107 protein-coding genes, 4 tRNA genes and 1 other RNA gene (2 of these 112 cut by a window edge) are annotated in these 112,229 nt (G+C 72.5%); 48 read left to right on the top strand and 64 right to left on the bottom strand.

The annotated features are described in order from the left end of the window. Window positions 1-430 carry the 5' portion of an MmyB family transcriptional regulator gene (locus ACH47X_RS00795; protein WP_397400483.1) on the bottom strand. The gene continues 371 nt to the left of window position 1, outside the view, so 430 of the gene's 801 nt are visible here — the first part of the coding sequence; the start codon lies at window positions 428-430; the stop codon falls past the left edge of the window. Window positions 431-517: 87 nt separating this feature from the next. Between ACH47X_RS00795 and ACH47X_RS00790 the strand changes: the two genes are divergently transcribed. Next, entirely contained in the window at window positions 518-922 is a 405-nt protein-coding gene (locus ACH47X_RS00790; protein WP_397400481.1) for a nuclear transport factor 2 family protein, read from the top strand. A 48-nt stretch (window positions 923-970) separates the two neighbouring features. Then, complete coding sequence (locus ACH47X_RS00785; protein WP_397400479.1) at window positions 971-2,596, top strand: ATP-dependent DNA ligase; 1,626 nt, start codon at window positions 971-973, stop codon at window positions 2,594-2,596. 166 nt (window positions 2,597-2,762) lie between these two features. Here the strand turns inward: ACH47X_RS00785 and ACH47X_RS00780 are convergent, their stop codons facing one another. Then, complete coding sequence (locus ACH47X_RS00780; protein WP_397400477.1) at window positions 2,763-3,101, bottom strand: YciI family protein; 339 nt, start codon at window positions 3,099-3,101, stop codon at window positions 2,763-2,765. Window positions 3,102-3,236: 135 nt separating this feature from the next. Here ACH47X_RS00780 and ACH47X_RS00775 point away from each other — a divergent pair, with 135 nt between their 5' ends. Next, complete coding sequence (locus ACH47X_RS00775; RefSeq protein ID WP_397400475.1) at window positions 3,237-4,070, top strand: helix-turn-helix domain-containing protein; 834 nt, start codon at window positions 3,237-3,239, stop codon at window positions 4,068-4,070. Window positions 4,071-4,146: 76 nt separating this feature from the next. After that, window positions 4,147-4,530, top strand: coding sequence for a TIGR03618 family F420-dependent PPOX class oxidoreductase (locus ACH47X_RS00770; RefSeq protein ID WP_036962888.1), 384 nt, complete (start codon window positions 4,147-4,149; stop codon window positions 4,528-4,530). Between the two features lie 14 nt (window positions 4,531-4,544). Here ACH47X_RS00770 and ACH47X_RS00765 read toward each other — a convergent pair whose 3' ends face one another. The 6 genes from ACH47X_RS00765 to ACH47X_RS00740 form a co-directional block, all read right to left on the bottom strand. Beyond that, the gene (locus ACH47X_RS00765) at window positions 4,545-6,260 is read right to left on the bottom strand and encodes a dipeptide ABC transporter ATP-binding protein (protein WP_397400473.1); all 1,716 of its coding nucleotides are present in this window, start codon (window positions 6,258-6,260) and stop codon (window positions 4,545-4,547) included. After that, entirely contained in the window at window positions 6,257-7,066 is an 810-nt protein-coding gene (locus ACH47X_RS00760; RefSeq protein ID WP_397400471.1) for an ABC transporter permease, read from the bottom strand. Before ACH47X_RS00760 ends, ACH47X_RS00765 begins: the two co-directional genes overlap by 4 nt. Beyond that, window positions 7,063-8,058 carry an ABC transporter permease gene (locus tag ACH47X_RS00755; RefSeq protein WP_397400469.1) on the bottom strand — a complete coding sequence of 332 codons (996 nt, stop codon included), beginning with the start codon at window positions 8,056-8,058 and terminating at the stop codon, window positions 7,063-7,065. The genes ACH47X_RS00760 and ACH47X_RS00755 overlap by 4 nt, the downstream gene beginning before the upstream one ends. Further along, window positions 8,043-9,713 (bottom strand): ABC transporter substrate-binding protein, encoded by a 1,671-nt coding sequence (locus ACH47X_RS00750; protein WP_397400467.1) that lies wholly within the window; start codon window positions 9,711-9,713, stop codon window positions 8,043-8,045. Before ACH47X_RS00750 ends, ACH47X_RS00755 begins: the two co-directional genes overlap by 16 nt. A gap of 160 nt (window positions 9,714-9,873) precedes the next feature. Further along, window positions 9,874-10,173 (bottom strand): hypothetical protein, encoded by a 300-nt coding sequence (locus ACH47X_RS00745; RefSeq protein WP_397400465.1) that lies wholly within the window; start codon window positions 10,171-10,173, stop codon window positions 9,874-9,876. Between the two features lie 2 nt (window positions 10,174-10,175). Then, a complete protein-coding gene (locus ACH47X_RS00740) occupies window positions 10,176-10,316 on the bottom strand; it encodes a hypothetical protein (RefSeq protein ID WP_397400463.1) in 141 nt (46 codons plus the stop codon). A gap of 328 nt (window positions 10,317-10,644) precedes the next feature. Here ACH47X_RS00740 and ACH47X_RS00735 point away from each other — a divergent pair, with 328 nt between their 5' ends. The 10 genes from ACH47X_RS00735 to ACH47X_RS00690 are packed head-to-tail and all read left to right on the top strand — an operon-like array spanning window position 10,645 to window position 23,044. Further along, on the top strand, window positions 10,645-11,862 hold the full coding sequence (locus tag ACH47X_RS00735; RefSeq protein WP_397400461.1) for a toxic anion resistance protein: 1,218 nt from the start codon (window positions 10,645-10,647) through the stop codon (window positions 11,860-11,862). Between the two features lie 23 nt (window positions 11,863-11,885). Next, a complete protein-coding gene (locus tag ACH47X_RS00730) occupies window positions 11,886-12,479 on the top strand; it encodes a hypothetical protein (protein ID WP_397400459.1) in 594 nt (197 codons plus the stop codon). Further along, window positions 12,476-13,867 carry an AAA family ATPase gene (locus tag ACH47X_RS00725; RefSeq protein WP_397400457.1) on the top strand — a complete coding sequence of 464 codons (1,392 nt, stop codon included), beginning with the start codon at window positions 12,476-12,478 and terminating at the stop codon, window positions 13,865-13,867. The genes ACH47X_RS00730 and ACH47X_RS00725 overlap by 4 nt, the downstream gene beginning before the upstream one ends. Further along, complete coding sequence (locus tag ACH47X_RS00720) at window positions 13,864-15,201, top strand: hypothetical protein (RefSeq protein ID WP_397400455.1); 1,338 nt, start codon at window positions 13,864-13,866, stop codon at window positions 15,199-15,201. The genes ACH47X_RS00725 and ACH47X_RS00720 overlap by 4 nt, the downstream gene beginning before the upstream one ends. Further along, window positions 15,198-16,232, top strand: coding sequence for a glutamate ABC transporter substrate-binding protein (locus ACH47X_RS00715; protein ID WP_397400453.1), 1,035 nt, complete (start codon window positions 15,198-15,200; stop codon window positions 16,230-16,232). Before ACH47X_RS00720 ends, ACH47X_RS00715 begins: the two co-directional genes overlap by 4 nt. Next, window positions 16,229-17,332 (top strand): hypothetical protein, encoded by a 1,104-nt coding sequence (locus ACH47X_RS00710; RefSeq protein WP_397400451.1) that lies wholly within the window; start codon window positions 16,229-16,231, stop codon window positions 17,330-17,332. The genes ACH47X_RS00715 and ACH47X_RS00710 overlap by 4 nt, the downstream gene beginning before the upstream one ends. After that, complete coding sequence (locus ACH47X_RS00705) at window positions 17,329-19,617, top strand: serine/threonine-protein kinase (RefSeq protein ID WP_397400449.1); 2,289 nt, start codon at window positions 17,329-17,331, stop codon at window positions 19,615-19,617. Before ACH47X_RS00710 ends, ACH47X_RS00705 begins: the two co-directional genes overlap by 4 nt. Before the next feature lie 43 nt (window positions 19,618-19,660). Beyond that, window positions 19,661-20,779: a PP2C family serine/threonine-protein phosphatase gene (locus tag ACH47X_RS00700; protein WP_397400447.1), complete on the top strand. Its 1,119-nt coding sequence runs from the start codon at window positions 19,661-19,663 to the stop codon at window positions 20,777-20,779. A 25-nt stretch (window positions 20,780-20,804) separates the two neighbouring features. Then, window positions 20,805-22,121 carry a VWA domain-containing protein gene (locus ACH47X_RS00695; RefSeq protein ID WP_397400445.1) on the top strand — a complete coding sequence of 439 codons (1,317 nt, stop codon included), beginning with the start codon at window positions 20,805-20,807 and terminating at the stop codon, window positions 22,119-22,121. Continuing rightward, entirely contained in the window at window positions 22,118-23,044 is a 927-nt protein-coding gene (locus ACH47X_RS00690; protein ID WP_397400443.1) for an FHA domain-containing protein, read from the top strand. The genes ACH47X_RS00695 and ACH47X_RS00690 overlap by 4 nt, the downstream gene beginning before the upstream one ends. Before the next feature lie 18 nt (window positions 23,045-23,062). Here the strand turns inward: ACH47X_RS00690 and ACH47X_RS00685 are convergent, their stop codons facing one another. Together ACH47X_RS00685 and ACH47X_RS00680 are read right to left on the bottom strand one after the other, a co-directional pair. Next, window positions 23,063-24,301, bottom strand: a complete 1,239-nt coding sequence (locus tag ACH47X_RS00685) for an MFS transporter (RefSeq protein WP_397400441.1) — start codon at window positions 24,299-24,301, stop codon at window positions 23,063-23,065. Beyond that, window positions 24,298-24,927, bottom strand: coding sequence for an ArsR/SmtB family transcription factor (locus tag ACH47X_RS00680; RefSeq protein ID WP_397400439.1), 630 nt, complete (start codon window positions 24,925-24,927; stop codon window positions 24,298-24,300). The genes ACH47X_RS00685 and ACH47X_RS00680 overlap by 4 nt, the downstream gene beginning before the upstream one ends. Before the next feature lie 207 nt (window positions 24,928-25,134). On the opposite strand from ACH47X_RS00680, the gene ACH47X_RS00675 reads away from it, so the two are divergent. The 4 genes from ACH47X_RS00675 (at window position 25,135) to ACH47X_RS00660 (ending at window position 26,770) form a co-directional block, all read left to right on the top strand. Continuing rightward, the gene (locus tag ACH47X_RS00675) at window positions 25,135-25,314 is read left to right on the top strand and encodes a hypothetical protein (RefSeq protein ID WP_397400437.1); all 180 of its coding nucleotides are present in this window, start codon (window positions 25,135-25,137) and stop codon (window positions 25,312-25,314) included. Between the two features lie 278 nt (window positions 25,315-25,592). Then, the gene (locus tag ACH47X_RS00670) at window positions 25,593-25,742 is read left to right on the top strand and encodes a hypothetical protein (protein ID WP_020013234.1); all 150 of its coding nucleotides are present in this window, start codon (window positions 25,593-25,595) and stop codon (window positions 25,740-25,742) included. 247 nt (window positions 25,743-25,989) lie between these two features. After that, window positions 25,990-26,625, top strand: coding sequence for an oligoribonuclease (gene orn / locus ACH47X_RS00665; RefSeq protein WP_397400435.1), 636 nt, complete (start codon window positions 25,990-25,992; stop codon window positions 26,623-26,625). A 72-nt stretch (window positions 26,626-26,697) separates the two neighbouring features. Then, a tRNA-His gene (locus tag ACH47X_RS00660) sits at window positions 26,698-26,770 on the top strand. A gap of 76 nt (window positions 26,771-26,846) precedes the next feature. Here ACH47X_RS00660 and ACH47X_RS00655 read toward each other — a convergent pair. Further along, the gene (locus ACH47X_RS00655; protein WP_397400433.1) at window positions 26,847-27,743 is read right to left on the bottom strand and encodes a RimK family alpha-L-glutamate ligase; all 897 of its coding nucleotides are present in this window, start codon (window positions 27,741-27,743) and stop codon (window positions 26,847-26,849) included. 49 nt (window positions 27,744-27,792) lie between these two features. After that, window positions 27,793-28,869 (bottom strand): ABC transporter ATP-binding protein, encoded by a 1,077-nt coding sequence (locus ACH47X_RS00650; protein ID WP_397400431.1) that lies wholly within the window; start codon window positions 28,867-28,869, stop codon window positions 27,793-27,795. Between the two features lie 43 nt (window positions 28,870-28,912). On the opposite strand from ACH47X_RS00650, the gene ACH47X_RS00645 reads away from it, so the two are divergent. The 3 genes from ACH47X_RS00645 (at window position 28,913) to ACH47X_RS00635 (ending at window position 31,419) form a co-directional block, all read left to right on the top strand. Further along, a complete protein-coding gene (locus ACH47X_RS00645; RefSeq protein WP_397400429.1) occupies window positions 28,913-29,572 on the top strand; it encodes an ABC transporter permease in 660 nt (219 codons plus the stop codon). Continuing rightward, on the top strand, window positions 29,569-30,252 hold the full coding sequence (locus ACH47X_RS00640) for an ABC transporter permease (protein WP_020013239.1): 684 nt from the start codon (window positions 29,569-29,571) through the stop codon (window positions 30,250-30,252). Before ACH47X_RS00645 ends, ACH47X_RS00640 begins: the two co-directional genes overlap by 4 nt. Before the next feature lie 135 nt (window positions 30,253-30,387). Further along, window positions 30,388-31,419 (top strand): glycine betaine ABC transporter substrate-binding protein, encoded by a 1,032-nt coding sequence (locus ACH47X_RS00635; protein WP_397400427.1) that lies wholly within the window; start codon window positions 30,388-30,390, stop codon window positions 31,417-31,419. A gap of 109 nt (window positions 31,420-31,528) precedes the next feature. Here the strand turns inward: ACH47X_RS00635 and ACH47X_RS00630 are convergent, their stop codons facing one another. The 4 genes from ACH47X_RS00630 to ACH47X_RS00615 form a co-directional block, all read right to left on the bottom strand. Next, window positions 31,529-33,139 carry a dihydrolipoyl dehydrogenase family protein gene (locus ACH47X_RS00630; RefSeq protein ID WP_397400425.1) on the bottom strand — a complete coding sequence of 537 codons (1,611 nt, stop codon included), beginning with the start codon at window positions 33,137-33,139 and terminating at the stop codon, window positions 31,529-31,531. Window positions 33,140-33,197: 58 nt separating this feature from the next. Next, entirely contained in the window at window positions 33,198-34,001 is an 804-nt protein-coding gene (locus ACH47X_RS00625; protein WP_397400423.1) for a TetR/AcrR family transcriptional regulator, read from the bottom strand. Further along, complete coding sequence (locus tag ACH47X_RS00620; RefSeq protein ID WP_397400421.1) at window positions 33,998-34,804, bottom strand: TetR/AcrR family transcriptional regulator; 807 nt, start codon at window positions 34,802-34,804, stop codon at window positions 33,998-34,000. Before ACH47X_RS00620 ends, ACH47X_RS00625 begins: the two co-directional genes overlap by 4 nt. A 155-nt stretch (window positions 34,805-34,959) precedes the next feature. Next, window positions 34,960-37,341 (bottom strand): Tex family protein, encoded by a 2,382-nt coding sequence (locus ACH47X_RS00615; RefSeq protein WP_397400419.1) that lies wholly within the window; start codon window positions 37,339-37,341, stop codon window positions 34,960-34,962. Window positions 37,342-37,565: 224 nt separating this feature from the next. On the opposite strand from ACH47X_RS00615, the gene ACH47X_RS00610 reads away from it, so the two are divergent. The 3 genes from ACH47X_RS00610 to ACH47X_RS00600 all read left to right on the top strand — a co-directional run bounded on the left by ACH47X_RS00610 (window position 37,566) and on the right by ACH47X_RS00600 (window position 40,550). Then, a complete protein-coding gene (locus ACH47X_RS00610) occupies window positions 37,566-38,888 on the top strand; it encodes a serpin family protein (RefSeq protein WP_397400417.1) in 1,323 nt (440 codons plus the stop codon). 115 nt (window positions 38,889-39,003) lie between these two features. Then, window positions 39,004-40,401, top strand: a complete 1,398-nt coding sequence (locus ACH47X_RS00605; RefSeq protein WP_397400415.1) for an OFA family MFS transporter — start codon at window positions 39,004-39,006, stop codon at window positions 40,399-40,401. Between the two features lie 2 nt (window positions 40,402-40,403). Further along, window positions 40,404-40,550 carry an MFS transporter small subunit gene (locus tag ACH47X_RS00600; protein ID WP_397400413.1) on the top strand — a complete coding sequence of 49 codons (147 nt, stop codon included), beginning with the start codon at window positions 40,404-40,406 and terminating at the stop codon, window positions 40,548-40,550. Window positions 40,551-40,580: 30 nt separating this feature from the next. Here the strand turns inward: ACH47X_RS00600 and fdhD are convergent, their stop codons facing one another. Then, a complete protein-coding gene (gene fdhD, locus ACH47X_RS00595; RefSeq protein WP_397400411.1) occupies window positions 40,581-41,483 on the bottom strand; it encodes a formate dehydrogenase accessory sulfurtransferase FdhD in 903 nt (300 codons plus the stop codon). Between the two features lie 225 nt (window positions 41,484-41,708). Here fdhD and ACH47X_RS00590 point away from each other — a divergent pair, with 225 nt between their 5' ends. Next, window positions 41,709-44,033, top strand: a complete 2,325-nt coding sequence (locus ACH47X_RS00590; protein ID WP_397400409.1) for an FdhF/YdeP family oxidoreductase — start codon at window positions 41,709-41,711, stop codon at window positions 44,031-44,033. A gap of 12 nt (window positions 44,034-44,045) precedes the next feature. Here the strand turns inward: ACH47X_RS00590 and ACH47X_RS00585 are convergent, their stop codons facing one another. Further along, window positions 44,046-44,867: a MerR family transcriptional regulator gene (locus tag ACH47X_RS00585; RefSeq protein ID WP_397400407.1), complete on the bottom strand. Its 822-nt coding sequence runs from the start codon at window positions 44,865-44,867 to the stop codon at window positions 44,046-44,048. A gap of 79 nt (window positions 44,868-44,946) precedes the next feature. On the opposite strand from ACH47X_RS00585, the gene ACH47X_RS00580 reads away from it, so the two are divergent. Together ACH47X_RS00580 and ACH47X_RS00575 are read left to right on the top strand one after the other, a co-directional pair. Beyond that, a complete protein-coding gene (locus ACH47X_RS00580; RefSeq protein ID WP_397400405.1) occupies window positions 44,947-45,291 on the top strand; it encodes a nuclear transport factor 2 family protein in 345 nt (114 codons plus the stop codon). A gap of 109 nt (window positions 45,292-45,400) precedes the next feature. Next, window positions 45,401-46,381 (top strand): epimerase, encoded by a 981-nt coding sequence (locus ACH47X_RS00575; RefSeq protein ID WP_397400403.1) that lies wholly within the window; start codon window positions 45,401-45,403, stop codon window positions 46,379-46,381. A 97-nt stretch (window positions 46,382-46,478) separates the two neighbouring features. Here ACH47X_RS00575 and ACH47X_RS00570 read toward each other — a convergent pair whose 3' ends face one another. The 3 genes from ACH47X_RS00570 to trmB all read right to left on the bottom strand — a co-directional run bounded on the left by ACH47X_RS00570 (window position 46,479) and on the right by trmB (window position 49,453). Further along, on the bottom strand, window positions 46,479-48,113 hold the full coding sequence (locus tag ACH47X_RS00570) for a cation acetate symporter (RefSeq protein WP_397401494.1): 1,635 nt from the start codon (window positions 48,111-48,113) through the stop codon (window positions 46,479-46,481). A gap of 11 nt (window positions 48,114-48,124) precedes the next feature. Continuing rightward, complete coding sequence (locus tag ACH47X_RS00565; protein ID WP_036962868.1) at window positions 48,125-48,463, bottom strand: DUF485 domain-containing protein; 339 nt, start codon at window positions 48,461-48,463, stop codon at window positions 48,125-48,127. Between the two features lie 195 nt (window positions 48,464-48,658). Continuing rightward, window positions 48,659-49,453, bottom strand: coding sequence for a tRNA (guanosine(46)-N7)-methyltransferase TrmB (trmB, locus tag ACH47X_RS00560; protein WP_397400400.1), 795 nt, complete (start codon window positions 49,451-49,453; stop codon window positions 48,659-48,661). Between the two features lie 129 nt (window positions 49,454-49,582). Between trmB and ACH47X_RS00555 the strand changes: the two genes are divergently transcribed. The 3 genes from ACH47X_RS00555 to ACH47X_RS00545 are packed head-to-tail and all read left to right on the top strand — an operon-like array spanning window position 49,583 to window position 50,631. Then, window positions 49,583-49,891 (top strand): CopG family transcriptional regulator, encoded by a 309-nt coding sequence (locus tag ACH47X_RS00555; protein ID WP_397400398.1) that lies wholly within the window; start codon window positions 49,583-49,585, stop codon window positions 49,889-49,891. Window positions 49,892-49,893: 2 nt separating this feature from the next. Next, window positions 49,894-50,322 (top strand): PIN domain-containing protein, encoded by a 429-nt coding sequence (locus ACH47X_RS00550; protein WP_397400396.1) that lies wholly within the window; start codon window positions 49,894-49,896, stop codon window positions 50,320-50,322. A 12-nt stretch (window positions 50,323-50,334) separates the two neighbouring features. Further along, window positions 50,335-50,631 (top strand): hypothetical protein, encoded by a 297-nt coding sequence (locus tag ACH47X_RS00545; protein ID WP_397400394.1) that lies wholly within the window; start codon window positions 50,335-50,337, stop codon window positions 50,629-50,631. Window positions 50,632-50,665: 34 nt separating this feature from the next. On the opposite strand, the gene ACH47X_RS00540 is transcribed toward ACH47X_RS00545, so the two are convergent. Beyond that, window positions 50,666-51,229 carry a TetR/AcrR family transcriptional regulator gene (locus ACH47X_RS00540; RefSeq protein ID WP_397400392.1) on the bottom strand — a complete coding sequence of 188 codons (564 nt, stop codon included), beginning with the start codon at window positions 51,227-51,229 and terminating at the stop codon, window positions 50,666-50,668. 96 nt (window positions 51,230-51,325) lie between these two features. Here ACH47X_RS00540 and ACH47X_RS00535 point away from each other — a divergent pair, with 96 nt between their 5' ends. Next, entirely contained in the window at window positions 51,326-52,327 is a 1,002-nt protein-coding gene (locus ACH47X_RS00535) for an alpha/beta fold hydrolase (protein WP_397400390.1), read from the top strand. Window positions 52,328-52,437: 110 nt separating this feature from the next. Here ACH47X_RS00535 and ACH47X_RS00530 read toward each other — a convergent pair whose 3' ends face one another. Both ACH47X_RS00530 and ACH47X_RS00525 read right to left on the bottom strand, forming a co-directional pair. After that, a complete protein-coding gene (locus ACH47X_RS00530; protein ID WP_397400388.1) occupies window positions 52,438-53,637 on the bottom strand; it encodes a HupE/UreJ family protein in 1,200 nt (399 codons plus the stop codon). 26 nt (window positions 53,638-53,663) lie between these two features. Further along, window positions 53,664-57,170: a metallophosphoesterase gene (locus ACH47X_RS00525; protein WP_397400386.1), complete on the bottom strand. Its 3,507-nt coding sequence runs from the start codon at window positions 57,168-57,170 to the stop codon at window positions 53,664-53,666. Between the two features lie 141 nt (window positions 57,171-57,311). Between ACH47X_RS00525 and ACH47X_RS00520 the strand changes: the two genes are divergently transcribed. After that, complete coding sequence (locus ACH47X_RS00520; protein ID WP_397400384.1) at window positions 57,312-57,614, top strand: hypothetical protein; 303 nt, start codon at window positions 57,312-57,314, stop codon at window positions 57,612-57,614. Between the two features lie 69 nt (window positions 57,615-57,683). On the opposite strand, the gene ACH47X_RS00515 is transcribed toward ACH47X_RS00520, so the two are convergent. Next, window positions 57,684-57,756: transfer RNA gene (locus ACH47X_RS00515), tRNA-Lys, on the bottom strand. A 119-nt stretch (window positions 57,757-57,875) separates the two neighbouring features. Beyond that, window positions 57,876-57,951 (bottom strand) — tRNA-Lys (locus ACH47X_RS00510). A 116-nt stretch (window positions 57,952-58,067) separates the two neighbouring features. On the opposite strand from ACH47X_RS00510, the gene ACH47X_RS00505 reads away from it, so the two are divergent. Continuing rightward, window positions 58,068-58,628 (top strand): hypothetical protein, encoded by a 561-nt coding sequence (locus ACH47X_RS00505; RefSeq protein WP_397400382.1) that lies wholly within the window; start codon window positions 58,068-58,070, stop codon window positions 58,626-58,628. Between the two features lie 15 nt (window positions 58,629-58,643). Here the strand turns inward: ACH47X_RS00505 and ACH47X_RS00500 are convergent, their stop codons facing one another. Beyond that, window positions 58,644-58,940 carry a GroES family chaperonin gene (locus ACH47X_RS00500; RefSeq protein ID WP_020013266.1) on the bottom strand — a complete coding sequence of 99 codons (297 nt, stop codon included), beginning with the start codon at window positions 58,938-58,940 and terminating at the stop codon, window positions 58,644-58,646. Between the two features lie 150 nt (window positions 58,941-59,090). Here ACH47X_RS00500 and bcp point away from each other — a divergent pair, with 150 nt between their 5' ends. The 3 genes from bcp (at window position 59,091) to ACH47X_RS00485 (ending at window position 60,900) form a co-directional block, all read left to right on the top strand. Further along, complete coding sequence (bcp, locus tag ACH47X_RS00495) at window positions 59,091-59,573, top strand: thioredoxin-dependent thiol peroxidase (protein ID WP_036962854.1); 483 nt, start codon at window positions 59,091-59,093, stop codon at window positions 59,571-59,573. Continuing rightward, window positions 59,573-60,784, top strand: a complete 1,212-nt coding sequence (locus ACH47X_RS00490) for an acyl-CoA dehydrogenase family protein (RefSeq protein ID WP_397400380.1) — start codon at window positions 59,573-59,575, stop codon at window positions 60,782-60,784. Before bcp ends, ACH47X_RS00490 begins: the two co-directional genes overlap by 1 nt. Window positions 60,785-60,818: 34 nt before the next feature. Continuing rightward, window positions 60,819-60,900, top strand: a tRNA-Leu gene (locus ACH47X_RS00485). Between the two features lie 40 nt (window positions 60,901-60,940). On the opposite strand, the gene trxA is transcribed toward ACH47X_RS00485, so the two are convergent. Further along, entirely contained in the window at window positions 60,941-61,303 is a 363-nt protein-coding gene (gene trxA, locus ACH47X_RS00480; protein WP_036962850.1) for a thioredoxin, read from the bottom strand. A gap of 154 nt (window positions 61,304-61,457) precedes the next feature. Here trxA and ACH47X_RS00475 point away from each other — a divergent pair, with 154 nt between their 5' ends. After that, window positions 61,458-62,027 carry an NUDIX hydrolase family protein gene (locus ACH47X_RS00475; RefSeq protein ID WP_020013270.1) on the top strand — a complete coding sequence of 190 codons (570 nt, stop codon included), beginning with the start codon at window positions 61,458-61,460 and terminating at the stop codon, window positions 62,025-62,027. Between the two features lie 5 nt (window positions 62,028-62,032). Here the strand turns inward: ACH47X_RS00475 and ACH47X_RS00470 are convergent, their stop codons facing one another. Continuing rightward, window positions 62,033-63,703 carry an ATP-binding cassette domain-containing protein gene (locus ACH47X_RS00470; RefSeq protein WP_397400377.1) on the bottom strand — a complete coding sequence of 557 codons (1,671 nt, stop codon included), beginning with the start codon at window positions 63,701-63,703 and terminating at the stop codon, window positions 62,033-62,035. 146 nt (window positions 63,704-63,849) lie between these two features. Between ACH47X_RS00470 and ACH47X_RS00465 the strand changes: the two genes are divergently transcribed. Next, entirely contained in the window at window positions 63,850-65,067 is a 1,218-nt protein-coding gene (locus ACH47X_RS00465; protein WP_397400375.1) for a sulfotransferase family protein, read from the top strand. Window positions 65,068-65,160: 93 nt separating this feature from the next. Here the strand turns inward: ACH47X_RS00465 and ACH47X_RS00460 are convergent, their stop codons facing one another. Further along, window positions 65,161-66,162, bottom strand: a complete 1,002-nt coding sequence (locus ACH47X_RS00460; RefSeq protein ID WP_397400373.1) for a trypsin-like serine peptidase — start codon at window positions 66,160-66,162, stop codon at window positions 65,161-65,163. Between the two features lie 168 nt (window positions 66,163-66,330). On the opposite strand from ACH47X_RS00460, the gene ACH47X_RS00455 reads away from it, so the two are divergent. Continuing rightward, entirely contained in the window at window positions 66,331-66,729 is a 399-nt protein-coding gene (locus ACH47X_RS00455; protein WP_397400371.1) for a DUF3054 domain-containing protein, read from the top strand. Here the strand turns inward: ACH47X_RS00455 and ACH47X_RS00450 are convergent. Both ACH47X_RS00450 and rph read right to left on the bottom strand, forming a co-directional pair. Then, window positions 66,726-67,409 carry a non-canonical purine NTP pyrophosphatase gene (locus tag ACH47X_RS00450; RefSeq protein WP_397400369.1) on the bottom strand — a complete coding sequence of 228 codons (684 nt, stop codon included), beginning with the start codon at window positions 67,407-67,409 and terminating at the stop codon, window positions 66,726-66,728. The genes ACH47X_RS00455 and ACH47X_RS00450 overlap by 4 nt on opposite strands. A 42-nt stretch (window positions 67,410-67,451) precedes the next feature. Next, complete coding sequence (gene rph, locus ACH47X_RS00445; protein ID WP_397400367.1) at window positions 67,452-68,204, bottom strand: ribonuclease PH; 753 nt, start codon at window positions 68,202-68,204, stop codon at window positions 67,452-67,454. A 143-nt stretch (window positions 68,205-68,347) separates the two neighbouring features. On the opposite strand from rph, the gene murI reads away from it, so the two are divergent. Both murI and ACH47X_RS00435 read left to right on the top strand, forming a co-directional pair. Beyond that, the gene (gene murI, locus ACH47X_RS00440) at window positions 68,348-69,151 is read left to right on the top strand and encodes a glutamate racemase (RefSeq protein ID WP_397400365.1); all 804 of its coding nucleotides are present in this window, start codon (window positions 68,348-68,350) and stop codon (window positions 69,149-69,151) included. After that, window positions 69,151-69,978: an MBL fold metallo-hydrolase gene (locus ACH47X_RS00435; protein ID WP_397400363.1), complete on the top strand. Its 828-nt coding sequence runs from the start codon at window positions 69,151-69,153 to the stop codon at window positions 69,976-69,978. The genes murI and ACH47X_RS00435 overlap by 1 nt, the downstream gene beginning before the upstream one ends. Window positions 69,979-69,985: 7 nt before the next feature. Here the strand turns inward: ACH47X_RS00435 and ACH47X_RS00430 are convergent, their stop codons facing one another. The 5 genes from ACH47X_RS00430 to ACH47X_RS00410 form a co-directional block, all read right to left on the bottom strand. Continuing rightward, complete coding sequence (locus tag ACH47X_RS00430; RefSeq protein WP_142033345.1) at window positions 69,986-70,738, bottom strand: DUF2017 family protein; 753 nt, start codon at window positions 70,736-70,738, stop codon at window positions 69,986-69,988. After that, on the bottom strand, window positions 70,735-71,043 hold the full coding sequence (clpS, locus tag ACH47X_RS00425; RefSeq protein ID WP_036962901.1) for an ATP-dependent Clp protease adapter ClpS: 309 nt from the start codon (window positions 71,041-71,043) through the stop codon (window positions 70,735-70,737). Before clpS ends, ACH47X_RS00430 begins: the two co-directional genes overlap by 4 nt. 241 nt (window positions 71,044-71,284) lie before the next feature. Beyond that, window positions 71,285-72,733, bottom strand: a complete 1,449-nt coding sequence (locus ACH47X_RS00420; protein ID WP_397400361.1) for a nicotinate phosphoribosyltransferase — start codon at window positions 72,731-72,733, stop codon at window positions 71,285-71,287. Window positions 72,734-72,825: 92 nt separating this feature from the next. Further along, a complete protein-coding gene (locus ACH47X_RS00415; RefSeq protein WP_036962836.1) occupies window positions 72,826-74,631 on the bottom strand; it encodes a DEAD/DEAH box helicase in 1,806 nt (601 codons plus the stop codon). Further along, a complete protein-coding gene (locus tag ACH47X_RS00410; RefSeq protein WP_020013282.1) occupies window positions 74,628-74,930 on the bottom strand; it encodes a DUF3039 domain-containing protein in 303 nt (100 codons plus the stop codon). The genes ACH47X_RS00415 and ACH47X_RS00410 overlap by 4 nt, the downstream gene beginning before the upstream one ends. A 182-nt stretch (window positions 74,931-75,112) precedes the next feature. On the opposite strand from ACH47X_RS00410, the gene ACH47X_RS00405 reads away from it, so the two are divergent. Then, window positions 75,113-76,546 (top strand): AAA family ATPase, encoded by a 1,434-nt coding sequence (locus ACH47X_RS00405; RefSeq protein ID WP_397400358.1) that lies wholly within the window; start codon window positions 75,113-75,115, stop codon window positions 76,544-76,546. A 49-nt stretch (window positions 76,547-76,595) separates the two neighbouring features. Here ACH47X_RS00405 and nagB read toward each other — a convergent pair whose 3' ends face one another. The 6 genes from nagB to ACH47X_RS00375 form a co-directional block, all read right to left on the bottom strand. Then, window positions 76,596-77,375, bottom strand: a complete 780-nt coding sequence (gene nagB, locus ACH47X_RS00400; protein ID WP_397400356.1) for a glucosamine-6-phosphate deaminase — start codon at window positions 77,373-77,375, stop codon at window positions 76,596-76,598. Further along, window positions 77,375-78,358, bottom strand: a complete 984-nt coding sequence (locus ACH47X_RS00395) for an ROK family protein (protein ID WP_397400354.1) — start codon at window positions 78,356-78,358, stop codon at window positions 77,375-77,377. Before ACH47X_RS00395 ends, nagB begins: the two co-directional genes overlap by 1 nt. 65 nt (window positions 78,359-78,423) lie before the next feature. After that, window positions 78,424-79,275, bottom strand: a complete 852-nt coding sequence (locus tag ACH47X_RS00390) for a carbohydrate ABC transporter permease (protein WP_200835945.1) — start codon at window positions 79,273-79,275, stop codon at window positions 78,424-78,426. After that, complete coding sequence (locus ACH47X_RS00385; protein WP_036962830.1) at window positions 79,272-80,219, bottom strand: carbohydrate ABC transporter permease; 948 nt, start codon at window positions 80,217-80,219, stop codon at window positions 79,272-79,274. The genes ACH47X_RS00390 and ACH47X_RS00385 overlap by 4 nt, the downstream gene beginning before the upstream one ends. A 135-nt stretch (window positions 80,220-80,354) precedes the next feature. Further along, window positions 80,355-81,647, bottom strand: coding sequence for an extracellular solute-binding protein (locus ACH47X_RS00380; RefSeq protein WP_397400351.1), 1,293 nt, complete (start codon window positions 81,645-81,647; stop codon window positions 80,355-80,357). 90 nt (window positions 81,648-81,737) lie between these two features. Further along, window positions 81,738-82,892 carry an ROK family transcriptional regulator gene (locus tag ACH47X_RS00375; protein ID WP_051432856.1) on the bottom strand — a complete coding sequence of 385 codons (1,155 nt, stop codon included), beginning with the start codon at window positions 82,890-82,892 and terminating at the stop codon, window positions 81,738-81,740. Window positions 82,893-83,200: 308 nt separating this feature from the next. On the opposite strand from ACH47X_RS00375, the gene ACH47X_RS00370 reads away from it, so the two are divergent. Continuing rightward, window positions 83,201-84,175 (top strand): DUF4349 domain-containing protein, encoded by a 975-nt coding sequence (locus ACH47X_RS00370; protein ID WP_397400348.1) that lies wholly within the window; start codon window positions 83,201-83,203, stop codon window positions 84,173-84,175. Window positions 84,176-84,191: 16 nt separating this feature from the next. On the opposite strand, the gene ACH47X_RS00365 is transcribed toward ACH47X_RS00370, so the two are convergent. From ACH47X_RS00365 to ACH47X_RS00335, 7 genes are all read right to left on the bottom strand, one after another. After that, on the bottom strand, window positions 84,192-84,968 hold the full coding sequence (locus ACH47X_RS00365; RefSeq protein ID WP_397400346.1) for a MerR family transcriptional regulator: 777 nt from the start codon (window positions 84,966-84,968) through the stop codon (window positions 84,192-84,194). Beyond that, a complete protein-coding gene (locus ACH47X_RS00360) occupies window positions 84,961-86,217 on the bottom strand; it encodes an MFS transporter (protein WP_397400344.1) in 1,257 nt (418 codons plus the stop codon). The genes ACH47X_RS00365 and ACH47X_RS00360 overlap by 8 nt, the downstream gene beginning before the upstream one ends. Before the next feature lie 71 nt (window positions 86,218-86,288). Next, a complete protein-coding gene (locus ACH47X_RS00355; protein WP_020013293.1) occupies window positions 86,289-86,693 on the bottom strand; it encodes a RidA family protein in 405 nt (134 codons plus the stop codon). Window positions 86,694-86,725: 32 nt separating this feature from the next. Further along, complete coding sequence (locus tag ACH47X_RS00350) at window positions 86,726-87,955, bottom strand: alanine racemase (RefSeq protein WP_397400341.1); 1,230 nt, start codon at window positions 87,953-87,955, stop codon at window positions 86,726-86,728. Window positions 87,956-88,113: 158 nt separating this feature from the next. Further along, the gene (locus tag ACH47X_RS00345) at window positions 88,114-89,709 is read right to left on the bottom strand and encodes an amidohydrolase family protein (RefSeq protein WP_397400339.1); all 1,596 of its coding nucleotides are present in this window, start codon (window positions 89,707-89,709) and stop codon (window positions 88,114-88,116) included. Next, window positions 89,706-91,523, bottom strand: a complete 1,818-nt coding sequence (locus ACH47X_RS00340) for a beta-N-acetylhexosaminidase (protein ID WP_397400337.1) — start codon at window positions 91,521-91,523, stop codon at window positions 89,706-89,708. The genes ACH47X_RS00345 and ACH47X_RS00340 overlap by 4 nt, the downstream gene beginning before the upstream one ends. 126 nt (window positions 91,524-91,649) lie before the next feature. Continuing rightward, window positions 91,650-93,530 carry an acetate--CoA ligase gene (locus ACH47X_RS00335; RefSeq protein ID WP_397400335.1) on the bottom strand — a complete coding sequence of 627 codons (1,881 nt, stop codon included), beginning with the start codon at window positions 93,528-93,530 and terminating at the stop codon, window positions 91,650-91,652. 146 nt (window positions 93,531-93,676) lie between these two features. Between ACH47X_RS00335 and ACH47X_RS00330 the strand changes: the two genes are divergently transcribed. Next, on the top strand, window positions 93,677-94,423 hold the full coding sequence (locus tag ACH47X_RS00330; RefSeq protein ID WP_397400333.1) for an SRPBCC family protein: 747 nt from the start codon (window positions 93,677-93,679) through the stop codon (window positions 94,421-94,423). 84 nt (window positions 94,424-94,507) lie between these two features. On the opposite strand, the gene ssrA is transcribed toward ACH47X_RS00330, so the two are convergent. From ssrA to ftsE, 5 genes are all read right to left on the bottom strand, one after another. Then, window positions 94,508-94,876, bottom strand: a transfer-messenger RNA (tmRNA) gene (gene ssrA / locus ACH47X_RS00325). Window positions 94,877-95,009: 133 nt separating this feature from the next. Further along, window positions 95,010-95,492, bottom strand: a complete 483-nt coding sequence (gene smpB, locus ACH47X_RS00320; protein WP_020013299.1) for an SsrA-binding protein SmpB — start codon at window positions 95,490-95,492, stop codon at window positions 95,010-95,012. Between the two features lie 90 nt (window positions 95,493-95,582). Beyond that, window positions 95,583-96,953, bottom strand: coding sequence for a peptidoglycan DD-metalloendopeptidase family protein (locus ACH47X_RS00315; RefSeq protein WP_397400331.1), 1,371 nt, complete (start codon window positions 96,951-96,953; stop codon window positions 95,583-95,585). Further along, entirely contained in the window at window positions 96,953-97,864 is a 912-nt protein-coding gene (gene ftsX, locus ACH47X_RS00310) for a permease-like cell division protein FtsX (RefSeq protein ID WP_020013301.1), read from the bottom strand. The genes ACH47X_RS00315 and ftsX overlap by 1 nt, the downstream gene beginning before the upstream one ends. Before the next feature lie 2 nt (window positions 97,865-97,866). After that, window positions 97,867-98,643 carry a cell division ATP-binding protein FtsE gene (gene ftsE, locus ACH47X_RS00305; protein ID WP_020013302.1) on the bottom strand — a complete coding sequence of 259 codons (777 nt, stop codon included), beginning with the start codon at window positions 98,641-98,643 and terminating at the stop codon, window positions 97,867-97,869. A 216-nt stretch (window positions 98,644-98,859) separates the two neighbouring features. Here ftsE and ACH47X_RS00300 point away from each other — a divergent pair, with 216 nt between their 5' ends. Next, entirely contained in the window at window positions 98,860-99,903 is a 1,044-nt protein-coding gene (locus ACH47X_RS00300; protein WP_397400328.1) for an NAD(P)-dependent alcohol dehydrogenase, read from the top strand. Between the two features lie 49 nt (window positions 99,904-99,952). On the opposite strand, the gene prfB is transcribed toward ACH47X_RS00300, so the two are convergent. From prfB to ACH47X_RS00285, 3 genes are all read right to left on the bottom strand, one after another. Beyond that, window positions 99,953-101,062, bottom strand: coding sequence for a peptide chain release factor 2 (gene prfB / locus ACH47X_RS00295; protein WP_397400326.1), 1,110 nt, complete (start codon window positions 101,060-101,062; stop codon window positions 99,953-99,955). Window positions 101,063-101,131: 69 nt separating this feature from the next. Further along, the gene (locus ACH47X_RS00290) at window positions 101,132-101,545 is read right to left on the bottom strand and encodes an ankyrin repeat domain-containing protein (RefSeq protein ID WP_397400324.1); all 414 of its coding nucleotides are present in this window, start codon (window positions 101,543-101,545) and stop codon (window positions 101,132-101,134) included. Between the two features lie 50 nt (window positions 101,546-101,595). Continuing rightward, complete coding sequence (locus tag ACH47X_RS00285) at window positions 101,596-102,063, bottom strand: hypothetical protein (RefSeq protein WP_397400322.1); 468 nt, start codon at window positions 102,061-102,063, stop codon at window positions 101,596-101,598. Window positions 102,064-102,313: 250 nt separating this feature from the next. Between ACH47X_RS00285 and ACH47X_RS00280 the strand changes: the two genes are divergently transcribed. Beyond that, window positions 102,314-103,633 carry an endo-1,4-beta-xylanase gene (locus ACH47X_RS00280; protein WP_397400320.1) on the top strand — a complete coding sequence of 440 codons (1,320 nt, stop codon included), beginning with the start codon at window positions 102,314-102,316 and terminating at the stop codon, window positions 103,631-103,633. A 120-nt stretch (window positions 103,634-103,753) separates the two neighbouring features. Here the strand turns inward: ACH47X_RS00280 and ACH47X_RS00275 are convergent, their stop codons facing one another. The 6 genes from ACH47X_RS00275 to ACH47X_RS00250 are packed head-to-tail and all read right to left on the bottom strand — an operon-like array spanning window position 103,754 to window position 108,007. Then, complete coding sequence (locus ACH47X_RS00275; RefSeq protein WP_397400318.1) at window positions 103,754-104,239, bottom strand: pilus assembly protein; 486 nt, start codon at window positions 104,237-104,239, stop codon at window positions 103,754-103,756. Next, entirely contained in the window at window positions 104,236-104,580 is a 345-nt protein-coding gene (locus ACH47X_RS00270; protein ID WP_397400316.1) for a TadE/TadG family type IV pilus assembly protein, read from the bottom strand. The genes ACH47X_RS00275 and ACH47X_RS00270 overlap by 4 nt, the downstream gene beginning before the upstream one ends. A gap of 32 nt (window positions 104,581-104,612) precedes the next feature. Next, window positions 104,613-104,804, bottom strand: a complete 192-nt coding sequence (locus ACH47X_RS00265; protein ID WP_397400314.1) for a hypothetical protein — start codon at window positions 104,802-104,804, stop codon at window positions 104,613-104,615. A gap of 40 nt (window positions 104,805-104,844) precedes the next feature. Beyond that, complete coding sequence (locus ACH47X_RS00260; RefSeq protein WP_397400312.1) at window positions 104,845-105,762, bottom strand: type II secretion system F family protein; 918 nt, start codon at window positions 105,760-105,762, stop codon at window positions 104,845-104,847. Continuing rightward, a complete protein-coding gene (locus tag ACH47X_RS00255; protein ID WP_397400310.1) occupies window positions 105,759-106,616 on the bottom strand; it encodes a type II secretion system F family protein in 858 nt (285 codons plus the stop codon). The genes ACH47X_RS00260 and ACH47X_RS00255 overlap by 4 nt, the downstream gene beginning before the upstream one ends. Beyond that, window positions 106,616-108,007, bottom strand: coding sequence for a CpaF family protein (locus ACH47X_RS00250; protein WP_397400308.1), 1,392 nt, complete (start codon window positions 108,005-108,007; stop codon window positions 106,616-106,618). The genes ACH47X_RS00255 and ACH47X_RS00250 overlap by 1 nt, the downstream gene beginning before the upstream one ends. A gap of 406 nt (window positions 108,008-108,413) precedes the next feature. Between ACH47X_RS00250 and ACH47X_RS00245 the strand changes: the two genes are divergently transcribed. Further along, the gene (locus tag ACH47X_RS00245; RefSeq protein ID WP_397400306.1) at window positions 108,414-109,688 is read left to right on the top strand and encodes an ATP-binding protein; all 1,275 of its coding nucleotides are present in this window, start codon (window positions 108,414-108,416) and stop codon (window positions 109,686-109,688) included. Between the two features lie 281 nt (window positions 109,689-109,969). Then, window positions 109,970-112,229, top strand: the 5' portion of a protein-coding gene (locus ACH47X_RS00240; protein WP_397400304.1) for an AAA domain-containing protein. It continues 629 nt past the right edge of the window; the window shows 2,260 of its 2,889 coding nt (coding positions 1-2,260); its start codon is at window positions 109,970-109,972; its stop codon lies off the right edge, out of view.

Genomic DNA, 112,229 nt, shown 5'->3' with positions numbered 1-112,229 from the left:
CCAGGCCCAGGCGCACGAGGTTGACCGGCGGCCGCAGCAGGTCGGGTGCGACGCCGGCGAAGAACCGGTCCACGGCCCGGTTGGTCAGCAGGATGTTCCAGCGGCGGTCGAAGACCAGCGCCGGGTACGGCTCGTGCGCGCGCAGCACCCTGCCGACCGCGTCCCGCGCCGTGGCCAGGGCGTCAGCGCCGAGCGGGCGCTCCGCATACCGGGGCGCGAAGCCCGCGGCGAGCAGCAGCTGGTTCCGGTCGCGCAGGGGCACGTCGAGCTGCTCCGCGAGCCGGAGCACCATCTCGGCGCTGGGCCGGGACCTCCCCGTCTCCACCAGGCTGACGTGCCGCGCCGAGACGTCAGCGGCGATCGCGAGGTCGAGCTGGCTCAGCCGACGCCGCTGCCGCCACTGCCGCAACAGCTCGCCCACGGTTCCCATGGCGTCGAGTGTCGTGCACCGCTGACCTGAGCGCCATGAACTCCCAGTTCATCGACATCCCCCACCGTCCCGCCGAAGACTGCCGGCATGACGACACAGGACATGACGCCGCAGAGCAGCACGACCGACAACACGAGCATCGTCGCCGCGGCCTTCGCGGCGCTCACCGAGACGGGCGACGTCGACGCCGTCGCCCGGGTACTGGACGAGGACTTCGTGCACCACCGGCCCGACGGGACGTCGCGGACCAAGGCCGAGTGGCTGGCCGCCGTCCGCGGCTCGCTGGAGCACATCGACGGGATGGAGGTGACGGTCCTGCACCTGCTGGCCGACGGCAACCACGTGATGCTGCACTCCCGCCGGCGGCTGCCGTCCGGCCCGGAGATCACGGTGGTCGACATCATGCGCTTCGAGACGGGCCGCATCGCGGAGGCCTGGGAGCTCATCGAGCCGACCGCCGAGGCCGGCGCGCACCTCACCTGGTGGGCGTGACCGGCCCGCTGAGGCCGCGCCGGACCGGGTGGCGGGCCAAGATGGAGCATGCTGCTCGCCGAGGTCGCCGCCACGTCCGACGCCGTCGCCGCCACGCGCTCGCGCCTGGCCAAGCGGGCGGCCATCGCCGATCTGCTGCGCCGGACGGCGGACGGGGCGGGCGGTGCTGCGCCGTCGGACGCCGGTGTCGCGGACCCGGCCGACGACCTGGAGATCGTCGTCGCCTACCTCGCGGGCGCGCTGCGGCAGCGCCGCACCGGCCTGGGCTACGCCGCGCTGCGCGACCTGCCGCCGCCGTCGTCGGACGCCACGCTCACGGTGCGCGACGTCGACGCGGCGTTCGCCGCGATGGCGGCGCTGGAGGGCCCGGGCTCGGGCCAGGACCGCTCGACGGCGGCGGCGGAGCTCTTCGGCGCAGCGACCGAGCGCGAGCAGGCGTTCCTGCGCGGGCTCGTCGCGGGCGAGCTGCGGCAGGGCGCGCTCGACTCGGTGGTGGTGGACGCGATCGCGGAGGCCGCCGGTGTCCCGGCCGACGCCGTCCGCCGCGCCGTCATGCTGCGCGGTGCGACCGGACCGGTCGCGAGCGCCGCCCTGCTCGCGGAGGAGCCGCTCGCCGCGCTGGCGGGCTTCACGCTGGAGGTCGGGCGGCCGGTGCGGCCGATGCTCGCCCAGTCGGCCCCGGACATCGCGGCGGCGTTCGAGAAGCTGTCCGGGGGCGAACCGGCAGAGCTGTGCGTGGACGTGAAGCTGGACGGCATCCGCATCCAGGTGCACCGGCTCGGCGACGAGGTGCGCGTGGTCACGCGCTCGCTGGACGACATCACCGAGCGCGTGCCGGAGATCGTCGACGTGGTGCGCGCCCTGCCTTCCGACCGGCTGGTGCTCGACGGCGAGGCGCTCGGCGTCGGGCCGGACGGCGTGCCGCGGCCGTTCCAGGAGACGGCGGCGCGCTCGGCGACGCACGAGTCCGGACGGGGTTCCGCACGCGGGCCGGCTCGGGCGACGTCGGCGGAGGAGGCCCTGGCCGACCAGTTCCAGCTCACGCCGTTCTTCTTCGACGTGCTGCACGCCGACGGCCGCGACCTGCTCGACGCCCCGCTGCGCGAGCGCCTGGCCGTGCTGGACGAGGTCGCGGGGCCGCACACGGTGCGCCGTCTGCTCACCTCCGACGCCGACGAGGCGGCGGAGTTCTTCGCGGGCGCGCTCCGCGAGGGCCAGGAGGGTGTGGTGATCAAGTCGCTGGACACGCCGTACGCGGCCGGACGCCGGGGCGCAGGCTGGGTCAAGGTGAAGCCCCGCAAGACGCTGGACCTCGTGGTGCTGGCGGTCGAGCGCGGTTCGGGCAGACGCCAGGGCTGGCTGTCCAACATCCACCTGGGCGCGCGGGACCCGGAGGGCGGCTTCGTGATGCTCGGCAAGACGTTCAAGGGCATGACCGACCAGATGCTGCAGTGGCAGACCGAACGCTTCCGGGAGCTGGAGGTCGAGGACGACGGCTGGGTCGTCACTGTCCGCCCGGAGCAGGTCGTGGAGATCGCGTTCGACGGCCTGCAGCGCTCGACCCGCTACCCCGGCGGCCTCGCGCTGCGCTTCGCGCGCGTACTGCGCTACCGCGACGACAAGACGGCCGCGGAGGCGGACACGATCGACACGGTGCGCTCGCTCGCCGTCTGACCGCTCCCCCGTCGAGGCTCTCGCCGTCTGACCGCTCCCTTTTGAGGCCTAAGTTTCTTCGCTTTGAGCCGGCTCAAAGCGAAGAAACTTAGGCCTCAAAAGGGATGTGCGCCTCGGCCGCCCGATGACCACGCCGCGCACGCCGCCGAGGGCCCCAGGTCGGAGCTCAGGACTCCGGGTCGTACATGAGCTCCCGGACCTCCTGCGCACAGCGGCAGCCCTCCGCGATCCGGGCCGCCCACTTCAGCGCCTCGCCGCGGTCGGCCACCTCAAGGATGCAGAACCCGCCGATCACGGCCTTGGTCTCCGGGAACGGCCCGTCCGTCACCGTCCCGTCCGTCGCGACGACCGACGCCTGCTGCCGCTCCAGCCCGGCGCCGAAGATCCAGACGCCGGCGTCCTTGGCCGCCTGCACGACGGCGTGCGAGGCCTCTGCCACGGCGGGCAGGTCCTCCTCGGGAAACGTCATCGCGCCGTCGTCGAACGAGATCAGGTATCGCGGCATCGCAGTCCTCCACGTCTCGGCGGCCCGTCGGGCCGGTCTCCTGCGGGGTGGACGGCTTCCGCCGCCGGAACTCATCGGCGGGCGCGCGGGCACTTCCCTGGCGGTCTGCCGGGATCTCCGGGAAGGATGACCGTCATGGAGTCCTACGTCGAGCGGTCACCCCGGCCCGCGCTGGCGGGCGTGGTGCGGACGGCGTGGATCCAGCGCACGGGCGAGGCGCCGTACGCGCAGCGGAACCTGCCCACGGGGGGCGTGGAGATCCACCTCCCGATCGGCGGCCGGCCCGAGCTCGTCGGGCCGCTGACCGGCCCCGACATCGAGGTGGTCGCGCCGCGCACCACCATCGTCGGCCTGCGGTTCCGGCCCGGCACCCCGCCACCCCTGCCGACGACGCTCGACGACCTCGTGGACCAGCGCGTCGACCTGGCGGACCTGTGGGGCGGTCCGGTCGACGAGCTCACCGACCGAACCGCCCTGGCACGGACGCCGGAGCACGCGTTACGGCTCCTGGAGGACCACCTTCTGCGGGAGCTGCGTCGGGCGGGCCGGCCGGATCCGCTCGTGGGCGCGGCCGTCGCCGCACTCATGCCGTGGCGGCCGGTCGCCATCGAAGCGCTGGCCGGCCACCTGGCGCTGTCACCGAGCCAGCTCCGCCGCCGCTGCCTGCACACGCTGGGCGTGAGCCCCAAGGTGCTGCAGCGGACGCTGCGGTTCCAGGGCTTCCTCGCGCTCGCCCAGGCCGGTGCGAGCGCCACAGGCCGCCGCGGCGCGGACGGCACGGCGGGGATCGCCGTCGACGTGGGCTACGCCGACCAGGCGCACCTGGGCCGGGAGTGCGTGCGTCTGACCGGGCTCACCCCGCGCCGGCTGCTCGGTGGCCGCATCGACCGGTGCGCGTGCGACCACGAGCACGCGGCGTCCTACCAACCGTTCCTCGCCGCCCGACGCCGGACGCCGCCGCTCGCCTGACCATGCGCGTTTCGTTCAAGACGGGCTGGCGCCCGGCTCCTACGTTGGGCGCACCACCCCTCTGAAGGAGCCCGACATGCTCGAACCCGCAGTCCGCCGCGTCCTCGACGGCACCTCGATCGCCCACGTCGCCACGGTCCTGCCGGACGGCGCGCCGCACGCCGCCCCGGTGTTCGTCGGCACTCACGGCGACCGGATCGTGTTCTTCACCGGCCCCACCATGCGCAAAGCGCGCAACCTGCGCCGCGACCCGCGCGTGGCGCTGTCGGTCGCGCCCGTCGACAACCCCTTCGAGCCCGTCGTCGTCCGCGGCCGGGTGGTCGAGTGGCTCGATGGCGATGCGGGCTGGGCGATCGTCGACGAGCTCGCCCGCAAGTACACCGGCGCGCCGTACTCCCGCGAGCAGGAACGTGTCGTGGCCGTCATCGAGCCCGAGCGGCAGCACGTCGGCGTCGGCTGAGTGTCGTCAGCCCCCTAGAGCCGGACGGCGTCCCGGAGCTGCCGCGCGTACGGGTGCTCGGCGTCGTCGAAGACGCTCGACGCCGGGCCCTGCTCCACGATGCGGCCCTCCTGCATCACCGCCAGGTCGTCGCTCATGTGCAGGGCGACGCCGAGGTCGTGCGTGATCAGCAGGTATGCGAGGTCTCGCTCGCGCTGGAGCCGGTCCAGGAGGTCGAGCACCTGCGCCTGGACCGAGACGTCGAGCGCCGAGACCGGCTCGTCCAGGACCAGCACCCGGGGCTCGGCCGCGAGCGCCCGCGCGACGGAGACGCGCTGCCGCTGCCCGCCGGACAGGTGCAGCGGGCGGCGGGCGGCCAGCGCGGGGTCGAGGCCCACGGTGTCGAGCAGGGCCGCGATCTCCGCGCGCACCGGTCCGGACCGGAGCGACCGGCCGCGGGTGATGGCGTCGGCCAGGACGGCGCCGACCGTCCAGCGCGGGTCGAACGAGCTCAGGGCGTCCTGGAACACCGCGCCGATCAGGTGCCGGCGCGGACGGCGCCGGGCTTCCGGGAGCGGGTTCCAGGGCTCGCCGAGCAGAGTGACCTCGCCGGCGTCGGGGTGCTCGAGCCCGAGCAGGAGCCGCGCGGTGGTGGACTTGCCCGATCCGGACTCGCCGACCAGCCCGAGGGTGCGGCCCGCGCGGAGCGTGAACGACACGTCGTCGGCGGCGACGATCTCCCGCCTCCCGACGTGGAACACCCGCGACAACCCGCGAGCCTCGACGAGCACCTCGCCCTCGCGCCCGGCCGGCCCGTCGAACGTAGGGTTGCTCGGCCCGTCAGCGCTCTTGGCGCGACCATCCCTACGTTCGACGTCCACGGCCGGGGGCGCGGCCGGGGGCGCGGCCGGGGGACCTGCGGCCAGTGACTCTCCACGTGCGCGGCCTGCCGGCACCGCCTCCACGAGCGTGCGCGTGTACGGGTGCCGGGGACGCTCGAACACCTCGGCCGGCGTGCCCTCCTCGACCACCACGCCGTCGGTCATCACGAGCACCCGGTCCGCCACTCCCAGCACCGCGGACAGGTCGTGGCTGATCAGCAGCACGGCGGTGCCCTCGTCGCGCAGCTGCCCCAGCAGCCGGAGCACCCCGGCCTGCACGGGCTGGTCGAGCGCCGTCGTGGGCTCGTCGGCGATCACGAGCCGTGGGTCGGCCGCGATGCCCGAGGCGATCAGCGCCCGCTGCCGCTGCCCGCCCGAGAGCTGGCCGGGTCGCTGACCGGCCCGGAGCTCGGCGTCGGGCAGGCCCACGCGCTCCAGGAGAGCGAGGGTGCGCGCCCGGCGCGCGGCGGCGGCGAGATCGGTGTGCAGGGCCAGCGTGTCGCCGATCTCGCGGCCGACCGGCCGCAGGGGGTCCAGGGAGACCAGCGCGTCCTGCGCGATGAGGCCGACGACGCCCCCGCGCAGCCTCCGGAGCCGCCGTCCGGACAGCGAGAGCACATCCTGCCCAGCCACCCGCAACGTCGAGGCCGAGACCCGCGCGCCCTCCCCCGCCAGGCCGACGACGCTGCGCGCCGTCACGCTCTTGCCCGAGCCGGACTCACCGACGATCGCGACGCACTCGCCCGCGGCGACGCGCAGGCTCACGCCGTCGACCACGCGCCGTCCGGCGAAGGACACGACGAGGTCCCGGACGTCCAGCACGGGGCCATCCGGCGTCGGCAACCCCCCGCCCGAGGCCACAGCACTCATGCCGCACTCCTGTTCCGCTTCTGGATCCCCCGGCCGATGACGGTCGCGGCCGCGGCGCTGGCGACGATCGCGAGGCCGGGGAAGAACGTCATCCACCAGAAGTTCGCGATGTAGGTGCGGCCGGCGGCGAGCATCGCGCCCCACTCGGCGGCGGGCGGCACGGCGCCCAGGCCGAGATAGCTCAGTGACGACACCCAGATGATCGCCTGACCCAGGCCGAGGGTGGCGAGCACGAACAGGGCGGCGGTCACGTTCGGCAGGATGTGGCGCGCGGTGATCCACAGCCGCCCGCGGCCCAGCACCCGGGCGGCCTCGATGAACTCCGCGGACGCCGTCCGGCGCACCTGGGAGCGGATGATGCGCGCGTACCCAGGCGCGGTGGCCAGCCCTACGGCGATGGTCGAGCTCAGCACGCCCGGCCCGGTGACCACGATGAACAGAAGCGCGAGCAGCAGGCCGGGGAACGCGAACAGCACCTCGACCACCCGGGTGGTGCCGAAGTCGAGCCAGCGCGGCCCGAGCCCCGCCACGAAGCCGAGCACGATCGCCAGGCCGATGCCGATCGCCGTGGCGAGCACGCCGATCAGCAGCGACTCCGACGCGCCGTGCACCACCCGCGTGTAGATGTCGCGCCCGGACTCGTCGGTCCCGAAGAGGTGGGCGAGCGACGGCGGCTGGAAGGCGTCGGCGTGCGAGACGGCGAGGGGGTCGCCGGGCGCGAGCAGGCTCGGCCACAGTGCGGCGACCACGAGCAGCAGGAGCAGGACACCGGCGATCGTCTCGGCGACCGTGGGGCGGAACCTCATTCGGCCACCGCCCGGGTGCGCGGGTCGATGAGCCGGTCGGCGAGGTCGGTGACGAGTGTCATCACCGCGTACGCGAGCGCCACCACGAGCACGATGCCGGTCACGAGCGTGACGTCGCGCAGCTGCACGGCGGACAGCAGGCTGCGTCCGAGGCCCTGCCGCGCGAACACCGACTCGACCACCACGGCGCCGCTGATCAGGGACCCGAACGCCCACCCCGACAGCCCGACGGCGGGGATGGCGGCGTGCCGCAGCGTGTGCCGCCAGAAGATGCGCACCTCGCTCTCGCCGCGCGCCCGGGCCGTGGTGACGAACGGCGACTCCATGGCCGTGAGCAGGGACTCGCGCATCACCTGGCCCAGGAACCCCGCCAGCGGGATCGCCATGGTCAGCGCGGGCAGCACGATGCCGAGGGGCCCCGGCACGCTGACCGGCGGGAGGATGCCCAGGGTCAGGCTGAAGAACAGGATCAGCACGGTCGCGAGCCAGAAGTGCGGCACGGCGGCGGCGACCAGCTCCAGCCCCGAGCCGATGGCCCACGCGATCCGCCCGCCCCGCACGCTCCACGCCGCCAGGGCGCACGCGAGCGCCCACGCCAGCGCCAGCGAGACCAGGGCGAGCGTCAGGGTGGCGCCGAACTGCTCGCCGATCGCGGTCAGCACCGGCTTGTGCAGGGAGTACGACTGGCCCAGGTCGCCGGTGACCAGCCGCCCCAGGTAGGTGAGGTACTGCACCACGAGCGGCTGGTCGAGGCCGTACTCCCGGCGCACCTGCGCCAGTGCCTCGGGCCCGGCCTGCGAGCCGGGGCCGCCGAGGATCGCCTCGGCGGGGTCGCCGGGGACCAGGCGGAGCGCGAAGAACGTGATGGTCGCCGCCGCCCACAGCACGAAGAGGACCCCGCCGGCGCGCAGGAGCAGCCAGTGCCGGTTGCCCGGTACCGGCCTCCTGCGCGCCCCGGTGGTGGGGACCGGAAGGGTCAAGGCACCAGCCATGCCCCGGCGAAGGTGGGCGTCGAGACCGTCGGCATCGCGCGCAGACCCTGCACGCTCGACGACCGCAGGAAGTGGTTCTGCTGGTCGTAGAGCGGCAGGATGTAGTAGCCCTCGAGGATGATCCGCTGGGCCTCCTCGTAGAGGCTGGCCCGCTCGCCGGCGTCGCTGGCCGCCGACGCCTGGGTGAGCAGCTCGTCGAGGTCGGCGTCGTCCACCTGCGCGAGGTTCGCGAAGTAGCCGCTCGGCGCCGGGGTGATCGAGTCGGAGTGGTACAGGATGCGCAGCACGTCCGGGCCGACCTTCGTGTACGGGGCGCTGACCAGGTCGTACTCGTTCTCGGCGAGGACGCCGTACCAGCTCGACAGGTCGAGCGGCTGCAGCTTGACCTCGAAGCCGGCGGTCTTCGCGTCGGCCTGGACCTGCTCGAACAGGGACTGCTCGGCGGGGATCGACTGGTTGGTGCTCACCGGGAAGTCGAGGGTCAGCCGCTCGCCGTCCTTGACGCGGTAGCCGTCGGCGTCGCGCTCGTCCCAGCCGGCCTCGTCCAGCAGGTTCGACGCCGCGTCCGTGTCCACGGTGAACAGGTCGGGGAGGCTCAGGCCCAGCGGCTCGACGCTCGACAAGGGCGAGTAGGACCGCTCGGCGGTGCCGAAGAACAGGCTCTGGATGCCGTCGTCCACGTTCACGGAGCGGATGAACGCCTCGCGGACGCGCTCGTCGTCGAACGGTGCCTTGCCCGAGTTGAGCTCGATGCGGTTGGAGGCGCCGGGGCGCGGGGCGTCGAGCTCCTCGATCGCGTCGTCCGTCTCTGCCGACTTGATGGTGTCCGGCTGCGCGTTGTCGATGACCTGGACCTCGCCCGACTGCAGGGCGGCGTAGCGGCTCGCGGAGTCGGGGATGAACCGCCACACGATCGAGTCGAGGTACGGGAGGTCGCTGCCCTCGGTCGCCTCGGCGACGTCGGCCGGCGGGGAGTTGTAGTCCTCGTTGCGAACGAGGGTGACCGAGTCCTGACGCTCCCACGTGTCGACGACGAACGGGCCGGTGCCGACGGGCGCGGCGCAGTTCTCCTCCTGGCTGCGCTCCAGGGCCTTCGGCGACTCCATCGCGACCCACACCTGCGACAGCGACTCCAGCAGCGCGGAGTCGGGGGCGCTCATCTCGAACCGGACCAGGTGGTCGTCGACGGCGACGACGTCCTTGATCTTCGCCAGCGCGAGGTACCCGGTCGACGACGCCGTGGCCGGGTCCTGCACGTGTGCGATGTTCGCGGCGACGGCCTCGGCGTCGAACGGCGTGCCGTCGGTGAAGGTGACGTCGTCGCGGAGCGTGAACTCCCACTCCAGGCCGTCGTCGCTCACGTCCCACTCGGTGGCGAGCCACGGGACGACCTCGCCGTCCTCGTCCAAAGAGACGAGCGACTCCAGGTACTGGGTGGCGATGAGCGCCTGCGGGTAGTTGCCGCCGACGTGCGGGTCGAGGCAGGACGGCTCGGCATCGCCCGACGCGTAGGTCAGCGTGCCCCCGGTGACGGGTTCGCCCGACGGATCCGTGGTCGTCCCGCCTCCCCCGGGTGAGCACGCGGCGAGCAGGAGGGCGACGGCTGCCGTGACGACGACGGCGGCACGCGGGCGGGAGAACCGGCGCGAGGGCATGGCTACTGGTACATCCTGTCTGGAAGGGTGTCCGAACACTGACGTTCATGCTCCCAAACCCCGGGCCCCGGCGGGCCTATTCCGTGAGCGAGGGCCGGGTGAGGCGTGCCACACCCGGCCAGTTCACCAGGGCAACCGATCAGCCCTGATGGTCCCGCGGTCAGGCAGCGGAGTACCGCTGCCGAGCGGCTTCGCCCGTGGTACCCAGCGCCTGGCCGACGACGTTCCACGACAGCCCCTGCGCGCGCGCCTGGGCGACGGCGTCACGCACCGCCTTCTCCGCCTGGCCGGTCAGGTAGATGCGCCGGGCCGCTGCTCGCTGCAGTTCCAGCAGCGCCGGTGCGGTCGGCTTCAGCTTCTCGGCGTAGTCCTCGGTGACGGCCTTGGCCGCCATCTCCTCGCCCCAGGCCTCGAGCTCTGCCCGCTCCTCGGGTGTCAGGTTCAGGTCCTCGATCTTCATGCTCACCTCACCTCGCCCCTCTCCTTCGGCGTCAGGAACTTGTCCCGAGCCTCCATCGCGTGGAAGACCACGAACTGGATCCCCCACTTGGAACGGTGCCCGATCTCCAGGAGCACCCCCGACTCGGCCGGGCCGATCGTCATCGCCGAACCGTCCTCGTCGTTGTCGAAGCTGCGTCGCGAGAAACCCAACGCATGTCCGATGTCTGCTTCCGTGATCCCCGGGTGCTTCAACGCACTCGGCAAGACCAGGATGCCCTCAACTTCATCCATTTGGCAAGGTTACTTGCCAAGTCGTCTTGCTGCGCGAGCTAGGTCCCGTCCGACGCCGACGGAGCAGTCACCCGCTCCCCCGGGAACTCTGCCCGCAGCCCCCTCGTTCTCACCCCGCCGAGCAGCGCTTCCGCCCTCGAAGACGGTAGCCCGCGGCATATACTCGCCGCGTTCGGACGCCCTATCTCGAGGAGCACCGATGACCGAGCCGATGCCGCTTCAACCCCCCGCGCCAGCAGAGCCGCTCGTGCTCACCGCGCCCGACCCGGTACAGCCCGTCGCGAGCACCCAGGCGCCCAAGATGGCACCCAAGGTGGACCCCGCCGTGGCGCCCGCGCTCGACCAGAAGGTCAGCACCTACCTGGACGGTCTGCTCGGCACCGACACCCGCTCCCCCGAGTTCGCCCAGCGCGCCGACGACGTGCGCACCATGGGCGACCAGGACATCCGGCAGGCCGCCGACTCCAGCAACCGGCTGCTGGCCACGCCCGTGCGCGCCCTGAAGGAGGGCGGCCTCGCCGACGGCTCGAAGGTGGGCCAGACCCTCCTGGAGCTGCGCCGCACGGTCGAGGACCTGGACCCGTCCGAGGCCAGCGTCGGCCGCAAGATCCTCGGCGTCATCCCGTTCGGCGACAAGATCCAGGACTACTTCCGCCGCTACGAGTCCGCCCAGGGCCAGCTCAACGCCATCATCCAGGCCCTCTACAACGGGCAGGACGAGCTGCGCAAGGACAACGCCGCGCTCAACCTGGAGAAGCAGAACCTCTGGGACACCATGACGCGGCTCAACCAGTACATCTACGTGGCCGAGCGGCTCGACGCGCAGCTCTCCGCGAAGATCGCCGAGCTGCAGATCGCCGACCAGGAGCGGGCCAAGGCGCTGTCCGAGGACGTCCTGTTCTACGTGCGCCAGAAGCACCAGGACCTGCTCACCCAGCTCGCGGTGTCGATCCAGGGCTACCTCGCGATCGACATCATCATCAAGAACAACATCGAGCTCACCAAGGGCGTGGACCGCGCGACCACCACCACGGTCTCCGCGCTGCGCACCGCCGTCATCGTGGCGCAGGCCCTGGCGAACCAGAAGCTGGTGCTGGACCAGATCGGTGCCCTGAACACGACGACGTCGAACATGATCGCCTCGACCTCCAAGATGCTCGCCGACCAGTCGGCGACCATCCAGGAGCAGGCCGCGAGCTCGACCGTCGGCATCGAGCAGCTCCAGGCGGCGTTCGCGAACATCTACGCGACGATGGACTCCATCAGCGACTTCAAGACCCGCGCGCTGGACTCCATGTCGCAGACCATCGGCGTGCTGCAGACCGAGACGACCAAGGCCTCCGAGTACGTCGAGCGGGCCCGGCGCACGAACACCGACGGCGTGGCGAGCGGTTCGCTCGATCTCGGCAACCGGTGACGGCCGCAGGCACGGGGGAACGTATGGGCTGGTGGCAGCGGATCTTCGGCGGCGGACGCCCCGAGGAGGAGCAGGCCGTCGCCGTACCGGCACCGCCCACGACCGAGCAGATCGTGACGTCCGTCGACGCCGTCCTGGCCCGCGCGACCGGCAGGGCCCCCGCAGCCGTGACCGCCCGCGTGCAGCGCGTGGTGGAGACGGTGCACGAGATGGTGCCGCGCCTGGACCGGCTCGGCCCCGGCTCCCAGCAGGCGCACACCGTCGTGGCCACGGCCACGAGCTACCTGCCCGAGGCCGTCGACGCGTACCTGAGGCTGCCCCGTGACTTCGCCGACCGGCGCGTCGTGGACCGCGGCAAGACGTCGCTGCTGATCCTCTGCGACCAGCTCGACCTGCTGGGCGCCACGCTCGACAAGATCTCGGACGCCGTCTCCCGCGCCGATGCCGTGGCCCTCGTGGCCCACGGGCGGTTCCTGGAGGAGAAGTTCGGCACCTCGGGCCTCACGCTCCCGGGCCAGGTCCAGCCAGGTCAGGTCCAGCCCGGCCAGGCCCTGCCCGGCCCGGGCGCGGCGGGCCCCGGTCCGACGTCGGGCCCCGCGCCCCTGGAGGCCCCATGACGACGACGGCGCTGGCCACCGCCCTCGACGCCCTCGCCCGGGCCGGCACCGCCGCCGGCGTGGGGGGCCCGGCGGCCCGCGCCGAGGGCGAGCGGCTGGCCGCCGCCGTCGCCGAGTCCTCCCCCGGCGCCCCGGCCGACTGGCTCGCGGCGACGTCCCCCGGCCGTCCGGCGTCGGCCACGCTGCAGCCCTTCTTCGACGCCGCAGTGGGCGCCCGGCGCTGGCGCTCCGCCCCGACGGACCTGCTCGCGGGTCTCGTCGCGGACGGCTCGGCCCACGCGGCCGCTTACGCCGAGGCGCTGGCCGCGGTGGTCGACGCCGCCGCCGGGCTCGGCGACCCGAGCATCAGTGCCATCGCCGCCGCCGAGGGCACCAAGGCCGTGCACCGCAGCGCGGCGGCGGGGCGCGCGGCCGCGCCCCGGCCGGCGGGCGACCAGGGCCTGGAGTTCGGCGCACCGGTCGACGCGGTCACCCCCACGCCGTCGGCCACAGAACCCGAGCCGGCCGCCCGGGCGGCCGGGCCCGAGGGCGAGCCAGAACCGGAACCGGCGGACGAACCCCGCCCGCTGGCCGAGCTGCTCGACGAGCTGGACCAGCTCATCGGCCTGGGCCGCGTCAAGGACGAGATCCACCGCCAGACCGAGCTGCTGCGTATCGAACGTCTGCGCGCCGAGGCGGGCCTGACCTCCCCCACGCTGACGCGCCACCTGGTGTTCACCGGCAACCCCGGCACGGGCAAGACCACGGTGGGCCGCCTGGTGGCGGGCATCTACCGCGCGCTGGGCCTGCTGGACAAGGGCCACCTCGTGGAGGTGGACCGCTCCGAGCTGGTGGCGGGCTACCTGGGCCAGACGGCGGAGAAGACGACGGCGGTGGTGCAGCGCGCCCTGGGCGGCGTGTTGTTCATCGACGAGGCGTACGCCCTGGCCGAGGACCAGTACGGTCGCGAGGCCGTGGACACGCTGGTCAAGGACATGGAGGACCACCGCGACGACCTCGTGGTGATCGTGGCGGGCTACCCGGGCCCCATGGCCCGGTTCATCGCGACGAACCCGGGCCTGGAGAGCCGGTTCGCGCGGACCATCACGTTCGAGGACTACTCGCCCGAGGAGCTGCGCCGCATTTTCGCGGCCATGGCGGGCTCCGCCGACTTCGAGCCGGAGCCGGAGACCCTCGACCGGTTCGACCGTCTCGCGGCGGACCAGGTGCGGGGCGAGGGCTTCGGCAACGGCCGCTGGGCACGCAACGTGCTCGACTCCGCGATCGCCCGGCACGCCTGGCGCCTGCGGGACGTTGAACGACCGACGGTGGACCAGCTGCGCACGCTGGTCCCGGAAGACCTGGAGGACGTCGTGGACATCGGGACAGACAGCGAGGCCACCCTGTGACCGCACCCCAGACGACCGCGGGCCCGCCGGCCGACCCGGACCCGCCGGCCCCCGGCGACACCCCGTCCGCCCGCCCCGGCTTCCGGGACCGCATCACGGCGGAGCTCGCGACCACCCCCGGCCGCCTCGCCCTGGCCACCGCGGTGGCCGTGGTGGCGTGCCTGCTGCTGGCGGTCACCGGGTTCCTGGCGGGCAACAGCCAGGCGGCCGCGCTGCGGGACGCGCAGCGCGACGCCGCCCAGCTCGTGGGCACGCAGGAGCTGCGCAACGACCTGGTGTCGGCGGACGCGACCGCGACCAACGCCTTCCTGGTCGGCGGGCTGGAGCCCACCGAGGCCCGGGAGCGCTACGAGGCCAGCCTGTCGGAGGCCGCACAGGCCCTGCCGAACCTGTCCGCCACCGCGCAGGGCGCGGACGAGACCGCCGACCTGGCCACGGTGTCCGACTCCGTGCAGCGGTACGCGGGCCTGGTCGAGTCGGCCCGGGCCAACAACCGGCAGGGCTTCCCCGTGGGCGCCGCCTATCTGGACCAGGCCTCGGCCGCGCTGCGCGACGAGGTGCTGCCGACGCTCGACCAGGTGGCCGTCTCGACGTCCGAGCGGGTCGACTCCGACCTGACCTCCGTCACGCTCGCCCAGGCCCTGCTGCTGTTCGTGCTGCTGGGCCTGGTGGCACTGGCCGCCGTCCAGCTCTGGCTGGCCCGGCGCACGCGCCGCCGGCTCAACCTGGGCCTGGCCGCCGCGAGCGTCGCCCTGCTGGTGGGCGGCATCGTGGCGACGGTCGCGGTGCTCGGCGGCAACGGCGTGGCCCGGTCGGTCGCGAGCGGCCCGTACGCCGCGACGGTCGCCACGTCCCAGGCGCTGTCGCAGGCTACGGACGCCAAGTCGATGGAGTCGTTCACGCTGATCAAGCGCGGTTCCGGCGCCGAGTTCGAGGAGACCTACCAGACCGCGGTGGCCGACGCCCGCAACCTGCTGGACGAGGCGGCGGACGCCGTCCCGAGCACCGGCTCCGGCTCCGACTCGCCCCGCGAGCTGCTGGACGCGTGGGACGCCAGGCACGCCGAGATCCGCGAGCTGGACGACGGCGGTGACTGGGAGGGTGCCGTCGAGGCGGCGACGTCCACGGCCGACGACTCGGCGGGCGCGGCCTTCACCGCGTTCTCCGACCGGGCCCACGCCGACGTCGAGGCCACCAGCGCCGACGCCGTCGGCCGGCTGGGCTCCGCGGCGACCACCGCACAGATCGCCGCGTGGGTCGCCCTCGTGCTCGGTGTCGCCGGGGCCGTGGCCGCGGCCGCCGGGATGAACGTCCGCCTGAAGGAGTACCGATGAGCACGCGCGCAGCCCGCAGACCGATCGCCGCCGCCCTGGTGGCGCTGGCCCTGGTGGGCACGACCGCGGCGTGCGCGCCCCAGCCCACGACGCAGCTGCTGACCGGCGCGGCAGCGGCGGGCTCCGCGCAGCAGTCCGAGCAGGACACCGCGCAGGGCGCGGCGCCGCGGGCCGCGACGGGCGGCACGACGTCGGGCACGGCGACCGCTGCGGCGGACTGCGGCGACGGCCTGCCGGCCGTCGCCTCGGCGGACCCGGACGGCAGCCCCGAGGTGACGTCGGGCTCCACGATGGCCGACATCCGCGAGCGCGGGGCCCTCCGGGTCGGCGTCTCGGCGGACACCCTGCTCATGGGCTCGCGCAACCCGTTCAACGGCGACATCGAGGGCTTCGACATCGACGTGGCGCGGCAGATCGCCGACGCGATCCTGGGCGACCCGGACAAGATCCAGTTCCGGGTCATCACCTCGGGCGACCGCGAGACCGTCCTGGAGGACGGCGACGTCGACGTCGTGACGCGCGCGTTCACGATCAACTGCGACCGGTGGGAGAACATCGCGTTCTCGGCGGAGTACTACCACGCGGGCCAGAAGCTGCTGGTGCCCTCGACGTCGGACGTGGAGAGCATCGACGACCTGGACGGCCAGCGCGTCTGCGCGCCGGAGGGCACCACGACCCTGGAGCGGCTGGCGGAGTGGAAGGGCGTCGAAGCGGTGCCCGCGGCCACCCACACCACGTGCCTGGTCCTGTTCCAGCAGGGTGCGGTGGACGCGATCACGGGTGACGACACCGTCCTGGCGGGCTTCGCGGCCCAGGACCCGTACGCCAAGGTGGTGGGCGACGCCGTCAGTGACGAGCCGTACGGCGTGGGCATCCCCGCCGGCCAGGCCGACATGGTGCGCTTCGTCAACGGGGTGCTGGAGGACATGGTCTCCAGCGGGCAGTGGGAGAAGTCGTACGACCGCTGGCTGGGCGACGCGCTCGGCAGCGCGCCGGACGCGCCGGAGCCCGTGTACGGACGGACGCCGTGAGCCGGACACAGCGCGCGCCGGCGCCGCCCGGTGCCCTGGGCGTGGCGGCCGAGCCCGCCGCGCTGCTGACCTACCTGTCCGACCTGCAGGCCTGGCTCGACGTGCGCCGGGCGGACCTGGACCGGCTCGACGCCGCGGCCCGGCAGGCCGGCGCGGACGCGGTCACCGCAGACGTCGTGCTGGCCCTGACCCTGTGGCAGGCGGTGCGCACGCGCACCGACGAGCTGATCGAGATCTGGGACTCCGGCCGGGCCGACGCCGTGGCGCGCGAGCGCATGTCGCAGCTCGTCTGGGGCCGCCTCGGCGGCGACCCCGCCACGTCCCTCCTGTCCCTGGTCGACGCCGCCCGGCTGTGCGACGCGCAGGCCGACCAGCTCGCCACCCGGCTGTCGTTCGACCCGCACGCCGCCGACGTCACCGCCCGGTTCCGGGCGCTGGCCGCCGGGGTGGTCCGCGCCGAGGACGCCGCGCGCGCCACGGCCACCACGGAGGACGACGCCGCCGTGGCCCGCCTGCGCGACCGGCTCAGCCGGCTCAAGGCGGACGCCGCCCGCGGCGCCGACGTCACCGGGCCGCTGGGCGCGCTGGAGGACGAGGTCGCACGCACCGAGCGGGACCTCATCGTGCACGCGGCCCGGAGCCGGTCGCTCGCCAAGGACCGCGAGCGCGCCGTCGAGCTGCGCGCCGCCCTCGCTGGCCGGGCGCCCGGGCTGGCGAGCATCGCCGACCGCTGCCGCCGGGAGGTCGCCGACCCGCCGCGGCTCGCGATCCCGGACGTGCTCCGGCTCGGCGAGGTGCCGCACGAGCAGGCGGCGCTGACGACCTACGTCCAGCGGCTGGGCGCCGTCGAGCGCGCCATGGAGAAGGTCGAGGACGCCTACACCGCACCGCTGCGGGAGCGCGCCGAGCTGCGCTACCGCGTCAAGAACCTGATGACGAAGGCCCAGGGCAACGGGCGCTCGTCGTCGCCGGCCGTGAAGGCGGGCGAGGACGAGGTGCGCGACGTGCTCGACGCGACCCCCTGCGACCTGGCCCTGGCCCGGCACTTCACCGAGCAGCTCGAGACGCTCGTGCGCGACCTCCCGGAGGGACACCGATGACCGAACAGAAGTGCGCCGAGCCGGGCTGCACCGGCACCATCGAGGACGGCTACTGCAACGTCTGCGGCACGCCCGCCGGCGGCAACCCCGACGGCGACGCGCTGGCCGCCGTCGCGGCGTCCTGGGCCGAGGGCGACCTCGACGCGACCACGGTCCGCGCGTCGGGCTCGGTGCCGAGCGCGATGGCCCAGCCGTCGACCGGGCGCACCAGCTCCTCGCGCCTCGCGTCCACCGCCCTGGGCTCGGCCCGCGTCACCGGGGGCACCAGCCAGACGCGCCGGGTCGGCACCGGCTCGACGCGCCTGCGCGGGCACCGCCTCGGCGCGGGCCTGACCACCGTGCCGCACACGCCGGTGGCCGACCCGCTGCAGGCCGTCATGGCCACGCCCGAGCTCGCGGAGTCCAAGCGGTTCTGCCCCACGTGCGGACAGCCGGTGGGCCGGGCCAGGGACGGCGTGCCCGGCCGCGTCGCCGGGTTCTGCGGGCACTGCGGCGCGCGGTACGACTTCACGCCCGCGCTCAAGGCCGGCGACCTCGTGGCCCGGCAGTACGAGGTGGTGGGCTGCCTGGCCCACGGCGGCCTCGGCTGGATCTACCTGGCCCGGGACCGCAACGTCAGCGGCCGCTGGGTGGTGCTCAAGGGCCTGCTGAACGCGGGCGACACGGAGGCGTACGAGGCCGCCGTCGCCGAGCGGCAGTTCCTCGCCGAGGTGGAGCACCCGCTCATCGTCGAGATCTTCAACTTCGTGCTGCACGAGGGCCTGGGCTACACGGTCATGGAGTTCGTGGGCGGCCGGTCGCTCAAGGACGTGCTCAAGGACCGCCGGGAGCAGGACGGCCAGCCCCGCCCACTGCCCGTGGACCAGGCCATCGCCTACATCCTCGAGGTGCTGCCCGCCTTCAGCTACCTGCACGACCACGACCTGCTGTACTGCGACTTCAAGCCGGACAACATCATCGCGCAGGGCGACGGCGTCAAGCTGATCGACCTGGGCGGTGTGCGCCGCACCGACGACCTCACGTCGGCCATCTACGGCACCGTCGGCTACCAGGCGCCCGAGGTGCCCGAGGTCGGCCCGTCGGTGGCGTCGGACATCTTCACGCTCGGCCGCACCCTGGCCTCCCTGGTGCTGGACTTCCGGGGCAACACGACCGTCTACCAGGCGTCGTTCCCGCCCGTCGCCGACACCCCCGTGTTCCAGAAGTACGACTCGTTCTACCGCTGGCTCGCCAAGGCGTGCGCCCCGGCGCCCGCGGACCGGTTCGCGTCGGTGGACGAGGCCCGGGTGCAGCTCCTGGGCGTGCTGCGCGAGGTCGTCGCCACCGACAAGGGGCCCGGGTACACCGCCACGACGTCGGCCGAGTCGGTGCTGTTCGGCGTGCCGCCGCTCGACGGCGCCGACGGCGCCCTGGACTGGAACGAGCTGCCCCTCCTGAAGGTCGACTCGACCGACCCGATGGCATCCTGGCTGGCGGGCGTCAACGTCGCCGACCCGGCCGAGCGGATCAAGGCGCTGGCCGACCCCGCCGAGCACACCGTCGAGGTGCGTCTCGCCGTGGCCCGCGCCGCGATCGAGGCGGGCGACGGCACGCTGCTCCGGTCCACCGTGGCGCAGATCCTGGAGCACGACCCATGGGAGTGGCGCGCGGCCTGGCTGGAGGGCCTCGGACACCTCGCGACGGGCAACGCCGCCGCGGCCCGCGCGTCGTTCAACGCCGTCTACGGGCAGGTGCCCGGCGAGCCCGCGCCCAAGCTGGCGCTCGCCACGGTCTGCGAGCTGTCGGGCGAGCCCGGCGTGGCCGAGCAGCTCTACGGCACGATCGCCCGGGCGGACGCCAACTACACGGGTGCGGCCGCGTTCGGCCTGGCCCGCGTGCGGTCCGGGGGCGACGACCTGGACGGCGCTCTCGGCGCCCTGGAGCTCGTGGGCCCCACGCGCGGGTCGTTCCCGGACGCCCGCCTGGAGCGGGCCCGGCTGCTCGTGGAGGCGCACCGCTCGCTGGTGGACCTGGCCGACGCCGTCGCCGGGCTCGACGCCGCCCACGTGCCCGACCGGCCCAAGGCCGAGATCACCGTCGCGGCCCTCGTCGAGGCGCTGGAGATCGTGCTTCGCGACGGCCCCCTGCCGAGCCTCCGCGTGGCGGGCGTGGGCGCCGAGGAGGGGCTGCTGCGGGACCGCCTGGAGCTCGCCCTGCGCAACCTCGCCCACCTCACGGACAAGCGCTCGGAGCGCGTGGCGCTCGTGGACCGGGCAAACTCCGTACGGCAGTGGACGTGGCGATGAACAGGGCGGGAGCCCTGACGAAGGCAAGGAGATCCACCCAGACATGAGTGCCGAAGACAGCGTCCTCGTCCGATGCCCCAGCTGCGGGGAGAACGCGGCGCCCCGCGCTAGGTTCTGCGAGAACTGCGGCACCGCGCTGGGCACCGGCGGGCCGGACCCGTCCCTGCCCTCCGAGGTGACGCTGGACGTGGCCCCCACGGTCCTGGACCTCGACCCCGCGACGGGCGAGGCCGGGGGCAACCGCCGGTGCGCGGCCTGCGGCGGCGTCATCGCCGACGACGGCTACTGCGCCGACTGCGGCGCCCTCGGGCAGTCCGAGCGCGACCACTTCGAGGAGCGGCCGGCCACCTGGGTCGCGGGCGTCTGCGACCGCGGCATCCGGCACGCGCGCAACGAGGACGCGATGGCCCTGGCCGCGAACGGCGCCTTCGCGGCGCTGGTGGTGTGCGACGGCGTCTCCAGCGCGCCGGACTCCGACGTCGCCTCGCTCGCCGCGAGCCGGGCCGCGCGGGACGTCCTCGTGGCCTATGGGCCCGAGGGGCCGAGCTCGGTCGAGGGCGCGACCAGCCGCCGTATCGCGGGCTGGACCGATGCCATGGTCGCCGCGTCGCGCGCCGCCGGCCAGGCCGTGCGCGGCGCCGCCGAGCAGCTCGCCGCGACCAAGGGGACCGACGTCGCGGACGACCCGCCGTCGTGCACCTTCGTGGCCGCCGTCGTCGACCACGACCTGATCGTCGCGGGCTGGCTGGGCGACTCCCGCGTGTACTGGCTGCCGGACGCCGGGCCCGCGGAGCAGCTCAGCGTCGACGACTCCTGGGCGCAGGAGATGATCGCCGCCGGCGTGCCGCGCGCCCAGGCCGAGACGTCGCCGCAGGCGCATGCCATCACCCGGTGGCTCGGGCCCGACGCCCCCGACACCGACGCGCGCTGCGCCGCGACCGTGCCGAACGGGCCCGGCTGGCTGCTGGTCTGCTCCGACGGCCTGTGGAACTACTGCTCCGACGCGCACGAGATGGGTGAGCTCGTGCGCAAGTTCGCCGGCTGCGGCGAACCCCACGCCGCTGCCGCGGCGCTCGTCCGCTGGGCGAACGCTCAGGGCGGGCGGGACAACATCACCGCCGCGCTCGCGCGGATCGCCCCGACTGTCACCGAGCAGCGCTAGCCTGCCGTAACCGAGAGGAGCCACCGTGGCCGAGTTCTCCGCCGAGGTCTTCCAGAACGAGTTCCTGTCCGACGGCGGCACCGACGTGCACGCCATCGTGTCCGTGACCTGCACCGGCGCGGGGGCCGCCGGGGCAGGTACCGCTGCGACCGCCACCGCGGACGCCGGTGGCGCGGGCGCGGGCCAGGTCGCCGAGATCGTCGCCGTCGACACGTCCGGCTCCATGCAGGGCCGCAACATGGAGGCCGCCAAGCACGCCGCCGCGGTGGCCGTGGACCAGATCCCCGACGGCACGCTGTTCGCGATCATCGGCGGATCGCACGTGGCCACGAGAATCTTCCCGTACCCGAACGCACGCGTGCCGATGGTGGCCATGGAGCCCGGCGCACGCGCCGAGGCCAAGCGCGCGATCTCGACCATGGCGGCCAGCGGCGGCACGGCGATCTCGACGTGGCTGCGGCTCGCCGACGACCTGTTCGCCACTGTCCCCGCGGCGCAGAAGCACCTGATCCTGCTCACGGACGGCAAGAACGAGTCCGAGCCGAAGATGCACCTGGACCAGATGATCACTCACGTCACGGGGCACTTCCAGTGCGACGCCCGCGGCGTGGGCGACCGCTGGGTGGTGGAGGAGCTGCGCAAGATCTCGACGGCGCTGCTCGGCACGGTGGACCTCATCGCGCGCCCGGAGGACATCGCGGAGGACTTCGCGGCCCTGGTGCGCAAGTCGATGTCCCGCGGCGTCGCGGCGGTGGACCTGCGCGTGTGGGCGCCGCAGGGCTCGCAGGTGCTGTTCGTCAAGCAGGTGGCCCCCGAGGTGGACGACCTGACGAGCCGGCGCACCGAGGTGAACGCGCTGACCAGCGGGTACCCCACGGGTGCGTGGGGCGACGAGACCCGCGACTACCACGTGGCGGTCCGCGTGGCGGCGAAGCCCGTGGGCTCGGAGCAGCTCGCGGCTCGCGTCCAGGTGGCGGTGGGTGACGAGGTGGCGGCGTCGGGCCTGGTCAAGGCCAAGTGGTCGGACGACTCGACCCTGACCGCCCGGATCAGCCCCGAGGTGGCGCACTACACGGGCCAGGCGGAGCTCGCCTCGGCCATCCAGGAGGGCCTGGCGGCCAAGGCGTCGGGCGACGAGGCGACGGCGACGGTGAAGCTCGGCCGCGCGGTGCAGCTCGCCGCCGAGACCGGCAACGACGAGGCCACCTCGCGCCTGCGCAAGATCGTGGAGGTGGAGAACGAGGAGGAGGGCACCGTGCGGCTCAAGCGGAACACCGCCAAGCTGGACGAGATGGCACTCGACACCGCGTCCACGAAGACCACCCGGGTGAGGCGCGCATGACCGTCGTCTGCCCCGAGGGACACACCAGCCAGGCCACGGACTACTGCGACGTCTGCGGCACGCCGATCCCGGCGAGCTCGGCGGCCGGTCCCGGACAGCCGGGGTCGGCCGCCTCTGCCGCGCCCTCGGCCGAGGGCGCCGCCGGCGCGTCCGCCGGGTCGGAGTCCGGCCCCGTGACCTGCCCCAACTGCGGCGACCTGTCCCCCGCCGAATCACTGTTCTGCGAGAACTGCGGATACGACTTCACCACCGGCACGCCGGCGCCGCCGGCCCCGCCCGCGGCTCCGTCGTCCGGCCTGGACCTCGGGGACCTGGGGGCGACGCAGCCCGGGACGGGTTCGGTCCCGGGCGGTGCCGGGTCCGGGCACGTGGCGGGGGGCTCGGCGCCGGTGGGCCCGGCGCCCGTGGGGTCGGTTCCGGCGGGGGCCGCGCCGGCCGGACCGGCGGCGTCGGCCGGTGTGCCGTCGCCTGCGCCGTCGGCCGAGGGTGGCGGGCTCGCCGCGGCGCCGGTCCCCGGCGACGCCGCCTGGGTGGCCGAGATCTGGGTGGATCCCGACTGGTACGCGCACGAGCGGCCGGAGGACCCGATGCCGTCCGCGGGTCTGCCCGGCCTGGTGACGCTGCGGCAGCGCAGCCTCCTGGTCGGGCGGCCGTCCAGGTCACGGGGCATCACGCCGGACATCGACTGCGGCAGCGACCCCGGGGTGTCCCGGCGGCACTGCCAGCTGACGACGGACGGTCAGCGGTGGTGGGTGGAGGACCTGGGCTCGTCGAACGGGACCTTCGTCTCGGCGGCGGGCGACCCGCTGCCGGACAGTCCGCTGAGCCAGGGCGTGCGCCGGGAGATCGAGGAGAACGACCGGGTCTTCGTCGGCGCGTGGACGCGCCTGGTGATCCGCAAGGCCCTGCCGGGCGAGGCCTGACCCCGTCGTGCCAGACGCTCAGGCCGCCCGGGTGACCTGAGCGTCTGACACCTCCGGGTCGGGGGTGCGGCGCAGGCGCAGCGCGACCAGCCCGGCCCCGACCACCACGACGACGTTGGCCAGCACGAGCAGGCGGTAGTCGACGAACGCGAGCAGCCCCGCGCCGAGCGCCGTCACCACGGTGCCGGGCAGGTTGTTCACCAGGTGCCCGGCCGCGGCGACCCGGCCCTGGAGCCGTTCGGGCGTGCGGACCTGGCGTTCGGTGACCCACGCGATGACCGCGGCCGTCACGCCGAACCCGAGCAGCGCCTGCGCTGCCACCGCCGGGACCACCCAGCTGAACATCAGGGGCACCAAGGCCAGCCCGGCGGCGAGGATCCCGAGCGCGTAGACGCGCGGCCGCCCGAAGCGGGCCATGAGGCGCGGTGTGACCGCCCCGGCCACGAACCCGGCCACGCCCTGCAGCACGGTGAGCGGGCCGAGCCAGGCCGAGGGGAGGCCCAGCCCGTCGAGCACCGCGAAGACGACGGCGTTGACGAGACCGACCGAGGCGAAGACGATCACCGCGTTCCAGGTCATGCCGCCCAGCGGCTGGGTGCCGAACAGGTGCCGGAACCCGGCAGTGATCGCCGCGAGGTAGGACTCGGCCGGGTCGTCCTCGTACCGGGACTCGACGACCTGGACGAGCAGGAACACGACGGCCGCCGCCGCGAACCCGCCGATCGCGACCGCGACCAGCGGCACCACGCCGACCAGCGCGTAGACCGCGGCGCCGAGGATCGGCAGCGCCACACGGAACACCTGGTCGATCATCGAGAGGCGGCCGTTGGCGTGCCCCAGGGCCTCGTTCGGCAGGAGGTCCTTGAGGATGCCCGACTGGCAGGCGCCCGTCACGTACGCGACCGCGGAGTAGACCAGCGTGGACGCGAAGATGACCCAGACCTGGTCCGGCCGGTGCACCCAGAACAGCGGCACCAGCCCGAGCGCGCCCACCACGTAGGCGGCCACGAGCATGAGCCGGCGCGAGACCCGATCCGCCAGGTGCCCCAGGAACGGCGAGGCGAGCGCGGGCAGACCCAGCAGCGCGAAGGCCACGCCGCCCAGCGCGGCGCTGCCGGTCAGGTCGGCGACCCAGACCGCCATGAGCAGCGTGAGCAGCGAGTCGGCCACGTTGGCGAGCGTCCAGCCCACCACGAGCGTGCGAAAGACCGGGGTCCGCAGGTGCCGCGCGGGGTCGGCGGGCGTGGTGGTGGTCATGCGTCCTCGCCCTCCGGGTCCGGGATCTCGGACCAGACCGCGCCGAACAGGTGGGCCCGGCGCGCGCCGGGCGGGCGCCTGCCGGGGTCCTCCGAGCGGCCGCGGAACCGTTCGGTGAGCTCCTCGAGCCGCCGGGAGAGATCGTCCAGCTCGTCGCGCGTCACCCAGAACTCCTGGTGCGTCTGGGTGGTGGCGTACAGCCAGGCCGGGTCGTCCCGTCCCGCATCGGCGAGCCAGCGCTGCAGGGCGGCGAACTGCTCGGCCACGAACATGCTGCCGAACGCCTGGGCGGCGGGCCACGACTCCGGGTCCGCGAGGTCGGGCCGCACGCTGAACCCTCGGCTGACGGCCCGCCACGGCCGCTCCTTGCCGTGCGGCTCGGCGCGCTCGACGTGCCCGTACTTCTCGAGCTGGCGCAGGTGGAACGAGCAGCTCGCCACGGACTCCCCCGTGCGCTCGGCGCACTGGGTGGCGGTGAGCTCCACGCCCCCGCCGAACAGGGCGAGCAGGCGGATGCGCAGCGGGTGGGTCATGGCCTTGATGGCGTCGGCCTGCGAGATGACGGCGTCCTCGGGCTGCGTCGGCCGGGTGAACCCCTGGACCTCTGGCTGCTTCTGCTCGGGCATGCGGCGAGCGTAGGACGCTAAAGAGAACTTGCGCAAGGAATCTTTAGCGACTTCGCCCGAATAAAGCCGTGCGCCGCACCGCAGCCTCCTGGGAGGCTCAAGGCACACCGCGGTGACGTCCGTCCGGTCCCAGACCGGGCGGTGGACAGGGTCAGGCCAGACCCTCTGTCGGGAGACCGGCAATCCAGCGTCACGAAAGGCACTCACGTGCATACCGAGTACGACCTGGCGCAGACCCTTCACCGGGACCGCCTCCGGGACGCCGAGCAGTACCGGCGTTTCCGTCAGCTCCGCGAGGAGCAGAAGCGACGCAGGGCCGAGGCCCGCGCCGCACACCGGACCGACAACCGCGCACCGGCACCCGCCCTGCGCGTGCGGTCCGCATGACCCGTACGGCGCCCGCCGGAGCTCCTCCGGCAACCGGCGCCGCCGACATCCACGAAGCAGAGCGTGTGTCCCGCACACGCTCTGCTTCGTTCTTGTACGGGCGCTGACCTGCGCAAGGGTGCTGCAGATCACCGCTGTCCGCCTTGCGCGGGATTTCCCGAATGAGGGATGATGTAACACGACGGAAACACTGAGGAGCACCGCGCCGCGACCCGGCCCGGAGCACGCCCGCTGCGACCGTCACCCCCCTCCCCACCCCTGGAAGGACCACCACGGACATGCACGCCCAGACCGCCTACTACATCGGCCGCGCCCAGGTCGCGGAGATCGCCCGCCGCGCGGAGGTCGCCGGCGCCCAGGAGCGCGCGCTGCGCGAGCGCCCCGAGCGTCGTACCGCCAAGCGCACGAAGCGGCTCCGCCTGATCTGACCCGTCGGCCACTGGCCTGACGCGCACATCCTGGCCCTTCCCTGGACGACCACCGTCGTTCCACGGAAGGGTCTTCGTGCACCCACCACCGACGCGCGCGGCAGTTTGCACCGCAGACTCGGCACTTGGCATCGAGATCGGCCCAGGCCTGGGCCGATCTCGATGCCAAGTGCCGACAGGCAAGGGGACCGCCCCCGTACCGCACCCGTGTACACCAGCGGCGCGTCGGACGGAATAGGGTGGGCCGGTGAGCCTTCCCAACCCCAACGAGCGCATCGTCTGGATCGACTGCGAGATGACCGGCCTCGACCTGCGCGCCGACGCGCTGATCGAGGTCGCCGCGATCGTCACCGACTCCGACCTCAACGTCCTGGGCACCGGTGTCGATGTCCTGGTCAAACCTCCGGCCGAGGCGCTGTCGCAGATGAACGACTTCGTGCGCGCCATGCACACGACGTCCGGCCTGCTCGCGGAGCTCGACCAGGGGCTGACGCTCGAGGAGGCGCAGGAGCAGATCCTCGCCTACATCCGCGAGTACGTGCCCGAGCCGGGCAAGGCTCCGCTGGCCGGTAACTCGGTCGGCACCGACAAGTCCTTCCTCGACCTGCACATGGCCGAGCTGGTGGACTACCTGCACTACCGGATCATCGACGTCTCCTCGATCAAGGAGCTCTCGCGGCGCTGGTACCCGCGGGTCTACTTCGCCTCCCCGAAGAAGGACGGCGGGCACCGCGCGCTGGCCGACATCCTGGAGTCCATCGACGAGCTGCGCTACTACCGCGAGGTGCTGTTCCCCGCGCAGCCGGGCCCCGACACGGCGACCGCACGGGCCGCCGCCGCGCACGTCGCCGAGACGTCCGTCACGAAGCAGCTCGCTCCGTAGGTATGAGTTCGGATCGTGGCCGCTGACCATGTATGCTTTTCGACGGTCGCCGGTCCAGGACCGACGAGCATGGTGGGCGTAGCTCAGCTGGTAGAGCATCGCGTTGTGGTCGCGAGGGCCGCGGGTTCAAGTCCCGTCGCTCACCCCGTGCAGAAGAGGGCCCCTCACTCCGGTGAGGGGCCCTCTTCCGTTCTCCGCCGGCAGCCGACGCCGCCCCCGGCTCAGCCCAGGAGCTTGACCACCGCGTCGGCCAGCTTGTCCTCGACGCCGGTGCCGTACTTCATCCACAGCGACGGCTCGGTGAGCTCGAGCTCGATGACCATGGGCACCCCGTCGTCGCCGGTGACGAGGTCCACCCGCGCGTAGGTGAGGTCCGCGCCGGTCGCGGCGCGCGCCACGGCGAGCGCCCGCTCGGCCACCTCGATCTGCTCGGGCGTGGCCTCGTACGCCGAGTTCTCCTCCTCGGCGTACAGCTCGCCGGTGTCCTCGGCGGGGCCCGTGAGCAGCGCGTTCTTGCGGATGGCGTGGGTGTGCTCGCCGTCGACGAAGATGAGGCAGGTCTCGCCCGTGGTGTCCACGGAGGTGACGTAGGGCTGGATCATGACCCAGCGGCCGTCGTCGAGCAGGCGGGTGGCGTGCGCGATGGCCTTGCCGCGCGACTCGGCGGAGACGGGCTGGTAGCGCCCCGTGTTCTGGGCACCGGCGCTGACCACGGGCTTGACCACGAAGTCGCCGAACGCGGGCATGCGGGTGTGCACCGCGCGCTTGGACAGGTGCCGGGCCGGGTCGAGCCAGATGGTGGGGATCACGGGGATGCCCGCGGCCTCGAGCTCGCGCAGGTACCGCTTGTCGGTGTTCCACTCGATGACGTCGGCGGAGTTGGCCACCTTGGGCAGCGAGCGCGCCCACGCGAGGAACTCGTCGTGCCGCGGCGAGTAGTCCCAGGTGGAGCGGACCAGCACGAGGTCGTAGGCCTGCCAGTCGACGGCGGGGTCGTCCCACACGGCGGGTTCCGCGGTGATCCCGCGCGAGGCCAGCGCCGCGATCAGCGGCACGTCGTCCTTGTCGAGGTCAGGCAGCTGGGAGCAGGTCGCGAGGGCTACACGTGCGTTGGTCACGCCCCGAGACTATCGGGCGAGTTGTCCGAGGTCCCGGCCTGCGGGCGGGTCAGGACGCGGCGTCGGTCACAGCGGCGCCGTCGGCGTCCGCGGGCTCCTCGGCCGTCTCCGTCCCCGGTGCGTCCCAGGGGGTGTCGGCCGCGGCATCCGCCGCCCGGCGCAGGGCGCCGAGGATCCCGTCGGCGGTGAGCGAGCCGACGACGTCCCCCGTCTCCCCCACCACGGGCACGCGTCCCATGGCCGACGCCGGCAGTGCCGCCACCGCCTCGAACGCGTCGGTCAGGCGCGCGCCGAGCCGCACGGGGGCGGGCGCGGGCTGGACGATCCGGTCGGCGCCGTCCAGGTCCGTCGTCTCCACCCGGGCGAGCGAGAGCATCCGCGAGGCCGCGCCGTCGCCGATGAAGTCCCGCACCCGTTCCGACGCCGGGTGGGCCAGCACCGCGAGCGGGCTCGCGACCTGCTCCAGCTTGCCGCCGCGGGACAGGACGGCGATGCGGTCGCCGAGGCGCGCGGCCTCGTCGATGTCGTGCGTCACGAGGATCACCGTGGTGCCCGTCTCCTGCTGGATGCGCTGGAACTCGGTCTGCAGGTGCCGGCGGAACTCCGGGTCGACGGCGCCGAACGGCTCGTCCATCAGCAGCACGGGCGGGTCCGTCGCCAGGGCCCGTGCCACGCCGATGCGCTGGCGCTCACCGCCGGACAGCTCGTGCGGGTACCGCTTCGCGTACGTGGCGGCGGGCAGGCCCACGAGGTCCAGGAGCTCGGCCACGCGCGCCCGCGTACGCCGCCGGTCCCAGCCGAGCAGGCCGGGGACGGTCGCGATGTTCGCCTCGACCGTCCGGTGCGGGAACAGCCCGACGTTCTGGATGACGTAGCCGATGCGGCGCCGCAGGGCCACGGGATTGCTGTTGGTGACGTCCTCGCCGTCGAGCAGGATCCGGCCCGACGTCGGCTCCACCAGCCGGTTCACCATGCGCAGCGTGGTGGACTTGCCGCAGCCCGACGGGCCCACGAGGGCGAGCACCTCGTGCTCGCGCACGGAGAGGCTGAGTCCTTCGACGGCGACGGTGCCGCTCCCGAACTCCTTGCGGACGGTGTCGAGCTCGATCACGGTGCGAGAGGCCATGTGCTCGAACCTACCGGGTGACGAGCACGATAGGTTTTACGGCATGCCCGGCAACCCGTGGTTCTCCTGGTCGTACGTGGTCGACAACGCGCCCCTGATCTGGCAGCGCACCGTCGAGCACGCCGGCCTGACGATCGAGGCGGTCGCGATCTCGGCCGCCATCGCCATCCCGCTGGGAGCACTGGTCTCCCGGTCGCGGTGGATGGCAGGGCCGGTGCTCGGCACGGCGGCCGTCATGTACACGGTGCCGTCGCTGGCGCTGTTCGCGATCCTGGCGCCGCTGCTCGGGATCGGCCGCACACCGGTCCTGGTGGGCCTGGTGGTCTACGCGCTGCTGATCATCCTGCGCAACACGGTCGCGGGGCTGTCCACCGTGGACCCCGCCGTCACCGACGCCGCCCGCGGGCTGGGTTACGGCCCCGGCCGCCTCCTGGTGCAGGTGGCCATGCCGAGCGCGCTGCCGAGCATCATCGCCGGCCTGCGGCTGGCCACCGTGTCCACCGTCGCGCTGGTGACCGTGGGCGTCGTCGTCGGGTACGGCGGGCTGGGTCAGCTCATGTTCCAGGGCTTCCGCAACAACTTCTACCGGGCCGAGATCATGACGGCGACGCTCGCGACCATCGCGCTCGCGCTCGTGCTCGACCTGGCCCTGTGGGCCGTCGGCAGACTCCTGACCCCCTGGCTGCGCGGGAGGGCCGCATGAGCGCCCCGACCGGCGTCCTCCAGGAGGCGATCGTCTGGCTGAACGACCCCCTGACCTGGACCGAGCCCGGCGGCATCCTCGAGCTCGCGGGCGAGCACCTGGTCATGACGGCGATCGCGGTGGCCGTCGCCGCCGCCGTCGCCATCCCGACCGGTGCCTGGCTGGGGCACAGCGGCCGGGGAGCGGGCACCGTCGTCTGGCTCACGAACGCGTCCCGCGCGCTGCCGACGCTGGGCATCATCCTGCTGCTCGCCGCGGGCGGGCTGTTCGGCAACACCGCCACCGTGATCGCCGCGGCGTTCTTCGCCGTACCGGTGCTGCTGGTCAACACCTACGAGGGCGTGCGCGGCGCCGACCCCGACGCCAAGGACGCCGCGCGCGGCATGGGCATGAGCGACGGGCGCATCCTGCTGCAGGTCGAGCTGCCGCTGGCCACGACGCTGGTCTCCGCGGGCTTGCGGGTGACGATCGTGCAGGTCGTCGCCACGATCCCGCTCGCCGCCCTGGCCGGTGGCGGCGGCCTGGGCCAGATCATCGCGCTCGGCATGGGCACGCAGCGGTACGGCGAGGTGCTGGCGGGCGGCATCGTGGTCGCGGGGCTGTGCCTCGCGATCGACGGTGTGCTCGCGATCGGCCAGCGCCTGACCACGCCGGCGCCGTTGCGGGTCCGCGCGGGCTAGAAGCCGCGGGACGGCCTAATGTAACGACATCCTCACGAGCGGGTTTATCCCTTGCCATCGGCCGCTCTCCGGGGTCGAATGGGACAGATCGAAGCCGTAGAACAGATGTACGCCACCCACGTTCGGAGAAATTCGATGAAGTTCCCCCGTACGCACGTCTCCCTGCCCCGCGCGGTCGGCGCCGCCGCAGCTGTCGTCTCCCTCGCGCTCCTGACCGCCTGTGGCGAACCCGGTTCGGCCGGGGGCGGGGGTGGCAGCAGCGAGACCGGTGGCAGCAGCCTCGCGGCCTGCGAGGCGGTCCCCGGCGACGAGCTGGTGGTGCTCGAGGACGACAAGCAGCTCCAGACCGTCGACAACATCATCCCCGCCGTGAACGCGGCAGCGGTGGAGGGCGACGACACGCTGATCCCGCTGCTCGACACCGTCTCCGCGGTGCTCGACACCGACACCCTCATCGGCCTGAACAAGGCCGTCGACGTCGACCGCCGCACCTCGAAGGAGGTCGCCGAGGAGTTCGTGGCCGACGCCGGCCTCGACGATCCCGAGCAGAGCGGCAGCGGCAAGGTCGTCGTCGGCGCCGCCGACTTCGCCGAGAGCGCCACGCTCGGCACCATCTACGCGACGGTGCTGAACGCCGCCGGGTACGACGCCGAGGTCACCACCATCGGCAACCGCGAGGCCTACCTCCCCGCGCTGGAGGACGGCAAGCAGGTCCAGGTGATCCCCGAGTACGTGGGTACGCTGACCGAGTTCATCAACAAGGACGTCAACGGGGCCGACGCCGAGCCGGTCGCGAGCAGCGACCTCGACGCGACGGTCGAGGGCCTCACAGGTCTGGGCGAGGAGGTCGGCCTCGTGTTCGGCCAGCCCTCCCCCGCGCAGGACCAGAACGCCTTCGCCGTGACCAAGGCGTTCGCGGACGAGCACAGCCTCACCACGCTCAGCTCGCTCGCCGAGGCGTGCGGTGGCCTGGTGCTCGGCGGCCCGCCGGAGTGCACGGAGCGCCCGTTCTGCCAGCCGGGCCTGGAGGAGACCTACGGCCTGGAGTTCGCGGAGTTCCGCTCGCTCGACGCCGGCGGCCCGCTGACCAAGTCCGCGCTGCAGCAGGGCGAGGTGACCCTCGGCCTGGTCTTCAGCTCGGACGGGTCGCTGACGCCCACGAGCTGACCTGCCGCTCGCAGTTCTCTTTCGAGGCCTGAGTTTCTTCGCTTTGAGCGGGCTCAAAGCGAAGAAACTTAGGCCTCGAAAGGTTTTGTAGCCCCGGAGCGGAGTCAGATCACAGGCCGTAGGACTCCAGGAAACGGATCCAGACCTCGCTCACCGTCGGGTACGCCGGGACCGCGTGCCACAGCCGGTCCAGCGGCACCTCGCCGACGACGGCGATGGTCGCGGCGTGCAGCATCTCGCCGGCGTCGGGCCCCACGAAGGTGGCGCCCACCAGCACCCGCCGCTGCGTGTCGACCAGCACCTGGGCCCGCCCCGTGTACCCGGGGCCGTCCACGCTCGCGCCCGCCATCCAGGACAGGTCGTACGACACGGCCTCGACGGGGATCCCGGCCGCGCGCGCCTCGCGTTCCGTGGGCCCCACCCAGCCGACCTGCGGCCTCGTGAACACCACCTGGACGCGCGCGCCGTGGTCGGCGGTCGCGGCGTAACGCGACCACGGCTGCCCCTCCTGCCCGACGGCGGGCCCGGGGTCATCCGTCGTCGGGGACCGGTCGCCCGCCTGCGTGCCGTACCGCGCCGCGACCACGTCGCCGACGACGCGGCCCTGGTACTTGCCCTGGTGCGTCGTGGCCGCCCGGCCGGTGACGTCGCCGCAGGCGTACAGCCAGCCGCCGGGCACGCCCACGACCTCGAGCGACTCGGTGACGGGGAGCGCCCCGTGGCGCCCGAGCCCCGACTCGTCGAGGCCCACGGCCTCCACGTTCAGGTCCGCCGTGCGCGGCACCCGCCCCGTCGCGACCAGGATCTCGGCGGCGGTGATCTTGTCGCCGTCGGACAGGCTGACGGTCACCGGGCCGGCGGGCTCGCTCTCGCTCCCGGTGCCCGGCCGGTCCACGGACGCCACGGTCACGCCCGTCCGGACGTCGACGCCGGCCGCGCGCAGCGACTCGGCGACCATCTCGCCCGCGAACGGCTCGGCGTTGGACAGCAGGCCGCCCCGGGCCAGCAGCGTCACCCTGGTGCCGAAGTCCGCATAGGCGTTCGCCATCTCGACGCCCACCACGCCGCCGCCGATCACCACGAGCGACTCGGGGACCGACTCGGCCCCCGTGGCCTCGCGGCTGGACCAGGGCGAGGCCGCCGCCAGACCCGGGGTGTCGGGCAGCACGGGCACGCTGCCGGTCGCGGCGATCACGGCGTGCCGGGCGCGCAGCAGCCGGGTCACCGGGGCCTCGCCCGTCTCCGCCTCGCCGAGCCCGCCGCCGACGTCGCCGTCCTCGTCGCCACCGGCGGCCGACCCGGCGGGCGTCTCTCGCGGCACCGTGACCTCGACGAGCCGCTCGCCGGCCAGCCGGCCGTGCCCGCGCACGAGCGTCAGGCCGGCGCCCTCGACCCACGAGACCTGGCCGGAGTCGTCCCAGTCGTTCGTGATCTCGTTGCGCCGGGCCAGGACCGCGGCGACGTCGATGTCCCCCGGGTCGGCCAGGCCAGGCGTGTCCCGGGCCAGAGCACGCACGGTACCGGCCCGCAGCAGCACCTTGGACGGCATGCAGGCCCAGTAGGAGCACTCACCGCCCACGAGCTCGGACTCGACCAGGGCCACGGACAGCCCGGTGCGCGAGGCGCGGTCCGCCGCGTTCTCGCCCACCGGCCCGCCGCCGATCACGATCACGTCGTAGGTCTCGTCCGCCTCGCCGGGGGTCTCAGCTGCGTTGTTCATGTCGCCATCCTGGCCCGACCTCCGGCACCGGTCCATCGGGCAGGGGGCGAATCCTGGATCAGGCGCGGCGGGAGCGCGGCCCCTGCCCCGGCACGACACCGGCCGAGGCCTTCTGGCCGAAGCCGTCCAGGACGTCGGCCACGAGGTCCTGCACCAGCGCGTCCAGGTGCGCCAAGGCTGCCGGGTCGTCGACGTCGCCCACGTGGCCGTAGACGGTCAGGGTGAGCAGGCCCCAGAGCCGCGCCGAGCACAGGTTCATCGCGTGCAGCAGCCCGAGCGGGACGTCCGGCGGGAAGCCGGGGACCGCCGGCATGGCGTCGCGCGCGGCCCGCAGGTGCGGGAGCAGGTCGGGTGCGATCTCGTCGTCGGGCACCACCGGGCAGCCCGCCTGCCACCAGGCGAGGGCGATCGGCGTGAACGCGCCGCCCACGCGGTCGAGGGACATCAGCGGCGGGTAGCGGGGGTCGTCGGCGGTGTCGCCCTCCTGACCGCGAATCCGCAGGCGACCCGACATCAGCAGGTCGTACTCGTTGCGATGCGTGAGGCACCAGCGGAACAGCTCGTGGATCACGCCGTGGCACTGCGCGGCGGGGTCGTCCGCGGGCTGCCGCGCCCGGGCGCGCTCCACGGCGGCCAGGAGCTCGTCGATCACGTGCTGGTGGGTGGCGTGCAGCAGCCCGGGCCGGCCGTCGAAGTACCGGTACAGGCCGGGCGCGGCGATCCCGACGTCCTTGGCGACGGCCTGCATCGTGACGGCGTCCACGCCGTGCTCCTCCAGCAGGCGGCGCGCCGAGGCCAGCGCCTCCTCCAGCAGCTCGCGGCGCAGCCGGGCGCGACGGCCCGTGGGCCGGCGCGGGGTCATGACCCGCACCGTTCACCGGAGCCGCCGAACACCGGCTCCAGCAGGACGGCGGGGCTGGGCGTCATGCCGAAGAGCGCGAGGTTGCGCTCGTTCAGGTCGCCGAGCAGCGCGGTGATGTAGGCGTGCCGCACCGGGCCGTCGGGTTCGAGCACGTGGTTGTAGACCGTCATGCACAGCAGGCCGAAAGTGCGTTGCCAGGCGACCCGGACGGCGGCGACCAGCCCGAGCGGCACCGCGCGGGGAGCGTCGGGGAACGCCGCGAGCAGGGCGTCGCGGCGGGCGGTCAGCTCGGCCTCGAGCTCCGGGGAGACCGGCTCGTCGAACCGGGCCGCGCCGTCGGCCCACTGGGCGGCGACCGCCGGGAACGCGAGCGCCGCCACCTCGTAGAACGTGCCGCCGCCGGCCTCGCCCGCCACGGCACCGTCCTCACGGGCCAGCCGCAGGCCGGCGCCCAGCAGCAGGTCGAACTCGTGGGGGTGCGCCACACACCAGGCGAACATCGCGTAGGTCAGCGCGTGCACCTCGGCGGCGCGGTCACCTGCGGGCTGGCGGGCGGCCGCCGCGCGGACGTGCGCGACCAGCTCGTCGAGCACATGCCGGTACGTGGCCCGCAGCAGGTCGGAACGGCTCGGGAAGTACCGGTAGAGCCCTGGCCCGGCGATGCCGATCTCGCGGCTGACGGCCAGCATCGTCACGCTCTCCAGCCCGCCCTCGGCGAGCAGCCGGCGCGCCACGTCGATCGAGGTGCTCAGCAGCTCCTCGCGCCGGCGTCGCCGGGTCGTGCTCTCTGCGCTGCGGGTCACGAGGCGTACTTGGTCTCCGTCCGGTGCCGACCTTGCGCCCCAGTCTCGCACGTAAAGCACCCTGACAGCGCCAACGTAGGGTTGGTCGCCCCATCAGACGTCATGCGGCGACCAACCCTACGTTCGAGCACCTCGCGGGCAGCGCCCGCGGCGCGTCAGGCCAGGCCCGCGCGGCGGAGGGCATCCGCCATGGCGGTGTCCGCCGGGGCCGGGCGCCCGCGGCCGCCCTGTCCGCCCTGACCACGCTGGCCGCCCTGGCCGCCCTGGCCCTGACCTCGGCCCCCGCGACCCTCGCCACCGCCCGGGCGCCCCCCGCGCTGACCGCCGCCGGAGCTTCCCGAGCTGCGGCCGCCGGGGGCCGCGCCGACCTCGTCGTCCAGCCGCAGGGTCAGGGAGACCCGCTTGCGCGGGAGGTCGACGTCCAGGACCTTCACCTTGACGATGTCGCCGGACTTCACGACCTCGCGCGGGTCGCTGACGAAGTTCTTGGACATGGCCGAGACGTGCACGAGCCCGTCCTGGTGCACGCCGATGTCCACGAACGCGCCGAACGCGGCGACGTTGGTGACCTGCCCCTCCAGCACCATGCCGGGCACCAGGTCGCCCAGGGTCTCGACGCCGTCCGCGAAGGACGCCGTGGTGAACGCCGGACGCGGGTCGCGACCAGGCTTCTCCAGCTCCGCGAAGATGTCGGTCACGGTGGGCAGACCGAACGTCTCGTCCACGAACTGGGTGGGCTTCAGCGTGCGCAGGGCGCCGCCGTTCCCGATCAGCGCCTGCACGTCCGCGCCCGACGCCGTCACGATGCGCCGCGCCAGCGGGTACGCCTCGGGGTGCACCGACGACGCGTCCAGCGGTTCGTCGCCCCCGGAGACCTTGAGGAAGCCCGCGCACTGCTCGAACGCCTTGGGGCCCAGGCGCGGTACGTTCTTCAGCGCCGCACGCGACGCGTACGGGCCGTTGGCGTCCCGGTGGGCCACGATGTTCTCCGCGAGCGTCGAGGTGATGCCCGAGACGCGCGACAGCAGCGGCACCGACGCCGTGTTGAGGTCCACGCCGACGCCGTTGACGCAGTCCTCCACCACGGCGTCCAGCGACCGCGACAGCTTGGTCTCGGTGATGTCGTGCTGGTACTGGCCCACGCCGATCGACTTGGGATCGATCTTCACGAGCTCGGCGAGCGGGTCCTGGAGGCGGCGCGCGATCGAGACGGCGCCCCGGATGGACACGTCCAGGTCGGGCAGCTCCGCACTCGCGTAGGCGGACGCCGAGTACACGGACGCGCCGGCCTCGGACACGACCGCCTTGGTCAGGCCGAGCTCCGGCACCTTCTTCATCAGTTCGGCGGCCAGCCGCTCGGTCTCGCGCGATGCCGTGCCGTTGCCGATCGCGACCAGGTCCACCTGATGCTTCTGGGCGAGCCGGGCCAGCACGGCCAGCGACTCGTCCCAGCGGTTGGCCGGCTGGTGCGGGTAGATGGTCGCGTGCTCCACGACCTTGCCCGTGGCGTCGACGACGGCGACCTTGACGCCCGTGCGCAGGCCCGGGTCGAGGCCCATCGTGGCCCGCGTGCCGGCGGGCGCCGCGAGCAGCAGGTCGCGCAGGTTCGCGGCGAAGACGCGCACCGCCTCGTCCTCCGCCTCGGAGCGCAGCCGCAGCCGCACGTCGATGCCGAGGTGCACCAGGATCTTGGTGCGCCAGGCCCAGCGGACCGTGTCGTTCAGCCAGCGGTCGGCCGGGCGGCCCTGGTTGGCGATGCCGAACTGGTGCGCGATCGTGCCCTCGTACGACGTCGGCACGCCGGCCTCGATGCCCTCCTCGGGCTCGATCGTCAGGTCCAGCACGTCCTCCTTCTCGCCCCGGAACAGGGCGAGCACACGGTGCGAGGGCAGGCTGGACAGGGCCTCGGCGAACTCGAAGTAGTCCGAGAACTTGGCGCCCTTGTCCTGCGCGCCGTCGCGGACGGCGGACAGCATGCGCCCGCGCTTCCACAGCCGCTCGCGCAGGGTGCCGATCAGGTCGGCGTCCTCCCCCATGCGCTCCACGAGGATCGCCCGGGCGCCGTCGAGCGCCGCGGCGGCGTCGGCCACGCCCCTGTCGGCGTCGACGTACGGGCCCGCCGTCTCCTGCGGGTCCAGCGACGGGTCGCCGAGCAGGGCGTCGGCGAGCGGCTCCAGGCCGGCCTCGCGCGCGATCTGCGCCTTGGTGCGCCGCTTGGGCTTGTAGGGGAGGTAGATGTCCTCCAGACGCGACTTGGTCTCCGCCGCCAGGATCTGGGCCCGCAGCTCGTCCGTGAGCTTGCCCTGCTCCTGCACCGACGCCAGGATCGCCGCGCGCCGCTCCTCGAGCTCGCGCAGGTACCGCAGCCGCTCCTCGAGGGTGCGCAGCTGCGCGTCGTCGAGGGTGCCCGTCACCTCCTTGCGGTAGCGGGCGATGAACGGCACGGTCGCGCCGCCGTCGAGCAGGTCGACGGCCGCGGTCACCTGCCCCTCCCGAACGCCCAGCTCCTCAGCGATGCGCTGGTTGATACTTGCCAACGTCCTGTACCTCACTTCAGGGGTCGAGACCCAGCCGGATGGTCGGGACAGATTGTGCCCGGCGCCACCGACATCTGTCGCATCCGCCCGCGCGTGTCAGGCCTCCGGGTCACCCGGGTGACCTGTGGGTCTGACCCGGACGTGGGTGCAAGGCCGGGGCGGTTGGCGACATATCCGGAGCAGGACCCGCCCGCGAGCGCGGGCCCCCGAACCGGAGGATTCCCGTGCAGCATCGCCCCAGGACCGTCAGCCCCAGCACCGCCCCGCACCGCGCACGTCGTCGGGCGGCGGCCGCGACGTCGGCCGCCGCGGCCGCCGCCCTCGCCCTGACCGGTTGCGCCCCGGCCGCCGACGAGGGCCTGGTGCGCTCCGACACCGCGCGCGTCGTCGTCGCCCCCGCGGACGCGGCCGCCGGGCCGGACGCCGTCGCCGCGACCGAGGAGCTCGGCCTGCTCGCCCTGCGCGCGACGGCGGAGCCGAAGGAGAACGCCCTGGTCTCCCCCGCGTCCCTGTCCTTCGCCCTGGCCCTGCTGGCCGAGGGGGCGCGCGGCGAGACCGCCACGACCCTGGACGCGGCGCTCGGTGCCGCCGGCGAGGAACGCACGTCCGCCTACAACGCCCTGCAGGGCGAGCTGGCGAAGCACGACGGCGACCCCGCCGTCGTGCAGGACGACGAGCTCCCCGAACGCCCCGTGCTGCACCTGGCCGACCAGGCGGTGCTCGACGACGAGCTGACCGTCGAGCCGGACTACCTCGACGCGCTCGCGTCCGCGTTCGACGCCGGCGTGCAGCGCACCGACCTGGGCGGCGGTGAGGGCAAGAAGGTGCTCGACTCCTGGGTGAACCACCACACCGGCGGGCTGATCGAGGAGTCGGCGATCGAGCCCGACCCGTCGCTGCGTCTGGTGCTGCAGAACGCGATCCTGCTCGCGGCGCGCTGGCAGAGCCCGTTCGACGAGGCGTCGACCGGCGACCAGGACTTCACCGGACCGGGCGGCACCGCCCCGACCGAGATGCTGCGCGGCACGCGGCCGTGGGCCTACGCCGAGAGCGACGGCTGGGCCGCGGTCCGCCTCCCCTACGCCGAGGCGTTCCACGCGGACCTCCTGCTGCCGCCGGAGGGCACCGACCCGGCCGACGTCGACCCCGGGACGCTGACCACCCTCACCACCGCGCTCGACGACGCCGCGCCCCAGGTGGTCGAGCTCACCATGCCGACGCTGGAGCTCGAGCCGCCCACGCTCGACCTGGCCCCGGCCCTGGAGCGGGCGGGTCTCGCCGGCCTGTACGACTCCCCCGACCTGTCGGGCATCAGCACCGCCGAGCAGCTCCGGGTGAGCCAGGTGCTGCAGCAGGCCCACCTGAACCTGGACGAGGATGGCACCGTCGCGGCGGCCGTCACCGAGATCGCCGCCGAGGCGACCAGCGCCATGCCCGAGGAGCCTGCCGTCCGCATGACGGTCGACCGCCCCTACCTGCTCCGGATCGCGCACACCGAGACCCGCCTGCCCCTGTTCCTGGCCGCCGTGCGCAGCCCGCAGCACTGAGCCGGCCGCGCCTGCGCAGACCATTGACCCGGGCATCCAGCGCCAGTAGCGTGCGCACGCAAACGGGAGAAACCGCACCTCGTGCGTCTGATCCCCTGAGCACGAGGAGGTGCGCATGGCGCTGTCGTTCCTCGACCGCGAGCACACGGTGGCAAAGCCCGGCTACAGCAGGTGGCTCATCCCGCCGGCCGCGCTGGCCATCCATCTGTGCATCGGCCAGGCGTACGCCACCAGCGTCTACAAGAGCGCGCTGGTCGCCCACTTCGAGTCGAGCCTCACCGCGATCGGCGTCATCTTCTCGATCGCCATCGTCATGCTCGGCCTCTCGGCCGCCGTGCTGGGCACCTGGGTGGAGCGGGCCGGGCCCCGCGCCGCGATGTTCGCGTCGGCCTGTTTCTGGGCCTCCGGGTTCCTCGTCGGGGCGCTCGGCATCGCGACGTCGCAGCTGTGGCTGGTCTACGTCGGGTACGGGTTCATCGGTGGCATCGGGCTGGGCATCGGCTACATCTCGCCGGTGTCCACGCTGATCAAGTGGTTCCCCGACCGGCCGGGCCTGGCCACGGGCATGGCCATCATGGGTTTCGGCGGCGGCGCGCTCATCGCCTCGCCGCTGTCCCGCCAGCTCATGGCCGGTTACGACAGCGGCTACGACCCGGCCGACCCCACCTCCGTGGCCTCGGGCAGCGCCGTCACCTCGCTCTTCGTGACCCTGGGCATCGCGTACTTCCTGGTGATGATGCTGGGCGTGTTCACGGTGAAGGTCCCGCCGCCCGGCTGGACGCCCGCGGGGTTCGACGCCGCCGCCGTCGCCGCCAAGCCGATGGTCTCGACCGCGAACGTCTCCGCGGCGAACGCGATCAGGACCCCGCAGTTCTGGTTCCTGTGGACCGTGCTGTTCTGCAACGTGACGGCGGGCATCGGCATCCTGGAGCAGGCGGCGCCCATGATCCAGGACTTCTTCCGCCAGGACGGCATGTCCTCGGTCGCGCCGGCGACGGCGGCCGGGTTCGTGGCGTTCCTGTCCCTGTTCAACATGGCGGGGCGCTTCGTGTGGTCCTCCACGTCGGACTACATCGGCCGCAAGCCCACCTACGTCATGTACCTGGGCGTCGGCATGGTCATGTACGTGCTCCTGGCGACGGTCGGCCACACGTCCACCGTGATCTTCGTGCTGGTGGCGGCCGTGATCCTGTCCTTCTACGGCGGCGGCTTCGCCACCGTGCCCGCATACCTGCGCGACCTGTTCGGCACCTTCCAGGTGGGCGCGATCCACGGCCGCCTGCTCACCGCGTGGTCGGCCGCGGGCGTCGCCGGGCCGCTGATCATCAACGGCTTCCTGGATGCCCAGGGCACGCCGGGAGAGCTCGTCGCGGCCGACTACCGGCCCGCGCTGTTCACCATGGTGGCCGTGCTCGCGGTCGGCTTCGTGGCCAACGCCCTGGTCCGCCCGGTCGCGGCGCGCTTCCACGAGCGGCCGGGCCGCACGGACGAGTTCGCCGAAGGAAAGGTGTGACCATGGCCGAGCAGACCCCCGAACCGGCCCCGCAGCCGCCGTCGAACCAGATACCCCGGCTGATCCTCACCTGGGCCGTGGTGACCGTGCCGCTGGCCTACGGCCTGTTCCAGACGGTCCGGAGCGTCATCCCGCTGTTCACGGGGTGAGGCTCAGACACGGGGCGACCGGGCCGCGCGTCACCGCAGCCGGTCGGCCCGCGTGTAGACGTTCATCGAGTCGCCGCGGACGAACCCCAGCAGGGTCAGGCCGCACTCCTCGGCCAGGTCCACGGCGAGGGTCGACGGCGCCGAGATCGCGGACAGCACGGGGATCCCGGCCCGCGCGGCCTTCTGCACCAGCTCGAACGACGCCCGCCCGCTGACCTGGAGCACCGTCCCGGCAGCGGGCAGGGCGCCGTCGCGCAGCGCGGCTCCCACCACCTTGTCGACGGCGTTGTGCCGGCCCACGTCCTCGCGCACGTACAGCGGCTCGCCGTCGGCGGTGAACAGGCCCGCGGCATGCAGGCCACCCGTGCGGTCGAAGGCGCGCTGCCGCTCGCGGAGCAGGTCGGGCAGGGCTGCGATCACGTCGGCGCCCACGGTGACGGTGTCGCGCGCGACCGGCCAGCGCAGCGCGGCCCGTACCTCGACCACGGTGTCCGACCCGCAGACCCCGCACGCGCTGGTCGTCGCGAACGCGCGCTGCCGCGGGGGCTCGACGCCGGCCGCGAGCGCCACCTCGACCGTGTTGTCCTCGTCGGGGCACAGCCGCATCCCCGCGATGTCCTCGCGCGCCGTGACGGCGCCCTCCGAGACGAGCCAGCCGGCGACCAGGTCGAAGTCGTCGCCGGGGGTGCGCATCGTGACGGTGAGTGTGCTCCCCGCGGGCGGGGCGCCCGGCAGGACGCCGTCCGGCAGCACCCCGCCGACCGGGACCACGCCCGCCCGGACCGCGCCGAGCGCCCGCGCACGGCCGACCAGAGCACCTGGCCCGACCAGCCGGACCATGAGCGGTTCCTCGACGGCGAGCGTGTCCGGACGCGCCGCGCGGGCGCCCTCGCGGACGCGCACCACGCGCCGTCGGTCGGTGACGACTCCCATGCCGCCAGTCTCGCACCGCTTTCGCCCACCGCCGAGACCGATATGTCCACCAGTACGCACGGACGCCCCCGAGGTTCTGTTCAAGCCACGATGCTGCAACGTTTCAAGCTGGTTCCTGCGGGCAGTGGTTCGTGGTCTGAACAGAACCTCAGGAGCAAACCGCGACCCCTGACCGATATGTCCACAGCCTCCACATGCGGTTGACTCCGGCGTAGGGTCAGGAGGGTGACCGACGTGAGCGACGAAGCCCGTACCGACGCCCCCGAGCAGACCCTGCGCGTCGGACCGCCCAAGACGGCCGCCGCGGGCGTTCCCGGGGTGGTCCACGGCCTGGCGCACGTGTTCGAGGAGGCCGGCGTGGCGCGCGGCCTGCGCACGCTGCCCCTGATCAACCAGCAGCGCGGGTTCGACTGCCCGGGCTGTGCCTGGCCCGAGCCGGGCAAGCCGCACCTCGCCGAGTTCTGCGAGAACGGCGCCAAGGCGGTGGCCGAGGAGGCCACCCGCAAGCGCGCGGACGCGGAGTTCTTCGCCGAGCACGCGATCTCGGAGCTGGCCACCTGGACCGACCACCGGCTGGGCAAGTCGGGGCGGATCACGGAGCCGATGCTGCGCGACGAGGGCGCCGACCACTACCGGCCGGTCTCCTGGGACGAGGCCCTGGACCTGGTCGCCGGCGAGCTGCGCGGGCTGGGCTCCCCGGACGAGGCGGCGTTCTACACGTCGGGCCGCACCAGCAACGAGGCCGCGTTCCTCTACCAGCTCCTCGCGCGCAAGCTCGGCACGAACAACCTCCCCGACTGCTCGAACATGTGCCACGAGTCGTCCGGCACCGCCCTGGTCGAGACGCTGGGCATCGGCAAGGGCAGCGTGTCGCTGGAGGACATCACCGACCACGCGGACCTGATCGTCGTCGTCGGGCAGAACCCCGGGACCAACCACCCGCGCATGCTCACGGCGCTGGAGGAGGCCAAGGATCGCGGGGCGCGGATCGTGGCGATCAACCCGCTGCCCGAGGCCGGGCTGCAGACCTTCAAGAACCCGCAGCGGGTGCGCGGCGTCGTGGGGCAGGGCACCAAGCTCGCCGACCGGTTCCTCCAGGTCCGCCTCGCGGGCGACCTGGCCCTGTTCCAGGCGGTGAACCGCCTGCTGGTCGAGGCCGACGACGACGCGCGCACCGCCGGGCACGCCCCCGTGCTGGACCACGAGTTCATCGCGCAGCACACCTCCGGGTTCCCGGAGGCGGCGGCCGCCTGGCGCGCCGTCGACCAGGCCGACGTCGAGCGGGCGACCGGCCTGGACTGGGCGGAGATCGAGGCGTTCGTCGACGACGTGAAGGCCGCCGACCGCATCATCGTCTGCTGGGCGATGGGCCTGACCCAGCACAAGCAGGCTGTGGCGACCATCCGTGAGGTGGTGAGCTTCCTGCTGCTGCGCGGCAACGTGGGCCGCCCTGGCGCGGGCGCCTGCCCCGTCCGCGGCCACAGCAACGTGCAGGGCGACCGCACCATGGGCATCTGGGAGCGGCCCACCGAGCTCTTCCTGGACGCGCTGGCCACGGAGTTCGGCTTCGAGCCGCCGCGCGCCCACGGGTACGACGTCGTCGACACGGTCCGGGCGCTGCGCGACGGGCACCTCAGGGTCTTCATGGCGGTGGGCGGCAACTTCGCCGCGGCCACGCCGGACAGCGCGGTCACGGAGGCCGCGCTGCGCGAGGTGCCGCTCACGGTGCACGTCTCGACCAAGCTGAACCGCTCCCACGTGCTGCCCGGCAAGCGGTCGCTGGTGCTGCCCTGCTTCGGCCGCACCGAGCGGGACATGACGGGCGGGCGCGAGCAGGTCGTCACCGTCGAGGACTCGATGAGCGTGGTGCACACGTCGCGCGGCCGGCTGGCCCCGGTCTCGGACAGCCTGCGCAGCGAGACCGCCATCCTGTGCGACCTGGCCCGCCGCACGCTCGGCCCGGACGACCCGACGCCGTGGGAGGAGTTCGCCGCCGACTACTCGCGGATCCGCGACTCGATCTCGCGCGTGGTCCCGGGCTTCGAGGACTTCGAGCGCCGGGTCTCCGAGCCCGGCGGGTTCGTGCTGCCGCACCCGCCGCGCGACGCCCGCCTGTTCCCGACGTCGACCGGCAAGGCCAACTTCACCGTCAACGAGCTCGAGATCGTCCAGGTGCCGGAGGGCCGGCTGCTGCTGCAGACCGTCCGCTCCCACGACCAGTTCAACACCACGGTCTACGGCCTCGACGACCGCTACCGCGGCGTGAAGAACGGGCGGCGCGTCGTGTTCGTCCACCCGGACGACCTGGCCGCCGGCGGGATCGCCGACGGCGACACCGTGAACCTGATCAGCGAGTGGCCGGGGCAGGACGGCGAGGTCGGCGAGCGCCGCGCGGAGGGCTTCCGCGCCGTCTCGTTCCCGACGGCGCGGGGCTGCGCGGCGGCGTACTTCCCGGAGACGAACGTGCTGGTGCCCCTGGACCACACGGCGGACCAGAGCAACACCCCGGCCTCGAAGTCGGTGGTGATCCGCCTGGAGCCCGCTCGCTGAGCGGGCCGGTGGTCACGGGGTGAGGCGGAAGACCGGCCAGGCCACCTCGGTGCGCCACGCGGAACGGTCCGGCGTGTCGGCCGGGGTGACCAGGTACGTCTCGTGCACGGGTCCGTCGACGGCGAGGGCGTGCTCGACGACCCAGGCCCCGAGCCGCCCGTAGGTGACGTCGATGTCGTCGTGCGGGCCACGGTGAACGACGGTGGCGAGCTCCGCGGCGGGGAGTTCGACGGGCCGCACCCGGCCGTGCTCCGGCGGGTCCGCCACCGGCCGGTACACCAGCACCGGGCCGCGGCCGTCCCGGAACAGCGCGTTGTCGTAGTGGCCGCCCGCCGGCCCGAGCGGCTCGTGCCCGGCCAGGGCCCCGTCCAGCTCGGTCATGGCGTCCGCGTACCAGGTCAGCACCTCGTCGTGCGCGACGTCGCCGGCGACCGCCGCGACCAGCCGGGCCGGCTCCGCGCGCAGCACGACGTCCGGCGGCGCCGCCGGGTCGAGCAGCCGGCGCAGGGAGACGACGGCGGCCCGGGTCCGGTCCAGCTCGGCCTCCAGGCGGTGGAGGTGGCCGGCGACCAGCCCGGCCCGCGCGTCGGCGTCGGACGTGGCGAGGATCTGCCGCACCTCGGCCAGCGGCACGTCCAGCTCGCGCAGGCGGTGGATCACCTGCGCCTGCGGGATCTGCGCGGCCGTGTAGTACCGGTAGCCACTGAAGGGGTCCACCCGGTCCGGCTCCAGCAGCCCGGACTCGTGGTAGCGCCGCAGGGTGCGGACGCTCAGGTGGGTGAGCTCGGCGAACTCGCCGATCGTCAGGCTTCGGGTCAACGCACCACTGGTCACGGCACCACTGTGCACCCTCGCCCGGACCTTCGCGGCGGGGCTTGACCCTCTCCCTGCGGGAGACCCGAGCCTGGGGAGCATGCACACCGAAGAGAACCCGACGCTGCCCGCCGTCCTGACCGCGCACCTCGCGGCGCACGAGGCCCGTGACGCCGAGCGTGAGCTCGCCTGCTATGCGGCCGACGCCGTCGTCACCGACGATGGCCGCACCTACCGGGGCGTGGCCGAGATCCGCGCCTGGCTGTCGCGTGCGGCGAGCGAGTACACGTACACCAGCGAGCTCACCGACGTCCGACAGGACGGGGCCGACCGCTGGACAGCCGTCCGTCACCTGGAGGGCGACTTCCCGGGCGGGGTGGTCGACCTCCGGTACCGCTACACCCTGACGGGCGACCGGATCGCGGAGCTGACGATCGCCCCCTGACCCCACCCCCTAGTTGAGTGCTGGCTATTTGTCGGACCGAGGCCCGCCGAGCAGCACATACCCAGCACTCAACGGTCGCAGCGGGGAGGGCGGCCGATACGCTGCAACGATGACCGAGGCGAAGCGGGCCGTCGTGGCGGGTTGGACCGGGTTCATCGGGCGGGCGCTCGTCGACGACCTCGCGACGCGGGGTTACGACGTCGCACGCGTCGGCCGCGGCGGACCCGACGTGCGGTGGTCCGACGACCCCGCGGCCCTCCGGGACGTGGTGGACGGCGCCGACCTGCTGGTCAACCTCGCCGGCAAGAGCGTGGGCTGCCGGTACACGGACCCGAACCGCGACGAGATCCTGCGGTCCCGGGTCGAGACCACCCGGCAGCTGCACGACGCCGTCACAACCTGCGCCCGTCCCCCGCGGCTGTGGCTCAACGCGAGCACCGCCACGATCTACCGGTACGCGCTCGACCGGCCGCAGACCGAGGACGGCGGCGAGCTCGGCGCCGGGTTCTCCGTGGACGTCGCGCGGAGCTGGGAGCACGCGTTCTTCGCGGGACCGCTGCCGGAGACCCGACGGGTCGCCCTGCGCATGGCGATCGTGCTCGGCGGCCCGGCGTCCGACATGCTCGCGCGGCTGGCACGGTTCGGCGTGGGCGGACCGCAGCTCGACGGGTGGTGGTTCCAGCACCACCGCTACCGCGGCATCGGCGACTCGCCGACGGGCGGCCCCGTGCCGGTGCACCACAGCGACGGCCGGCAGAAGTTCTCGTGGATCCACGTCGACGACGTGCTGCGGGCCGTCCGGTTCCTGGAGCAACACGAGGAGATCTCGGGACCCGTCAATCTCGCCGCGCCACACCCGGTCGACAACCGGACCCTGATGGCCGAGCTGCGCCGGGCGACCCGCATGCCGCTGGGCATCCCGGCGCCGCGCTGGCTGCTGGAGCCTGCCGTGTGGGTGCTGCGCAACGAGGCGGAACTGGTGCTCAAGAGCCGCTGGGTGCTGCCCGAGCGGCTCACCGACGCCGGTTTCGACTTCCGCTGGCCCGCGCTCGCGCCGGCGATCGACGACGTCGTCCGCCACCGCTCCTGACGCCCGGTACCGCCCCACCCCTTCGTCGAGTGCTGGCTATCGGCGGGCCTGAGGCCCGCCGACCGACGAACAGTCAGCACTCGACGAAGGGGGTGGGTCAGTGCGCGGTGGCCTTCTCGGCGCCCGCGCCCGTCAGGGAGCGGACCTCCATCTCGGCGTACTTCTCCGGGTGCGACTGCTCCTTGCTCAGGTACGTGCCGACGATGCCGAGCAGGAACGCGAGCGGGATGGTCACGATGCCCGGGTTGTCGAGCGGGAACCAGTGGAAGTCGATGTCCGGGTTGCTGATCATCGACTTGCTGAGCCCGGTGACCGGGTCGGCCGGCTTCCCCGAGACGACCGGGGAGAAGATGATCAGGACAACGGTCGAGATCAGGCCGCCGTAGATGCTCCAGAGCGCGCCCGAGGTGTTGAACCGCTTCCAGAACAGCGAGTAGATGATGGTCGGCAGGTTCGCCGCCGCCGCGACGCAGAACGCCAGCGCCACGAGGAACGCGATGTTCTGCCCGTTGGCGAAGATCCCGCCGATGATCGCGATGATGCCGATGACGACCACGGTCCAGCGGGCCACGCGGACCTCGCCGTCGGGCGACACCTGCCCCTTCTTGATGATCGAGGCGTAGATGTCGTGCGAGAAGCTCGCAGCCGCCGTGATCGTCAGACCGGCCACCACCGCGAGGATGGTCGCGAAGGCGACCGCCGCGATGATGCCGAGCAGGATCTCGCCGCCGAGCTCGAACGCGAGCAGCGGTGCCGCCGAGTTCTGTCCGCCCGGCGCCGCCAGGATCGCCTCCGGACCCACCAGGGCGCCCGCGCCGTACCCGAGCACCAGGGTGAACAGGTAGAAGATGCCGATCAGCCAGATGGCCACGACCACCGACTTCCGGGCCTCCTTGGCCGACGGCACCGTGTAGAAGCGCATCAGCACGTGCGGCAGGCCCGCGGTGCCGAGCACCAGGGCCAGGGCGAGCGACAGGAAGTCGAGCTGCGAGATCGCCGAGGCCCCGTACTGCAGGCCCGGTTCGAGGATCGCCTCGCCGTTCTCGCCGGCCATGTTCACGGCCTCCTGCATGACGGCGGACAGGTTGAAGCCGAACCGCGCGAGCACCCAGATCGTCATCGCGCCGGCGCCCAGGATGAGCAGCGTCGCCTTGATGATCTGCACCCACGTGGTGCCCTTCATGCCGCCCACCAGCACGTACAGGATCATGAGGGCGCCCACGACGGCGATGACCAGGCCCTGGCCGCCCTTGTCCGTGATACCGAGGAGCAGGGCGACGAGCCCGCCCGCGCCGGCCATCTGGGCCAGCAGGTAGAAGAACACGACCGCGAGCGTGGACAGCGCCGCCGCCATGCGGATGGGCCGCTGCTTGAGCCGGAACGACAGCACGTCGGCCATCGTGAACTTGCCGGTGTTGCGCAGCAGCTCGGCGACCAGCAGCAGGGCCACCAGCCAGGCCACGAGGAAGCCGATCGAGTACAGGAAGCCGTCGTAGCCGTTGACGGCGATGGCGCCCGCGATGCCGAGGAAGCTCGCGGCCGACAGGTAGTCGCCCGCGATCGCGGTGCCGTTCTGCGTGCCGGTGAAGTTGCGGCCGCCGGCGTAGAAGTCGGCGGCGCTCTTGTTCTGCCGCGAGACGCGGAAGACGACGATGAGCGTGACCACCACGAACGCCGCGAAGATGCCGATGTTGATCCAGGTGTTGCCGACGTTGGTCGCCGCCGCGGCCATGACTGTCCCGTTCACAGCTCGCCCTCCTCGATCTCCTCGCGCAAGGCCTGGGCCCGGGCGTCGAACTTGTTGTTGGCCCACCGCGCGTAGAGCGTGGTGATGACGAACGTGGACACGAACTGCAGCAGCCCGAAGATCAGACCCACCGTGATGGTGCCGGCCACCCGGATGCTCATGAACTCGTGCGCGTACGTGCTCATGAGCGCGTACAGCAAGTACCAGACGAGGAACAGCGCCGTCATCGGGAAGACGAAGTTCCGGAAGGCCTTGCGGAGGCTCTGGAACTCTTCCGATCTCTCGACGCGTTGGTAATCGGTTTCTGCAGACCCTGAAGCTTGTACGTCACTCATGACGCCTCCATTGGCTCATGGGGGCGCGCGCTCTGCCGCGGCCCGGTGTGCGCATCTCGCACCCGGCCCAATGTGCCGCACCTCACACGTTTGGGGCAAACAGATCAGACGGCGCGTTCAGCGACTTGACCAAGTCGTTACACACGGCGCGGCTTTCACCCGCTCGCCGACGGGAACCGGCAGGTCAGCGCAAGATCAGCGCCGGACGTACGCCAGGTCCGCGATCTCGCGCCCGGCGTCGTGCGCCTTGCGCTCGAACCCCGTCAGTACCCGCCGCTCGAACCGCGGGGCGCGGGCACCCGGGCCGTGCGCGTTGACGAGGTTCTCGTCGGCCTCCAGGACCTCGATCATCTGCTCGGCGTACTCGGCCCAGTCGGTCGCGAGGCGGAGGGTCCCGCCCGGCCGCAGCACGCGCACCGCGAGCGCCGCGAACTCGGCGGTCACCAGGCGGCGCTTGTGGTGCCGGGCCTTGTGCCACGGGTCCGGGAAGAAGACCCAGAGCTCGTCCACGGAGCCGGCCGGGACCGTGGTGTCGAGCAGCTCGGCCGCGTTGGCCTGCACGAGGCGCAGGTTGGGCAGCCCGTCCCGGCCCAGGGCGGTGCCGGCACGCTCGGCGCGGGCGATCGTGTGCACCAGCCCGGGCTGGTAGACCTCGACCGCGAGGTAGTCCCGCCCGGGATCGGTCGAGGCCGCGCCGACGACGGCGTCCCCCAGGCCGGAGCCGATCTCCACGACCAGCGGGGCCGTACGCCCGAAGATCGCCGCGGCGTCGAGCACGTACCCCGGGTGCACGGACGTGCGGGCGATGGCTCGCGGCACGTCGACCACGTAGGCCGTGCGACGTTCTGCCCAGAGCCGCTTCTGCTTGTCCGTGAGCCGGCCGGACCGGCGCACGAACGACACCGGCTTGGTCCGGAACCCCGAGAGGTCGAGCGGGGTCTCGGTGTCCTGGCGCGCGGTGTCGGGCTGGGCGGAAGCGGGCTGACTCACGGGAAAAGCGTACGAGGTCGCGGGCGGACGTTGCGTATCCGCACTGATTCCCGGCCCGACGCGCGGCCCCGCGGGCGCACCGGGCAGGCTGGGCGCAGCCGCCTCGCCAACCACTCCCAGGAGCCGCACATGCTCGCCATCGCCCCTGTCACAGAACCGGTCATAGACGTATGGCAGAGATACCATACGGACATGGCGCTCAAACGGACCACGGTCTACCTCGATGAGAACGACCTTCGGGACCTCAAGATCGCCGCTGCCCGACGCGGTGTCAGCGAGGCAGAGATCATTCGGGAGGGGGTGCGCCACGCTCTCCTCCGGAACCGCGTGTGGGACGAGCCCGTCAACCTGCCCCTGGTCTCGAGCGGCGACCCGACCTTCGCGGCACGAACGGACGAGATCCTCGACTCGATGAACCTGGAGTCGGACGCGGAATGATCGTGGTCGCCGACACGTCAGGCCTCATCGCGGCGATCGACACGGACTCCCCGGAGCACGAAGGCGCTCGTGGCGTCGTCGACCACGCGAGCACCATCCTCGTCCCACCCGTCGTCCTCGCCGAGCTCGACCACCTTGTCACCCGGCGATTCGGCCGTGGCGTCGCCGCCAGCCTGATGGACGAGATCATCCGCCAGGCCGAGTCAGGGCGGTTCATCGTCACCCCGCTGGCCGTTGACGCACTACGTGCAGCGCGGGCCGTGCAGGCTCGATATGACGACCTCGACCTCGACCTCACTGATGCCGTCATCGCCGTCGTCGCACGGGACAACTACACGAACGCGGTCCTGACGCTCGATCGTCGGGACTTCCGCGCCATTCGTCCGCTCACCGATGACAAAGCATTCCGTGTCCTGCCCGACGACCTCTGATCGGAAGCGCCCATGACCGACCGCGCCCCCTGCTCGCGCGTCGAGCTCGACGGACGGCGGGTCGTCGTCGACCTCTCCGCCACGGAGGCCGACCGGCTCGGCACCATGGCGGCGCGCAGCGGAGTCGGCGGGCCGGAGCTGGTGCTCGGGTGGATCCGGCGCGGGCTGCTCGACGGCCCGGCCCGGGACACGCGCGCCTGGGACGGACCCGTCGACCGGGGCGCGCGGCAGGCACGGGACGTCGAGGTCGCCCGGCACGCCGAAGAGGCCTTCCGGGACCTGTTCGGCAGCCCGGACCGGCCGGACTGAGAGCCGCGCATCGGCCGGGCCGCACGGCGTCCGGTCAGCCCGTGCCCACCTCCGCCTCCAGCATCCCCACGGCCTCGGCCGGCTCCAGGTCCCGGACCAGCACCCGCAGGGTCAGGCCGTCCGCCAGCGCCAGCAGCCGCCGGGCCTGCGTGAGCGCGACCTCCGCACCCACGCCGCGGTCGGCGGTGATCAGCCGTGCGCACTCGTCCTCCGCGCCGCGCCGCGCCTCGGCCAGCACCTGGCGGACGGCGGCGTCGTTGATCGACTTCGCCACGTAGGCGTACCAGACGCTGACACCGATGCGCCCGGCGTCGTCCCGCGGGATCTGCTGGGTCATGACGTGCAGCAGGCGCTCGCGCGGGGCGGCGTCGGCCGCCTCCTGGTAGCCGCCGTAGGCGCGGTCGACGAGGGCGGTGCAGCCGGCCAGGACGAGGGCGTCCTTGGTGCCGAAGTAGTGCTGGATGCGGCCCATCGAGACGCCGGCCTCGGCGGCGACGTGCCGCAGGCTGACGCCCTCGATCCCCTGCTCGGCGATGACCAGCCAGAGGGCGAAGACGATCTCCCACCGGCGTTCCTCGTGGTCCACGACTCTCGGCATGGACCCAGGGTAACAATGCGGTCGCATCGCTACCTGTTACGATGCGAGTGCATTGCAAAACCGACCGTCGCTGAACGCCCGCTCGTGGAGGAACCGATGCGCGACCGCACCACCGGCCCCAAGCGCCGCCGCTGGCCGACCGCCCTGCTGGCCGTCGTCGCGGCCGTGTCCACGAGCGGTCTCGTGCTGCTCGTCGCCGCGGGCGGCCCCGGCGTCGGCCACTTCCGCACCCCCGAGGCTCGCCAGGCCTACGCGGACGCGTACGCCGACGCGCTCGGCCGCCTGCCCGAGCCCACCGCGACGCACGACGTCGCCACCAGCTTCGGCACGGTCCGTGCCTACGCCTGGGTGCACGCGGACAACCCCGACGCGACGCCCGTCGTCCTGCTGCCGGGCCGCTCGGCCGCAACCCCGATGTGGGCCGAGAACCTGCCCGACTACATCGAGCACCGGACGGTCTACGCGTTCGACACGCTCGGCGACACCGGCCTGTCGGAGCAGACCGTCGCGATGCGCGACGTCGCCGACGCGGCGCGCTGGGTGGACGAGGCGCTGGCCGGCCTCGACCTCGGCCGGGTCCACCTCGTGGGGCACTCGCAGGGCGGCGGGCTGGCGGCGGCCGTGGCGGTGCGGCACCCGGACCGGCTGGCGAGCCTCACGCTGCTGGAGCCCGTCATGACGCTGGGCATGATGCCGCTCTCCGTCGTCCTCACGACCATCCCCGTCTCGCTGCCGTTCTTCCCGCAGTCGTGGCGGGAGTCGGCGCTCAACCGGATCGGGGGCGTGTCGGACGACGAGGTGGACCCCGACGACCCGCTGGCCCGGATGATCTCGGTGGGTTCCGAGAGCTACAGCTCGTCGGGCCTGCCCAACCCCAGCCTGCTGACCGACGCGCAGCTGGAGGCGCTGCCGATGCCGGTGTACGTGGCGATCGCGAGCGACTCCTCGCTGGCGGGCGGCGAGGCGGCGGCCGAGAAGGCCCGGCTCATCCCGGACGCGCAGGTCAAGATCTGGCCGGACACCACGCACTCGCTGCCCATGCAGGTGGCCCCGGCCCTAGACGCGGAACTGGAGACGTTCTGGTCCGCACACGAGTAGGCCGCCTTGATTCAGACCCGTCGAACGTAGGGTTGGTCGCCGCATGAGCGCTCATGCGGCGACTAACCCTACGTTCGGCGGATCCCGCGACCGGGCCTACGGTCGGGCACTCAGAACGCCAGCCGCTCCACCACCCACCACAGCGCCACCGCCGCGATCACCGCGCAGCCGGCGCCCAGCGTCCAGCGGGCCGTGCGCGGGGCCTTGACCCGGAGCAGCACCAGCAGCGGGAACACCAGCGCGATGATGCCGAGCTGCACCGCCTCGATACCCACGTTGAACGACAGCAGCGACCACAGCAGGGTCCACGACCAGGCCGCGTCGATGCCGAGCGCCCCCGCGAACCCGACGCCGTGCACCAGCCCGAAGACGAACACCACGGGCAGTCGCCACCGGTCCCAGGCGCCACGCTCGTCGCGGCTCCCGGCCGGACCGCTCCAGCGCAGGGCGTCCCGCACCGGGCCCGACGCCGCCCCACCCCGCCGGATCAGCACCAGGTCGACCACCGCCACCACGGCGATCGACGCCGCGATCACCGGCTCGACCACGATCGACGGCACGGACACCACGCCGAGGGCCGCGAGCAGGAACGTCACCGAGTGCGCCACGGTGAACGCTGTGGCCGTCAGGACGACGTCGCGCAGCCGCCGCGACCCGATCAGCAGTGCCAGCAGGAACAGCACGTGGTCGATGCCGAACAGCAGGTGCTCGCCGCCCAGTACGAAGAACTCGCCGACCTGCCTGAGCAGCCGGTTCTCCCCTGTCGTCAGGGTGGGCGACGCCGCGGTGAGCACCGCGGAGCCGTCCTCGTCGTCGAGCGAGTACCGGATGATCGTCTCGGTCGAGTGCACGAACGACTCCGCGTCCGGGAAGAGCGCGCTCGAGACCTCGTGCACGCCCTCGGGCTCGCCGTCGCACGAGAACGTGTAGGCCAGGGACGCGTACGCCCGCTCGCCGCGCTCCACGAGGTCGACGCCGGAGAGCGCCGGCGCGCACGGCTCGCCGTCGTACGTGACCACGAAGCGGTCGGTGACGTACCCGTCCACCTCGGCCTCGTGCTCGCCGAGCTGGGCGAGCTGGTCCGCGCGGTCCGTGGCCTCGTACGCCTCCGCCCGGAGCCACGCGGACTTCATCAGCAGGTCGTACTCGAGATCGAGCACGGCTGCGACGTCCGGCCCGGCGCCCTCCGGCCCGGAGGACGACGGCGCCGTGGTCACCTCCGCGTACACGTCGCTGGTCGCGTCGTGCGCCCAGGCGGTCTGCCCGACGGCGGGGCTGCTCAGCACTGCGAGCAGCCCCGCCAGGGCCACGGTGCGTCCGCGAAGAGGGCCGAGCCTCAACGCCGCGCCGTGGTGAAGTACGCCGGCGACGCCGTCGCCGTGCCGCCACCCGGTGTGCGGGCCGTGACGAACCAGGCGTAGGTGCGGTCCGGCTTGAGGCCCGACCAGCGGACCGAGGCGACCTCGCCGGAGGCCACGGTGTCCCGGCCGATCTCGTCCACCGGGTCGTACAGCACCACCGAGTCGGTGCTGAACGACGTCGTGCGGGAGGTCAGGTCGACCGGCAGCACCATGTTGTCCTCGAGCCCGTTGTAGCGGTGCTCGGTGTCGTACTCCGTGGCGCCGAACTCGCCCAGCAGCGGCGAGTAGGTGTCGATGGAGACCTCGCCGCGGTCGACGTCGAACTGCAGCATGCGGAAGAACGAGGCGCCGAACTGGAGCTGGTCGGCGGGGTCGTACCCGCCGATCTCGGTAAGCCCGAGCTGGCCGGCGGACACCGTGTAGAACTGGTAGTCCGCGAGCAGCTCGACCACGCCGCCGCCGATGTCGCCGACCACGGGCGGGCGCACGTTGGTGCCCACGCCGTGCCGGTGCCCGGCGAGCACCATGAACACGTTCGGGTTGTCCTTGACGAGCAGGTTGTACAGCAGCGGCCCGTCGGGCCCACCGAAGTTGGCGCCGCGCCCGTCGGGCGACGCGGACGGCTCCAGGTAGTCGTGCGTCAGCAGGATGCCGTTGCGGTCGGAGTACCGGTCGAAGATCGACGCCGCCCACTCGGCCTCGTCCCGCGTCACGCCGTAGGACAGGCCCACCACCACGAAGTCCAGGCCGCCGGCCGAGAACAGGTCGTAGTGGTTCTCGTTGGAGCCGGGCTCCATGACGCCGCCGTAGGACGCGTCCTCCCAGTCCTCGGACAGCGCCTCGTACCGGTCCGGGCCGAAGTACTCGTTGTAGAGCGTCGCGTCGGTACCCGACTGGTTGTCGTGGTTACCGGCCACGACGCCGTTCGGGATGCCTGCGGCGTCGATCCGGGCCTGCGCCTGGGACGCGAACTCGAACTCGCCGACGACCTGGTCCTCGAGCTCCTCCGGGAACGCGCGGATGTTGGTCTCGGTGATGTCGCCGGTGTGCGCCACGTAGGCGATCTTGCGCTCGTCGGCGTTGTCGACGATCCAGTCCATGACGCCGTTGTAGCCCTGTGCCCAGACGGCCCGCTCCTCGGGGGTCTCCTGCTCCACGGCGCCCTCGGTGAGGTACTGGGTGTCCGTGTAGTGCACCATCGAGAAGTCGTAGTCGTCGGGGTCCTCGAACCGGTCCTTGTCGCCGGCGTCGATGTCGTCGGCGAAGGGGTCCTCGCCCGTGACCATGGCGTGCACCGTGCCACGGTCCACGTAGTCGCGGGACACCGTGCCCTCCAGGACGGTGCCGCCCTCGACCGCGCCACGCCCGGAGGCGACGACGTCCCAGGTGTCGGTGTCCGGGTTCCAGGCCCGCAGGCTGACCAGGCGCGCCGGGTCGGCCGTACCCTCCCAGCGCAGCACGGGCGCCTGGACCTTGCCGCGGACCGGCACGTCGAACCGCTGGTAGGTCACGTCACCCGAGGCCAGGGAGTCCACGGACTTCCCGTCGCCCGGCTCGAGCCCCCTGGTACCCAGCTTCTTCTCGCCGCGCGTGGACAGCGTGGTCGGCACCTGCGCCGACCGGCCCTGCCAGGCCTTGTTCGGGGTCAGGATCTCCGCCGCGGAGAAGTGCGCGGTGACCTTCCCGCCGTCGGGCTCGGCGAGCTTCGCCTCCAGCGTGGCCGTGCGGCCCACACCCTTCGTGCCCGACGCCGGGGCGACGTCGGCGGGGACGTCCGGGATGCCGGCGCTGACGAACGCGATCTCGTGGGTGACCTCGTTGCCGAGGCCGTCCGTGGCGGACACCTCGAGCGTGTGCTCGCCCGCGGACAGGCCCGGGCCGACCCGGCCGCCCAGGGCGATCTCGTCGCCGTCGAGCGTGACGTCCGGGCCCTCGACCACGCCGGAGGCGTCGTCCAGCGCGACCGCGAGCGCCACGGCCGAGGTGAGCCGGTCGCCGTCCGCGGGAGTCGCGGAGACCAGCGCGGGGCCGGAGTTGTCCGTGAACAGCGCGCGGGTGGCGGTCTCGCCCGTGGTCGAGGTCGCCGCGAGCTCGTGCTCGCCGTCGGCCAGGGTGGCGGTGTCGACGTCGGCGCGCAGGCCGCGCGCGGGGGCGTCGACCGTGAAGGTGACGGTGATCTCGCGCAGGGCGGTGCCGCTGGAGCCGCAGGTGCCGTCGCCCATGGCGTAGGAGGGCTTGAGCCCGACGCCGGTCGCGGTGCCCGCGGCGGGCGTCAGCGCGAGTTTGGAGATGGTGAAGTCGTCGCGGTTGCAGTCGCCCGCGAACGTGCCGGTCACGACCTTGACCGTGTTGTCACCGGGGCGCAGCCACTCGTTCGGGACCGGGACGTCGGCGCGCCGGCTCGCGTACGAGCCGCCCAGCGGCATCTCGATACCGTTGACGACCAGCAGGTTCGCGGCCTTGCCGTCGACGGCGTTCGAGCCCACGTCGAACGAGAAGGCCGCGTCGCCGGCCCCGAGCGTGTCGGTGGTCTCGACGGCGTCGCCGTCGACCGTGAGCCCGGCCGTGGCTCCGTCGCCGTCGGCCGGGCGGGCGCCCGTGACGGTGACCGTGCCGTTGGTCAGCGTGCCGTCGACCGGGGTCAGGCGCGGGGCGCCGGCGGGCGCGTTGTTCACGCGGACCTCGTGCGCGGTCTTGTCGCCGGACGCCGTGGTGGCCTCGATCGTGTGGGCGCCGTTGGTCAGCGTGGTGGTGTCGAGGTCGGCGCTCAGGCCGGTGGTGCCCCGCGGGTCGCCCTGGACGAAGAACGACAGCTCGGCGCGCAGCAGCAGGCTCGTGTTGCTGCCGCAGCTGCCGTCGCCGAACGAGTAGGTGTACTCGTTCTCCTCGCCGTCGGCAAGCTCGCCGAGGGGCTCCAGCGTGAAGTCGGAGAGCACGAAGTCGTCGTGGTTCACGCCACAGCTGGTCTCGATGGTGCCCGCGACCACCTCGACCGTGTTCTCACCGGTCACGAGGTACTCGTCGGGCACCTCCAGCTCGACGCGCTGGCTCACGGCGTCGGGCAGGTAGATGGGCGCCGAGCCGTTGACGACCACGTAGTTCTTGTAGCGTGCCTCGGTCGAGTTGGTACCGACCGTGTAGCCGAGCACGGACGAGCCGAGGGTCTCCGTGGCGCCCGGGACGTCCTTGCCGTCGACGGTCAGGTGCGCGACGTCGTCCCCGGGCGCGACCGGCTCGGCCGCCACGGGCACGGTGCCCTCGAGGAACTCGCCGTCGTCGGGCGTGAGGATCGGGGCGCCCGGCGTCGGGGCCGCCGGCTCGTGCGGGGCGGTGGCCGCCGGGCCGGCGGCGGGGGCGGTGTCCGCGGGGGCGGCGGACGACGACGTCGCGACCCACCCCGTCATGGCGAGCGTCGCGGCCGTGACCGCCGCGACGAGGCCGGCCTGCTGCCGGCCGCGCTGTTTCCTGGTGACTGGCCGCATGGCCGTCCTCCCTGTGGTTCGTGAGGTGGACGGCTCCGAGCACGCCCGGAGGACAAACCTGGCCGGGTCGGGTGAACTCCACGGGTGCAGAAGGCAACAACCGGACAAATTGTGGGCGCCTGAGAGTCCTACGCTCGGACCATGACGAACCACGACGAGGAGATCCGGCTGTGCTGCCTGCTGTGGGCACGGCCGGGCCAGGAGGCGGCCCTGACGGCCTACGAGGACAAGGTGCTGGCCCTGGTCCCGGAGCACGGCGGGGCGGTACTCCAGCGTGCGGCGTCCGACGGCGCGGCCGGCCGGCCGCACGAGGTGCAGATCTACCGGTTCGCCGGCCAGGCGGAGCTCGACGGGTACCTCGCCGACCCGCGCCGCACGGAGCTGACCGCGGAGCGGGACCGGGTCGTGGCACGGACCGAGCTGTTCCCGGTCGAGCTGCTCTGATCGGGCAGGCTCGGCCCGGTCGCGGGAACGACGAAGGCCCCCACCGTGGTGGGGGCCTTCGTCAGGTTGTGCGCCATCTAGGACTTGAACCTAGAACCCGCTGATTAAGAGTCAGCTGCTCTGCCAATTGAGCTAATGGCGCCTGCGACGGGAAGATTACCAGGGTCTGGGACCCTCGGCGCACCGATTTCTGCGCCTCACGAACGGACGTGATCCACCCTGCCGCCAGAGGACGAGAAGGGGGCCGCGAAGCCGTCGTGCTGGTGCGCCATCAGGGACTCGAACCCCGAACCCGCTGATTAAGAGTCAGCTGCTCTGCCTATTGAGCTAATGGCGCGCAACGGAGAGAAACACTACCAGGACCAGGGGCGTCACCGGTAACCGAACGAGCGGGCCCGCCCTGTGAACTGCACGACAGCCGGACAGGGCCGGCCGCCGCTACGCTCCGGCACCATGACCGTCACCGGTACCGGCACGAGTCCCGTGGCAGATGCCGCGGCGCGGCCCGAACAGGCAGTACTCCTGCGACGAGTGCGAGCCTGGCTGATCGTCTTCATCATCGGCCTGGTGCTGAGCGGCGTCACGGCGTTCCCGTTGACGACGGAGGTCAGGTGGGGCCACGAGCTCCTCCTCGCGTGGGGCGTGGATGCCTGGCTGCCGGGCCTCGTCGACTGGTTCGCCCGTGTCCGCGAAGGGCTGGACGTCACGTCCCGGAACTACCCGTTCATCGCGTACGGCACGGACTGGCTCGCGTTCGCGCACCTCGTCATCGCCGTCGCCTTCTGGGGCCCGTTCCGTGACCCGGTCCGCAACGTGTGGGTCATCGACTTCGGGTTGATCGCGTGCGCAGCAATCATCCCGCTCGCTCTGATCGCCGGACCGGTCCGGGACATCCCGTGGGGATGGAGCCTCATCGACATGTCGTTCGGCGTCTTCGGTGCGATCCCGCTGCTGCTCGTGCGCCGCATGATCAAGCGCCTGGAGGTCCTGCAGGCCGGGGCAGGGGCAGCCTGACCTTGCAGTCCCCGCCTACAGGTAGAGCCCGGTAGAGCCGTCCGCCTCGTCGCTCTCGGCGACGCCGTGCACGTCGCGCTCGCGCAGCAGCACGTAGTCCGTGCCGGCCAGGTCCACCTCGGCGCGGTCCTCCGGGTCGAAGAGCACGCGGTCGCCGACGTCGACCTGACGCACGTGCTCACCCTTCGCCACGACGGTCGCCCAGGCGAGCCGCTTGGGGCCGACGGCGGTCGCCGGGATCACGAGGCCGGCCGTGGACTGCCGTTCCGCGGAGTCCGTCTCGGGCTCGACCAGGAGCCGGTCGTGCAGCATGCGGATCGGGAGGTTTCGGGGCTTCGTCACGGAGTCGGCAGTAGCGGGGGTGCTCACGGGATCAACGCTACGCGACTGCCGCGCGAGGTTGTCCACAGGGGTGTGGCACCCGTGCCACGGAGCGGCCCCGGGGCGGCTAACGTTACGGGCATGACGACTCGCCTCGAGCCCGGGGACAAGGCTCCCGACTTCACCCTCCCGACCGCCGACGGCGCCTCCGTCAGCCTCGCCGACCTGGCGAAGAGCACCGACAAGGGCGTCATCGTGTACTTCTACCCGGCCGCCGCGACGCCGGGGTGCACCAAGGAGGCGTGCGACTTCCGCGACTCGGAGGCATCGCTGCTGGGCGCCGGCTACGCCGTCGTCGGCATCTCCCCCGACAAGGTGGCCAAGCTGGCCAAGTTCGCGGAGTCCGAGGCGCTGACGTTCCCGCTCGCGTCCGACGAGGACCACGCGACGCTGGAGGCGTACGGCGCCTGGGGCGAGAAGCAGAACTACGGCAAGACGTACGTGGGCGTGATCCGCTCCACGGTCGTGGTGAACCCGGACCTGACGGTCGCCGAGTCGTTCTACAACGTCAAGGCGACGGGCCACGTGGCGCGGATCCGCAAGGTGCTGGGGCTCGACTCCTAGTGGGATCGCCGGCCGACCTGCTCGACCTCGACGCCGAGCTCAGCGACACCGAGCTCGCCACGCGCGACCGCGTGCGGGAGTTCGTGGACCGCCGCGTGCGCCCGGACATCGCGCGGTGGTTCGCCGACGCGCACTTCCCGCGCGAGCTCGTCCCGGAGCTGGGCGCGCTCGGGGTGCTCGGCATGCACCTGGACGGCTACGGCTGCGCGGGGCGGTCCGCCGTCGAGTACGGGCTGGCGGCGCAGGAGCTGGAGGCCGGCGACTCCGGCATCCGCACGTTCGTCTCGGTGCAGGGTTCGCTGGCGATGTCCGCGATCCACAAGCACGGCTCCGAGGCCCAGAAGCAGCAGTGGCTGCCGCGCATGGCGACGGGCGAGGTCGTGGGCTGCTTCGGGCTGACCGAGCCGGGCGCCGGGTCCGACCCGGCGAGCATGACCACGCGCGCCCGCTTCGAGCCCGGCTCGGAGGGCGGCGACGCCGGCGGCGAGTGGGTCCTGGACGGCGCCAAGCGGTGGATCGGCATGGCCTCGTTCGCCGACGTCGCCGTCATCTGGGCCAAGGTGCGCGAGCCCCAGGCCGACGGCGGCGAGCGGGACCGCGTGCGCGGGTTCGTCGTGCCGACGTCGACCCCCGGGTTCTCGGCGGTGCCGATCGAACCCAAGCTGTCGATGCGCGCGTCCGTGCAGTGCGACGTCACGCTGGAGGGCGTGCGGCTGCCGGCGGACGCGATCCTGCCGGAGCACCCGGGCCTGGCCGGACCGTTCGCCTGCCTCGACGAGGCGCGGTACGGCATCGTGTGGGGCGCGGTCGGCGCGGCCCGGGACGCTTTCGAGGCCGCCCTGGCCTACGCACAGGGGCGCGAGCAGTTCGGCACGCCGATCGCAGGGTTCCAGCTCACGCAGGCCAAGCTCGTCGACATGGCGCTGGAGATCACCAAGGCGCAGCTCATGGCGCTGCGCCTGGGCCGGCTCAAGGACGCCGGGCGGCTGGAGGGGCACATGATCTCTGCGGGCAAGCTCAACAACGCCCGCATCGCGATCGAGGTCTGCCGCGCCGCCCGAACGGTGCTGGGCGGTAACGGCGTGACTCTCGACCACTCGCCGATGCGGCACGCCAGCAACCTGGAGTCGGTGCGCACCTACGAGGGCACCGACGAGGTGCACACGCTCGTGCTGGGCCGGCACCTCACGGGGATCGCCGCGTTCCGCTGACCTGCCGCTCACCTGCACGTAGACTGAGCGCCGCGCGCGAGTGGCGTAATTGGCAGCCGCGCCAGGTTTAGGTCCTGGTGTCCTCGGACGTGCGGGTTCGAGTCCCGCCTCGCGCACCCCGTGTTCCCGGCGCCCCCTGGTGCCGGCCCTGCCGCGTCAGCTCTGCTGCGCGGCGATGTCCTTGCGGACGACGTCCATGTCGAGACCGCGGACGGCCTCCACGACCTCGGCGAGACCCTTGGCGGGCAGCGCGCCGGCCTGGCGGAAGACGAGCACGCCGTCCCGGAACGCCATGAGCGTCGGGATGGACGTCACCTGCGCGGCGGCCGAGATGCCGGGGTTCGCGTCGGTGTCGATCTTCGCGTGCACGATGTCCTCGTTCTTCTCCGAGGAGGCCTCGAAGACGGGGCCGAACATCTTGCACGGCGGGCACCAGGTGGCCCAGAAGTCCACGAGGACGATCCCGTTGTCGCTGACGGTCTTCTCGAACGTGGCGTCGGTGATGTCGACAGTTGCCATGTCACGCTTCCTTTCGTTGGGCGTCTACCAGGTAGAGCACAGCCCCACCCTCTGCTATTCCAGGAGGGCCCGTTCGGAGGTCCGTGTCACATTCGGGTACCGATCGGACGGCGCGGGTCAGGCACCGCTTGGCCCGAACTGGTAGAACGGACCCGTGACGGACACTGCCGACTACCCTGCCGACGATTTCTACCGCGAGCCTGCCCCGGTCTCGGGCTGGATGACCGACGAGGACCTCGCCGTGGTACGCGCGCAGCTCCCGCTCGTGTACGTCGACGCCGTTCCGGTGCGCGTCGACGACTCGGGCGACGTGGTCGCCGTCGGGCTGCTGCTGCGCGTGAACCCGCAGGGCGTGATGACCCGGGCCCTGGTCTCGGGCCGCGTGATGTACCACGAGCGCCTCCGGGACGCGCTGCTGCGACACATCGAGAAGGACCTCGGTCCGGTCGCGCTGCCGCAGGTGCCGCCGTCGCCGCAGCCGTTCACCGTCGCCGAGTACTTCCCCACGCCGGGGATCACCGCGTTCCACGACCCGCGCCAGCACGCGGTCTCGCTCGCGTACGTCGTGCCCGTGACGGGCGACTGCCGCCCGCAGCAGAACGCGCTCGACCTCGCGTGGCTCACGCCGGAGGAGGCCTGCGCGGACGACGTCCAGGCCGAGATGATGAACGGGCAGGGCATGCTGATCAAGCAGGCGATGGCCCACGTGGGCCGGCTGCCCTAGCGGACTCAGCCCGCCTGCGTGAGGTCCAGGACCGGCCAGTCCTCCAGGTCCGAGCGCATGCGGCGGTCGTGCGTCGCGACGACGACGGCGCACGGCGTCACCTGGAGGGCGCGCGTGAGCTCGTCCACCAGGTCGATCGACAGGTGGTTCGTCGGCTCGTCGAGCAGCAGCAGGTGCGGGGCGTGCAGCAGGGCGCGCGCCAGCTCGAACCGGCGCCGCTGTCCCGCGGACAGCTCGGCGAGCGGGCGGTCCAGGTCCTCCTCGCTGAGCAGGCCGAGGCCCGCGACCGGCACCACGTGGTCGGGGTCCAGCTCGCCCGACGCGAGCAGCCGCAGCGCCTCGTCGGCGTAGGTCTCGAACCCGGTCCGCCGCCGGGCCTTGCCGGTGATCGGCTCGCTCTCCTGGCCGACGACGCCGATGCGCGCGCCGGGCGCGACCGTGCGGCTCCCCCGGTGCAGCTCCAGCGTGCCGGCGAGCGCCGCGAGCAGCGTCGACTTGCCGGTCCCGTTCGGCCCCACCACGAGCAGGCGGCCCGACGGCGGGATCGCCACCCGGGTGCCCGGCAGGTCCAGGCGGGCGCCGTCCTCGCCCGCGGTGGCCGGCGCGGATCCCGCGGGGAAGTCGACGCGCGGCGAACGGACCTCCACGACCGGGTTGCTCGGGTCCCAGCCCGGCGACATCGCCGGCAGGTCGGGAAAGCCCAGCTCGACCGGCGGGGCGGGCACCTCGATGGCCTCCGCCTCGAGCTTCTGGACCAGCCGGTCGGCGGCCTTGACGTGGATGCGGGCGCGCGTGGCGCGCCGGTGCTTCTGCGAGCCCTTGCCCGGGCGCCACTCGTCGGACAGCCCCTCGTAGGACTCGTCGAGCCGCTCGGCCAGGGCAGCGGCCCGCTTGCGCTCCGCACGGTAGCGCTGCCGCCACCGGTGCAGCGCCTGGGTCTTGGCGAACCGGTAGGCCAGGTACCCCGGCTGTCCGTAGAGCACGGGCTTGCCGTCCCACGACGGGTCGAGGTCCAGGATCGCGGTGGCGACGTCGTCGAGCAGCTCGCGGTCGTGGGTGACCAGCACGACGGCGCCGCGCCAGGCGACGAGCTCGCCGGTGAGGAACTCGATGGCGGAGTCGTCCAGGTGGTTCGTGGGCTCGTCGAGCAGCAGCAGGTCGGCGCGCTCCGCGAGGCGGCAGGCCAGCCGCACCCGGAACCGCTCCCCCACGCTGAGCTGGTCGAGCCGGCGCGCGGGGTCGCGCGGGGCGCCCAGACGCGTCAGGGCCACCTCGACGCGGCGGTCGGCGTCCCACACCGCGAGGTGCTCCGCGAGCGAGAGGGTGCGCTCCAGCACCGCGAGGTCACCCGAGGCGTGGTCGAACGCGGCGGCCGCGGCGTCCAGCTCCGCGGCGGCGGTGCGCAGCCCCTCCAGCGTCCCGGCGACCAGGTCGCCGATGGTCTGGCCCGGCTCGGGGTGCAGCTCCTGCTCGACCAGCGCGACGCTGCCCTGCCGGCGCACCTCGCCCGACTTCGGCAGCAGGTCACCGGCCAGCAGGTGCAGCAGCGTGGACTTGCCCGACCCGTTCTCGCCGACCACGCCGAGCCGCCCACCCTGCGACACCGAGAAGCTGACCCCGTCCATGACGGGCCGCCCGGGATAGGCGAAACCGAGGTCCTGGGCGACGAGGTGCATCCGCCCAGCCTACGGGGACCCGTCGTCGGGCCGAAGTCGGGGCCGCGCACCGGCCTGCGCTCCCGGTCCCGTTTTCGTTTACGCGCCAGGTCGGCCCACGCGAGGATGTGCCAGACCCCGGCCCGAACCGCGACCCCAGGAGTGCCGTGTCCCTCACCACGCCCGCCGACCCGCCGGCGCTGCGCCTGACCAACCTGCTCCTGGCTCCCGCCGCCCGCACGCGCCGGGACCCGGACGTCGTGTTCGACCGGATGATCGCGCGTGCCTCCCGCGGCCGCGCCCCGCTGAGCGCGGAGAACGCCGCCGACCTGGAGCACCTGCGGCTCGTGCTGCGTGCGTTCGCGGACTTCCCCGGCCTGAGCCCGCTCGGCTGGGCGGCGGGCCAGGCCATGGTGTCCGGCCGGATCCGGAACCGGCTCGTGGTGGGCGACCTGCTGGCCCGGCACCCCCGGATCGCCGACGAGCCGGTAGAGGCTCCGGTGTTCGTGGTCGGCATGCCCCGGACAGGCACCACGCTGACCTACAACATCCTCTCCAGGTCACCCGCGCACCGAGGGCCGAAGCTCTGGGAGATGACCCACCCCGGCCTTGCCGTCGGCCCGCGGGCCGAGGCCGCGCTGATCCGGCGCACGGGGCGGAAGTTCGCGATGACGTCGGTGCTGAGCACCACGTGGGACACCATCCATCCGATGTACGCGGCCTCCGAGGAGGAGGACACCTTCATCCGCGCGCACTCGGAGCTCCACTCCTCGGCCGTGCCCATGCCGGACTACCTCGACCTGCTCGCGCGCTTCGACCACCGGCCGGACTACCGGTTCCTCCGGGACACGCTCCAGCTGCTGTCGTACGGTCGCCCCGCGCGACGGTGGGTGCTCAAACACCCGGCGAACCTCTTTCACCTGTCGGCGATCCGCGACGTCTTCCCCGACGCGAGGTTCGTGTGGACCCACCGGGCGCCCGAGGTCGCGCTGGCGTCGTTGTGCTCCCTCGCCGAGTCCGCCCAGCGCATCCACCGGCACGCGGATGCCGTGGACCCCGTGCGGATCGGCCGCGAGTGGCTCCCGATCATGTCGGACGGCGTCTCCCGCGCCCTCGCGCAGCGCGCCGACCTCGGGCCCGGGACCGTGCTCGACCTGCCGTACGACCGGCTCACCGGCGATCCGGGGGCGGTGCTGCCCGCGCTGTTCGAGGAGCTCGGCGCGCGGTGGGGCGAGGCCGACGACGCGAACCTGACGGCCGCGCGGGCGGCGCCGGGGAAGCGGTCGCCGCACCGGTACAGCCTGGAGCGGTTCGGCCTCGACCAGGCCGAGGTCGACGTGGCGTTCGCCGGCTACCGGGAACTTCTGTCGACGCTGCCACGGTAGGGCCGCGCCCGGGCGCGCCACGCCGGCCGGGCTTGTCGGGACACACGATCCCGACGAGCCCGACCGACGCCCCGGCGGCCCGGGTTCAGCGCGTCAGAGCGACGACGCCGAGGTGTACAGCGTCTGTGCGACGTCACCCAGGTACGGGCCGAACATGTAGTTGCGCATGCTGCCACCGCGGTACTTGAAGGAGTTCACGGAGTTGAGCACGCCCACGCCGGTGGACTCGGAGTAGTTGACGAACCAGGGACCGCCGGACGACCCACCGGTGAGGTTGCAGTCCAGGCCCTGGTCGGAGCTGCCTCCGAACGTGTCCTGCACGACCGTCCCGTGGCACCACGCGATGTCCGAGCCGTCGTACGGGTTGGCGGCCGGGTAGCCGAACGAGTACATGTACTGGCCGCGCGCCTGGTTGAAGCCGATGGCCTGCCCGCCCACGACGTCCGTCAGGTGGGCACCGTTCAGTGTGTTCAGCACCGCGAACGCCACGTCGTAGTCGAAGTCGCCGCTGTTCTGCCACTGCGTGGTGGTGGTGAGCTGACGTGCGGTGAACGTGCCGTAGGGCCGGGCGCCGTCGTCGTAGGCGGGGACGAACGCCCAGTTCGTGGCGAACTCCCCGGGTCCTTCGTTGACGCAGTGGCCGGCGGTGAGCACGACGTCCTTGTTCCCCGAGCTCACGGCGCTGCCCGAGCAGACGTAGTTCACGCCCGCGAGCGTGAAGAACACCTTGCCCGTGGTGTCGACGACCTCACCGCCGCCCGAGTAGTACCCACCCACGAAGGCCGCGGTGGGGGCGGGCTTGGCGGCGGCCTGCGGTACGACGGTCGGTCTGCCCGCCGCCACGGTGCCGCCGGCCGAGGACTTGTCCTTGCCGGCCACCAGCACGTCGGCGGGCACAGCTTCGCGCATCCGCTGGGGGGTCCAGTAGTCGGTCACCCGGTCCTGGGCCGCCCGGGTGGTCGCCGCGCTGTGCACCGCGATGTCGCCGGTGCCCTCGCTGGCCTGTGACGGCGCACCGAACGCGACGGCCACGCTGCCGCCGAGCGCCAGGGCGGCCAGTCCGCCGAGCAGGGTGCGGGAGAGGTTGCTACGCATGCTGCCTCCTTGATCACACTCGCCGCCGAAGTGGCGGCCGTGTGATCCTGCGGCCTGGGTGATTCCTCCGCAAGAGGCGCGTATGTCCAAGATGTAAATTTTCTCCCGGGCAGCGCGCCCCCGGGTTCGCGGACACCGGAAGCCCGGCCCGCGGACTACCCTCGACGCGTGAGCTCCACTGCCCCCGCCTCCCGCACCTCGCCGTTCTGGCCCGCCCTCGTGGCCGACGCCGTCGCCGTCCTCGTCTTCACGGTCGTCGGCATCTCGTCGCACGACGGTTCGCTGACGAGCGCCTTCGGCCGCGTGGTGTGGCCGTTCGCACTGGCCGCCGCGATCGGCTGGGTCGTGGCCCGCGCATGGCGCGACCCGGCGCGCGTCTGGCCCACCGGCGTGATCATCTGGGCTGTCACCGTGCTCGGGGGCCTCGCCCTGCGTGGCCTCTCGGGCGGCGGGCTGGCGTGGTCGTTCGCACTGGTCACCGCCATCTTCCTGGCGATCACGATGCTCGGCTGGCGCGGCCTGGTGACGGGCATCCGCCGCGGCCAGGCCCGCGCGGCGGCGAGCTAGGCGCCGAGCACCTCGACGACCGCCGGCGCCAGCGCGCGGAACGCCTTGCCGCGGTGGGAGATCGCGTTCTTCTCGTCCGGGGACAGCTCCCCGGCGGTCCGGCGGCCAGGACCGTCGACCAGGGACTCGGCGGACGGCCCCGCGAACAGCGGGTCCTCCTCCGGGACCAGGATCGGGTCGTAGCCGAACCCGTTGGCGCCCCGCGGCGCCGTCGCGAGCACGCCCCGCATCTCGCCGAGCCGCACCTCCTCGCGGCCGTCCGGCGTGACCAGCGCGGCCGCGCACACGAAGCCGCCCTGGCGGTGCTCGGCGCGCACGTCGCCGAGCTGGCCGAGCAGCAGCTCCAGGTTCGCGAGGTCGTCGCCGTGCTTGCCGGCCCAGCGCGCCGAGAAGATGCCGGGCGCTCCGCCGAGCACGTCCACGGCGAGGCCGGAGTCGTCGGCGACGGCGGGCAGCCCCGTCGCGGCGCACACCGCGCGCGCCTTGATGAGCGCGTTCTCGGCGAACGTCACGCCGTCCTCCACGGGCTCCGGGGCGCCGACCTCGCCGGAGGTCACCAGCTCGCCGTCGGGCAGGTCCAGACCCGACTCGGCGAGGATCGCCCGGAGCTCCACGACCTTCTTGGCGTTGTGCGTGGCGAGGACGATCCGGGCGGCGGGCGGCACGATCAGGGAGGTCATGCCCCGATCATGCCAGCCCGGGCTCCGGGCCCGCGCGAGCGCTCAGAGCTCCTGCGCGAGCGCCGCCTGCTGGATCTTGGTGAGCTCGGCGGTGCCGGCCACGGCGAGGTCGAGCAGCGAGTCGAGCTCCGCGCGGTCGAACGGCGCGTGCTCCGCGGTGCCCTGCACCTCGATGAACTTGCCGCCGCCCGTGACCACCACGTTCATGTCGGTCTCGGCGCGCACGTCCTCGACGTAGGGCAGGTCGAGCATCGGGGTACCGTCGATGATGCCGACGGAGACGGCGGCGACGGAGTCGGACAGCACCTGCTTGCCGCCCTTGACGTGCCCGTGGCGGCGGCCCCACGCGATGGCGTCGGCGAGGGCCACGTAGGCGCCGGTGATCGCGGCGGTGCGGGTGCCACCGTCGGCCTGCAGAACGTCGCAGTCCAGCACGATGGAGTTCTCGCCCAGCGCGCTCATGTCCACGACGGCGCGCAGCGAGCGGCCGATCAGCCGCGAGATCTCGTGCGTGCGGCCACCGATCTTGCCCTTGACGGACTCGCGCTGGCTGCGCTCGTTGGTGGCGCGCGGCAGCATCGCGTACTCGGCCGTGACCCAGCCCTCGCCGGAGCCCTTGCGCCAGCGCGGCACACCCTCGGTGAACGAGGCGACGCACAGCACACGCGTGCGCCCGAACTCCACGAGCACGGATCCCTCGGCCTCGTCGAGCCATCCCCGGGTGATCTTCACGGGGCGGAGCTGGTCGGTGGCGCGCCCGTCGGCGCGCACGATCTCGTCGGTGCTGGAGGTCATGCGCCCAGCCTAGGTGGTGCCAGGGCTGATGATTTCGCGCTCCGGAAAGCAAGTCGCTGACCTGCCGGAACGTGGCGCGCGTCACGCACAGCGCGTGGCGCCGGTAACGGTTCCGACACGATCACGTCGCTAGGCTTCACCCCGTGAACGACGCGCCCATCGGGATCTTCGACTCCGGCCTCGGCGGCCTCACGGTCGCGCGCGCCATCCTGGACCAGCTGCCCAACGAGCAGGTCCGGTACCTCGGCGACACCGCGAACAGCCCGTACGGGCCCAAACCGATCGCGGCGGTGCGTGCCATGGCGCTCGACGCCATGGACCGCCTCATGGCCGACGGCGTGAAGATGCTGGTCATCGCGTGCAACACCGCGTCGTCGGCCATGATGCGCGACGCGCGCGAGCGGTACGAGCAGCGCCACGGCATCCCCGTGGTCGAGGTGATCCTGCCCGCCGCGCGAGCCGCCGTGACCGCCACCCGGACCGGCCGCATCGGCGTGATCGGCACGCGCACCACGATCCGGTCGCGTGCGTACGACGACGCCTTCCACGTCACCCCCGGCCTGACGATCACCAGCCAGGCCTGCCCGGAGTTCGTGCGCTTCGTCGAGGAGGGCCGCACGTCCGGCCCGGAGGTGCAGAAGTTCGCCCACGAGTACCTCGACCCGGTCAAGGAAGCCGGCGTCGACACGCTCGTGCTGGGCTGCACGCACTACCCGCTGCTCGCGGGCGCCATCTCCTACGTCATGGGCGAGGACGTCACGCTGGTCTCCAGCGCCGACGAGACCGCCAAGGACGTGTACCGCACCCTCGTCGCGCACGACCTGGAGCGCTCGCCCGACTCGGGCGCCCCGGTGCACCGCTTCCTCACGACCGGCGACCCCGCCCCGTTCGGTCAGCTGGCCGGCCGGTTCCTCGGCCCCGAGGTCTCGCTCGTGGAGGCCGTCTGATGCGCCTCGTCCCCCTGGGCGTCTCCGGCTCGTTCCCCGGTCCCGCCACCCCCGCGTCGTCATACCTGGTGCAGGTCACCGCCGCCGAGGCGGCGGCCGCCGGCCACGAGGCGCGCGACTGGAACGTGCTGCTCGACCTCGGCAACGGCGCGTTCGGCGCCCTCCAGCGGCACGTCGAGCCCCGGATGCTCGACGCCGTCTCGATCTCGCACCTGCACCCCGACCACTGCGCGGACCTCGCGGGTCTGTACGTATATCTGCGCTACCACCCTGAGCACGGGTCGCTGCGCGCCGGCCGCCGGAACGGTCCCCTGCCGGTCTACGGGCCGTCCACCACCGAGCGGCACGTCGCTCTGTCCTACGGGCTGAGCGACGGCGAGTCCATGGAGAACGACTTCGACTTCCGCTCGTGGGCCGACCACGAGCAGATCGAGGTCGGGCCGCTGACGATCGAGCCGCACCGCGTGTTCCACCCGGTGGAGACGTACGGCGTGCGGGTGACCGGTCCGTCGGCGGCGGGCGGGACAGTGACCCTGGCCTACACGGGCGACACCGACGCGTGCACCTCCGTGGTGGACCTCGCGCGCGACGCCGACCTGCTGCTCAGCGAGGCGGCGTTCCTGGAGGGGCGCGACGACGTCGTCGAGCGCGGCATCCACCTCACCGGCCACCGCGCCGGGCAGGTGGCGACCGACGCCGGCGCCCGCCGCCTGCTGCTCACGCACCTGCCGGTGTGGAACGACCCGGCGGACTCGCTGGCCGAGGCGCGCGCGACCTACGCGGGCCCGGTGGACGTAGCGGTCCCGGGCGAGATCTACGAGCTCTGACCGCCGCCTATGCCAGCGGGCGCTTGCCCCGCAGCTCGGCGAGCATGACGTCCATCAGGGTCTCCTGGGCGTAGCCCGCCGCGACGAACACGCCGGACCAGAACCGCCGGGCGGCGCGGCCGTCCGTGGCCACCGGGATCTCGCGGCCGGCCTGCCGGTCCCACATGATCTCGTCGGTGAGGTGCATGACCTGGTCGTCGGTCTTCAGGCCCAGCCGCTCGGCAATGACCAGCCGCACGTCCGTGAGCGCACCGGCGAACTGCTCGGCGTCCTCCCGCGGCACCCGCACAGGGGGCGGCGCGCCGTGCCGGCCCACCGTCGAGGGCGCGTCGTCGCCCGAGGGCAGGTCCAGCAGCGCGGCGAACGCCTCCAGCCGGTCCACCTTGGCCTGGGCGACGTCGTTCTGCGTGAGCCGCCGGAACTCGTCGGCGATGTCCGTGTCGTCCTTGCTCGCGTCCGGCAGCAGCCGCTGCGCCGCGGGGTCCGTCGGGATTCGCCCGACGCCGGTCACACCCGTGAGCCGCGCGAGGTCGGCGTCGGTCAGCTCGTCCGGCGCGAGGAGCCCGTTGGCCCAGGCCTGCCCCTTGCCCGGGGCGTGGTGCGACGACGGACCGGGCTCACCGCCGTCGGAGAACAGGTCCAGGCCCGCCTCCTCGCGGAGCATCGCGGAGACGTCGCGTGCCACCTTGGCCAGGACGACCCGCTCCACCGGTTCGAACCGAGCCTCGTAACCCCGCCGCATGGCGCGGAACGGCGTCATGCGGCTCCCCGAGCGCCCGACTCCTGCAGCGTCGCCCACAGCCCGAACCCATGCATCGCTTGCACGTCCACCTCCATGCGCTCACGTCCACCACTGGACACGACAGCGCGACCGTTCTTGTGCACCTGGGTCATGAGCTGCTCCGCCTTGGCGCGCGGGTACCCGAAGTAGCTCTCGAACACGTAGGTGACGTACGACATCAGGTTCACCGGATCGTTCCAGACGATCGTCACCCACGGGTCGGCGACCGCTGAGGCGAGTGCCTCCTCGGTGTCCTCCTCGACGGCCGTCCCGGCTGACCCCAGGGGCGTGAGCAGCGGCAGCGGGGAAGAAGTCACAGGTCTCACTCTAGGCTGTTTCGTCCCTCGACTGGACACCCCTGTCCGAGATTCGCCGGAAGTTGTCGCCGGGCTGTGACCTCCGGCCACCGGTCGGTCACGACGGGTTCACCGAGCGGTCCTCGCGCAGGTCGGACCACGACCCGCGGCCGACCCCGGGGACGGTCGAGAACCTGTCCCCGGGGGCCATGTGCTGGCTCGGTCCGGCTCAGTCGCGGAGGTCGGCGAGCCGCAGGTCCACCGTCGGGATCGCCGGGTCGCCCTTGGACAGCCGGCGCGCCCCGCGCGGCAGCTCGGCGCGCACCATGCCGTGGTTGATCGCCGCGTTCGCGACGCCGTACGGACCCACCCAGCGCGAGTCGACGGCGCCGTCGACGACCAGCGGCGCGAGCAGCGGCCGCAGGTCGTCGCTCTGCGGCGTCCACTCCGCCACGGCGGTGTCCGGGCCGGTCACCATGATCTCCTCGATGGCGTACCCGTCGCGGCCGTAGCGGCGCGCGGCCGCCTTGCGGCCGCCCACGGACGTCTTGTTGGCCGAGGCCTTGGCGACCGGCTGCAGCACGCCCGACGCATCGGCGCGTGCCACCAGCTTGTAGACCATGCCGCAGGTGGGCGCGCCCGACCCGGTCACGAGCGACGTGCCGACGCCGTAGACGTCCACCGGCGCGGCGGCCAGCGACGCGATCGCGTACTCGTCGAGATCGGAGGTGACCACGATCTTGGTGTCCCGCGCGCCGAGCGAGTCGAGCTGCCGGCGCACCTCCCCCGCGAGCCCGCCGAGGTCGCCCGAGTCGAGGCGCACCGCGCCCAGCCCGGTGCCCGCCACCTCGACGGCGGTGGCCACGCCCTGGCGCACGTCGTAGGTGTCGACCAGCAGCGTGGTGCCCGGGCCCAGCGAGGCGACCTGCGACGCGAACGCCTCCCGCTCGCTGTCGTGCAGCAGCGTGAAGGCGTGCGCGGCGGTGCCGATGGTGTCGAGCCCGTAGCGCATGCCGGCCTCGAGGTTCGAGGTGCCCGCGAAGCCGCCGATCACGGCGGCGCGCGCGGCCGCGACGGCGGCCTGCTCGCTGGCCCGCCGGGAGCCCATCTCCAGCACGGGGCGGTTGCCCGCCGCGCTCGTCATCCGGGACGCGGCCGAGGCCACCGCCGAGTCGTAGTTCAGGATCGACAGGATCAGGGTCTCCAGCAGCACGGCCTCGGCGAACGACCCCTCGACCTGCAGCACGGGCGAGCCGGGGAAGAACACCTCACCCTCGACGTAGCCCTGGATGGTCCCGGTGAACCGGTAGTTCGCGAGGTAGTCGAGCGTCCTGCGGTCCACCACGGCGTTGTCCTGGAGGTAGGCCAGCTCGGCGTCCTCGAAGACGAAGTGTGGCAGCGCTTCCAGGACGCGACCGGTCCCGGCCAGGACGCCGTAGCGCCGGCCCGCGGGCAGGCGCCGCGTGAACACCTCGAACACGCAGTGCCGGTGGGCGGTGCCGTCGGCCAGGGCCGCCTGGAGCATGGTGAGCTCGTAGCGGTCGGTCAGCAGTGCGACCGACGGGCGTACCGCCGGAAGGGGTGCTGCGGGGAGCGGCCGCGGTTCCACGACACCGTTGTCGAGCGCAGGCCACGAGTCGGTGAGCGGAGCGCCGATGCTCCGAAGCTCGTCGGTCATGCACTCACGGTAGGCCAGAGATCTGGCCTGGGCCGGGCGAATGCGGCCATGTCGGGCTCCTGTCTCACCATGCGGATCGTCTCGCTCTCCTGCTACTTCTGACCGACGAACCAGCGCCGTACCTGGGCCACCCGGGCGGTCAGCTGATCAGCCGTGGCCAGGGGTACCTCGGGCCCGCCACACTTGCGGCGCAGCTCGGTGTGGATGATGCCGTGCGGCTGCCCACTGCGCTTGGCCCACGCGGAGACGAGCTTGGACAGCTCCTTGCGCAGCTCCGCCGCGCGCCGGTGCTCCTGCTCCGACCGCTCCGCCTCCACCTCCCGGGCCGACGGCGCCCCGCCGCGCGCCTTGAGGTGGTCGGCCTGGCGCTGCCGCAGGAGCGTCGCCACCTGGTCGGGCTCCAGCAGGCCGGGCAGGCCGAGGAAGTCGAGCTCCTCCGCCGAGCCCACGTCCGCCCCCGCGCCGAACTCGCCGCCGTCGAACAGGACGCGGTCGAACGAGGCCTGGGCCTCGAGCGCCTGGAAGGAGCCCAGCAGCTCGCCCGACGCCTTCTCCTCCTTGTTGGCCTCCGCGATCAGCGCGGCCTCCGGGTCGTACTCGATGCCCTGCTCCTCGGCCGTGCGCGGCCGGTCGAGCGCGTGGTCACGCTCCTGCTCCATCGAGTTGGCCAGGTTCAGCAGCGGCGCGACGCTCGGCAGGAAGATCGACGCCGTCTCGCCGCGCTTGCGCGCCCGCACGAACCGGCCGATGGCCTGCGCGAAGAACAGCGGCGTCGAGGCGCTCGTGGCGTACACGCCGACGGCGAGCCGTGGCACGTCCACGCCCTCCGACACCATGCGCACCGCGACCATCCAGCGGTCCTCGCTCTGCGCGAACTCCTCGATGCGGCCCGAGGCGCCCTCGTCGTCGGACAGGACGACCGTGGGCCGCTTGCCGGTGATCTCGTGGAGGTGCGCGGCGTAGGCGCGCGCGTTGTCCTGGTCGGTGGCGATGACCAGGCCGCCGGCGTCGGGCACCGTGCGGCGTACCTCGGTCAGGCGCTTGTCCGCGGCCGAGAGCACCGACGGGATCCACTGCCCCTCCGGGTCCAGCGCGGTGCGCCACGCCTGGCCGGTCATGTCCTTGGTCATGGCCTCGCCGAGGCGGGCGCTGACCTCGTCGCCCATCTTGGTGCGCCAGCGCATGTCGCCGGCGTAGGACATGAACAGGACGGGCCGCACGACGTGGTCGCGCAGCGCCTCGCCGTAGCCGTAGGTGTAGTCGGCCTTGGAGCGGCGGATGCCCTCGGCGTCGGCCTCGTACTGGACGAACGGGATCGCGGACGTGTCGCTGCGGAACGGGGTACCGGTCAGCGCCAGGCGCCGCTCGGCGCCCTCGAACGCCTCGCGGACGGCGTCGCCCCAGCTCAGGGCGTCGCCACCGTGGTGCACCTCGTCGAGGATCACCAGGGTGCGCTGCGCCTCCGTCCGGGCACGGTGCAGCGCCGGCTTGGCCGCGACCTGGGCGTAGGTGAGCGCGACGCCGTCGTAGTGCGAGCCGTGCCTACCCTGCGAGTTCTTGAAGTGCGGGTCGATGCGGATGCCCACGCGCGCGGCGGCGTCGGCCCACTGGGTCTTGAGGTGCTCGGTGGGCGCCACGACGGTGACCCGCCGGACGATGCCCTGCTCGAGGAGCTCGGTGGCGATGCGGAGCGCGAACGTCGTCTTGCCCGCGCCAGGAGTGGCGACGGCCAGGAAGTCCCGCGGGTCGGTCTCGCGGTACAGCTCCAGGGCCTCCGCCTGCCAGGCGCGCAGACTCGACGCCGTGCCCCAGGGGGCACGCCGTGGAAAGGCAGGGCTGAGCGACGAAGCGGCCGCAGACGACGGTGTGTGGGGCAGCTGCTGCGGCTGGCTCGTCACTTTCCGGAGTCGCCCTCGCCGCCGTCCTGCGGGTCGCGGAGACCGTCGTAGATCTCCTTGCACCGGGGACACACCGGGAACTTGCCCGGGTCCCGGCCCGGAACCCAGACCTTGCCGCAGAGCGCGATCACGGGCTTGCCGCTCATGGCGGACTCCATGATCTTCTCCTTGCGCACGTAGTGCGCAAACCGCTCGTGGTCTCCCGGTTCGGTCTCCTCCCGGGTCTCCTCACGCTCGAGGACGCTCGTACCGCCCTGCGTACTGGGCTCGTCCTGCGGGCTGGAGAGTGGTTCGGTCATGCACCCGAGTCTACGCGGGACCACCGACACGGACTCCAGCGGCGCGCGCTCCGGACCAGGTCGAAAGGTCCCCTTCCGACCGCGCGCGGCGGCCCGGCGCGCTCCGCGGCGCAGGATCCTGCGCCGTCTGACGCGCGGAATTCCTTGCGGTCGTGTCGGTGACCCCCGCTATAACTGTCTGCATGTCATCTTCCCGCCCTGAGAGGAGCCTCACTCTGCCCGACGACGGCGCCGTCCCCGCGACCGATCTCGCCACGACCCTGTCCACCGCGCTGTCCGACAACCTGTCCGACGACCTTGCCGACGACCCCGTCCCCCGCGGCGCGCCCGACCCGGTCTGGCCCGACTTCGGCGACCACGACGAGGCCGCGCGCCGCGCCGTCGCAGCCGTCGCCGCGATGCTCGGCCGCCCGGTCCCCGACCGCCCCCGTGAGCCCCGCACGTCCAGCGAGTGGCTCGGCCGCCTGTGGGGCGTCGACGAGAGCACGCTCGTGAACGTCTCCCGCGACATGTCGCGCACCCTGCAGCGGCTGCATGCCTACGCGCTGCAGCGCTGGGTGGACCGGCACCCCGACGACGTCGCCGTGTTCGGTCCCGGTGGAGCGCCGCAGCGCGCGGCCCTCGACCTCGGCAACGGCACCTCGGTGAGCGTGCCGGCCGTCGCCACCGTGCACCTCCCGGCCGGGACCGCCTACGACACGGCCGTGGCCGTCGAGGTCGCCTACCGGTACGGCACCCCCACGATCACCGCGTTCACCCCACCTGGCGGGCTCGCGCTCGCCGAGCGGGTGCTGGCGGACCTGACCCGCACGCTGGAGGCGGACCACCCCTACCGGGGCGGCGTGCTGTCGGCCCGGCCCGGGAACGGCACCGTCGAGCTGACGCCGGTCAGGCACACCGTCCAGGTGCGTGGCGACGTCGTGCTGCCCGCCGACCTGTGGCGCGAGGTGGACCTGTTCTGCTCCAGCGTGACCACCCGCCGCGACGCGCTGCGGGCCCTGGGCCACACCACGTCGCGCGGCCTGCTGCTGGCCGGAAAGCCCGGCGTCGGCAAGACCAAGCTCACGCGGGTGATCGCCACGGAGCTCGCGGGGCCGCTCACGGTCGTGCTCGTGACCGCCGAGGTGCTGCGCACCTGGATGACCGAGCTGTACGAGGAGATCCGCGGGCTCGGCCCGTGCCTCGTGGTGCTGGAGGAGATCGACTCGGTGGCCTCGAAGGGCTCGCGGGGCGACACGTCGTTCGCCGAGTTCCTGGACGCCCTGGACGGCACGCGCAGCTCGGACGACGTCCTGACGGTCGCCACCACGAACGACCCGGACGCCCTGGACCCGGCGGTGAAGCGGCCGGGCCGGTTCGACACCATCATCGAGGTGCCGCCACCGGACCAGGCGGGACGGACGGCGATCCTCCGCCTCTTCCTCCCGGCGGACGCCCCCGTGGACGTGGACCTGGTCGCCTCGTACCTGGACGGCGCCACGGGCGCGGACCTGCGCGAGGTCGCCCGCCGCTCGATCCTGGAGCACGGACCGGAGGGCCTCACGACCGGCCGGGTCGCCGACGTGGCGACGTCGGGTCGGTGGAAGCCCGCCCCCGTCGCGGGCAACTACCTCTGACGTGTCAGACGCTCGGATCCCTGGAGTGACCTGAGCGTCCGACACGTGGCTACAGGCCCTGCCAGGTCGGCTTGTCGGCGTACGTCTGCCGGTAGTAGTCGGCGAGCTGCAGGCGGGAGGCCGCCGCGTCGTCGACCAGCACGGTGGCGTGCGGGTGCAGCTGCATGATCGTGGCGGGCCACATCGCCGAGATCGGCCCTTCCACGAGCTGGTGCACCGCCTCGGCCTTGGCGCGCCCGGAGGCCAGCAGCACCAGGTGCCGCGCCGACATGATCGTGGCGAGGCCCTGCGTGAGGCAGTGCCGAGGCACGTCGTCGACGGAGCCGCCGAAGAACCGCGCGTTGTCCTCGCGGGTCTGCCGGGTCAGGGTCTTGATGCGCGTGCGGGACGCGAGCGACGAGCCGGGCTCGTTGAACGCGATGTGCCCGTCGGTCCCGATCCCGAGGATCTGCAGGTCGACGCCGCCGGCGTCCTGGATGCTCGCCTCGTAGGCGGCGCAGGCCGCCGGGAGGTCGTCGGCGAGCCCGTCGGGTCCCTGCACCGCGCCGGCGGGCAGGTCGACGCGGGAGGCGAACTCCTTCTCGATGACGTTCCGGTAGCGCTCCGGGTGGTCGGCGGGCAGGCCCACGTACTCGTCGAGCATGAAGGCCCGGGAGCGCGCGAACGAGAGCCCCTCCTTGTGCCGGGTGGCCAGCTCGTCGTACACCGCCAGCGGCGACGACCCGGTGGCCAGGCCGAGCACCGTCTCGGGGTTGCTCCGCAGCAGACCCTCGACGGCGTCCGCCGCCAGCCTCGCCAGCTCGGCAGCCGGTGCGATCACGACCTCCATCAGCTTCTCCTTCCCAGGACCGCGGCGCCCACCGCCGCGACCGGAACGTGCGTCGGCGCCAGACTGACCCGCTCGGCCAGCTTGAGCGACCCGAGGAACGCCGACACCTTGGCCTGCTCGCGCAGCGCGTCCTGCACCGCGACCAGCAGCTCGGTGCCGAGCTGCGCCACGCCGCCGCCGAGCACGACGTGCCGCACGTCGGTGGTCAGCACGAGCAGCCGCACCGCGGACGCCGTGGCGGCCGCGAACCGGTCCTTGACCGCGACGGCCTCCTCGTCGCCGGCGCGCGCCGCCTCGAACAGCTCGACCGGGGCGGGCTTGCCGTGCCGCGACGGCCACGCCGCCTCCAGCGCCTTGCCCGAGGCGAACCGCTCCAGGCAACCCCTCTGTCCGCACGGGCACTCCGGCCCGAGCGGGTCCACGGGGATGTGCCCGATCTCGCCGGCCGCGCCGCTCGCGCCGCGGCGCAGCTCTCCGTCCAGCACCAGGCCGGACGCAAGACCCGTGCCCAGCGCGAGGAACGCGAGGTCCTCGTGCTCGGCGGCGCCGCGCTCCGAGTTCTCCGACCGTTCCAGCACGTGCGCGGCGCCGACGGCGGCCACGTTGAGGTCGTTCTCGACCACCACGGGCACGCCGCCCAGCGCCAGGGAGAGCAGGTCGGCGAGCGGCAGCTCGTCGTCGTGCACCCCCAGGTTGACCGCGTGCTTCACCGTGCCGGACACGTGGTCGACGATGCCGGGGATGCCCAGCCCGACGCCGACCACCGCCGCGAGCTCCACCCCGCCCGACTCCACGACCTCCCGCACGGCGCCCGCCGCACCCGCGACCAGGCCGTCCGCCCCGTGCACCGTGGACCGGCGCACCGTGGCGACCACCTCGCCCGCCGGGTCGAGGAGCGCGCCGAGGATCTTGGTGCCGCCGATGTCGAGGCCGACCGTGTACTCGGGCGCGGCAGCCCCCTGCCGCTTGCCGACCTTTCCCATCCCGACCTTTCGCTTGCTCGAACCACCCTTGGAACTGCTGCCGCCGGACTTCCGCCGACCGCCCATCAGCCCTTCACCGCGCCGGAGACCAGCCCGCCGGTCATCCGGCCCTGCACGATGAGGAAGAAGATCACCGCGGGGATCGCGATGAGCACCGAGGCCGCCATCACCGCACCCCAGTTGGTGGCCTGTGTGGCCTGCACGAACGTGCGCAGCCACAGGGGCAGCGTCATCGCCTCGGGACGCTGCATGATCACGAGCGCGGTGACGAACTCGTTCCACGCCTGGATGAACGCGAACACGCCGGTGGCCACCAGGCCCGGGGCGAGCAGCGGGAACGTCACCCGCCAGAACGCGCCGGCGCGGGAACAGCCGTCGATCATCGCCGCCTCCTCCAGCTCCTTGGGTACCCCGTTGACGAATCCGCGTAGTGTCCAGATCGTGAACGGCAGGACTCCCGCCGTGTACACGAGCGTGAGGCCGATGATCGTGTTGAGCAGCTGCCAGCCGTCGATGATCCGGAACATCGAGATGATCATCGCCTCTCCGGGGATCATCTGGACGACGAGGATCAGCACGATGAAGGTACGGCGGCCCTTGAACTGGAACCGGGTGAGGGCCAACGAGGCGACGAAGCCCACGACCAGAGCGATCACCAGGGTCAGGAACGTCACGCCGATCGAGTTGAGCACGGCCGGCGCGAACGGCGCCCGGGGGCTGAAGATCGCCGCGCGGTAGTTGTCCAGGGTGAACACGTCCGGCGTCGGGAAGAACGCGAGGTTCTCGCCCCGGATCCGGTTGTTCGGCAGGAACGAGGTGCTGACCATCCAGTACACGGGGAAGGCCGAGAGCACGAAGACCATCAGGGCCAGGGCGCCGAACCCGGTGTCGGCGAGTCGCTTGCGGATGTTGATCACAGCTCTTCCTCCCGCAGCGTCCGCCGCACATAGGGGTACGCGATGGCCAGCATGACGATCACGAAGATGACACCGATCGCGCTCGCCACGCCGTAGTGCCCCTGGGCCATACCGGTCTGGTAGATGTAGACGCCGATGGTGCTGGTCAGCTCGCGGTCACCGCCGATGTCCTGCAGCACGAAGACCTGCGTGAAGAGCTTCAGGTCCCAGATCATCGACAGCACCACGAGCACGGTGACGATGCTGCGCACGTAGGGCAGCTGGATGAGCCGGAAGCGCTGGAACGCGCTCGCGCCGTCGAGCTGCGCGGCTTCGATGACCTCCTCCGGGATCTGCGTCAGGCCCGCGTACAGCGTGAACGCGACGAACGGCACGGCGCCCCACACGACGATGCACGTCACGATCACGAAGAACGACAGCGGGTTGAGCAGCCAGGAGTAGCCGAACCACCGGTCCCCGGTGATCGAGGTGAGGAGGTTGTTCACCACGCCGTACTGCGTGTCGAACAGCCAGCCCCACACGGTGGTGGCGGCCAGCGACGGCATGGCCCAGGCCAGCAGCAGGCCGACGGAGACCAGGAGCCGCATGGCCTTGCCGACCCGCATCATCAGCAGGGCCACGAGCATGCCGAGCACGATCGTGACGACCACCAGGACGACCATGAGCACGAAGCTGCGGGCCAGCACGGTCCAGAAGCCGTCGACGTCGGTCAGGATCGCCGCGTAGTTGTCGAACCCGACCCACTCGGCGGGCAGGCCCATCAGCTGGGCCCGCTCGTACTCCTGGAACGACATGACGACCAGGCGGACGAGTGGGAACCCGGTCAGCACGCCGAGGATGACCATCGTGGCCGACAGCAGGAGCCAGGGCAGGTACGGGGGCCGGCGCTTGCGCCGGATCTCTTGGCGCGGTGGCGCCGGGGCATCGAGAAGTGTGGAGCTCATGTCCTGTCTTCCTCTGAGGCGGCCGGCTGCCGCTCCACTGGAAGAGCAGCCGCGGGCATCAGGCGGGCAGTGGTGTCCCGTCCCGCCCGGGCTCGAGATGGCGCCGGGCGGGACGGGAAGTCGTGCTGACCGAGGTCAGCTGTTGAGGATCTCCTCGATGTCCGCGTCGAGCTTCTCCGCGATGGTCTTCACGTCCTCACCGGCGGCGATCCGCGAGAACGCGGTCTGCAGCAGCGTCTTGGACTCGACGTCGGCCCACTTCGGGGAGGCCGGCGTGAGCTTCGCGTTGGCAGCGGCCTCGGCGGCGGCCTTGCCGATCGACGTCGACTGGTCGACCTGCTCGAAGAGCGAGGTCTTGGCCGGGAAGAGGCCGATGCCGGCGAGGATCGACTGGTACTCGTCGCTGAGCAGGATCTCGTAGGCGCTCATCGCGAGGTCAGGACGCGCGGACTTCTGCGCGATGGCGATGTTCGAGCCGCCGGCGAACACCTGGGCGGCGCCGCCGTCCTTGCCCGGCAGGGCGAGACCCTCGAGGTCCTTGCCGTACGTCGAGGCGCAGCCGGGGACGCCGTCCGGGTCCTCCGGCTTCTCGGGAGCGTTGATGGACCACTGGATCCAGCTCGGCGCCGAGAGGAAGGCGACCTTGCCCTCGCAGAACGGCACCTGCAGGTCGGTCTCCTGCGCGTCGGACGGGGCGTTGTTGCCCTTGGTCATGATGGTCTGGATCTGCTCCAGGCCGGCGAGGCCACCCTCGGACGAGAAGCCCGCGTCCCAGGTGCCGTCCTCGGCCTGCTCGGCGACGTAGCCGCCGTTCTCCCAGATGAAGGGCAGGGCGTTGTACCAGTCCTGGCCGGGCCAGTAGACGCCGGACAGGTCGTCCGTCTTCAGGTCGACAGCCGTCTCGACGTACTCGTCGAGCGTGGTCGGCACCTCGGTGTCACCCAGGACCTGCTTGGAGTAGAAGACGACGCGCGAGCCCGAGTAGTACGGCAGGGCGTAGTGCTTGCCCTCCCAGTCACCGGCCTCGACGAAGCCGGGGAGCAGGTCGGAGCCGCCCAGCGTCTCGAACTCGTCCGCGGTGATCTCACGGAAGTAACCCGCCGAGGTGAACGCGGCGGCCTGGGTGTTGCCGATCTCGACGACGTCGGGGGCGTCCGAGCCGGACAGCGCCGTCGTGTACTTGTCGACCAGGCCGTCCCAGGCCTGCTCCTCGATCGTGAGCGTGCTGCCCGGGTTCTCCTCCTCGAAGGTCTTCTTGAGGTAGTCGCGCGCCTCGGGGGGCGTGTCGGTACCGACGAGCCAGACCCGGACCTCACCGGGGCCGGTCTCCTCGGGGGCCGCGGCGCCGCCGGCGTTACCGCAGGCGCTGAGCGCGAGCGTCAGGGTGATCGCCGACGCCGCAGCGCCGACGAGACGGTTTGTGTTCACGTGTGGGTTCCTCCCGGGATACGACTGTGTGTCGCGGAACATTGGGAAAGCTCGATGGGATGCCCTCCGCCCACACGTGCGCACTGATGCTCACGAGACCCCCAGCTGGGCGGAAAGCACGAGGACGGCGGCACCCGCCAGCACCACGTCCTCGTCGAGTGCGGCCATCCGCAGCTGCAGGCCGGTGTTGATGGCCGGCATGGTCCGCTGTCGGATGGTGTCCAGCGCAGCCTCACGCAGGGGGCCGTCGAGCAGGTCGCGCGGACCGCTCAGCAGCACCTCCGTGAGGTTGAGCGCGCTGACGACCGGGGCGAGGGTCACACCCAGCACCCGGCCGGCCGACGCCAGGGCGGCGTCGGAATCTTCTTGGCTCTTGTCCGCCACCGCGCGCCGCAGCGCCGGCACGGACAGGACCGTCTCGAGGCAGCCCACGCGACCGCAGGCGCAGGGCTCGCCGTCGTCCACGACGGTGACGTGGCCGATCTCGCCCGCGGCGTCACGCTGGCCGTGCACCCGCACGCCGTCGACCACCACGCCCGCGCCGACACCCGCACCCACGGTGACCACCAGCATGCTGCCGGTCGCGCCGCCGTAGGTGAACTCACCGAGCGCCGCCGTGTTGGCGTCGTTCGCCACGTGCACGGGCAGGCCCAGGCGCTCGCCCAGGAGCTCGGCGAGCGGCACGTCGTACCAGCCTCGGTTCGGCGCCTCGACGACGCGCCCGTCGAGGTCGATGATGCCGGGCGATCCGACGCCGACGCCGATCACGGGGTGGTTCGCCGCCGCGACGAGCCGGCGGACGAAGCGGGTGAGCAGGTCGACCAGCTCGTCCCCCGTGCGCCCGTCGATGTCGAGCTGGCGGCGCACCTGGATCTGGCCGGTGAGGCTGAGCACCGCGCCGCGCATGTGGCCGTGCTCGGTGAGGTCCACCGCGACGATCTGGTAGGCGTCCGTGCGCAGGCCCACCAGGATGGCGGGCTTGCCGACGCGCTGACCCGGGCGGGTGCCGAGCTCCTCGACCAGGCCCTCGGTGATGAGCACGGAGACCAGGTCGGAGATGGTCACGCGGGTGAGCGAGGTGGCTCGTGCGAGGTCGGCCCGGGAGGTGGGCCCCTCGTGGAAGAGGTGCTGCAGCACCAGGGACCGGTTGTGCGCCCTGGCGTGCTCGGGAAGCACCTTGGACGTCGCGCGCAGCCGTGCCCCGAGCCCTCGCCCGGTGCCGCTGCGTTCTGTCGCCGTCGCCATGTTTGTTAGTAGACCTCCTTAACAGAGTCGCTGTCCATTGCCGGGTATGACCCGTAACAAGACTGTTACTTGGGTCACGCTGCTCCCGACTCCGGACGGACCCCGTTCGACGTGGACCGATTACTTCACGTGCCTGACGAATCCGAGCCTGCACCAAGCGGGCGGACGGAGCACGGCGTGACCGGAACGTGATCAAGAACCGTGCAAAACAGATGAAAAATCGGGTCACCTGGGCCACAAGTTCACAAAGGGATCACAGTTCTCAGTTGAGGCGGGTTCCGGCACTGCCGGGCTCCTACGCTCGTCCCATGATTCGCAACCGGTCTGCTCTGGGGGACGCGGGCCCGCCCGCGCGCCGACTCGTCCACGCCCTCGTGGCCGCGGTGGCCGGCGGGACTCTCGTGATCTCCCTCTCGGCATGCTCCGGCGGCGGGGACTCCGGTTCGGAGGCAACGTCCGACGGCGGCGCGGCGCGCAGCGAGATGGTCGCCCCCGATGCAGCGGCGGACCAGGCGGCCGACGCGGCCACCGGTGCGATCGGCCTCACCGAGGCCCACGAGGAAGCGGTGGACCGCGAGCTCGTCACCACCGGCAGCGCGACGCTCGCGGCCGAGGACCCGTTCGCGGCCGCCGAGCAGATCAGCGGCCTCGTGGAGGAGGCCGGTGGCCGGGTCGAGGCGCGCGACGAGCGCGCCGAGACCGACGACGAGCCGGGCAGCGCGTCGATGACGCTGCGCATCCCCGCCGACCGCGTCTCGGCCACCCTGGACGCCCTCGACAAGCTGGGCGACGTGCGCGACCGGCACGTGGAGACGGTCGACGTCACCGGCACCGCGCAGGACCTGGACGCGCGTATCGAGGCGCTCCGCACCTCGACCGACCGGCTGCGCGAGCTCATGGCCGAGGCCGACCGGACCGCCGACCTGATCGAGATCGAGGCCGAGCTCTCCACGAGGCAGGCCGAGCTGGACTCCCGGGTCTCGGAGCGCAACCGGCTCTCGGACGAGGTCGCGATGTCCACCCTGCAGGTCGAGATCGTCGCGGAGGGCACCCCGGCGGCGCAGGCGAAGCCCGGCGGGTTCGTCGGCGGCCTGACGGCGGGGTGGAGCGCGCTGGTGAGCACGTTCAACGTGGTGGTGCTGATCCTCGGCGCGATCATCCCGTGGCTCGCGCTCGGCGGGGTGGTGCTGCTGGTGGTGGTCGGGGTGCGCAGGCAGCTCGCCAGGGCCCGCTCCGGCGGCCCGACGCCGCCCGCCGTGGAGCCGGAGCCCGTCGAGCCCTGAGCCCTGAGCCCCGGCGTTACGTCAGGCCGGGCTCCCCCGGCAGCTCGAACCTCCCCTCCAGCCGCTCGATCATCCGCAGCTGCTGCTCGTTGAGCTGTCCGGACGTGTACTCGCCGACCAGCTCCGCGGACCCGCTGAGGTCGATGTGCTCGCCGGCAGCGACGAGCTCCGTGAGCACCGGCCGGAACGTCAGCACGAACTTCTCCGCCAGGGCCGCTGACTCCTCGTCGGTGCTGCCCGGACCGAGCCGGGCGAACCGTTCGGCGATCTCGGTGACGGCCGGGACCATCTCCGGCCGGGCCAGCCGTTCGTAGAAGCGCTCGAGGAACGGCATCGCGTCGTCGCCGACGAGGTGGGCGAGGAGCACGGACTGGTCGCGGTCCGCCCGCACGAGCTCCGGCGAGAGATCGGCGGTGGCGAACACCGCGAAGAACGGGGCCAGCTCCGGCGGGAGGTCGGGGGCCACGGAGTGCTCTCGAAGCCGCGCGATCAGCGCGCGCTGGGCGGCGAGCCGGTCCATCTGCTCGGCCAGCTCCAGGTCGAGCTCGTCCAGAAGCTTTCGCGGGTCGGCGTCGGGGCCGGCGGAGTCGTCGAGCAGGGCGGGCATGCGGTCGAGCGGTATGCCGAGGGCCGCCAGCCGTTTGATCCGCAGGACCCGCACGAGGCTCTGCACGCCGTAGTCGCGATAGCCGTTGGAGCGCCGCTCCGGCTCGTCGAGCAGACCCACCTGGTGGTAGTGGCGCAGCGTCCGGACCGTCACGCCGGCGAGGCGGGCCAGCTCGCCGCTATGCACCGGTGGTCACCATCGCCTCCTGGGTCGTCGGGTCCGCGGACGGCTCCAGGTTACGCAGCGACCGCGCGAACAGGCCCACGGCCATGGCGACCAGCCACACGCCGGCCAGCGCCACCGCCGCGGTACCGACGCCGATGTACTCGGTGACGACCGCGGCAGCCATCAGGCCGACGGTCGGCGCCGCGATCATGATCGAGTTCTGGGTGCCCATGACCCGGCCACGCATGTGCTCGGGGATGCGCTCGATCATGAGCACGCCCATCAGGCTGCCGAACAGGCCGCTGGAGAGCCCGACCACGAAGGCGCCGGCGAGGACCACCCACACCGAGGACAGCGTGGCGATGATGCCGAACCCGAGTCCTGTCCCCACGAGCCCCGCGAGGAACCAGGTCCGACGACGTCCGCGCGTGCCGGCCACGGCGTACGACGCGGCGCCGGCGAGGAGCCCGGCGGCGAGAGCGGTGAGCACGAACCCGAGCATCCCGGGCTGCTCCACCCGCGTGAACCAGACCGGCAGCACAAGGGCCTGCAACGGCCCCAGCACCATCGCGGAGACCACGGTGAGCGCGGTGGTCGCGACCAGGAACGGGCTGCTGAACAGCACCCGCCAGCCGTCGCGGAGCTGCGACCAGCCGTTGCCGCCGGCGACCGCTCCGGTCCCGGCGGCACCGGTCGAGACGTCCCCGACCCGGTGCGGGACGAGGAGCGTGAGCAGCGCGGCCAGGAGCGAGGTCGCCGCCGTGATCCACAGGACGGCGGACCCGTCGAAGAGCACCATCAGCGTCCCGGCCGCCGCGGGCCCGAGCAGCAGCGCGATCGCGCCGAGCCCCTCCCGGACGCCCATGAGGCGCTCCGCGCTGACCCCGCCGTGCCGCACGATCGCCGGCAGCAGAGCCTCACGAGCGGTCATCCCGGGCACGTCGCCGAACGACCCGATGATGCCGAACAGGATGAACCAGCCGAGGTCGAGCCCGGAGACCATGTCGACCACGGGCAGCGCCGCGACGGAGGCCGCCGAGACGAGGTCCGTGACCACGGACGACGTCCGGCGGTTGATCCGGTCGATCACCACGCCCATGACCAGGCCGGCGAGCACCGCGGGAAGCGCGGTGGCCGCGGCCACCGCACCGGTCCCCAGGGCGCTCCCGGTGGTCTGCAGGACGATCAGCGGGAGCGCCACGCCGGCTATCGAGTTGCCCAGCAGGGAGAGCAGGTAGGACGCCAGGTACGCGACGGGAGTCAGCCTCATGACCCCAGTGAGAACTATGACGTCGCGTCGGGGTCAAGCCCGGCCGGTGCGACACCGGCCGGGCCCGCGGGTCAGTCGGTGATCGCGAGCGCGTCGATCTCCACGAGCATCTCCTCGCGGGGCAGCCCTGTGAACACCGTGGTCCGGCTCGGGAGCACGCCGCCCGGGCAGTGCTTGGTCACGAACTCGCCGTAGGCCTCGTTCATGATCCCGAAGTCCTCGCGCTTGGTCAGGTACACGCGCAGCATGACGACGTCGTCGAACGTCGCGCCGGCGGCCTCGACGATCGCCCGGACGTTCTCCAGCGTGCGGGTGGTCTGGGCGGCGACGTCGCCCTCGTGGACGTACTGGTTCGTCGCCGGGTCCATGGGGCCCTGCCCCGAGACCTGCACGAACGGCCCCTTGCGCACGCCCTGGTGGAAGGTGTGCGCGGGCGCCGGGGCGTCCGGGGTCGAGATGGCGGTCTTCGCGGTCATGTCGTTCTCCTTGCGGGTATCTCGGTGATGGGTCAGAAGCTCAGCGTGACCTGCTCGGCGACCTCGTCGCCGCGGGTCACCAGGGCCGTGCGGTACTTGTCGAGCGTGGTGCACGGGTGCGAGATGCCGAACCCGACGACGTCGCCGGGACGGAGCGCGCCGTCCGCCAGGCCCTCCGCCGCGCCGTCCAGGGACAGGTAGGCGTGCTGGTCGTTGAGCGCGGTCACGGCGACGCCGGTCAGCTCGCGGGCCTCCCCCAGCCGGCCGTCGGCGTCGGCCGGGCGCACGACGAGCGGCGTCGGCAGGTCGATGTCGAACGAGACATCGCGCCGGCCCATGCCGCAGATGACCAGCCCGGGCTCCGGTGCGGACAGCACCGACGCCCAGACCGTGATCGCGGGGCGCAGCGGCTCCGCGCCCAGCCGGGTCCACGGATCGGTGCGCAGGTAGTGGCCGTGGTCGTGGGTCACGTAGGCGCCGGAGCGCAGCACGACGCGGGTCGGCAGAGCCGCGGTGACGCCGTCGTCCGCGGCGGCCTGGAGCGGCTCGCCCAGGCGCCGGGCCACGACGTCGGCGAACGCGCTGCCGCCGGCGCTGAGCACGACGGGGCCGTCGACGAGGCCCGCGACCAGCGCACCCGCCTCGCGCAGCCCGTCGCACCACTGCCCGACGGCGGCCAGCTCCTCGGCGCTGGTGCCGCCGGCGACCGGGCCCTCGTACCCGGCGACGCCGACAAGCCGCAGCCCGGCGTCGTGCACCCGGCCGGCGAGCGCCACGGCGTCGGGCACGGAGCGCAGGCCGGTGCGGCCCGCGGGCACGCCGAGCTCGACGAGCACACCCAGCCGCGCGGTGACCTCGGGGGCGGCCCCCGCGAGCCCGTCGGCGAGCAGGCCGACGCCGCGGTCGGAGTCGACGTAGACCCAGACCTCGTCGGCGGTGCCGTCGGTCAGGGCGGTGCGGAGCCACGCGATCTCGCGGGGGTCCACGAGCTCGTTGGCGAGGAAGGCGCGGCGTCCGGCGCCGGGGACGCCCCAGCCGAGGGCAGTCCGGAGCTGGGCGGGGGTCGCGACGGTGGCGCCCCAGGCGCCGGCGGCGACCTGCCGCTCCCAGATCTGGCGGGACATGTGCGTCTTGACGTGCGGCGCGTGTTCCACGCCCGCTGCCGCGAAGACGCCCGCGACGGTCGCGATGTTGTGGTCCAGTGCCGGCTCGTCGAGCGTCAGCAGGGGCCAGGAGAACCGGGGGTCGTCGATGCGCAGCACGACCCCATCCTGCCGTGCGGTTCGGGCTACCGACGAACCGGTCCGGTGCGCGGGCCTGTCTGCGGTCGCCTTCGAGGCCTAAGTTTCTTCGCTTTCCAGCGCTCGAAAGCGAAGAAACTTAGGCCTCGAAGGGGGTGGGGCAGACGAACTGCCGCAGGTCAGACGACGGCGGGGCGCAGCCCGCGGCCCGGCGTCGCGCCCGTGAGCTCTCCGCCCGCGAGCACGGGCCCGCCGCCCACCAGCACGTCCTCGATGCCGACGGCGGGGGTGCGCGGGCGCTCGTACGTGGCCTCGTCCCGGACGGCGCCGGGGTCCACGAGCACGAGGTCGGCGACTGCCCCGGGCGCGAGCTCCCCGCGGCCGGCGAGGCGGAACCGCCGGGCAGCCCGGCCCGACAGGTGCTGGGCCGCGTCCCACCACGTCCAGGAGCCGCGCCGCACGTGGTCGTCGAGGAACCGCGCGAAGGTACCCCAACCGCGGGGATGCGGCTGCCCGCCCAGGTAGATCGAGTCCGAGCCGGCGAGGTGCGCCTCGTGCCCCGCCAGTGTGCGCACCGACTCGGGCGAGTTGGTGGGCGGCTGCGCGAACACGCAGCTCGCGCGCAGCGCGGTGGCCGTCAGGATCTCGACCACGGTGTCGGGGGCCGATCGCCCGAGCCGCGCGGCGACGTCGGGCAGGGTCATGCCCTCGGCCCACTCCAGGCCGGGCACGGACGCGAACGTGATGCGCGGCCAGAGGTCCGTCAGGCCGGCGAAGTGCTCGGCCAGGCGCCCGGCGCGGGCGGGGTCGCGCAGGGCTGCGACGGTCGCGGCGGGGTCCGCGAGCGGCAGCCAGGTGGGCAGGGAGACCATGGACAGGATGGAGCAGCCGCGCAGGTAGGGGTAGGAGTCGTAGGTCAGGTCGTGGCCCCCGGCACGGGCCGCCTCGATCTGCCCCAGCAGCTCCTGGGCGGGGCCGTGCAGGTGAGAGACGTGCGTCGCGACGCCGGACGCGCGCGCGACGCGCAGCAGCTCCGCCAGCCCCTCGACGCCCCGGTCCTCGTACCCGCGCATGTGGCTCACGTGCGGCAGCCCGCGGGCGGCTGCGACCCGGGCGAGCGCGACCAGCTCGCGCTCGTCGGCGTAGGCGGCGGGCACGTACTCCAGGCCGGTCGAGAAGCCGCAGGCGCCGTCGTCCAGGGCCTGTTCGAGAAGGGCGACCATCGCGGCGATCTCCGTGTCCGTCGCCGGGCGCTGTGCCGCGCCGAGCACCCGGTAGCGCAGCGTGCCGTGCGGCGCGAGGTAGGCGACGTTCACCGGGACCGTGCGGTGGTAGGTCGTCAGGAGGTCGCCCACGGAGCCGCCCGCGAACACGGGGTGGTCCCCGTCGATCGCGGCGAAGTACGTGCTCGCCCAGTCGTAGGTGGCGCGGTCGGACGGCGCGAAGGACACGCCGTCCTGCCCCGCGACGACGGTGGTGATGCCCTGGCGGAGCAGCGCCAGCTGCACGTCTGGGCGGAAGACGGCGGCCTCGGCGTGGGTGTGCGCGTCCACGAACCCGGGCAGGGCGAGGCGGCCGTGCGCCTCGAGGACGGCTGAGCCGGGCGTGCCGGTGCCGGGCGCGGCGGTGTCCGGGCCGGCGGTCGCCGGGCCGGGATCGCCCGCCCGGGTGATCGCGGCGATGCGGCCGCGTGCGACGTGCAGGTCCACCCGTCCCGAAAGGGACCCGTCGGGCTGCGGCAGCCGGGCGCCGCGCACCAGGACCGTGCCGGTCACGTGTCGCTCGCCGGCGTCCGCTCAGGCAGGTTCTCGACGCCGCCATCCTCCCGCCAGCCGCCGAGCCCGGCCCAGCCGCCGACGGCGGTCTCCGCCGCCAGGTCGCGCGGGTAGCCCTGCACCCCGGGGCGGGTCTGCCAGGGGTGCGGGCCGGCGAGCGGCCGGTACTCGACGCCGTACGCGTCGAGCCGCGGCAGGTGGTGCCGGGCCAGGCGTTCCAGGAACTCCCTGGACCGCTCGGAGCCCGGCTCCCGGCTCGCCTGCGGGGACCACGCGACCTCCGCGAACGCGGCCAGCCGCGGGTAGGTCGCGTAGTCGACCCGCCGGGCGCTGTCGAGGTGCTCGGTCCACACCTGGGCCTGGGCGCCCAGAAGCCTTCCCCGCGTGGGGGCGACCAGCCCGACCGGCGACGACGAAGGCTCGTCCAGCGGTAGCGACTCGACGAGTCCGGGTGGGAGCGGGTCGAACGAGTAGACGTCCTCGACGGTGCGCAGGAAGCCGACCGGGATGGGCTCTGCCGGGTGGTCGCCCGCGCGGTGGTCGAGGTAGACGGCCTGCTCGGGCGCCATCACCACGTCGTGCCCCGCCGCGAGCGCCGCCGCGCCCTGGGCGTACCCGCGCCAGGAGGTGACGATCACGTCGCGCGGCAGCATGGGCGAGACGGCCTCGTCCCAGACGACGGCGCGGCGGCCGACGTCGGACACGTGCTCGGCGAGCCGGGCGATGAACCAGCCGTGCAGCCGCCCGACGTCGACCGAGCCGTCGGCCCCGTACAGCCCCAGCGCCCGGGCGCGCTCGACGATCTGCGGCGACTCGCGCCAGAGGGTCGGCGGCACCTCGTCGCCGCCGAGGCCGATCCAGGGCGCGTCGAAGACGTCCAGCACCTCGTCCAGCACGTGCCGGAAGAACGCGAGCGAACCCTCGGACGGGTCGAGCACGTCCTGGCTGATGCCCCAGGTGGTGCGCACCCCGCTGCGGTCCTTGCGCGTGCCGAGCTCGGGGTAGGCGGCGACGGCGGCCTCGACGTGACCGGGCACGTCGATCTCGGGCACCACGGTGATCCCGCGGTCGCGGGCGTAGGCGACGATCTCGCGCAGGTCGTCCTGCGTGTAGAAGCCGCCGTGCGGCCGGCCGTCCTTGGCGCCGGTCCGCCAGGTGCCGACGGTGGACTCCCGGCGCCATGCGCCGGTGCGCGTCAGCTCCGGGTAGCGGTCGATCTGCACCCGCCAGCCCTGGTCGTCGGTGAGGTGGAGCTGGAGCACGTTGAGCCGGTGGGCGGCGGCCAGGTCGACGAAGCGCAACACGTCGTGCTTGGGCAGGAAGTGCCGGGCGACGTCGAGCAGCACCCCGCGCCAGTCGAACCGGGGGTGGTCCTCGATGCGCACCGCCGGCAGGGCCGGCAGTGTGCCGGCGGTCCGGTAGGCCGCGGTCGCGCGGCGGAACGCCGACGGGCCGGCGAGCTGGCGCAGGGTCTGCACCGCGGCGTGGGCACCGGCGAGGTCGGCGGCCTCGACCCGGACCGTGGCGGTTCCTTGCGTCGTACCGGTGCCCGACGGCGCCTCGCGCACCTCGATCCGGTAGCCCCCGGTGGGCAGGTCGGCCGCGAGCGCGAGGACGACGTCGGCGGGCCCGTCGGCCACCGGCACCAGGTCGATGCCGTACGCCTCCTCGGTGACCCGGCGCCACCAGCGCGCGGCGGGGCGCAGGACGGGGTCGGCCGCGACGCGCGCGCCGTCGGTGAGCAGCACCGAACCGCCCGGCGCCTGCGTCGACGCAGGCAGGGGGACAAGGCCAGGACCTCCGGGCTGGTGCACGCCGGACACCCTAGCGCGACGCTCCGTTCACCCGAGGCGGGACGCGACGAACGTAGACTCCGTCGCTCTCTGCGCCCTCATGAGCCGACTATCCCTACGTTCGAGTGCCCGCCCGGCGGGCGGCGATCACTCGCGGCGAAGGATCGGTTCCAGCGCCGTCAGCACCGACGGGTCCTCGATCGTCGACGGGACCGTGGGGTGCTCGCCGTCGGCCAGCTGCCGCATGGTGCGCCGCAGGATCTTGCCCGAGCGGGTCTTCGGCAGGCCGGCGACGATCTCGACGTCCTTGAACGCGGCGACGGGGCCGATCTGGTCGCGCACGGCGGCGACGAGCTCGGCCGCGACGCCCGTGGGGTCCACCCCGGCCTTGAGCACCACGAGCCCGCGCGGCACCTGGCCCTTGAGCGCGTCGGCGGCCCCGATGACGGCGCACTCGGCGACGGCGGGATGACCGGCCAGGACTCCCTCGATCGCTCCGGTCGACAGGCGGTGCCCGGCCACGTTGATGACGTCGTCGGTGCGCCCCATCACGTAGACGTAGCCGTCGTCGTCCACGTAACCGCCGTCGCCGGACAGGTAGTAGCCGTCGAACGCGGCGAGGTAGGACGACACGTACCTGGCGTCGTCGTGCCACAGGGTCTGCAGCGTGCCGGGCGGCAGCGGCAGGCGCAGGGCGAGGCTGCCCTCCTGGTTCGGTCCGGCGACCGAGCCGTCGGGCAGCAGCACCTGCACGTCGAAGCCCGGCACGGGCACCGAGGGCGACCCCGGCCGCGTGGGCATCGGGTCGAGCCCGCGCAGGTTGGCGACCACGGCCCACCCGGTCTCGGTCTGCCACCAGTGGTCCACGACGGGCACGCCGAGGATCCGGCCGGCCCACTCGTAGGTGCCGGGGTCGAGCCGCTCCCCCGCGAGGAACAGGTGCCGCAGCGAGGTGGTGTCGTGGGCGGCCACGAGGATGCCCTCGGGGTCCTCCTTCTTGATGGCGCGGATGGCGGTCGGCGCGGTGAACAGGGCCTCGACCCGGTGGTCGGCGACCACGCGCCAGAACGCACCGGCGTCGGGCGTGCCGACCGGCTTGCCCTCGTAGAGCACCGTGGTGGCGCCCGCGATCAGCGGCCCGTAGACGATGTAGGAGTGCCCGACGACCCAGCCGACGTCGGACGCCGTCCACCACACCTGGCCGGCCTCGATGTCGTAGATGTTCCGCATGGACCAGGCCAGGGCCACGGCGTGACCGCCGTTGTCGCGCAGGATGCCCTTGGGCCTGCCCGTGGTGCCCGACGTGTACAGGATGTAGAGCGGGTCCGTGGCCGCGACCTCGGCACACGGGGCGGGGTTGGTGCGCCCGGCACGCATCGCGGTGGCCCAGTCCAGGTCGCGGCCCTCGACGAGCGTCGCCTCGGCCTGCGGCCGCTGGAGCACGACGCACGACGCCGGCTCGTGGTCGGCCAGCTCCAGCGCGCGGTCCAGCAGCGGCTTGTACTCCACGACGCGGCTCGGCTCGATGCCGCACGAGGCGGACACGACGACCCTGGGCTGGGCGTCGTCGATCCGCACGGCCAGCTCGTTCGCCGCGAACCCGCCGAACACCACGGAGTGCACCGCGCCCAGGCGCGCGCAGGCCAGCATCGCGACGACCGCCTCGGGCACCATCGGCATGTAGATCACCACACGGTCGCCCTGCCCGACGCCGAGGTCGCGCAGGGCGCCGGCGAACGCCGCGACGTCCTGCAGCAGCGTGGCGTAGGTGAACGACTCGGTGGTGCCGGTGACCGGGCTGTCGTAGATCAGCGCCGTCTGGTCACCGCGGCCCGCGATCACGTGCCGGTCGAGCGCGTTGTAGCAGGTGTTCAGCCGGCCGTCGGAGAACCAGCGGAAGAACGGCGGGCTGTCGGCGTCGAGCACGCGGGTGGGCTTGTGGAACCACGAGACGAGAGCTGCCTGCTCGCCCCAGAAACCCTCGGGGTCGCTGAGGCTGCGCCGGTGGACGTCCGCGTAGTCGGCCATGTGGTGCCCTTCCGCTCCGGCTCACGGACCCCGGTGTCCGCGCCGCTGCCAGTCTGCCACGGAGGTCCACGCGGTCCGGGACGAAACCCGCTCGCATCGGGACGTTCGGCCCTGGGTGCCGAACGGCGGCCGTGGTGTGGTGGGGCATGGACCACGACAGCACCGACACTCCCGTCGTCGACCGGAGCGCCGGGGGCCGGTGGCCGGGGCACCGGCGGGCCTGGGTCACGGCCACCGCCATCACCGCGACGGTGGCGGGCGCCATCGCCACGCGCGCCCGGCTCCGGAACTGGGGCGCGACACCGGAGGAGATCGGCAGCAGCCTGCCGGGCGACGACCTGCTCACCGCCGACTTGGCGTCCACGCGCGCCATCACCGTGGGCGCCCCGTGCGCGGAGGTCTGGCCGTGGCTGGTACAGATCGGCCAGGACCGCGGCGGCTGGTACAGCTACGACTGGCTCGAGAACCTGTTCGGCCTGGACATCCACAGCACCGACGATCTGCACGGCGAGTGGCAGCACCTCACCGCGGGCGACATCGTCCGGGCCACCCCGCCCGGGGCGATGGGCCTGCCCGAGGGGTACGCGTTCCGCGTCGCGCTCGTCGACCCGCCGCACGCGCTGGTGCTGCGCCAGCGGCCGCCGGAACACCCGTGGAACGCGACCTGGGCGTTCGTGCTGGCCGACGACGGACCGGACCGCTGCCGGCTGCTGGTCCGCAGCCGCTCGACGCGCTCCCCCGGGCTCGCGGGACGCCTGTCCGGACTGGTCGGCGAGCTGCTGGACCCCGTCACGCTGCTCATGACGCGGCGGATGCTGCTCGGCATCCGGGAGCGCGCGGAGCGGGCGCACGCGCGCGGGCTGCCGTCGTCGATGACGCGGCGCCGGGTGTGAGAGCGGCAGGTCTGGGGCGCCGTCGGACGAGAGAGCCGGACAAGACAAAGGAGTCCCCGCCTCGACGAGGCGGGGACTCCTGATCCGTGGAGCTGCCGGGAATCGAACCCGGGTCCGGTATCGGTTTTCGAGGACTTCTCCGGGCGCAGTCTGCTATGGATTTTCTCGGCCCCCGCGCTCGCGCAGACACGTTCGCGGACAGGCCCAGCCATCTAAGTGTTCCCGTAGCCCCGATGACGAGAGCTACGAGCAGAGGCTTCCTAGATGACGCCGGCTACTGGGACGGAAGCGTCTCCCAGGCCGACGGAGTTCGGGCTCGCTCAGGCGGCGAGGGCGAACTCGTTGCGCGAGTTATCGGCAACTATTGGTTTACAGGCATCGTTTACGAGATAAGCCTGCATCCTCGGCCCGCTTCTCCTCGAAGCACGACCACCGTCGAAACCGATCAGCCCCTATGGATTTTTCAACGTGCCCCGCGCGAGCTGCGCCCGTGCGGAACGTGTCCAGTCTAGGTGATCAACACCCCGGACGGGAACGTTATTTCGGCAACAGCCAGGTCAGGCTCTGCTCGTCGTCGGCCGAGCCTTCAGCCGAGCATCTCCTTGTGCCGGATCGCGCGCTGCGCCTCGCGCATGTCCTGCTGCTCGCGCAGGGTCTGCCGCTTGTCGTACTCCTTCTTGCCTCGCGCGAGCGCGATCTCGACCTTGGCACGGCCGTCCAGGAAGTACAGCGACAGCGGGATCAGGGTGTGCCCCTTCTCCCGGGACTTGGACTCCAGACGCGCGATCTCCTCGCGGTGCAGCAGCAGCTTGCGCCGGCGCCGGGGCGCGTGGTTGTTCCACGTGCCCTGGAAGTAGGCGGGGATGTGCACGTTCTCGAGCCAGGCCTCGCCGCGGTCGATGGCGGCGTAGCCGTCAGTCAGGGACGCGCGCCCCATGCGCAGCGCCTTGACCTCGGTTCCCGAGAGCACCAGTCCGGCCTCGAAGACGTCCTCGATCACGTAGTCATGACGGGCCTTCTTGTTGTTCGCCACGATCTTGCGCGGATCGTCGACCTTCTTCTTGGCCATGGTCTCCCTCCGGGTTCTGCGGGCGCGTGCTACCCCCTGCGGGCGGCGCGACGCCCCAGTTTACGCGCCCGGCCGGACGGGACCAGGCTTTTACAGCCAGGTCATGGGGTCGACGGTCGAGCCGTTGATGTACAGCTCGAAGTGCAGGTGGCAGGCCGTGGACGTGCCCGTCGTGCCCGAGTATCCGACGACCTGACCGCGTGAGACCCGCTGCCCCGCCGAGACGGCGAACGACGTGAGGTGGTTCGAGCTGGACATCACGCTCTTGCCGCTCGAGGTGTAGCCGTGGTCGATCAGCACCTGGTTGCCCAGCCCGGCCAGGGTGCGCGCGTACAGCACGGTGCCGTCCGCGGCGGCCAGGATCGGGGTGCCGCAGTAGGCCCGGAAGTCGGTGCCGGCGTGCAGGCGGGAGTAGTTCAGCACCGGGTGGAACCGCATGCCGTACGACGAGGTGATGAGGGGGTTGGCCGTCGGGTAGCTGAGGAACGACATGGTCCCGGACGAGCCCTTGCCGCCCCCGCCCCCGGACGAGCCGCCACCGCCGGACGAGCCGCCCGAGGAGCCCTGCTCGGCCTGCCGCTCGGCGAGCCGTCGGTCCCGCGCCTTCTGGTCGCGGATGATCGACTTCAGGTCCGACTCGATGGAGCTGAGCTCCTGCTCGTTGGACTGCATGTTCGCCAGGGCGGCGTCCTTGCGCTTCTCGATGCGTGCCTTGAGCCGCTCCTGCTCCCGGATCAGGCGCTCGATCTCGGCCTTGCGTTCCACCGCGGCCTGCTTGGCCTGCTCCTTGGACCGCACGTTCTCGTCCGCGAGCCGCTTGAGCTCGGTGACCACCTCGCGGATCGCCGTCAGCCGCGCCTGCAGGTTGCGGGCGGTCGCCTCGGCGTCCTGCAGCTCGGCGAGCGTGCGGGCCCGGATCCGGGCGGCCGACGACGACACCGAGTACCCGTCGATGAACTCCTCGGTGCTCTGGGCGCCGGTCACCAGGCCGATGGTCGAGGTGCTGCCGGCGCCGCGGAACTCCTCACGGGCCATCTGCGCGATGTCGTCGCGGGCGCCGTCGACCTTGCCCGACCCGTCCTGGAGCTGCTGGGTGACCTGCGCCTCCTCGAGCTGGGCGTCCGCCAGGCGCTGGGCGAGGATCGCCGCCTCCCGTTCGGCCCGCTGCAGCTCGGCCTCGGCCACCGCGAGCTCGGCCTCCGCGACCGGGAGCCGGCCCTCGACCTGGTCCAGCTCCAGCACGGCGTCCGCGAGCTGCGAGTCCGTGTGCTCCAGCTCGGCCTCGAGGCTCTCGCGCTCCTTCTCCTTGGCCGCCTGCTGGCGCTCCGCGGCGGCCCGCCGGTCGTCGAGGTCGTCGGCCTGGACGGCGGTCGAGCCGCCCAGCAGGAGCAGGACGGCGAGCGCCGCGGCGATGCCGCCGCGGCCGGGGACCCTGGTGCGGGGCTTTCGGGGAGTGGACATCAGATCCTCGTGTACCGGTTCAGGGTGAAGAAGGACGAGAGGGCGGCCAGCGCGACCGCCATGATCACGAGCAGCGGCGCGACGCGGAACACGTCGACCTCGGAGACGTAGGCGACCCAGTCGACCGACCGTTCGAGCCAGTCGCTGACCATGAACCGCACGGCGAGCCAGAGCCCGCCACCGGCGAGCAGGGAGCCCAGCACGGCCGCCAGCGCGCCCTCCAGCAGGAAGGGCAGCTGGATGAACAGGTTGGACGCGCCCACCAGGCGCATGATCTCGGTCTCCTTGCGGCGGGAGACGGCGCTGAGCCTGATCGTGGTGGTGATCAGCAGGACGGCGGCCAGGAGCATGACGCCGGCCAGCCCGGCCGCGAGCAGCGTGGCGACGTTGAGCGTGCGGAACAGCGGCTCGAAGACGGCCCGCTGGTCCTCGACGATCTCCACGCCGTCGCGCCCGGAGAGCACGTCGCTGACGACGGCGAACTGCTCGGCGTCGGTCAGCTTGAGCCGCAGCGAGGCCTGCATGTCGTCGGCGGTGAGCTGCGTGCCCTGGTAGCCGTCGGGGTAGCGCTCGCTGAAGGCCTCGAACGCCTGCTGCTTGGACTCGAAGTAGACCTTGCTGACCTGGCTCGACAGCTCGGTGTCGATGACCTGGCGGACGGAGTCGATCTGGTCCTCGGTGGCCTCGCCCGTCGCGCACGTGGGCGACACCGAGCCCTCGGGGCAGAGGAAGACGGAGACCTCGACGAGGTCGTACCAGTCGTCCTTGAGCTTGCCGATCTGGGCCTGCAGCAGGGCGGCGGCGCCGACGAACGTCAGCGACACGAACGTCACGAGCACCACGGCCACGACCATGGTGGTGTTCCGGCGCAGGCCGCTGAAGACCTCGCCGAGCACGAACTGGAAGCGCACGGTCAGGACCCCCGCACCGTCTGGACCGGGGCACGGGTGCCGCTGCCGGGGGCGTCGAGCACGGGCGAGGCGCCGACGTCGGGCAGGATCGACTCCCGCTCGCCGTAGCCGCCCCGTGCCTCGTCGCGCACCACGACGCCGTCGGACAGCTCGACGACGCGGCGGCGCATCTCGTTGACGATCTCGTCGTCGTGCGTGGCCATGACCACCGTGGTGCCGGTCCGGTTGATGCGGTCCAGCAGCCGCATGATGCCGAGCGACGTGGTGGGGTCGAGGTTCCCCGTCGGCTCGTCGGCCAGCAGGATCTGCGGCCGGTTGACGATGGCGCGCGCGATCGCGGCGCGCTGCTGCTCGCCGCCCGAGAGCTCGGTGGGCATCCGCTTGCCCTTGCCCGTCAGGCCCACCATCTCCAGGACCTCGGGCACGGTGTCGCGGATGACGTGCCGCGGCTTGCCGATCACCTGCAGGGCGAACGCCACGTTCTCGTGGACGGTCTTGTTCTGCAGCAGCCGGAAGTCCTGGAACACCACGCCGAGCTGACGGCGCAGGGTGGGCACGCGCCACCCCGAGAGGTTCGCGACATCGCGGCCGGCCACGTAGACGCGGCCTCGGGTGGGCCGCTGCTCGCGCAGCACCAGCGACAGGAAGGTCGACTTGCCCGACCCGGAGGCCCCCACGAGGAACACGAACTCGCCGCGCTCGACGTCCACGGAGACCTGGTCGAGGGCAGGTCGTGCGCCGCGCGCATAGACCTTCGACACGTTCTCGAACCTGATCACGAGCCCGACACTAGGTCGGACATCCGCGGGCGTGTCCGGCAGACACGCCGATGGGGTTCACCCCGGCGCGCCGAGTTGCTCGCCATATCCGGCCAAAATGCTCGGACGCGGCATTTCGCCGGACCGGCCACCCACGCCGGACCGACATCCCGCGCCGGACCGGCGCCGATGAGTTCTGATGGAGGAACCGGCCCCCGGCGACAGGAGCGTGAGCTGATGCGTGCAGTCGTGTTCGAGAAGTTCCAGACCTTTCCCAGCCTGCGAGAGGTGGACAGGCCGAGCCCCGGCCCGGGCGAGGTGCTGCTGAAGATCGCCGGCTCCGGCGCCTGCCACTCCGACGTCGCGCTCTACAAGGAGTTCGCCGAGGGGCAGCCAGGGGCGTCCGCGCCGCCCTTCGTGCTGGGCCACGAGGCATCGGGCTGGATCGAGGAGCTCGGTCCAGGGGTCACCGGGTTCACCAAGGGTGACGCGTACCTCGTGTACGGGCCCAACGGGTGCGGGCACTGCAAGGCCTGCTCACGCGGCCAGGACACGTACTGCGAGAACGCGGCGACCATGCCGTGGGCAGCCACCGGGATCGGGCGCGACGGCGGCATGGCGGAGTACATGGTCACCCCCGCCCGCAACCTCGTGCCGCTGGGTGACGCCGACCCCGTGGCGGCCGCTCCCCTGGCCGACGCCGGCCTCACTCCGTACCACGCCATCAAGCTGTCGCTGCCCAAGCTGGCCGGCGGCGGCAGGTACGCGCTGGTCGTGGGCCTCGGCGGGCTGGGGCAGATCGCAGTGCAGATCCTGACCGCGCTGACCGGCGCCACCGTGATCGCCACCGACATGAAGCAGGACGCGATGGACCGCGCGGCGGCGGCCGGCGCCGTCACCGTGCCCGGCGGACCGGACCAGGTCGCGGCGATCCGCGAGATCACCGGCGGGCGCGGCGTCGACGCCGCGTTCGACCTGGTGGGCGCCGCACCCACGATCAGGACGGCGCAGGCGTGCCTCGCCCAGCAGGGGCGGCTCACCGTCGTCGGCATCGCCGGCGGGGTGACCGAGTGGAGCTTCTTCACCAACCCGTACGAGGCGGAGATCACCAACACCTACTGGGGCACCGTCGAGGAGCTCTACGAGGTGGTCGCGATGTACCGGGCGGGGCAGATCGTGCCCGACGTCGAGCGGTACCCCCTCGACCGGTTCGACGAGGCGTACCGCAAGCTGGAGGCAGGGCAGCTGTCCGGACGCGCGGTCATCGTGCCGCACGCCTGAGACCGCGAGAACGCCGGGCGGCCTCGTGGAGGCTGCCCGGCGTGGGATGTCAGTTCCCGGAGCCGCCGCGGCGCCAGCGGATGCCGGCCTCGATGAAGTCGTCGATGGCGCCGTCGAACACGGCCTGCGGGTTGCCCGACTCGTGCTCGGTGCGCAGGTCCTTGACCATCTGGTACGGCTGCAGCACGTAGGACCGCATCTGGTCGCCCCAGCTGGCCTTGATGTCGCCGGCCATCTCCTTCTTCTTCGCGGCCTCCTCCGCCTTGCGGAGCAGCAGCAGGCGCGACTGGAGCACGCGGTAGGCGGCCGCGCGGTTCTGGATCTGCGACTTCTCGTTCTGCATCGCGACGACGACGCCCGTGGGGATGTGCGTCATGCGGACCGCGGAGTCCGTCGTGTTGACCGACTGACCGCCCGGGCCCGAGGAGCGGTACACATCGATCTTGAGCTCGGAGTCCGGGATGTCGATGTGGTCCGTCTGCTCGATGAGCGGGATCACCTCGACCGCCGCGAACGACGTCTGCCGGCGGCCCTGGTTGTCGAACGGCGAGATACGCACCAGGCGGTGCGTGCCCGCCTCGACCGACAGGTTGCCGAACGCGTAGGGCACGTTGACCTCGAAGGTCGCGGACTTGAGGCCCGCCTCCTCGGCGTAGGACGTGTCGCCGACCTTGGTCGGGTAACCGTGCCGCTCGGCCCAGCGCAGGTACATGCGCATCAGCATCTCGGCGAAGTCGGCGGCGTCCACGCCACCGGCGCCGGCGCGGATCGTCACGACGGCCTCGCGGGAGTCGTACTCGCCGTTGAGCAGGGTGCGGACCTCGAGGGCGGCGAGGTCCTTGCGGATCTTGGCGACCTCCTCCTCGGCCTCGGTCAGCGAGTCGGCGTCCTCCATCTCCTGGCCGAGCTCCACGAGGGTCTCGACGTCGTCGATGCGGGCGGCGAGCTTCTCCACCCGGCTCAGCTCGGCCTGTGCGGCCGAGAGCGCGGAGGTGACCTTCTGGCCCTCCTCCGGGTCGTCCCACAGGTTGGGCGCCGACGCCTGCTCCGACAGCTCGGCGATCTTCGCCTCGAGCGCGGTGGGGTCGCTCACGGCCTCGATGGACTCGAGGGTCGTGCGAAGCGCCTTGATCTCAGCGGGAAAGTCGTTGGTGGCCACGATGTTCAAGGTTACCCGCGCATCCCGGTGCCCGACGCCGGAAAATCCCGCGCCGCCCTCAGCCCCGGGTCAGCGAGCCCCCGGCTCGGGCAGCTCGCGGCCGAACATCTGCGCGGTCGCGCGGGCGCTGGGCGTCCCCGCGTCCGGGTCGGCGCCGTGCTCGATCAGCACCTGGATCACGTCGGCCTCGTTCTTGAACACTGCCCCCGCGAGCGGCGCCTGGTTGTTGCCGTTGAGCCGGTTCACGTCCGCGCCGCGCTCGGCGAGACCCGCCGTCAGGGCGGCGTGCCCGTGATAGGCGGCGAGCATCAGCAGGGTGTTGTCCGCCTCGTCGGCCAGCTCGACCGGAAGGCCGGCGTCCACGAGGTCCAGGAGCACGTCCGCGCCCTGTCGGGCGAGGTCGAAGATCTGCTGGGGCTCCAGGCGCGTGCCGCCCTGCTCGTTCGGGCCCTGCTCGCCGGTGCTCTGCTCGCTCATGGCCACAACCTAACCCGGCCCGGTGAGCCGGGCCGCGGGTCGCGCCCCGGCCGCGCTCACCAGGCGCGAGCCGTGGACGACGCCGACAGGGGCACCCCGCCGCCGAACGCGTCGGTGAACCAGCGCAGCAGCGGCGGCCGGGACACGGCCGCGAGCGTCACCCGGGCGGACCGCCCGTCCGGCGACGACGCCCCGGTCACCGCAACGGGCAGCCCCGGCGGGTGCTCGGCCAGGTACTGCTCGACGGCGGCGCGCACCGCGGCGTCCGACAGCGTGAGCGGGGCGCCCTCGGCCCGCACCGCACCGCCCGTGTAGAACGCGTCCGGGGACATCGCGTCCGCGGCGTCGGCGGCGGCCAGGTCCGCGACGTCGTACAGGGCCTTCCGGTCCAGGTGCACGGCGCTCGCCGAGGCGACGACCGCGACGAGCATCAGCGCGAACGCGACGAAGGCCGAGGTGAGCAGCATGATGCGGCCGCTCTCGGGGTCGCGCCGGCAGGCGTCGGGGTGGTCGGCGGGGGTCACCCGCCCATTGTGTCGCCGGGCACGGGCCACGGCCCGGGGAGGGTGTGGACAACCGTTCCGCGAGGTTGCGGACGGGGTGCGGACCACCCCGGGAGCCGCCGGTTCGCGCACCACGGCGACCTAATCGTTTAGATTCGCCCGATCTTCGAAAACGTTTAGCGAAACCCTTGACACCTGGTGGGAGCCATAGAAATCCTTTTCCACGTCCGACGGGCCAACGACGGCACGTCCTACCCGAAGGGGATCAACGATGACCCGAACGCTCACCCCAAGGCGCCGCGGGCGCACACTCGGAGTGGTCTCGCTCGCCACGCTGACCGCCCTGGTGCTCAGCGCAGGCATCGCGGCGACGTCCGCCCAGGCCGCCGGCAGCACCCTGCAGGCCGCCGCCGCGGAGTCGGGCCGGTACTTCGGCACGGCGATCGCGGCGAACAAGCTCTCCGACACGGCGTACACCACCATCGCGAACCGCGAGTTCAACATGGTCACCGCCGAGAACGAGATGAAGCTGGACGCCACCGAGCCGAACCAGAACCAGTTCAACTTCACCAATGGTGACCGCATCGTGAGCTGGGCACGGAGCAACGGCAAGCAGGTCCGGGGACACACGCTGGCGTGGCACTCGCAGCAACCGGGCTGGATGCAGAACATGAGCGGCTCCGCGCTGCGGTCCGCGATGCTCAACCACGTGACCCAGGTGGCCACCCACTACCGCGGCCAGATCCACTCCTGGGACGTGGTGAACGAGGCGTTCGCCGACGGATCCTCCGGCGCGCGCCGCGACTCGAACCTGCAGCGCACCGGCAACGACTGGATCGAGGCGGCGTTCCGCGCCGCCCGGGCGGCCGACCCGAACGCCAAGCTCTGCTACAACGACTACAACACGGACAACTGGAGCCACGCCAAGACCCAGGCCGTGTACAACATGGTCCGGGACTTCAAGTCCCGCGGCGTCCCGATCGACTGTGTCGGCTTCCAGGCCCACTTCAACAGCGGCAACCCGGTACCCAGCAACTATCACACCACCCTCGGCAACTTCGCGGCCCTGGGCGTGGACGTCCAGATCACCGAGCTCGACATCGCGGGCTCCGGCACCTCGCAGGCCGAGCAGTACCGCGGGATCGTCCAGGCATGCCTCGCCGTGTCGCGCTGCACCGGCATCAGCGTGTGGGGCGTGCGGGACTCCGACTCGTGGCGGTCCGGTGACACCCCGCTCCTGTTCGACGGCAACGGCAACAAGAAGCTCGCCTACAACTACACGCTGGACGCCCTGAACGCGGGCGGGACGGGGAACCCGCAGCCCGGTGACGGCTGCACGGTCACCGTCACCCGTGCCGAGGAGTGGTCCGACCGATTCAACGTCTCGCTCGCGGTCTCGGGGAGCTCCACCTGGCGCGTCTCGGTCCAGCTGCAGGGCGCGCAGAGCCTGCAGAACTCCTGGAACGCCACGGTCTCCGGCACCAGCGGGACCCTGACCGCCACGCCGAACGGGAACGGGAACTCGTTCGGGATCACGCTCTACAAGAACGGCAGCACCACCCTGCCCACCGCGACCTGCTCGACCACCTGACGCTCGATCCGCCGGGCTGACCCTGACCCGGACGCGGCCGCCCGGCCGTGCAGGACGACGGCGGTCCGCACCCCTTCAGGGGTGCGGACCGTCGTCACGTCCGCGCCCCGCCGCCGCTCCTCAGAACCGGACCGTCGTGTACTCGTCGACCGTTCCGGTACGGGCCGCCTCCACGGGGACCGACAACGGCACCCAACCCCGCACGGCCTCGGGCAGCAGGGGCAGGGGTACCTCGACGCGGACGACCGCAGCCACGGAGCCGCCCGGCGTCAGGCACGGGGACTGCGAGCACTCCAGGGTGAGCCTGCCCTCGCCGGGCGCGAAGCCCTGATCGGTCAGGGCGAGGCGCAGCGCGGCGTCCGCCCGACTGGTGCCGACCGCCGCGGACTCGGCCGTGACCAGCGCGCGGACCGCGCCGGTCGCAGCGCCCTCGGCGGCGAACGCGCCGGCCTGGACGCGACCGAGCGTGACCACGAGGTAGACCAGCGGGATCAGAAGGATCAGCGCGACGCCGAGGAACTCGACCATCGCGGAACCCTGCTCGCGCGCGGTGTCCTCGGTGCGTGCCCGCCAGGCCTGCCGTGCGACCCGGCGCGGCCCGCTCATCGCTCCGCCAGGGCGTGGCCGCGCACCGTGATCGTGCCGGCGGGACCGAGCAGCCCGACCACGGGCAGCGGCGTCCGCACCGTGACCTCGGTGACCGCCACACCGTCGAACGTGGTGGTGCCGGCGGTCACGTCGCGGGCGTAGTCGCCGGTCAGGGCACCGGCCAGGAGGGCTCGGGCGCGGGCGACACCGTCGGCCGGAGTCCGGTCCGCGCGCGCCGCCACGCGGGCGCCCTCGGCTGCCGCGTCGGTCGCGAGCGACCGCACGTGGACGGCGAGCGCCACCTGGACCACCCCGAGCAGGAGTGCCAGGACCAACACCGACACCAGCAGGAACTCCACCGCCGCGGATCCACGCTCCCGCCGGCCGGTGCTCACCCCTGGCCCGTGACGCTGCTGATCGCCTGACGGAACGCGCCCTCGAGCAGGGGGCCGGCGACGGCCCAGAGCGCCACCACGAGGCCAGCCGTCATCAAGGTCACGAGCACCCAACCCGGCACGTCACCGCGCTCGGTCCCGTGCTCGGCATGGTCGGTGTCGGTGTCGGTTTCTCGGTCGTCGCGCATGGAGCTTCCTTTCGTCAACGGAATCGTTCGGCCGGTCGGGTCAGAGCCCGATCCGGAGCGTGGCCAGGCTGGGGAACACGGCGAAGACGACGGTGACCGGCAGGACCAGGAACACGACCGGCACCATCATCAGGATCTCCTTGCGGCCACCCGCCTCCAGGAGGGCGCGGCGGCCGGCCTCGCGGACGTCGCGGGCCTGGGCGCGCAGCACGTCCGCCAACGGCGTCCCGCGCTCGAGCGCCACCACGACGCCCTCGGCGAACCGCGACAACGGAGGCAGCCCGGACCGCTCGGCGAGCGCCGTGAGGGCGGCCGTCACGGGTGCGCCCGCGCGCACCTCGGCGACCATGCGGCGGATCTCGCCCGCCAGCTCGCCGCGGGCCGTGGACGCCACCCGTTCGAGTGCGGCGGGCGGGCTCTCCCCCGCCGCCACGGCCAGGGCGAGCAGCTCCGCGATGGTCGGCAGCTCGGCGAGGAGTCGCTCCTCGCGACGTCGGACCCGGAGGGTGAGGGCCTGGTCGCACGCGACGTAGCCGCAGCCACCTGTGATCACCACGAGGGCGACCAGGGGGACGGCCGACGCCCCGCGGGTCGCCGCGAGCAGCAGGGCGAGGCCGAGCCCGGCCGCGAGCCCCGCAACCGTCCACACGACCTGACGGGCGCGGAAGTGGTCGACGGTCTCGGCGGAGCCGGCCCGGTCGAGCCGGCGGCGGATCTCCTCCCGGGGCGCGCCGAACCGCTCGAGGCGCGCACCGACGTCGTGCAGGCCGAGCAGCCGGACCACCGCCGACGTGCGGCTGGCCTCGCGCAGCAGGGTCGAGGTCGCGTCGCGCGGTCGCAGGTAGGGCGCGAGACGCTCGTCGAGGCTGACCGCCCGCGCCCGGAGGCGGGAGAGCACGATCAGCACGCCGAGCGCCACACCGAGGCCCGCGAGCGCCCCCGCGGCCCAGCCCGTCACCGCAGCACCCGGCGCTCGGCGGGCAGTCGTCCGATCCGGAGCATCAGCCGGTAGGCCAGGAGCGCGCAGAGGCCGCCGCCGACGAGCACCGTGATCCCCGCGGGCGAGTCGTAGGCGGCCGCCGTCCCGGGCCGGGTGGACAGCAGCGCGAGGACGACCCACGGTCCGGCGACCGCGACGCGGGCGCCGTTGACGGTCCAGCTCTGACGGGCCTCGAGCTCGCCGCGGGTAGCGGCGTCCTCCCGGAGGAAGCCGCTGAGGGTACGCAGCAGCCGGCCCAGGTCCTGGCCGCCGACCTCTCGCGTCAGGCGCAGGGCTTCGACGATGCGGTCCGCGACCGGGTCGGCGAGGCGTTCCTTGAGCGCGTCGAGGGCATCGCCGAACCGGCCACCGGCCCGGTAGTCGTGGGCGAAGCGGCCGAACGGCTCGCGCAGCTCGACGGGGCCGCGGTGCGCCAGCTGAGCTACCGCCTCGGGCAGGGACAGCCCGGCGCGGACCCCGGAGGCGAGGTGGTCCACCACCTCGGGCCACGCCTCCCGCAGCGCCCGGCGGCGGTGCCGGGCGCGGGCGCGGACCAGCACGACGGGGCCCGGGGCGGCGAGCGCCGCGAAGCACACGGCGATGGCGGGCGACCTGGTCACGGCAAGCGCCGCGAGCAGGGTGACGACGCCCAGCGCCACGCAGGAGCCCACGAGCATCGCGGGGGTCACGGAGGGCGCACCGGCCTGGGTGAGCAGGTCGCGGGTGCGCATCTGCCAGGTCACCCGGCCCGTGGGGCGCGGCGTCGGGGTCCAGCAGGACCACCACACGCTGAACAGCCCCGCGCCGAGGAGCAGGCCCACGACGACGCCCATCAGCGGGTCGCCCAGGGGCTCGCTGCGGCACGCGCACCCACGCCCGCACCTCCGGCCCCGGCCCACGGACCGGCGACGGAGCCGCGCGGGGACCCGGTTCCAGGCGCCGCCTCCGGAGGTATCGACCGGTCGGCGAGCAGCGCCCGGACATCGAACCCGGCGCGCTCGAACCGGTCCTCGCCGGGCGGCATGCCGTCGCCGCGGCGCAGGTCGCCGTCGGCGTCCCGGTCGAAGATCCCGGCCGTCTCGATACGGCCCTCCTCGACCCGTCCGGTCACCGCGACGATCTCGCGGACCTGGCGGCGCACCACGCCGTCCGCCGCCCGGGTCAGGCCGAGGTGCACCACGAGATCCACCGCGGAGGCGACGGTGGGCACCACGAAGCGGTCCGACACGTTCTCGCCCGCGAGCAGCGGGAGGGTGGTCATCTTCGCGACCGCCTCGCGCGCGGTGTTGGCGTGCAGCGTGCACATGCCGGGCACGCCGCTGTTCAGGGCGATGAGCAGGTCGAACGCCTCGGCCTCCCGCACCTCGCCGATGACCAGCCGGTCCGGGCGCATGCGCAGGGCCTCCTTGACCAGGCGTCGCAGCGGCACCTCGCCCGTGCCCTCGAGGTTCGCAGGGCGGGTCTGCAGCGCCACGTGGTCGCGGACCGGCAGGCGCAGCTCCCAGACCTCCTCGGCCGAGATGACGCGCTCGGACCCGGGGATCGACCCCGCCAGGGCATTCAGCATCGTGGTCTTGCCGGCCTGGGTCTGGCCCGAGACGAGCACGTTCAGCCCGGACCGCACGGCGGCGTCGAGGAACGCCGCGGCCTGGGCCGTGAGCGACCCGAGCCGCACCATGTCGGCCAGCGAGCGGGCCCGCACCACATGCTTGCGGATGTTCACGGCCCACGCGGAACGCGTGATGTCGGGGATCACGACGTGCAGGCGCTCTCCGCCGGGCAGCCGGGCGTCCACGAAGGGGCTCGACAGGTCGAGTCGCCGCCCGGAGGTCTTGAGCATGCGCTCCACGAGGTCGCGCACCTGCTCCTCGGTCAGCACCGTGCTCGTCAGCTCGGACACCCCGCGTCGCGCGACGTAGACGTGGGTCGGCGCGTTGAGCCAGACCTCCTCTATTTCAGGATCATCAAGATAAGTTTGCAGCGGCCCAAAGCCGCCAACCGCGTCCGAAATCTCCTGGACTACGCGCTCCATATCGGGCAACCCGAGGAGAAGACCGCGTGCGGCGCGGTCCGCGTAGTCCGCAGCCACTTCACGCACCAGCTCCGAAAGCCGTTCCGGTTCTGCCATCGGGTCCACGCCACGACGCCGGACGAGTTCACGTACCTCACTCTCCAGCAGAGCGACCCCGTCGGCTCGTGCCGCGTCCCGCCCGTGGACGGCCATGCTTGCGTTCCCAGCATCGACCGCAGCCACTCGGCGCGTTCCGGTCCGTTCCACCGCAGCAGACATAGCCCTCCCCCTGAGCTCGCGTTCGCGGCTCCCCCGTCGGCACTGCCCTTGCAGATCGCCGCCGCACCGACCTTAAGAGCATCCGCCACGATCCGCGCCCCACGAACAGAATGCCTGTGGATAACCCCTTGTCCTGCCCTGAGGTATTCGCGCGTGAACAAGTCGGGCAACGCCGCGATCTGCACGCCCGAGCATCTGGTCCGCTAGATGGTGCAACAGTTCCGCCGATGGTGGCGCGAGGCTCGAAGTCGCACATCGGTAGCACAGGAGTGCGCAGATCGGACTCGTAGGAAGCCGAACATCGGTAGCGTAGGATGCCGTAAATCTGTAGCCTAGGATCGTGGACTACATCCCAAGAATTCTCGATCGCCAGTTGGACGACCTTCTCCGAGGCCTACCCGCCGTGGCGATCGTCGGCCCCAAAGCAGTGGGTAAGACCGAGACGGCCTCGCGGCGGGCGCAGTCGGTCCTGGACCTCGGCGACGAGTTCGAACTGAGCCTGATTCAGAACGATCCAGGCCGGTTGACAAGGGCGAAGCGTCCGGTCCTTGTCGACGAATGGCAAGTACATCCGCCCGTCTGGGATGCGGTTCGGCGAGCTGTCGACCGCGGCGCGAATGCTGGAGACTTCCTGCTGACCGGCTCGGCGGCCCCGACGAAGCAGCCCATGCACTCCGGTGCCGGTCGCATCGTCCAGCTGCGCATGCGCCCGATGTCGCTTGCAGAGCGAGCGATCGGCGAGCCTTCGGTGTCACTGGGGGCACTACTCGCAGGAGGGCGTCCGCCGGTGTCGGGCGACTCCTCGGCAGGCCTCGAAGATTACGCTCAGGAGATCACCTCCTCAGGCTTTCCGGGGATACGGCGTCTCCCAGAGCGCTTCCGAAAGGACGCTCTCGACGGCTATCTGGCGGCTGTTGTGGATCGCGACTTCGCGGAACTTGGTCACGTCGTACGCCGTCCCGGAACGCTACGCGCCTGGCTGCGTGCATACGCCGCGGCAACCTCGACGACCACCTCGTACAACTCGATACTCGAGGCTGCGACACCTGGGGAAGCCGACAAGCCGGCACGTACCACGACGGTCGCCTACCGCGAGATCCTGGAACGCATGTGGCTCGTCGAGGAGGTCCCGGCGTGGACGGGCATCGGCAGCATCATGACGGCGCTCGGCGCCTCGCCGAAGCACCAGATGTGCGATCCCGCACTGGCGGCACGACTCCTGAACGTCAGCGGCGATGCGCTCCTGGAACGCGCGAATCCGGGTACTGTCCCGCTCCCACGCAAGGGCTCGCTGATCGGCGCGTTCTTCGAGAGCCTGGTCACGCTGTCCGTCCAGGTCTACGCGGAAGCGCATGGAGCACGTGTCAGCCACCTGCGGACAAAGCGCGGCGAACATGAGGTCGACCTCATCGTCGAACGGGGCGACGGCAAGATCGTGGCGATCGAGGTGAAGCTCACGGCCATCCCCAGCGGGGACGACGTCAAGCACCTGAGATGGCTCCAGGACAAGCTGGGTGACGACCTGCTCGACGCCGTTCTCATCACGACCGGGCCCGCCGCATACCGACGCGACGACGGGATCGCCGTCGTACCCGCGGAACTGCTCGGTCCCTGAGATCGTGGCGGTGCTTTGCGGTCGACCCCGAGCTGCGAGGCCCTCTGGCGCTGGATATCCCGCAGGGGCGCGAACGTCCAGGTGATCTTAGTGGTCGAGGTACCGGTCGGTGCTGTTCGCCGACCGCTGCAATCACGGGGTCTCGATCCGCCCGGCGTCACTCTTCGACCGGGCCGGACCCTCGTCGTCCCGACGATATCCACCGCGGTCCAGACTGGACTGGCACCACATCACAACCGAGATGCTCGACATACGTGATGTTCGACCTACCTTCATGCGTTGTGGCCGCCACCCCGCTGCACGACCCGTCCGTTGCCGTCCTCCTGGTGAAGCCCAAGAACCTGCCGATTGCCGATCAGACCCTTGAGGTCACCGATATCGAAGACGTCGCCGGGAAGCCACTCCGGATCACGTACATGAACGGCAAGAGTTACCCCAAGGCTCGGCACGACGTGCAGCTCCTCACCGAGGCGAAGAGCGAGCCGCTTCCCCATTCCACTCACCTCCACCACGCGGCCTGGCGAGCCCGGATCTCGGCGCCCACAACCATCCTGCGATTCGCGGGCCCCGAAGGCGACTGGCTCCGGCCCGTCCTCGACGACGGCACCCATCTGCGTGCCGTGCCGCAATCCGAGATCATCACGGTGATCGACGCCGAGCTCCCCGCCGAGACCCACGCTGTGCTCGATTACTGGCGCAACATCGTCAGCAGCATCCCGGAGAAGGACAACTTCCTCGCCCGCCCGTTCGAGAGGCTCGACGTCATCGACCGGCGTAGTGTCCTCGCCCACTACCTGCGCCGCGGCATGATCCGCCGAGCCCTCACTTCGCTCACGGACCCGAACGTCAAAGCGCTTGCCCGTCCTGTGATCTACCCGTTCCGGCTGAACATCAGCCAGCGCGACGCGATCCACACGGCGCTGACCCACACCATCTCGGTGATTCAGGGCCCGCCCGGCACGGGCAAGACGGAGACCATCCTCAACGTCATCGCGAATCTTGTGCGCGAGCCGGGCGTCACGGTCGGCGTCGTCTCGTCGAACAATTCGGCGGTGGAGAACGTGGCGGCGAAGCTCGACAAGATCCATCTCCGCCATCTCATAGCGGAGGTCGGCAAGAGCGACAACCGCAAGGAGTTCTACCGGACGATCAAGGAGCGCCGGGCCGAGCGTGAGAGCTTCTTCGCCAAGACCCGCAACGCGCGCGCAGCCGAGCTCCGAGCCCGCGAGCACGACGAGGACACCCGCCGGTCGGCGACCGACCAGGAGATCGCGGACCTCGACAAACAGCTCCTGAAGCTGCACTATCTCAAGCGCAAACAGGCCAGGCTCAGCCGACAGCTGGAAGACCTTCGTGTCGAGAAGCGCCATTTCGACGAGCACCTCGCACGCCATGAGATTCCCGCGCCAGACCGTGTCCCCCTCCTGTGGAAATCCTCCCGCCGCATCCTCACCCTTCTCGCCGAGGGCGCGCTCGCACCGGCCCGGGAACGTCGCATCGCGCGCATCACCTGGTGGCTTCGGCAGTACCTGCTGCATGGCGTCGTCCGTCCGCTCTCCCCCGAGGACACCGAGGCCGCGCTCCAGCTGCAGGCCACCTACTACGACCGCCGGATCGCCGAGCTCGAAGCCGCGGTCGAGCGTGCCACGCGCCGCCTCACGGACAAGAGATTCACGCATCTCAACGAGGAGATCAAAGACCGGTCGATGACGCGCTTCGCCGAGGACCTCGCGGATCGCTTCGAAGGCACGCCTCTCGGCGACCTCCCGCGTTTTGACGACGGCGCCCTCACTTCGGGCCTTCTCGCGGAGTTCCCGGTCGTCCTCAGCACCTGCCACTCCCTCAACGGCAGCCTGCCCGACGGCGTCATGCTCGACTACATCATCATCGACGAGGCGTCACAGGTAGATCTCCCCACCGCGGCACTGGCGATGGCCCGGTGCCGGCGGCTCGTCGTCGTCGGCGATGAGAAACAGCTGCCGCCGATCCCCGACGAGGAGGCTGCGCAGGCGCTCACAGCGCCGACGCCGGACGTCGACTACCTGACGCACAGCATTCTCACCTCTGTCACCGCGCGCTACGACAATGAGCAGCTCCCCGAGACGACCCTTCGTGAGCACTACCGCTGTCACCCGATGATCATCGAGTACTGCAACCGTCAGTTCTACGAGGGCGAGCTCATCTCGATCGTGTCCGACGACGACGGCTCGAGCGGCCCCTCTCCCGCCATCCCGCCGATGCGGGTGCATCGCGATCCGCTCGGCAACCACATGCGAGCCATTCGGGGGCGCGGTGCCATGAGCCAGCGGCAGGCGGACATCATCCTGGAGGACGTGCTCCCGGGGTTGGTTCCGCACGTACAGCCCAACGACATCGGCATCATCGCCGCGTTCCGGTTGCAGGCTGAGACGGTGGGCCACACCGTCGGCGACATGGACACCGACACTGTCCACAAGTATCAAGGACGGGAGAAGCAGGCCGTCGTCTTCACGACCGTGCTCGACTCCACCCGCCAGGCGAAGTTCCGTAAGAAGCACGCCG

It is taken from the genome of Promicromonospora kroppenstedtii, assembly GCF_044389675.1.
Classification (GTDB): Bacteria; Actinomycetota; Actinomycetes; order Actinomycetales; family Cellulomonadaceae; genus Promicromonospora; species Promicromonospora kroppenstedtii.
This window is presented reverse-complemented; position numbering and strand designations above follow the sequence as displayed.

Coding starts and splice junctions, on each gene's coding strand:
- ACH47X_RS00385 (WP_036962830.1), bottom strand. CDS start 80,219: ATGAGCTCCACACTTCTCGATGCCCCGGCGCCACCGCGCCAAGAGATC.
- smpB (WP_020013299.1), bottom strand. CDS start 95,492: ATGGCCAAGAAGAAGGTCGACGATCCGCGCAAGATCGTGGCGAACAAC.
- ACH47X_RS00435 (WP_397400363.1), top strand. CDS start 69,151: ATGCGCCTCGTCCCCCTGGGCGTCTCCGGCTCGTTCCCCGGTCCCGCC.
- fdhD (WP_397400411.1), bottom strand. CDS start 41,483: ATGGGAGTCGTCACCGACCGACGGCGCGTGGTGCGCGTCCGCGAGGGC.
- ACH47X_RS00300 (WP_397400328.1), top strand. CDS start 98,860: ATGCGTGCAGTCGTGTTCGAGAAGTTCCAGACCTTTCCCAGCCTGCGA.
- ACH47X_RS00375 (WP_051432856.1), bottom strand. CDS start 82,892: ATGGCGACGGCGACAGAACGCAGCGGCACCGGGCGAGGGCTCGGGGCA.
- ACH47X_RS00575 (WP_397400403.1), top strand. CDS start 45,401: ATGACCGAGGCGAAGCGGGCCGTCGTGGCGGGTTGGACCGGGTTCATC.
- ACH47X_RS00775 (WP_397400475.1), top strand. CDS start 3,237: ATGGAGTCCTACGTCGAGCGGTCACCCCGGCCCGCGCTGGCGGGCGTG.
- ACH47X_RS00420 (WP_397400361.1), bottom strand. CDS start 72,733: ATGACCGACGAGCTTCGGAGCATCGGCGCTCCGCTCACCGACTCGTGG.
- ACH47X_RS00565 (WP_036962868.1), bottom strand. CDS start 48,463: ATGAGTGACGTACAAGCTTCAGGGTCTGCAGAAACCGATTACCAACGC.
- ACH47X_RS00450 (WP_397400369.1), bottom strand. CDS start 67,409: ATGACCTCCCTGATCGTGCCGCCCGCCGCCCGGATCGTCCTCGCCACG.
- ACH47X_RS00250 (WP_397400308.1), bottom strand. CDS start 108,007: ATGGCCGTCCACGGGCGGGACGCGGCACGAGCCGACGGGGTCGCTCTG.
- ACH47X_RS00545 (WP_397400394.1), top strand. CDS start 50,335: ATGACCGACCGCGCCCCCTGCTCGCGCGTCGAGCTCGACGGACGGCGG.
- ACH47X_RS00670 (WP_020013234.1), top strand. CDS start 25,593: ATGCACGCCCAGACCGCCTACTACATCGGCCGCGCCCAGGTCGCGGAG.
- ACH47X_RS00685 (WP_397400441.1), bottom strand. CDS start 24,301: ATGACCACCACCACGCCCGCCGACCCCGCGCGGCACCTGCGGACCCCG.
- ACH47X_RS00500 (WP_020013266.1), bottom strand. CDS start 58,940: ATGCTGCACGACCGGCTCCTGGTCGAGCCCGAGACGGACTCCGCGGAA.
- ACH47X_RS00630 (WP_397400425.1), bottom strand. CDS start 33,139: ATGAACAACGCAGCTGAGACCCCCGGCGAGGCGGACGAGACCTACGAC.
- ACH47X_RS00315 (WP_397400331.1), bottom strand. CDS start 96,953: ATGTCCACTCCCCGAAAGCCCCGCACCAGGGTCCCCGGCCGCGGCGGC.
- rph (WP_397400367.1), bottom strand. CDS start 68,204: ATGACCTCCAGCACCGACGAGATCGTGCGCGCCGACGGGCGCGCCACC.
- ACH47X_RS00765 (WP_397400473.1), bottom strand. CDS start 6,260: ATGAGTGCTGTGGCCTCGGGCGGGGGGTTGCCGACGCCGGATGGCCCC.
- ACH47X_RS00255 (WP_397400310.1), bottom strand. CDS start 106,616: ATGGGCGTCGTCGTGGGCCTGCTCCTCGGCGCGGGGCTGTTCAGCGTG.
- ACH47X_RS00690 (WP_397400443.1), top strand. CDS start 22,118: ATGACCGTCGTCTGCCCCGAGGGACACACCAGCCAGGCCACGGACTAC.
- ACH47X_RS00650 (WP_397400431.1), bottom strand. CDS start 28,869: ATGGCCTCTCGCACCGTGATCGAGCTCGACACCGTCCGCAAGGAGTTC.
- ACH47X_RS00265 (WP_397400314.1), bottom strand. CDS start 104,804: ATGCGCGACGACCGAGAAACCGACACCGACACCGACCATGCCGAGCAC.
- ACH47X_RS00770 (WP_036962888.1), top strand. CDS start 4,147: ATGCTCGAACCCGCAGTCCGCCGCGTCCTCGACGGCACCTCGATCGCC.
- ACH47X_RS00430 (WP_142033345.1), bottom strand. CDS start 70,738: ATGACGCCGTTCCGCGCCATGCGGCGGGGTTACGAGGCTCGGTTCGAA.
- ACH47X_RS00635 (WP_397400427.1), top strand. CDS start 30,388: ATGAAGTTCCCCCGTACGCACGTCTCCCTGCCCCGCGCGGTCGGCGCC.
- ACH47X_RS00580 (WP_397400405.1), top strand. CDS start 44,947: ATGCACACCGAAGAGAACCCGACGCTGCCCGCCGTCCTGACCGCGCAC.
- ACH47X_RS00370 (WP_397400348.1), top strand. CDS start 83,201: ATGATTCGCAACCGGTCTGCTCTGGGGGACGCGGGCCCGCCCGCGCGC.
- ACH47X_RS00725 (WP_397400457.1), top strand. CDS start 12,476: ATGACGACGACGGCGCTGGCCACCGCCCTCGACGCCCTCGCCCGGGCC.
- ACH47X_RS00555 (WP_397400398.1), top strand. CDS start 49,583: ATGCTCGCCATCGCCCCTGTCACAGAACCGGTCATAGACGTATGGCAG.
- ACH47X_RS00525 (WP_397400386.1), bottom strand. CDS start 57,170: ATGCGGCCAGTCACCAGGAAACAGCGCGGCCGGCAGCAGGCCGGCCTC.
- ACH47X_RS00700 (WP_397400447.1), top strand. CDS start 19,661: ATGAGTGCCGAAGACAGCGTCCTCGTCCGATGCCCCAGCTGCGGGGAG.
- ACH47X_RS00570 (WP_397401494.1), bottom strand. CDS start 48,113: ATGGCCGCGGCGGCGACCAACGTCGGCAACACCTGGATCAACATCGGC.
- ACH47X_RS00730 (WP_397400459.1), top strand. CDS start 11,886: ATGGGCTGGTGGCAGCGGATCTTCGGCGGCGGACGCCCCGAGGAGGAG.
- ACH47X_RS00280 (WP_397400320.1), top strand. CDS start 102,314: ATGACCCGAACGCTCACCCCAAGGCGCCGCGGGCGCACACTCGGAGTG.
- ACH47X_RS00535 (WP_397400390.1), top strand. CDS start 51,326: ATGCGCGACCGCACCACCGGCCCCAAGCGCCGCCGCTGGCCGACCGCC.
- ACH47X_RS00740 (WP_397400463.1), bottom strand. CDS start 10,316: ATGACGATCGGCCCGGCCGAGTCGGGGGTGCTCCTGGAGATCGGGCAC.
- ACH47X_RS00330 (WP_397400333.1), top strand. CDS start 93,677: ATGGACCACGACAGCACCGACACTCCCGTCGTCGACCGGAGCGCCGGG.
- ACH47X_RS00470 (WP_397400377.1), bottom strand. CDS start 63,703: ATGCACCTCGTCGCCCAGGACCTCGGTTTCGCCTATCCCGGGCGGCCC.
- ACH47X_RS00780 (WP_397400477.1), bottom strand. CDS start 3,101: ATGCCGCGATACCTGATCTCGTTCGACGACGGCGCGATGACGTTTCCC.
- ACH47X_RS00625 (WP_397400423.1), bottom strand. CDS start 34,001: ATGACCCCGCGCCGGCCCACGGGCCGTCGCGCCCGGCTGCGCCGCGAG.
- ACH47X_RS00755 (WP_397400469.1), bottom strand. CDS start 8,058: ATGGCTGGTGCCTTGACCCTTCCGGTCCCCACCACCGGGGCGCGCAGG.
- ACH47X_RS00705 (WP_397400449.1), top strand. CDS start 17,329: ATGACCGAACAGAAGTGCGCCGAGCCGGGCTGCACCGGCACCATCGAG.
- ACH47X_RS00360 (WP_397400344.1), bottom strand. CDS start 86,217: ATGAGGCTGACTCCCGTCGCGTACCTGGCGTCCTACCTGCTCTCCCTG.
- nagB (WP_397400356.1), bottom strand. CDS start 77,375: ATGGAGGTCGTGATCGCACCGGCTGCCGAGCTGGCGAGGCTGGCGGCG.
- ACH47X_RS00680 (WP_397400439.1), bottom strand. CDS start 24,927: ATGCCCGAGCAGAAGCAGCCAGAGGTCCAGGGGTTCACCCGGCCGACG.
- ACH47X_RS00520 (WP_397400384.1), top strand. CDS start 57,312: ATGACGAACCACGACGAGGAGATCCGGCTGTGCTGCCTGCTGTGGGCA.
- ACH47X_RS00735 (WP_397400461.1), top strand. CDS start 10,645: ATGACCGAGCCGATGCCGCTTCAACCCCCCGCGCCAGCAGAGCCGCTC.
- ACH47X_RS00790 (WP_397400481.1), top strand. CDS start 518: ATGACGACACAGGACATGACGCCGCAGAGCAGCACGACCGACAACACG.
- ACH47X_RS00275 (WP_397400318.1), bottom strand. CDS start 104,239: ATGAGCGGGCCGCGCCGGGTCGCACGGCAGGCCTGGCGGGCACGCACC.
- ACH47X_RS00750 (WP_397400467.1), bottom strand. CDS start 9,713: ATGCCCTCGCGCCGGTTCTCCCGCCCGCGTGCCGCCGTCGTCGTCACG.
- ACH47X_RS00715 (WP_397400453.1), top strand. CDS start 15,198: ATGAGCACGCGCGCAGCCCGCAGACCGATCGCCGCCGCCCTGGTGGCG.
- ACH47X_RS00640 (WP_020013239.1), top strand. CDS start 29,569: ATGAGCGCCCCGACCGGCGTCCTCCAGGAGGCGATCGTCTGGCTGAAC.
- ACH47X_RS00785 (WP_397400479.1), top strand. CDS start 971: ATGCTGCTCGCCGAGGTCGCCGCCACGTCCGACGCCGTCGCCGCCACG.
- ACH47X_RS00745 (WP_397400465.1), bottom strand. CDS start 10,173: ATGAAGATCGAGGACCTGAACCTGACACCCGAGGAGCGGGCAGAGCTC.
- ACH47X_RS00355 (WP_020013293.1), bottom strand. CDS start 86,693: ATGACCGCGAAGACCGCCATCTCGACCCCGGACGCCCCGGCGCCCGCG.
- trxA (WP_036962850.1), bottom strand. CDS start 61,303: ATGGCAACTGTCGACATCACCGACGCCACGTTCGAGAAGACCGTCAGC.
- ACH47X_RS00540 (WP_397400392.1), bottom strand. CDS start 51,229: ATGCCGAGAGTCGTGGACCACGAGGAACGCCGGTGGGAGATCGTCTTC.
- ACH47X_RS00505 (WP_397400382.1), top strand. CDS start 58,068: ATGACCGTCACCGGTACCGGCACGAGTCCCGTGGCAGATGCCGCGGCG.
- ACH47X_RS00760 (WP_397400471.1), bottom strand. CDS start 7,066: ATGAGGTTCCGCCCCACGGTCGCCGAGACGATCGCCGGTGTCCTGCTC.
- ACH47X_RS00335 (WP_397400335.1), bottom strand. CDS start 93,530: ATGGCCGACTACGCGGACGTCCACCGGCGCAGCCTCAGCGACCCCGAG.
- ACH47X_RS00410 (WP_020013282.1), bottom strand. CDS start 74,930: ATGACCGAACCACTCTCCAGCCCGCAGGACGAGCCCAGTACGCAGGGC.
- ACH47X_RS00600 (WP_397400413.1), top strand. CDS start 40,404: ATGGCCGAGCAGACCCCCGAACCGGCCCCGCAGCCGCCGTCGAACCAG.
- ACH47X_RS00460 (WP_397400373.1), bottom strand. CDS start 66,162: ATGCGTAGCAACCTCTCCCGCACCCTGCTCGGCGGACTGGCCGCCCTG.
- ACH47X_RS00405 (WP_397400358.1), top strand. CDS start 75,113: ATGTCATCTTCCCGCCCTGAGAGGAGCCTCACTCTGCCCGACGACGGC.
- ACH47X_RS00645 (WP_397400429.1), top strand. CDS start 28,913: ATGCCCGGCAACCCGTGGTTCTCCTGGTCGTACGTGGTCGACAACGCG.
- ACH47X_RS00395 (WP_397400354.1), bottom strand. CDS start 78,358: ATGGGAAAGGTCGGCAAGCGGCAGGGGGCTGCCGCGCCCGAGTACACG.
- bcp (WP_036962854.1), top strand. CDS start 59,091: ATGACGACTCGCCTCGAGCCCGGGGACAAGGCTCCCGACTTCACCCTC.
- ACH47X_RS00605 (WP_397400415.1), top strand. CDS start 39,004: ATGGCGCTGTCGTTCCTCGACCGCGAGCACACGGTGGCAAAGCCCGGC.